The sequence below is a fragment of the Zwartia hollandica genome, from assembly GCF_019923725.1.
GTDB lineage: Bacteria > Pseudomonadota > Gammaproteobacteria > Burkholderiales > Burkholderiaceae_B > Zwartia > Zwartia hollandica.
Genome location: NZ_JAHXRI010000007.1, coordinates 57,672 through 172,082, shown reverse-complemented (window position 1 = coordinate 172,082; position 114,411 = coordinate 57,672). Strand labels below are relative to the sequence as shown.

At 53.2% G+C, this 114,411-nt stretch carries 100 protein-coding genes, 1 tRNA gene and 2 pseudogenes (2 of these 103 running past the window's edge); 57 read left to right on the top strand and 46 right to left on the bottom strand.

The genetic code is table 11. From position 1 onward, the window contains the following. Positions 1–405: the 5' end (the start) of an energy transducer TonB gene (locus KZZ10_RS08895; protein WP_259661164.1), read on the bottom strand. 471 nt of this gene lie to the left of the window's left edge; the window shows 405 of its 876 coding nt (coding positions 1–405); the start codon lies at positions 403–405; its stop codon lies off the left edge, out of view. Positions 406–504: 99 nt separating this feature from the next. On the opposite strand from KZZ10_RS08895, the gene KZZ10_RS08890 reads away from it, so the two are divergent. Further along, a complete protein-coding gene (locus KZZ10_RS08890; protein ID WP_259661163.1) occupies positions 505–993 on the top strand; it encodes a copper chaperone PCu(A)C in 489 nt (162 codons plus the stop codon). Positions 994–1,010: 17 nt separating this feature from the next. Further along, the gene (locus tag KZZ10_RS08885; protein ID WP_259661500.1) at positions 1,011–1,625 is read left to right on the top strand and encodes a LysE family transporter; all 615 of its coding nucleotides are present in this window, start codon (positions 1,011–1,013) and stop codon (positions 1,623–1,625) included. A 13-nt stretch (positions 1,626–1,638) separates the two neighbouring features. Here KZZ10_RS08885 and KZZ10_RS08880 read toward each other — a convergent pair whose 3' ends face one another. Then, positions 1,639–2,547 (bottom strand): ketopantoate reductase family protein, encoded by a 909-nt coding sequence (locus KZZ10_RS08880; protein ID WP_259661162.1) that lies wholly within the window; start codon positions 2,545–2,547, stop codon positions 1,639–1,641. Between the two features lie 87 nt (positions 2,548–2,634). Here KZZ10_RS08880 and KZZ10_RS08875 point away from each other — a divergent pair, with 87 nt between their 5' ends. Beyond that, positions 2,635–3,891 (top strand): MFS transporter, encoded by a 1,257-nt coding sequence (locus KZZ10_RS08875; protein WP_259661161.1) that lies wholly within the window; start codon positions 2,635–2,637, stop codon positions 3,889–3,891. A gap of 63 nt (positions 3,892–3,954) precedes the next feature. Here KZZ10_RS08875 and KZZ10_RS08870 read toward each other — a convergent pair whose 3' ends face one another. Then, on the bottom strand, positions 3,955–4,248 hold the full coding sequence (locus KZZ10_RS08870; protein ID WP_259661160.1) for a DUF1330 domain-containing protein: 294 nt from the start codon (positions 4,246–4,248) through the stop codon (positions 3,955–3,957). 188 nt (positions 4,249–4,436) lie between these two features. Between KZZ10_RS08870 and KZZ10_RS08865 the strand changes: the two genes are divergently transcribed. The 4 genes from KZZ10_RS08865 to KZZ10_RS08850 all read left to right on the top strand — a co-directional run bounded on the left by KZZ10_RS08865 (position 4,437) and on the right by KZZ10_RS08850 (position 11,546). Next, complete coding sequence (locus KZZ10_RS08865; RefSeq protein WP_259661159.1) at positions 4,437–5,687, top strand: MFS transporter; 1,251 nt, start codon at positions 4,437–4,439, stop codon at positions 5,685–5,687. 218 nt (positions 5,688–5,905) lie between these two features. Next, the gene (locus KZZ10_RS08860) at positions 5,906–7,342 is read left to right on the top strand and encodes an efflux transporter outer membrane subunit (RefSeq protein WP_259661158.1); all 1,437 of its coding nucleotides are present in this window, start codon (positions 5,906–5,908) and stop codon (positions 7,340–7,342) included. Beyond that, the gene (locus KZZ10_RS08855; protein WP_259661157.1) at positions 7,339–8,472 is read left to right on the top strand and encodes an efflux RND transporter periplasmic adaptor subunit; all 1,134 of its coding nucleotides are present in this window, start codon (positions 7,339–7,341) and stop codon (positions 8,470–8,472) included. The genes KZZ10_RS08860 and KZZ10_RS08855 overlap by 4 nt, the downstream gene beginning before the upstream one ends. An 8-nt stretch (positions 8,473–8,480) precedes the next feature. Beyond that, positions 8,481–11,546, top strand: a complete 3,066-nt coding sequence (locus KZZ10_RS08850) for an efflux RND transporter permease subunit (RefSeq protein WP_259661156.1) — start codon at positions 8,481–8,483, stop codon at positions 11,544–11,546. Here the strand turns inward: KZZ10_RS08850 and KZZ10_RS08845 are convergent. Genes KZZ10_RS08845 through KZZ10_RS08825 form a run of 5 tightly spaced genes read right to left on the bottom strand, consistent with a single transcriptional unit; the run spans position 11,543 to position 16,147 of the window. Beyond that, entirely contained in the window at positions 11,543–13,123 is a 1,581-nt protein-coding gene (locus KZZ10_RS08845; RefSeq protein WP_259661155.1) for an ABC transporter substrate-binding protein, read from the bottom strand. The genes KZZ10_RS08850 and KZZ10_RS08845 overlap by 4 nt on opposite strands. Positions 13,124–13,143: 20 nt before the next feature. Then, entirely contained in the window at positions 13,144–14,817 is a 1,674-nt protein-coding gene (locus KZZ10_RS08840) for an MBL fold metallo-hydrolase (protein WP_259661154.1), read from the bottom strand. 18 nt (positions 14,818–14,835) lie between these two features. Further along, positions 14,836–15,522 (bottom strand): nitrile hydratase subunit alpha, encoded by a 687-nt coding sequence (locus KZZ10_RS08835; RefSeq protein WP_259661153.1) that lies wholly within the window; start codon positions 15,520–15,522, stop codon positions 14,836–14,838. Further along, positions 15,519–15,839: an SH3-like domain-containing protein gene (locus tag KZZ10_RS08830; RefSeq protein WP_259661152.1), complete on the bottom strand. Its 321-nt coding sequence runs from the start codon at positions 15,837–15,839 to the stop codon at positions 15,519–15,521. The genes KZZ10_RS08835 and KZZ10_RS08830 overlap by 4 nt, the downstream gene beginning before the upstream one ends. Next, positions 15,836–16,147, bottom strand: coding sequence for a nitrile hydratase subunit beta (locus KZZ10_RS08825; protein WP_259661151.1), 312 nt, complete (start codon positions 16,145–16,147; stop codon positions 15,836–15,838). The genes KZZ10_RS08830 and KZZ10_RS08825 overlap by 4 nt, the downstream gene beginning before the upstream one ends. 189 nt (positions 16,148–16,336) lie before the next feature. On the opposite strand from KZZ10_RS08825, the gene KZZ10_RS08820 reads away from it, so the two are divergent. Next, the gene (locus KZZ10_RS08820) at positions 16,337–16,966 is read left to right on the top strand and encodes a flavin reductase family protein (RefSeq protein WP_259661150.1); all 630 of its coding nucleotides are present in this window, start codon (positions 16,337–16,339) and stop codon (positions 16,964–16,966) included. Here KZZ10_RS08820 and KZZ10_RS08815 read toward each other — a convergent pair. Then, the gene (locus tag KZZ10_RS08815; RefSeq protein ID WP_259661149.1) at positions 16,959–17,711 is read right to left on the bottom strand and encodes a sulfite exporter TauE/SafE family protein; all 753 of its coding nucleotides are present in this window, start codon (positions 17,709–17,711) and stop codon (positions 16,959–16,961) included. The two genes, KZZ10_RS08820 and KZZ10_RS08815, sit on opposite strands and share 8 nt — an antisense overlap. Positions 17,712–17,769: 58 nt before the next feature. On the opposite strand from KZZ10_RS08815, the gene KZZ10_RS08810 reads away from it, so the two are divergent. After that, a complete protein-coding gene (locus tag KZZ10_RS08810; RefSeq protein ID WP_259661148.1) occupies positions 17,770–18,825 on the top strand; it encodes a TauD/TfdA family dioxygenase in 1,056 nt (351 codons plus the stop codon). Between the two features lie 18 nt (positions 18,826–18,843). On the opposite strand, the gene KZZ10_RS08805 is transcribed toward KZZ10_RS08810, so the two are convergent. The 3 genes from KZZ10_RS08805 to cuyA all read right to left on the bottom strand — a co-directional run bounded on the left by KZZ10_RS08805 (position 18,844) and on the right by cuyA (position 21,993). After that, complete coding sequence (locus KZZ10_RS08805; protein WP_259661147.1) at positions 18,844–19,611, bottom strand: class II aldolase/adducin family protein; 768 nt, start codon at positions 19,609–19,611, stop codon at positions 18,844–18,846. 42 nt (positions 19,612–19,653) lie between these two features. Further along, complete coding sequence (locus KZZ10_RS08800) at positions 19,654–20,889, bottom strand: MFS transporter (protein WP_259661146.1); 1,236 nt, start codon at positions 20,887–20,889, stop codon at positions 19,654–19,656. 87 nt (positions 20,890–20,976) lie between these two features. Then, a complete protein-coding gene (gene cuyA, locus KZZ10_RS08795) occupies positions 20,977–21,993 on the bottom strand; it encodes a D-cysteate sulfo-lyase (protein WP_259661145.1) in 1,017 nt (338 codons plus the stop codon). Positions 21,994–22,198: 205 nt separating this feature from the next. Here cuyA and KZZ10_RS08790 point away from each other — a divergent pair, with 205 nt between their 5' ends. Genes KZZ10_RS08790 through KZZ10_RS08770 form a run of 5 tightly spaced genes read left to right on the top strand, consistent with a single transcriptional unit; the run spans position 22,199 to position 29,050 of the window. Then, the gene (locus KZZ10_RS08790; RefSeq protein ID WP_259661144.1) at positions 22,199–23,140 is read left to right on the top strand and encodes an ABC transporter permease; all 942 of its coding nucleotides are present in this window, start codon (positions 22,199–22,201) and stop codon (positions 23,138–23,140) included. After that, the gene (locus tag KZZ10_RS08785; protein ID WP_259661143.1) at positions 23,140–23,973 is read left to right on the top strand and encodes an ABC transporter permease; all 834 of its coding nucleotides are present in this window, start codon (positions 23,140–23,142) and stop codon (positions 23,971–23,973) included. The genes KZZ10_RS08790 and KZZ10_RS08785 overlap by 1 nt, the downstream gene beginning before the upstream one ends. 1 nt (position 23,974) lies before the next feature. Beyond that, positions 23,975–25,870, top strand: coding sequence for a dipeptide ABC transporter ATP-binding protein (locus tag KZZ10_RS08780; RefSeq protein ID WP_259661142.1), 1,896 nt, complete (start codon positions 23,975–23,977; stop codon positions 25,868–25,870). 24 nt (positions 25,871–25,894) lie between these two features. Then, complete coding sequence (locus KZZ10_RS08775) at positions 25,895–27,493, top strand: ABC transporter substrate-binding protein (RefSeq protein WP_259661141.1); 1,599 nt, start codon at positions 25,895–25,897, stop codon at positions 27,491–27,493. Positions 27,494–27,511: 18 nt separating this feature from the next. After that, on the top strand, positions 27,512–29,050 hold the full coding sequence (locus tag KZZ10_RS08770; RefSeq protein ID WP_259661140.1) for a M81 family metallopeptidase: 1,539 nt from the start codon (positions 27,512–27,514) through the stop codon (positions 29,048–29,050). 4 nt (positions 29,051–29,054) lie between these two features. Here KZZ10_RS08770 and KZZ10_RS08765 read toward each other — a convergent pair whose 3' ends face one another. Further along, positions 29,055–30,617 carry a class I adenylate-forming enzyme family protein gene (locus tag KZZ10_RS08765; RefSeq protein WP_259661139.1) on the bottom strand — a complete coding sequence of 521 codons (1,563 nt, stop codon included), beginning with the start codon at positions 30,615–30,617 and terminating at the stop codon, positions 29,055–29,057. An 84-nt stretch (positions 30,618–30,701) separates the two neighbouring features. Here KZZ10_RS08765 and KZZ10_RS08760 point away from each other — a divergent pair, with 84 nt between their 5' ends. From KZZ10_RS08760 to KZZ10_RS08740, 5 genes are all read left to right on the top strand, one after another. Further along, on the top strand, positions 30,702–31,751 hold the full coding sequence (locus tag KZZ10_RS08760) for a Bug family tripartite tricarboxylate transporter substrate binding protein (protein WP_259661138.1): 1,050 nt from the start codon (positions 30,702–30,704) through the stop codon (positions 31,749–31,751). A 173-nt stretch (positions 31,752–31,924) separates the two neighbouring features. Beyond that, on the top strand, positions 31,925–32,797 hold the full coding sequence (locus KZZ10_RS08755) for an FAD binding domain-containing protein (RefSeq protein ID WP_259661137.1): 873 nt from the start codon (positions 31,925–31,927) through the stop codon (positions 32,795–32,797). 2 nt (positions 32,798–32,799) lie between these two features. Continuing rightward, entirely contained in the window at positions 32,800–33,276 is a 477-nt protein-coding gene (locus KZZ10_RS08750) for a (2Fe-2S)-binding protein (RefSeq protein ID WP_259661136.1), read from the top strand. Positions 33,277–33,278: 2 nt separating this feature from the next. Further along, a complete protein-coding gene (locus KZZ10_RS08745) occupies positions 33,279–35,561 on the top strand; it encodes a xanthine dehydrogenase family protein molybdopterin-binding subunit (protein WP_259661135.1) in 2,283 nt (760 codons plus the stop codon). A 7-nt stretch (positions 35,562–35,568) separates the two neighbouring features. Then, on the top strand, positions 35,569–35,826 hold the full coding sequence (locus KZZ10_RS08740; protein ID WP_259661134.1) for a ubiquitin family protein: 258 nt from the start codon (positions 35,569–35,571) through the stop codon (positions 35,824–35,826). Between the two features lie 21 nt (positions 35,827–35,847). On the opposite strand, the gene KZZ10_RS08735 is transcribed toward KZZ10_RS08740, so the two are convergent. After that, a complete protein-coding gene (locus KZZ10_RS08735; RefSeq protein ID WP_259661133.1) occupies positions 35,848–36,750 on the bottom strand; it encodes an ABC transporter substrate-binding protein in 903 nt (300 codons plus the stop codon). Between the two features lie 108 nt (positions 36,751–36,858). Here KZZ10_RS08735 and KZZ10_RS08730 point away from each other — a divergent pair, with 108 nt between their 5' ends. Continuing rightward, on the top strand, positions 36,859–37,647 hold the full coding sequence (locus tag KZZ10_RS08730; RefSeq protein WP_259661132.1) for a 2-keto-4-pentenoate hydratase: 789 nt from the start codon (positions 36,859–36,861) through the stop codon (positions 37,645–37,647). On the opposite strand, the gene KZZ10_RS08725 is transcribed toward KZZ10_RS08730, so the two are convergent. The 8 genes and pseudogenes from KZZ10_RS08725 to KZZ10_RS08690 all read right to left on the bottom strand — a co-directional run bounded on the left by KZZ10_RS08725 (position 37,648) and on the right by KZZ10_RS08690 (position 48,741). Next, positions 37,648–37,965, bottom strand: a complete 318-nt coding sequence (locus tag KZZ10_RS08725; protein WP_259661131.1) for an NIPSNAP family protein — start codon at positions 37,963–37,965, stop codon at positions 37,648–37,650. Positions 37,966–37,985: 20 nt separating this feature from the next. Beyond that, positions 37,986–39,713, bottom strand: a complete 1,728-nt coding sequence (locus tag KZZ10_RS08720) for an N-acyl-D-amino-acid deacylase family protein (protein WP_259661130.1) — start codon at positions 39,711–39,713, stop codon at positions 37,986–37,988. Between the two features lie 17 nt (positions 39,714–39,730). Beyond that, entirely contained in the window at positions 39,731–41,194 is a 1,464-nt protein-coding gene (locus KZZ10_RS08715; protein WP_259661129.1) for a M20/M25/M40 family metallo-hydrolase, read from the bottom strand. Between the two features lie 25 nt (positions 41,195–41,219). Beyond that, a complete protein-coding gene (locus KZZ10_RS08710) occupies positions 41,220–43,430 on the bottom strand; it encodes a malate synthase G (protein ID WP_259661128.1) in 2,211 nt (736 codons plus the stop codon). Between the two features lie 105 nt (positions 43,431–43,535). Continuing rightward, positions 43,536–45,695 (bottom strand): annotated as a pseudogene (locus KZZ10_RS08705) (cyanophycin synthetase); the annotation flags it as partial. An 82-nt stretch (positions 45,696–45,777) separates the two neighbouring features. After that, positions 45,778–46,800 carry an aldo/keto reductase gene (locus KZZ10_RS08700; protein WP_259661127.1) on the bottom strand — a complete coding sequence of 341 codons (1,023 nt, stop codon included), beginning with the start codon at positions 46,798–46,800 and terminating at the stop codon, positions 45,778–45,780. Between the two features lie 51 nt (positions 46,801–46,851). Then, entirely contained in the window at positions 46,852–47,727 is an 876-nt protein-coding gene (locus KZZ10_RS08695; protein WP_259661126.1) for an HpcH/HpaI aldolase/citrate lyase family protein, read from the bottom strand. Positions 47,728–47,757: 30 nt separating this feature from the next. Further along, a complete protein-coding gene (locus KZZ10_RS08690; protein WP_259661125.1) occupies positions 47,758–48,741 on the bottom strand; it encodes a Bug family tripartite tricarboxylate transporter substrate binding protein in 984 nt (327 codons plus the stop codon). 153 nt (positions 48,742–48,894) lie between these two features. On the opposite strand from KZZ10_RS08690, the gene KZZ10_RS08685 reads away from it, so the two are divergent. Beyond that, on the top strand, positions 48,895–50,103 hold the full coding sequence (locus KZZ10_RS08685) for a pyridoxal phosphate-dependent aminotransferase (protein WP_259661124.1): 1,209 nt from the start codon (positions 48,895–48,897) through the stop codon (positions 50,101–50,103). Here the strand turns inward: KZZ10_RS08685 and KZZ10_RS08680 are convergent. Together KZZ10_RS08680 and arfB are read right to left on the bottom strand one after the other, a co-directional pair. Beyond that, the gene (locus KZZ10_RS08680; RefSeq protein ID WP_259661123.1) at positions 50,100–50,744 is read right to left on the bottom strand and encodes an LON peptidase substrate-binding domain-containing protein; all 645 of its coding nucleotides are present in this window, start codon (positions 50,742–50,744) and stop codon (positions 50,100–50,102) included. The two genes, KZZ10_RS08685 and KZZ10_RS08680, sit on opposite strands and share 4 nt — an antisense overlap. Beyond that, the gene (gene arfB / locus KZZ10_RS08675) at positions 50,741–51,151 is read right to left on the bottom strand and encodes an alternative ribosome rescue aminoacyl-tRNA hydrolase ArfB (RefSeq protein ID WP_259661122.1); all 411 of its coding nucleotides are present in this window, start codon (positions 51,149–51,151) and stop codon (positions 50,741–50,743) included. Before arfB ends, KZZ10_RS08680 begins: the two co-directional genes overlap by 4 nt. 233 nt (positions 51,152–51,384) lie before the next feature. Here arfB and KZZ10_RS08670 point away from each other — a divergent pair, with 233 nt between their 5' ends. Next, the gene (locus tag KZZ10_RS08670; protein WP_259661121.1) at positions 51,385–53,418 is read left to right on the top strand and encodes an O-linked N-acetylglucosamine transferase, SPINDLY family protein; all 2,034 of its coding nucleotides are present in this window, start codon (positions 51,385–51,387) and stop codon (positions 53,416–53,418) included. Here KZZ10_RS08670 and KZZ10_RS08665 read toward each other — a convergent pair. The 4 genes from KZZ10_RS08665 to dinB form a co-directional block, all read right to left on the bottom strand. After that, positions 53,415–53,990, bottom strand: coding sequence for a carboxymuconolactone decarboxylase family protein (locus KZZ10_RS08665; RefSeq protein ID WP_259661120.1), 576 nt, complete (start codon positions 53,988–53,990; stop codon positions 53,415–53,417). The two genes, KZZ10_RS08670 and KZZ10_RS08665, sit on opposite strands and share 4 nt — an antisense overlap. Before the next feature lie 45 nt (positions 53,991–54,035). After that, positions 54,036–55,007: a tripartite tricarboxylate transporter substrate binding protein gene (locus tag KZZ10_RS08660; protein WP_259661119.1), complete on the bottom strand. Its 972-nt coding sequence runs from the start codon at positions 55,005–55,007 to the stop codon at positions 54,036–54,038. Next, entirely contained in the window at positions 55,004–55,918 is a 915-nt protein-coding gene (locus KZZ10_RS08655; RefSeq protein WP_259661118.1) for a TauD/TfdA dioxygenase family protein, read from the bottom strand. Before KZZ10_RS08655 ends, KZZ10_RS08660 begins: the two co-directional genes overlap by 4 nt. A gap of 87 nt (positions 55,919–56,005) precedes the next feature. Continuing rightward, positions 56,006–57,160, bottom strand: a complete 1,155-nt coding sequence (dinB, locus tag KZZ10_RS08650; RefSeq protein WP_259661117.1) for a DNA polymerase IV — start codon at positions 57,158–57,160, stop codon at positions 56,006–56,008. Positions 57,161–57,307: 147 nt separating this feature from the next. Between dinB and KZZ10_RS08645 the strand changes: the two genes are divergently transcribed. Beyond that, positions 57,308–58,381 (top strand): 3-deoxy-7-phosphoheptulonate synthase, encoded by a 1,074-nt coding sequence (locus KZZ10_RS08645; RefSeq protein ID WP_259661116.1) that lies wholly within the window; start codon positions 57,308–57,310, stop codon positions 58,379–58,381. Between the two features lie 9 nt (positions 58,382–58,390). Here KZZ10_RS08645 and KZZ10_RS08640 read toward each other — a convergent pair whose 3' ends face one another. From KZZ10_RS08640 to KZZ10_RS08625, 4 genes are read right to left on the bottom strand one after another with little or no spacing between them, the layout of a single operon-like run. Then, on the bottom strand, positions 58,391–59,251 hold the full coding sequence (locus tag KZZ10_RS08640) for an amidohydrolase family protein (RefSeq protein ID WP_259661115.1): 861 nt from the start codon (positions 59,249–59,251) through the stop codon (positions 58,391–58,393). Beyond that, on the bottom strand, positions 59,248–60,450 hold the full coding sequence (locus KZZ10_RS08635; protein WP_259661114.1) for a CaiB/BaiF CoA transferase family protein: 1,203 nt from the start codon (positions 60,448–60,450) through the stop codon (positions 59,248–59,250). Before KZZ10_RS08635 ends, KZZ10_RS08640 begins: the two co-directional genes overlap by 4 nt. A gap of 9 nt (positions 60,451–60,459) precedes the next feature. Beyond that, positions 60,460–61,437, bottom strand: coding sequence for a Bug family tripartite tricarboxylate transporter substrate binding protein (locus tag KZZ10_RS08630; protein ID WP_259661113.1), 978 nt, complete (start codon positions 61,435–61,437; stop codon positions 60,460–60,462). Positions 61,438–61,469: 32 nt separating this feature from the next. Beyond that, a complete protein-coding gene (locus KZZ10_RS08625; RefSeq protein WP_259661112.1) occupies positions 61,470–62,348 on the bottom strand; it encodes an HpcH/HpaI aldolase/citrate lyase family protein in 879 nt (292 codons plus the stop codon). A gap of 190 nt (positions 62,349–62,538) precedes the next feature. On the opposite strand from KZZ10_RS08625, the gene KZZ10_RS08620 reads away from it, so the two are divergent. The 4 genes from KZZ10_RS08620 to KZZ10_RS08605 are packed head-to-tail and all read left to right on the top strand — an operon-like array spanning position 62,539 to position 66,219. After that, entirely contained in the window at positions 62,539–63,525 is a 987-nt protein-coding gene (locus KZZ10_RS08620) for a Bug family tripartite tricarboxylate transporter substrate binding protein (protein WP_259661111.1), read from the top strand. 5 nt (positions 63,526–63,530) lie between these two features. Further along, positions 63,531–64,814, top strand: coding sequence for an aconitase/3-isopropylmalate dehydratase large subunit family protein (locus tag KZZ10_RS08615; protein ID WP_259661110.1), 1,284 nt, complete (start codon positions 63,531–63,533; stop codon positions 64,812–64,814). Further along, positions 64,811–65,329 carry a LeuD/DmdB family oxidoreductase small subunit gene (locus KZZ10_RS08610; protein ID WP_259661109.1) on the top strand — a complete coding sequence of 173 codons (519 nt, stop codon included), beginning with the start codon at positions 64,811–64,813 and terminating at the stop codon, positions 65,327–65,329. Before KZZ10_RS08615 ends, KZZ10_RS08610 begins: the two co-directional genes overlap by 4 nt. Next, positions 65,326–66,219: an isocitrate lyase/PEP mutase family protein gene (locus KZZ10_RS08605; RefSeq protein WP_259661108.1), complete on the top strand. Its 894-nt coding sequence runs from the start codon at positions 65,326–65,328 to the stop codon at positions 66,217–66,219. The genes KZZ10_RS08610 and KZZ10_RS08605 overlap by 4 nt, the downstream gene beginning before the upstream one ends. A 26-nt stretch (positions 66,220–66,245) precedes the next feature. Here KZZ10_RS08605 and KZZ10_RS08600 read toward each other — a convergent pair whose 3' ends face one another. Beyond that, positions 66,246–66,941, bottom strand: a complete 696-nt coding sequence (locus tag KZZ10_RS08600; RefSeq protein WP_259661107.1) for a nitroreductase — start codon at positions 66,939–66,941, stop codon at positions 66,246–66,248. Positions 66,942–67,093: 152 nt separating this feature from the next. On the opposite strand from KZZ10_RS08600, the gene KZZ10_RS08595 reads away from it, so the two are divergent. The 3 genes from KZZ10_RS08595 (at position 67,094) to KZZ10_RS08585 (ending at position 70,918) form a co-directional block, all read left to right on the top strand. After that, positions 67,094–69,394 (top strand): acyl-CoA dehydrogenase family protein, encoded by a 2,301-nt coding sequence (locus KZZ10_RS08595; RefSeq protein ID WP_259661106.1) that lies wholly within the window; start codon positions 67,094–67,096, stop codon positions 69,392–69,394. A 61-nt stretch (positions 69,395–69,455) separates the two neighbouring features. Next, positions 69,456–70,250, top strand: coding sequence for an enoyl-CoA hydratase/isomerase family protein (locus KZZ10_RS08590; RefSeq protein ID WP_259661105.1), 795 nt, complete (start codon positions 69,456–69,458; stop codon positions 70,248–70,250). Continuing rightward, on the top strand, positions 70,250–70,918 hold the full coding sequence (locus KZZ10_RS08585; RefSeq protein ID WP_259661104.1) for a hypothetical protein: 669 nt from the start codon (positions 70,250–70,252) through the stop codon (positions 70,916–70,918). Before KZZ10_RS08590 ends, KZZ10_RS08585 begins: the two co-directional genes overlap by 1 nt. A gap of 477 nt (positions 70,919–71,395) precedes the next feature. On the opposite strand, the gene KZZ10_RS08580 is transcribed toward KZZ10_RS08585, so the two are convergent. Further along, positions 71,396–71,472: transfer RNA gene (locus KZZ10_RS08580), tRNA-Met, on the bottom strand. Positions 71,473–71,750: 278 nt separating this feature from the next. On the opposite strand from KZZ10_RS08580, the pseudogene scpB reads away from it, so the two are divergent. The 8 genes and pseudogenes from scpB to typA all read left to right on the top strand — a co-directional run. Next, positions 71,751–72,236 (top strand): annotated as a pseudogene (scpB, locus tag KZZ10_RS08575) (SMC-Scp complex subunit ScpB); the annotation flags it as partial. 170 nt (positions 72,237–72,406) lie between these two features. Further along, the gene (locus KZZ10_RS08570) at positions 72,407–74,203 is read left to right on the top strand and encodes a pseudouridine synthase (protein ID WP_259661103.1); all 1,797 of its coding nucleotides are present in this window, start codon (positions 72,407–72,409) and stop codon (positions 74,201–74,203) included. Positions 74,204–74,436: 233 nt separating this feature from the next. Next, positions 74,437–74,934: a ribosome maturation factor RimP gene (gene rimP, locus KZZ10_RS08565; protein WP_259661102.1), complete on the top strand. Its 498-nt coding sequence runs from the start codon at positions 74,437–74,439 to the stop codon at positions 74,932–74,934. Further along, the gene (gene nusA, locus KZZ10_RS08560; protein ID WP_259661101.1) at positions 74,931–76,406 is read left to right on the top strand and encodes a transcription termination factor NusA; all 1,476 of its coding nucleotides are present in this window, start codon (positions 74,931–74,933) and stop codon (positions 76,404–76,406) included. Before rimP ends, nusA begins: the two co-directional genes overlap by 4 nt. A gap of 64 nt (positions 76,407–76,470) precedes the next feature. Then, positions 76,471–79,329 carry a translation initiation factor IF-2 gene (gene infB, locus KZZ10_RS08555; protein WP_259661100.1) on the top strand — a complete coding sequence of 953 codons (2,859 nt, stop codon included), beginning with the start codon at positions 76,471–76,473 and terminating at the stop codon, positions 79,327–79,329. A 9-nt stretch (positions 79,330–79,338) separates the two neighbouring features. Continuing rightward, a complete protein-coding gene (gene rbfA, locus KZZ10_RS08550; protein WP_259661099.1) occupies positions 79,339–79,740 on the top strand; it encodes a 30S ribosome-binding factor RbfA in 402 nt (133 codons plus the stop codon). 25 nt (positions 79,741–79,765) lie between these two features. Then, on the top strand, positions 79,766–80,521 hold the full coding sequence (gene truB, locus KZZ10_RS08545; RefSeq protein WP_259661098.1) for a tRNA pseudouridine(55) synthase TruB: 756 nt from the start codon (positions 79,766–79,768) through the stop codon (positions 80,519–80,521). A 9-nt stretch (positions 80,522–80,530) separates the two neighbouring features. Next, a complete protein-coding gene (gene typA / locus KZZ10_RS08540) occupies positions 80,531–82,342 on the top strand; it encodes a translational GTPase TypA (RefSeq protein WP_259661097.1) in 1,812 nt (603 codons plus the stop codon). Positions 82,343–82,347: 5 nt separating this feature from the next. Here typA and KZZ10_RS08535 read toward each other — a convergent pair whose 3' ends face one another. Together KZZ10_RS08535 and KZZ10_RS08530 are read right to left on the bottom strand one after the other, a co-directional pair. Then, the gene (locus tag KZZ10_RS08535; protein ID WP_311133550.1) at positions 82,348–83,832 is read right to left on the bottom strand and encodes an NAD-dependent succinate-semialdehyde dehydrogenase; all 1,485 of its coding nucleotides are present in this window, start codon (positions 83,830–83,832) and stop codon (positions 82,348–82,350) included. Positions 83,833–83,870: 38 nt separating this feature from the next. Then, positions 83,871–84,551 (bottom strand): LOG family protein, encoded by a 681-nt coding sequence (locus tag KZZ10_RS08530; protein WP_446001717.1) that lies wholly within the window; start codon positions 84,549–84,551, stop codon positions 83,871–83,873. On the opposite strand from KZZ10_RS08530, the gene polA reads away from it, so the two are divergent. Next, positions 84,550–87,270 carry a DNA polymerase I gene (gene polA, locus KZZ10_RS08525; RefSeq protein ID WP_259661096.1) on the top strand — a complete coding sequence of 907 codons (2,721 nt, stop codon included), beginning with the start codon at positions 84,550–84,552 and terminating at the stop codon, positions 87,268–87,270. The genes KZZ10_RS08530 and polA overlap by 2 nt on opposite strands. A gap of 35 nt (positions 87,271–87,305) precedes the next feature. Here the strand turns inward: polA and htpX are convergent, their stop codons facing one another. Together htpX and KZZ10_RS08515 are read right to left on the bottom strand one after the other, a co-directional pair. Further along, entirely contained in the window at positions 87,306–88,187 is an 882-nt protein-coding gene (gene htpX, locus KZZ10_RS08520) for a protease HtpX (protein ID WP_259661095.1), read from the bottom strand. A 99-nt stretch (positions 88,188–88,286) separates the two neighbouring features. Next, positions 88,287–89,453, bottom strand: a complete 1,167-nt coding sequence (locus tag KZZ10_RS08515) for an aromatic ring-hydroxylating oxygenase subunit alpha (protein WP_259661497.1) — start codon at positions 89,451–89,453, stop codon at positions 88,287–88,289. Positions 89,454–89,661: 208 nt separating this feature from the next. Between KZZ10_RS08515 and KZZ10_RS08510 the strand changes: the two genes are divergently transcribed. The 9 genes from KZZ10_RS08510 to KZZ10_RS08470 all read left to right on the top strand — a co-directional run bounded on the left by KZZ10_RS08510 (position 89,662) and on the right by KZZ10_RS08470 (position 96,568). Further along, positions 89,662–89,928, top strand: coding sequence for an exodeoxyribonuclease VII small subunit (locus KZZ10_RS08510; protein ID WP_259661496.1), 267 nt, complete (start codon positions 89,662–89,664; stop codon positions 89,926–89,928). Beyond that, positions 89,925–90,839 (top strand): polyprenyl synthetase family protein, encoded by a 915-nt coding sequence (locus KZZ10_RS08505; protein WP_259661094.1) that lies wholly within the window; start codon positions 89,925–89,927, stop codon positions 90,837–90,839. The genes KZZ10_RS08510 and KZZ10_RS08505 overlap by 4 nt, the downstream gene beginning before the upstream one ends. Positions 90,840–90,876: 37 nt before the next feature. Further along, the gene (dxs, locus tag KZZ10_RS08500) at positions 90,877–92,730 is read left to right on the top strand and encodes a 1-deoxy-D-xylulose-5-phosphate synthase (protein ID WP_259661093.1); all 1,854 of its coding nucleotides are present in this window, start codon (positions 90,877–90,879) and stop codon (positions 92,728–92,730) included. A 131-nt stretch (positions 92,731–92,861) separates the two neighbouring features. Then, entirely contained in the window at positions 92,862–93,236 is a 375-nt protein-coding gene (gene rpsF / locus KZZ10_RS08495; protein ID WP_259661092.1) for a 30S ribosomal protein S6, read from the top strand. Positions 93,237–93,248: 12 nt separating this feature from the next. Beyond that, complete coding sequence (gene priB, locus KZZ10_RS08490; protein WP_259661091.1) at positions 93,249–93,539, top strand: primosomal replication protein N; 291 nt, start codon at positions 93,249–93,251, stop codon at positions 93,537–93,539. Positions 93,540–93,551: 12 nt separating this feature from the next. Continuing rightward, positions 93,552–93,824, top strand: a complete 273-nt coding sequence (gene rpsR / locus KZZ10_RS08485) for a 30S ribosomal protein S18 (RefSeq protein ID WP_259661090.1) — start codon at positions 93,552–93,554, stop codon at positions 93,822–93,824. Positions 93,825–93,838: 14 nt separating this feature from the next. Beyond that, on the top strand, positions 93,839–94,294 hold the full coding sequence (rplI, locus tag KZZ10_RS08480) for a 50S ribosomal protein L9 (protein ID WP_259661089.1): 456 nt from the start codon (positions 93,839–93,841) through the stop codon (positions 94,292–94,294). Positions 94,295–94,356: 62 nt separating this feature from the next. Continuing rightward, positions 94,357–95,193: an RIO1 family regulatory kinase/ATPase domain-containing protein gene (locus KZZ10_RS08475; protein ID WP_311133549.1), complete on the top strand. Its 837-nt coding sequence runs from the start codon at positions 94,357–94,359 to the stop codon at positions 95,191–95,193. Continuing rightward, entirely contained in the window at positions 95,186–96,568 is a 1,383-nt protein-coding gene (locus KZZ10_RS08470) for a replicative DNA helicase (protein WP_259661088.1), read from the top strand. Before KZZ10_RS08475 ends, KZZ10_RS08470 begins: the two co-directional genes overlap by 8 nt. Before the next feature lie 19 nt (positions 96,569–96,587). Here the strand turns inward: KZZ10_RS08470 and KZZ10_RS08465 are convergent, their stop codons facing one another. The 5 genes from KZZ10_RS08465 to KZZ10_RS08445 all read right to left on the bottom strand — a co-directional run bounded on the left by KZZ10_RS08465 (position 96,588) and on the right by KZZ10_RS08445 (position 101,506). Next, positions 96,588–97,727 carry a serine hydrolase gene (locus KZZ10_RS08465; protein WP_259661087.1) on the bottom strand — a complete coding sequence of 380 codons (1,140 nt, stop codon included), beginning with the start codon at positions 97,725–97,727 and terminating at the stop codon, positions 96,588–96,590. A gap of 119 nt (positions 97,728–97,846) precedes the next feature. Beyond that, positions 97,847–98,830: a 4-hydroxythreonine-4-phosphate dehydrogenase PdxA gene (pdxA, locus tag KZZ10_RS08460; protein WP_259661086.1), complete on the bottom strand. Its 984-nt coding sequence runs from the start codon at positions 98,828–98,830 to the stop codon at positions 97,847–97,849. Next, positions 98,831–100,534 carry a PhoH family protein gene (locus KZZ10_RS08455; RefSeq protein WP_259661085.1) on the bottom strand — a complete coding sequence of 568 codons (1,704 nt, stop codon included), beginning with the start codon at positions 100,532–100,534 and terminating at the stop codon, positions 98,831–98,833. Between the two features lie 37 nt (positions 100,535–100,571). Beyond that, positions 100,572–101,039, bottom strand: a complete 468-nt coding sequence (locus tag KZZ10_RS08450; RefSeq protein ID WP_259661084.1) for a peroxiredoxin — start codon at positions 101,037–101,039, stop codon at positions 100,572–100,574. Positions 101,040–101,053: 14 nt separating this feature from the next. Continuing rightward, positions 101,054–101,506 carry an Mth938-like domain-containing protein gene (locus tag KZZ10_RS08445; protein WP_259661083.1) on the bottom strand — a complete coding sequence of 151 codons (453 nt, stop codon included), beginning with the start codon at positions 101,504–101,506 and terminating at the stop codon, positions 101,054–101,056. Positions 101,507–101,709: 203 nt separating this feature from the next. Here KZZ10_RS08445 and alaC point away from each other — a divergent pair, with 203 nt between their 5' ends. From alaC to crcB, 4 genes are read left to right on the top strand one after another with little or no spacing between them, the layout of a single operon-like run. Then, a complete protein-coding gene (alaC, locus tag KZZ10_RS08440; protein WP_259661082.1) occupies positions 101,710–102,894 on the top strand; it encodes an alanine transaminase in 1,185 nt (394 codons plus the stop codon). Beyond that, positions 102,894–104,201, top strand: coding sequence for a homoserine dehydrogenase (locus tag KZZ10_RS08435; RefSeq protein ID WP_259661081.1), 1,308 nt, complete (start codon positions 102,894–102,896; stop codon positions 104,199–104,201). The genes alaC and KZZ10_RS08435 overlap by 1 nt, the downstream gene beginning before the upstream one ends. Then, on the top strand, positions 104,198–105,607 hold the full coding sequence (thrC, locus tag KZZ10_RS08430) for a threonine synthase (RefSeq protein ID WP_259661080.1): 1,410 nt from the start codon (positions 104,198–104,200) through the stop codon (positions 105,605–105,607). Before KZZ10_RS08435 ends, thrC begins: the two co-directional genes overlap by 4 nt. Before the next feature lie 2 nt (positions 105,608–105,609). Next, complete coding sequence (crcB, locus tag KZZ10_RS08425) at positions 105,610–106,002, top strand: fluoride efflux transporter CrcB (protein ID WP_259661079.1); 393 nt, start codon at positions 105,610–105,612, stop codon at positions 106,000–106,002. On the opposite strand, the gene hpnE is transcribed toward crcB, so the two are convergent. From hpnE to hpnC, 3 genes are read right to left on the bottom strand one after another with little or no spacing between them, the layout of a single operon-like run. After that, on the bottom strand, positions 105,999–107,315 hold the full coding sequence (gene hpnE, locus KZZ10_RS08420) for a hydroxysqualene dehydroxylase HpnE (RefSeq protein WP_259661078.1): 1,317 nt from the start codon (positions 107,313–107,315) through the stop codon (positions 105,999–106,001). The genes crcB and hpnE overlap by 4 nt on opposite strands. Next, positions 107,312–108,190: a presqualene diphosphate synthase HpnD gene (hpnD, locus tag KZZ10_RS08415; RefSeq protein ID WP_259661077.1), complete on the bottom strand. Its 879-nt coding sequence runs from the start codon at positions 108,188–108,190 to the stop codon at positions 107,312–107,314. The genes hpnE and hpnD overlap by 4 nt, the downstream gene beginning before the upstream one ends. A 4-nt stretch (positions 108,191–108,194) precedes the next feature. Beyond that, positions 108,195–109,025 (bottom strand): squalene synthase HpnC, encoded by an 831-nt coding sequence (gene hpnC / locus KZZ10_RS08410; RefSeq protein WP_259661076.1) that lies wholly within the window; start codon positions 109,023–109,025, stop codon positions 108,195–108,197. 114 nt (positions 109,026–109,139) lie between these two features. Between hpnC and radA the strand changes: the two genes are divergently transcribed. The 5 genes in view from radA to KZZ10_RS08385 are tightly spaced (at most 20 nt apart) and all read left to right on the top strand, a layout consistent with a single transcriptional unit that may run on beyond the window. Then, positions 109,140–110,507 carry a DNA repair protein RadA gene (gene radA / locus KZZ10_RS08405; RefSeq protein ID WP_259661075.1) on the top strand — a complete coding sequence of 456 codons (1,368 nt, stop codon included), beginning with the start codon at positions 109,140–109,142 and terminating at the stop codon, positions 110,505–110,507. Then, on the top strand, positions 110,504–112,990 hold the full coding sequence (locus tag KZZ10_RS08400; protein ID WP_259661074.1) for an ABC transporter permease: 2,487 nt from the start codon (positions 110,504–110,506) through the stop codon (positions 112,988–112,990). Before radA ends, KZZ10_RS08400 begins: the two co-directional genes overlap by 4 nt. A 20-nt stretch (positions 112,991–113,010) precedes the next feature. Continuing rightward, positions 113,011–113,412 (top strand): group II truncated hemoglobin, encoded by a 402-nt coding sequence (locus tag KZZ10_RS08395; RefSeq protein ID WP_259661073.1) that lies wholly within the window; start codon positions 113,011–113,013, stop codon positions 113,410–113,412. Next, positions 113,405–114,151 (top strand): 3-deoxy-D-manno-octulosonic acid kinase, encoded by a 747-nt coding sequence (locus tag KZZ10_RS08390; protein WP_259661072.1) that lies wholly within the window; start codon positions 113,405–113,407, stop codon positions 114,149–114,151. Before KZZ10_RS08395 ends, KZZ10_RS08390 begins: the two co-directional genes overlap by 8 nt. A gap of 6 nt (positions 114,152–114,157) precedes the next feature. Beyond that, positions 114,158–114,411, top strand: partial view of a Spx/MgsR family RNA polymerase-binding regulatory protein gene (locus KZZ10_RS08385; RefSeq protein WP_259661071.1) — the 5' portion only. It continues 106 nt past the right edge of the window; 254 of the gene's 360 nt are visible here — the first part of the coding sequence; its start codon is at positions 114,158–114,160; the stop codon falls past the right edge of the window.

Below are 114,411 nucleotides of genomic sequence, written 5' to 3'. Positions count from 1 at the left end.
TGCCTCCACAACTGGCTGGGTGGCCGGTTCAACTGGAATAGTGGCTGGCTCTCGAGTAGGCTGAGCTTCGGTCGGAGGCTCGAGGGAAGTCGGTGGAGGCGGGCTTGTGACAGAAGATTCTGCAACCGGCGCTGCGGGTGGTGTAGTGTCGCTCTCGCTCGAGAGATCGACGACGATAATGTCGAGAGTTTCGGACTTTGACGGTACGGTGCCGCCTGACAAAAAGTCAAGGCGCATGAGGAACACGGCCAAGAGTGCAAGGTGTGCGAGGACAATGATCGCGGCATGCCAGCCGTAACGTTGACGCGGTATCGGCTGGGTCAGGCGCACGGGCGCGTAAATCCCCGATGCTTCCTGATCAAGCAAAGTGCTGCGTGTCCCAGATTGTGAAGTTTTATCTGACATTGCTTATTTTTACCTGCCGTGCAGTTTAGAGCGTTTACCTGGTCTTCAGATAAAATTTGGGGCATCAAGGTTTAAGAAGCTAATTTTTAGGTGATAAAAATGAAAAAGCTGTTCAGTTCTGTCGCGCTCATGATCGGCGTTTTGCTCACTAGCTTGGCAGCGGCACAAAACACGTCAAATGCTGGCTTGGCTTTCGATACGCCTTGGGTGCGCGCAAGTGCTCCTGGCCAAAAAAATGGTGCGGGTTATGTGCAGATTCAGAATAAGGGAAGCCAGACCGATCGGTTGATTTCGGCAACGACGGCAAATGTTGGGCGTGTCGAGTTGCACACAATCATTAATGAAAACGGCGTCGCAAAGATGCGGCAAGTCCAGGGTATTGAGGTACCCGCAGGTGCGGGCGCCACGCTTGCGCCTGGCGGCTTTCATATTATGTTTATGGGCTTGAACGCACCGTTCAAGGCGGGTGAAATTGTTCCGGTCACGTTACGCTTTGAAAAGGCGGGGGAAGTTAACGTTAATTTTGAAATCAAGCCAGCGACCCATAACCCTGCCGCAATCGAACAAAACACGGCACACAAGCATTAATCGTCAAGGCGTATATGTTGTTTGGTGTGACTGACTATGGCGCTTTTGTTGTTGCCTTCACAATATTTTTGTTGATACCCGGGCCGGGCAATCTGGCCTTGGTTACTTCGACGAGTAAAGGCGGCATCTCTGGTGGACTAGGCGCCACAATGGGTGTGATCCTTGGCGATCAGGTATTGTTATGGCTAGCCGTAGCAGGAGTCGCTGCGATCTTGATGGCCTATCCCGCTGCCTTTGAGGCTGTACAGTGGATCGGCGCACTTTATCTGGCATGGTTGGGCGCGCGCATGTTGCTCGCCAAGCCTGGCGCCGCACCCATTTTGAACATCAAGCCTTATCACTATATGCGTCAGGCATTATTGATTACGGTGCTCAATCCCAAAGCCATTGTGTTTTACATGGCTTTCTTTCCTTTGTTTGTGGACCCTGTCCACCACAGAGGGCTCATCACATTCGGATTTTTGGCCGGCACGATTGCTGTGCTGACTTTTTTATATGGATTGGGTGCGACCTTATTGACCTTTTGCCTTGCGGAGCGGTTGCGCACGAATCCTATAGTGGGTTATTTACTAGAAAAAGTAGCCGGCCTTTGCCTCATTGGCTTTGGCATCAGGCTGGCACTTTCCCGCTAGGTCATCGTAAGCACTATTTGGTTTGCTCTGCCACCATATGTGTATGTGCTGTCTTCAGAAGAATACACGGCACGTTCTTTTCAACACCGCGCTCGATCATTGCGCCCAGAATATGTTCGTGTTCTGTCTGGTTGCCTTGCACCAGATCGCGCAGCATAGACGCCGCAAAGCTGGATCCCACTTTAGTCAGCATATCGAGTGCTTTTTGCTGAGCAGTCGTTTTGGTTGGAAAGCCATGGGCTTGCGCGATTGCGCAGGACTCTGCGTAAAAAGCGGTCATCACTTCCTTACCCCACGGCGCAGCCGCAATTTTCCCGACGTGGCCGCGGCAGAGCGTTGTCATGCCAGCCAGCGTCGCAAGAAAGACCCACTTGTCCCAAAGCGATTGTTCGATATTCTCGCTGTACGATTTGTCGAAAGAAGCCTTCTCACACAGCGCAAAAAATTCTCGGGCAAGCGGCTCGTGCGCAGCAGAGCGATGGCCCACCGTTAGGGCATGCAACTCGGTCAGTTGTTTCACTGCACCATTTGAGGCGATTGTCGCCGCAATGTGGGCTACGCCGCCCATCACGCGGTCTCGACCAAACTTCTCGTCTAAGCGCTGAATATGGCTCATGCCATTTAGAAAGGGTAGTAAGACACCTTTACTGCTTGCCCCGCTCAGGGACTCGAGTGCGTCGTCAAAATCAAAGGCCTTGGGCGCGAGAATAATCAGGTCATACTCTGGTTTGAGCTGTTCTCGTGTGACGGACTTAGGATTAACTGTAAACGATTCTTTAGGGGTTTCGATCGCGAGGCCCTCTGCTTGAATCTTTGTATGACGTGCATCCCGCAGAAGGTAAGTAACATCTGCCCCAGCTTGAATAAGTCGAGCTCCAAAATAACCGCCGACACCACCCGCACCAAGAATTAATATCTTCATTTCTGTCTCCCTGTTGCTGCGCATCTTATCGTGTTTTGCGGTTAGAGTGAGGGCTACGAACTTATCCAATTCATTTATACAAATCCTATGCTGGCAGCGGTCTCCAAAATCGTACAGTCTTCACGTATTCCATTTCAGGTGCGCAGCTTTCGCTACCAGTGGCCGGCTGACCTCTGTGCCTCTTGGGCTTTCGAGATGGAAATCCTCGTTCTGGGCTGGTATGTGCTTGTGGAATCCAATTCTGTGCTCATGCTAGTTGTGTATGGGGCGTTGCAATACAGTGGGTCCTTGATCAGCCCATTTTTTGGCATCGCGGGCGATCGGTTTGGTTATCGCAGTCTGTTTATGCTGACGCGCGGGCTTTATGGCTGCCTAGCACTGTTGATCGCCTTGTTAGGTCTATTTGATTTGTTGTCTCCGGTGTTGGTGATTGTGTTGGCGTCTATTGTTGGTGTGGTTCGTCCCTCGGACATGATGATGCGTTACGCCTTGATTGGTCAGACGCAACCAGCAGATCAAATGACCGCAGCGCTTGGGCTATCGCGCATGACATCCGATTCGGCGCGCATTGCGGGCGCGCTTGCAGGCGCGAGTGTTTTTGCGCAATTTGGCTTGGTCCCCGCTTATGTGGTCATTACTATTCTCTACATTGTTAGTTTTATTTTTTCGCGAGGTGTAGCGGGCCGGGTTCCCCACGTAGGTCAACCAGTTTCCATGGCTCCCGTGCGTGACTTAAAGGAGGCTTTCGTTTATGCGTGGGGTAAGCCAGAGTTACTCGGTCCGATCGCCATCGCTTTTTTGATCAACCTTTTGGCCTTTCCATTTTCCCTAGGATTATTGCCCTACATCGCACGGACAATTTATGAGGTAGATCAGACGGGGCTTGGTTTGCTGAGCGCCAGCTTTTCTGTTGGTGCGTTGGTGGGTTCGCTGGTGCTAGGAACCAATGTATTTTCACTTGGCACCGCCCGTGCGATGTTTATCGCCACAGTTTGCTGGTTTGGATTACTGTTAATTTTTGCGCCACTGACATCGTTTGCTGCTGGAGCAGTGATTTTGCTATGTGCCGGGTTTGCACAAAGCATGTGTATGACTCCCTTGGCTGCAGTGATGCTGCGCTCGACTGACGCGAAGTTCCGTGGCCGAATTATGGGTTTGCGCGTTTTAGCGATTTGGGGCTTACCACTAGGGCTACTGATCTCCGGACCGCTAATTTCCTCAATCGGTTTTGTTGCGACGACTGTGCTCTACACAACGCTCGGTATCCTAGCGACCGTGACGGTGGCTTGGAAGTGGCGTGAGCGCCTATGGCAAGCCGACGCACCCGCGAACCGGCACGGTTAATCACTCGATTTATTGACACTGCAGGCGACCGAAGCCTGTGATCGCCTGCCGAACTAACGTTATTTACACACCTTCCACGATACGGATGTCGCGTTCAACCGAGCCGGTACCCAGGGCGCGAATCGCTTCTTGATAGCCGGGGCTGTTATAGGCAGCCAAGGCGGCTTCGACGCTTTCGAACTCAAGCAGCACGGTGCGTTGTTTGACACCAGCCTCTTTGACAGCAGCCGCCTCATTACGGGCCAAGAATTTTCCTCCGGCTGCCGTAAGTGCTGGTCCAGCCAGCTTGGCATAGGCGGCGAGCGCCTCGGGGTTAGAGATGGAGCGATAGGCACTGATCCAATAAGCTTTAGCCACAATGACCTCAAGTTAGAAAAGGTTGAAAAGTTTCGAATCGGTAGGTTAACAAGTCTGGAGGACTTCTTGGAATAAAAGCCCTTGCTCAATTGCTGCGGTGCAGCGTTGTGTCTTTAAGTCTGACACCTGCAAGAGAAGATTCTTTATGTTAGGGTTGCTCCTAGGTTCGATACAACGCTCAGAATCAGATGAAAATTTTTTACGGCTGGAAAATGGTGTTTGCTGCAGCATCGCTGCAGTTTATTCAGTCCATGATGTTGCATCAGGCTTTTGGGGCCTATATCGCAGTTCTGATTCAGGAGAAAGGCTGGAGTAAGACCTCGGTGTCTGGCGCCTCCGCGTTAATGTCCATGGAGGCCGCGGTCATCGGCCCGCTCCTTGGGTGGTTTCTCGATAAGTTTGGCTCGCGCGGTGTCATCAAGGTTGGCGTAGTGGTGTTTGGGCTCGGCTTTATCTTGCTCAGTCAAATTGACACACTAATGGGTTTTTATGGTGCAGCCGTGGTGATTGCGATTGGATCATCGATGGCGGGATATTTTCCGCTGAACGTCGGCGTCATTCAGTGGTTTGAAAAAAAGCGGGCGCGCGCGCTTTCTACTGTAGGTTTAGGCTTGGCTCTCGGCGGAACCTTGGTTCCAGTTGTCGCATGGAGCATCGAAACCTTCGGATGGCGGGAAACAGCCTTTACCTGCGGTGTCTTTGTGATCTTAGTGGGCTACCCGCTGGCCTGTGTATTTCGCCGTCGTCCTGAAGACTTTGGAGAAACGGTCGACGGCCTAGGCGTCGCACGGGGAACGATTGATGTGTCGGGTGCTGTGGAGTCCACGCCTGAACCAGAGTTCACAGCACGCCAAGCGCTCCGTACAAAATCATTTTGGCTTTTATCTGCCGGACATGGTGTCGCTTTGATGATTGTGACGGCCGTGAATACGCACGCCATTAATCACATGCGCATCTCGCTCGATTACACCATCGCTCAAGGGGCTTTTTACATCACACTCATGACGGGGTTTCAAGTAATCGGTGTGATGCTGGGCGGCGTGCTTGGTGACAAGTTACAGAAGAATCGTGTGGCGGCAGTATGCATGATGATGCATATGGTAGGGATGCTAATGTTGACGTATGCCCTCGGGCCAGAGATGCTGGTGTTGTTTGCTGTTTTTCACGGGCTGGCTTGGGGTATCCGAGGTCCGTTTATGCAGGCGATTCGTGCGGATTACTTTGGACGTAAGTCGATCGGAATGATTCTTGGGCTGTCGGCACTCATTACCGCTTTTGGTCAAATATCTGGACCGTTGTTAGCGGGCATGATGGGTGATGCAACCGGCAACTATCACCTCGGCTTCACGGTGCTTGCACTGATCTCAGGCGCAGGCACCGCTTTATTCTGGTTTGCCAAACCCCCCGTTCTGCCCGAACCCACCATAAAGAGCCAATAGAGCCGGCGTGACATGTGTACGTCATGTTTGCCCCTCAGTTTGTCAGACATTGTGTATGTTTTTATTCAGGAGCTCTGAGCAGTTGCCGCTCAGTTTGTTATCATAGCGCACTCTGCGAACGCTTGGTTATCGCACAACATACATAGTATTGCTTAGCAATCGGCGGTCGTCTGAAACGAAGGGTGAAGTGGGTGTTAAGACTTTGTGCTGCATTTCTCATGGTTGTGCTCGCCGGCTGTATGACGGTCGGTCCTGATTATGACCAAACGCAAGCTACTGCAGTGCCCAACGCGCCAGGGACCTGGCAACAGGCTCTGCCACACGGGGGTGACCTCGTAGCCTTAAGTGACTGGTGGGCACAATTCAATGACCCCGTGCTACTTGAGTTGATAGATTCTGCGCAACAACAAAGTCAGTCTATGGCCTTGGCTGCGTTGCGTATCGCACAAGCCCGCGCGGTACTGGTAACAGCTAACTCAGCTGCAGTGCCAAATATCAACGCAGCCGCTGTCGGCACACGCGGCACGTTTCAGTTAGGTGGTCCCATCATTGTCGCGACGACCTCGCAAGCGCAAATCCAGATGGGCTGGGAGATTGATCTATTTGGAGGGTTGTCTCGTGCAAGCGAAGCGGCGCGGGCTCGACTCGAAGCACAAGTGGCGAATTGGCATGAAGCTAGGATTTCTGTGTCGGCCGATGTAGCCAATATGTATACAAACTTTCGCGGCTGCGAACAGCTCGTGGCGATCGCGCGGTCTGACGTCAAGTCACGTATTCAAACGGCGGACCTGACCAAAAAGCTTTCAGAGTCAGGGTTTCAATCTCCAGCAACCGCTGCTTTAGCGAGCGCCAGCGCCGCTGAAGGGCAAAGTCGGGTAGCAGGGCAGACCGCGGACTGCGATATTTTGATTAAAGCACTTGTGGCTGTCACCGGCCTACCGGAAATTGACCTACGCAAGAAGTTAGCACCACAAGCAGCCAAACTACCGAGACCCATCATGCCGGTGGTCAAGCGAATGCCAGCGCAAGTTTTGTCGCAACGACCGGATCTTGCGGCAGCTGAGCGCGATGTAGCCGCAGCGAGCGCGGATATCGGTGTACGCGAGGCCGAGAGGTATCCACGGCTATCGTTGTTAGGCAACATTGGTCCGTTAGGTTTCGAGACAAGTGCGGGGTCGATTACTGCAACCTCCTGGTCGATTGGCCCATCCTTGACGTTACCAATATTTGACGCAGGGCGGCGCGCCGCGAATGTGGATACCGCGATTACGGCTTATGAGGTTGCCGCGAATAACTATCGTACCCAAGCAAGACGTGCGGTGCGCGAAGTCGAAGAGGCGCTCGTCAGACTCGCGAGCCTTGAGGAGCGTGAAAAAGAATCACTGAAAGCTTCGAGGGGCTACCACACCTCGTTGCGTGCCATGCAAGAGCGTTATAAGTTTGGCTTGGCAAGCATTCTCGATTTGGAAGAAACAAGAAGACTTTCATTTAATGCCGACAACATTTTGGCGACAGTTCGGCGTGAAAGGGTTAATGCCTTTATTGCGCTCTACCGTGCCGTGGGTGGTGGCTGGACAGCCACGGAGTCGCTCGAGACACTACAAACGGCGAGATCAAAGCCCGCCGACATACTCAAGACTAAGGTTCAGCCATGAAGTGGATACGATTAATGCAGACGAGTTTGTTTGCAAGCGTGATAGGTTTTGTATGTTTGCAAGCGGCTCAGGCGGCGCAGCCTGCAGCGCCCGCTGCTCGGCCTGCGCTGACTATCTCTGTGGTGAGCCCAACCTGGGTCACCATGCCCATCACGATTCGCGCTAACGGCAATATCGCTGCGTGGCAGGAGGCGTCGATTGGAGCACAGGTTGGTGGATTGCGTGTGGCCGAAGTTCGTGTCAATGTAGGTGACATCGTCAAGCGTGATCAAGTGCTTGCGATGTTCGCGACTGAAACGGTATTGGCGGATCAGGCCGTACAGAAAGCGCAGGAGGCCGAAGCGGTTGCCGCTTTGGCCGAGGCACAAGCGAATGCTGGTCGAGCCCGTAGTCTGAAAAATTCTGGAGCATTGTCTGCACAGCAAATCAGTCAGTACTTGACTGCGGAGCAAACCGCAAAGGCGCGATTAGAGGCAGTTCGTGCGCAAGTACAGGTACAGAATTTGCGTCTGCAATATGCGGAAGTACGTGCGCCCGACGATGGCGTGATTTCAGCACGTCAAGTCAGTGTAGGGGCAGTTGTGCCGGTTGGAACTGAGTTATTCAAAATGGTGAGGCAACGCAGACTAGAATGGCGTGCAGAGGTCGTGTCAGAGGAGCTAGGTCGAATAAAGGTTGGAATGCCAGTTCGGGTCTATCCCGCGAGCATTAGTAAGGACTCAACACCTTTGTCTGGCCAGGTTCGCGTGATTGGTCCGACTGTAGACATGCAAGCTCGTACCGCAATTGTGTATGTCGATCTCCCTACGACTCAGAACGACACACCCTTGGTGCGTGCTGGTATGTTCGCAACGGGTGAGTTCGAGTTAGGTAACACGCGTGTGCTGACCTTGCCTCAAGAGTCAGTTGTGATGCGCGATGGTTTTAGCTACGTGTTCAAGGTACGCAAGGATGCGCGCGTCTCTCAGGTTCGTGTAGAGGTTGGGCGCAGACTGAGTGCGCGGGTGGAGATACTCAAGGGTATCGACGAGGCCGATATCATTGCAGAGTCCGGGGCGGGCTTTCTCAACAACGATGATGTTGTCGCAGTTGAGGCTGTTCCCGCGCGCAGCGTGCCCGAGCAAAAATAGGCGCATTAATGAATTTTTCTGCTTTTTCGATTCGTCATCCAATACCGGCAATCTTGCTGTTTATTCTCTTGTCGATTGCTGGCGTTTTGTCGTTTCGGGCGATTGGTGTTCAGGATTTTCCGGACATTGAGCTGCCAATGGTGACAGTTGAAGCCAGCTTGCCCGGCGCTGCCCCCGCGACCCTCGAGACTGAGGTTGCGCGCAAGATTGAAAATTCAATTGCGACCTTGCAGGGTATAAAAAACTTATACACCAAGATCCTGGAAGGGACGGTTGTCATCACCGTTGAGTTCAATCTCGAAAAAAATGTGATGGAGGCAGTCAATGACGTACGGGATGCGGTGACGCGCGTGCGGGCGGACTTGCCTGCCGATGTCAAGGAGCCTACTGTTTTACGCACGACGACAGCCGGTCGTCCGCTCATGACCTATGCGCTCACCTCAAGTCGCTTAGACCAAGAGGGCTTATCTTGGTTTATTGACAATACCGTGACCAAGAATTTGTTGGCGGTGAGTGGAGTCGGCCGGGTCAAACGAATTGGGGGCTTGAGCAGAGAGATTCGTATTGAATTAGACCCGTCAAAAATGGCGGCTCTCGGTGTCGCCGCGTCCGATGTTTCTCGTCGACTTAAGCTAGTCCAGTTGGAATCGCCGGGCGGGCGGGGTGATATTGGCGGGGCAGAGCAGTCCGTTCGAACCATTGCGACGGCAGCGAGTGCGGCTGAGCTTAGTGATTTAGATATTCCGCTTTCAGACGGCCGCCGCGTGCGACTCGGACAGCTCGCGAAGATCGAAGACACGACTGCTGAGCGGCGGTCCATTGCCTTGGTGAATGGCAAGCCGGTGGTTGCTTTTGAAATTATGCGCAGCAAAGGCGCAAACGAGGTGTCGTTAGCCAGAGATGTGCATGAGGCGATCGCCTCACTAGCGTTAAAAAATCGTGATGTTGAATTCTCTGAGCAAATAAATAATGTGACAGCGACAGAGGAAAATTTTAATGGATCGATGCACCTGTTGTATGAGGGCGCGATCCTAGCTGTCTTGGTTGTTTGGTATTTCTTGCGGGATTGGCGCGCCACAATTGTCTCGGCGGCGGCACTTCCCCTGTCCATTTTGCCGGCTTTTCTTGGAATCTATTTGTTTGGCTTCACGCTAAACATGGTCACCCTGACGTCCTTGGCCTTGGTTGTTGGTATTTTGGTGGATGACGCGATTGTTGAGGTAGAGAATATTGCACGCCACCTTCGCATGGGTAAGTCGCCTTTTCAGGCTGCACTTGACGCTGCAGATGAAATTGGCATGGCCGTCATTGCAACCACCTTTGCGCTAGTCGCGGTATTTTTGCCTACCGCTTTCATGGATGGTGTGCCTGGTAAGTTCTTCAAACAATTTGGTTGGACGGCAGTGCTTGCGATTTTGGCCTCGCTGCTCGTCGCACGACTATTGACGCCGATGATGGCAGCCTACTTAATGAAGGCGACCAAAGCGAGCATTGAGCCCGAGAAGGATGGCTGGGTGATGCAGCGATACCTGACATCGGTGCAGTGGTGTTTAAGAAATAGATTCAAAACACTATTGATGGCGACTATTTTTTTTGTAGGCTCTTTGTCTCTCGTGCCGTTGCTCCCGAAGGGCTTTGTGCCGCCTGCAGACCGTGGCCAAACGATGGTCAATATTGAGCGTGCGCCAGGCAGCACGCTGGAAGATACCTTGCGTGCTGCTGAACGGGTACGCCTCAAGTTAGAGACTATGCCTGATGTCAAACGTATTTTTAGCGCTGTCGGAGCAGGTGTCTCCGGAGATGCTTTTGCACGAGGATCGGCCGCTGAAGTCCGTAAGGCTACGCTCACCGTAGAGTTGTCACATCGCTCTGACCGTAAGAAGAATCAGCAAGAAATCGAAGCAGACATCCGCGCATTACTCGGTCGCGAGCCCGGAGTGCGCATTACCGTTGGCCCACAGGATGTTGGCGTCAAGATGCAAATTGTCTTGCAAAGCGAAGATGCAATTGCCTTGAATAAGGCTGCGCAATCGGTTGAGCGCGACTTGCGTACGCTCAATGGCATTGGATCCGTGAATTCCTCAGCAAGCTTAGTGCGCCCCGAGCTTATTGTGCGGCCAAACTTCGCCCGCGCGGCAGACTTAGGCGTCACAGCGCAGAGCATCGCGGAGACTCTACGCGTGGCGACAAGCGGTGACTATGAGATTGGCTTAGCTAAACTGAATTTGTCCGAAAGACAGATTCCGATTCGTGTCAAACTTCCGGACGCTGTTCGTGCAGATATTTCCGCGCTTGAGCGATTGACGGTTCCCGGCCGTCTCGGTCCCGTTTTGCTGGGTAATGTTGTGACCTTTTCGATGGACAGCGGGCCAGCTCAGATCGATCGTCTCAATCGTAGTCGCAATGTCGTGCTCGATGTTGAGTTAGGTGGACGACCGCTGGGTGAAGTTTTTGCCGATGCGATGGCTTTGCCGAGTTTAATGAATCTTCCGGCTGGCGTTACGCGCGCGGAGCTTGGTGATACGAAGGAAATGCAGTCCTTGTTCGCTAGCTTTGGTCTTGCCATGGCCATTGGCTTGCTTTGTATTTACATGATTCTCGTTTTACTCTTTCATGACTTTCTACAACCGATTACGATCTTGGGTGCTTTGCCATTATCCATTGGCGGTGCTTTTGTTGCGTTATTGATGACAGGGATGAGTTTCTCGATGCCTTCTTTGATCGGGTTGCTCATGCTGATGGGGGTCGTGACTAAAAACTCGATCTTATTGGTCGAATATGCGATCACCGCGCGAAGACAAGGTTTAGAGCGCAATGCAGCTTTAATTGACGCGTGCCATAAGCGCGCTAGACCGATTGTCATGACGACGATCGCGATGACGGCCGGAATGCTTCCGATTGCGTTGGGTTGGGGATCGGATCCTAGTTTTCGTGCACCGATGTCTATCGCGGTGATTGGTGGTTTGATGACATCGACGCTTTTAAGCTTGCTTGTTATCCCTGCATTCTTTACCTATATCGACGATCTCGAAAGCTGGTTCGGGAAGATGCGTTTACGGTTTCAAAAGCTCTAAGCGCGCCTCAAGGTAAAAAATGCGGGACCTTGTGGCTGAAAGTCTGTCCAGGGTTTTCTGAGAGCGCTTAGGTTGTACACCGCGCCGAGTGGAATGTAAGGGACAGCTTCTAGCACTTCGGTTTGTATTTCCTGACTAATGGCCTGGCGTTGCGCGAGTGTTTTGGCGAATATCCAATTCTCTCTAAGTTTCTCCAGTGTTGCGTTAGTAGGCCACCCGAACCACCCTTGTTTGCCAGTTCCACGTATGGCGGGGTTGTTAATTGGATCAAGGTTGGCTGTGCCCACCAAGGCAGTAAATCCGATGTGCCAACCACCTTCGGAGGGATTGCTTTGGTTGTTGCGACGTTGCAGATAGCTGCCCCAGTTCATCGCGCGCAACTCTGTTTTCAAGCCCAGTTGTTTGAATAGATCTTCAGTTACGAGCGCGCATGCGTGATAGGGAGCGGTATCAACCGGATCCAAAATCACAATGGGTTGTCCTGTATAGCCCGCGTCTTTGATGAGCTTGCGTGCCCGAGCCAAGTCCCGTTTATTCGTCAGTTTTTCTAAGCCTGCGGGCGACGCCATCGGGGTGCCCGGAGCGAACACGCCGCATTTGTCATTCCAATATTCAGGGAAATCTGCGCCATTCGCTGCCATCATGTAGTCCGTTTGATTGATGACTGACAAAATGGCTTGACGCATAACTGGATTATCGAAGGGGGCGTGCAGATGATTAAATCTGAGAATAAAGATGGAGGGCAAAGGCGCTTTGATTAATGCAATCTGCTTATTCTTACGTAGTGTTGGGATGAACTCGTTATCGATAACTTCGATACCATCCACCTCGTTATTCTGTAGCGCTGCAACGGCCGTTGCGCGATCTGGAATGACTTGCCAGCGTACCTCGTCGATATGGACAATTTTAGGCCCCGCTGTATTACGAGCCTCTCCGGAAGTGCGCGCGCGATAGTCGGCTGACTTCTGGTAAACCACGTGTGAGCCAGATACCCACCTGGTGGGTAGGAATCGGAATGGGCCGCTGCCGACCACTTCTTTAATAGCAATATTATCTGGCGTATTTGCTAGGCGCTCTGGCATGATCGATGCGGCAGAGGAGGCAAGGGTGTAGCTTAATAACGAAAAGGGCCGCGTTAACTTAAACTCGATCGAACGGTCCGATGTTGCATTGATTGTCTCCACGGAAGAGAAAAGCGTTTGCCCTAGTAAGTTTCTGGCACCAAAACGCTTGATACTCGCAACAGCGTCTTGCGCACGGACAGGTGATCCATCGTGAAATCTAAGACCATCTCGTAAGTGCAATATCCACCGCAGTCCCTCTTGGTCTATATGCTCGCTCTCTATCATCTGAGGCTGTGGCTGATACCGATCATCGAGTCCATAAAGCGTGTCGAAGACCAACAGGGCATGGGTCGCGGTGATCGCTGCTGTGGTGTAGGTTGGGTCAAGTATTGAAAGGTCGCTAGCAGGTACCCAACGAAATACAGTTGTCGCTGGTTGCGCGAATAAGTAGGTTGGTAAAGTGCTTACGCCGGTCGCAACAGCAGTATGACAAATAAAGGTGCGGCGATCCATATGTCTTCCTGCGACGGGTTTTAGTGAATGAGGCTCCAGGCGCCGTTTTGGTTGAGTACGCGCCCCTCGTCCTGTAGTTTATCAAGATGGGCTTGAAGTGATCGCATAGCAACTTTGTGCAAGCGTTGGTCTGTGTCTGAGTAGGCGTGTTTGACGAGCTCTTCAAGCGACACTGGTTGTCCCGTTGTGCGCAGAGCCGCCAAGACTTTGTTTTCGCGACCTAAGCGATGAATGATGAGTCGTTCGACAATGTTGTTAACGTCGCTCAACAGAAAGCCGTGCCCAGGTGCCAGATAGTCAATCGGGTATGCAGTGATGAGCCTGAGCGAGTCGAGGTATTGCGCCATATTTCCGTCTGGCGGGTTAATCACGACAGTGGATCCTTGCATGACGTGATCCCCCGTAAAGAGGATTTTTTGACCTTCGTGCAAGAAGCAAACTTGATTCGAGGCATGGCCAGGCGTGTGGATCACGCGCAGGGTTGTACCCGCAAGCGTTAGAACTTGATTGTGTTCGACGATATGGTCCGGCGCAAAGGTTTGATCCTGATTCGGATAAGCCGGTGCAGGTCTACCGTAAACTTGCGCACCTGTTTTTTCTTTGAGGCTCTTGGCTGCAGGCGAGTGATCGATGTGCGTGTGCGTGCACAGAATCCACTTAATTGGAGCGTTTGCGGCCTTGATAATGTTCTGAATATGCTCTTCGAGCAGAGGGCCGGGATCAATCACGGCAACACCATGCTGAGCGTCGCCGATAAGATAGGTGTTGGTGCCTGGACCTGTCATCATCCCTGGGTTGGCGGCTGTCACACGCGTAATCGCCTCCCCGAGTGACACTGCTTGGCCTGGTTCGATATATGACTGCGCTGTCCCCTTGTTATTGGGATCAATTTTGCGCACCTCGGTATAGGCGAAATCGCCAGGAATTAAGATATGTTGCTCCCCGCCTCGTGCAGTCGCTGTGTAGGGGGCAATCAATGTTTTTGGTTTCGGTGTGCGTGCGTACTCTAGAAGTTCTTCCACAACGTTGAACGGACTCAAACTTTCGAGCGTTTTAATTGTCGGGAACATCAGCTCGATCGTGCCTGCCCGATTCATCTCAATGGCTTGCTCTGGTCGCACCCATACCTGTCCAACCGTTTCGTGGTTGTCTTGCACCGCAGTTTGTCCCTCGGGTGCTTGGGCGACGAAAAATCTGGTGTCGTAGCGCTTGGGTCGACCCGCCTGCGTAATCCAGTGGCTGTAATAGGCGATTTTGTCTGTGGCGGCTCTAAATTGCTCTGTCTTTAAGATGTCGGCGAAACTGAGCTTGTTTTGCGCCATTTCAAGCCTAAGCGTCGCCAGACGTTCAGCATCCTCACCCTGCAAGCGCACGAGGTCTTGCTCGTTGCGGTAGCCAAGCAGTAAGCCAGACTCTTCAAAACACTCTCTGATTGCTGCAATCCAATAGGCTAGCCCACCTTGTTCAATCCCAAGCATCTGGCTCGCGCGCTGATCATCTAAGTCAACGCAGAGCGAGGCAATCTCTGGATGGTGATCGGTCGGGTCTACTGCCCCTCCGGGAAAAACATGCATCCCTGTCGCAAAGTCCACAGCAGTCGTGCGCTGCATCATCAATACTTCAACGCCCTCAGAGCTGTTGCGGGCAAGAATAATGGTAGCGGCTGGGCGTGGCTTAACGTGTTGTTGAGTCATTGAGTCTGTTGCTATAGGCTATTTGCTGGGTGCTGGCACAACGGCGGTGCCAATCATGGAGTCCCGGGATACGAGTTCTGCAAGCTGCGCTTGGGTCATCCCCTCTGTACCTGCAGGTCGATTTGGTAACACTAGGAAACGTAAGTCTGCTGTACTGTCGGAGACACGCACCTCTACCTCTTCAGATAGCACGGTACCAAACTCTGCCAACACTTTACGCGGTTCAACAACGACACGAGACCGATAGTCCAGTGATTTGTACCAGGCAGGTGGAATGCCCAGCAGCATGCGTGGATAGCACGAACAAAGGGTACATACGACGACGTTGTGTACGGTGGGCGTATTTTCTAGAACAACCAGATCTAAAGGGGTTGTGATATCCAGTTCAAACGATTCATTGATTGCCTTGAGAGGATCAGCCAAGAGTTTTTTCTTAAACTCGGGTTCTGTCCACGCCTTTGCGACGATTTTTCCACCGATAGCCGGAGTCAGACTGTCCTGATAGTCGATCTGTCTGTGTAGTTCTGCGGCGCTAATGATGCCTTTTTCGTCAAGCAGTTCTCGTATAGCTGTTTGCAAAAGGACTTCGTAGCGGTCATACCCGTCATCGTCATCCGGGGCGGGTGGTGAGTGTGGGTGGCTGTGTGCCTTGTCGTGATCATGATCGTGATCGTGATCGTGATCGTGATGATGTGAGCCGCTCATTTTTTTTCTCCAGCAATCGCTTCGATCCAGTGTTCGTAAATATCAGCAACAACGGTATCGTTCTTGCTGCCAGCATAGTTTGGCCAAACATCAATTTGTTTGAATTTGACGCGATACAAAATACGCATGGGTAAACCTGGTTTATGAAAAGCGAGTAGGGATGGGTCCCGAAAGAGACCACGGACCTCTGCAATTTCGCCTGGTGCGCCGCGCAAGTAGTACGGGGTGCGACAGTGTGCTTCGGGTGGTTGCTTTCTGATGCGTACTGCAGCGCCAAGCGGGAGTGCGTGTCCAGGGCGAGGAGGGATTGCGTTCATAGCTTCCCCGTCTTTGCTAGGCGAACCCGAAGCTCAGCGATACGATCATCAATCTCTTTTGCTGTGACAAGTTGCTGCTCGATGATGAGGTCTCGTACGGCCCGAATCCACTTGTCGTAATAAAGCATGCTCTTGTAGTCTTCGGCGGTATTGGATTCAATCGCACGCCGCATGGCATCGCTGCTGAACACGCCAAGCCTTGGACCGGAGAGTATTTTTTGCAGTGCGTCGACGCGCTTCTCGTGAAGCGTACTGGGGTGCTCGTCTAAACAGACGGGACCGGCGGGTTGGCCGCCAAGATCATTCACTTTTCTTTCCATGGTGCTCGCTCGTTTGAATATGCCGATGCTAAAGCTCAGTCAAGGCTAAGGCGTAGTCTGATTCTATTATCTTGTGAGGTAATCTGCCCGTGATTTGTGGTGTTGCATTGCAACAATATCGTGTGGTAACTGAAATATGTAAAAATCGTGGCTTGATCCCCGATTGGAAGAACTGCTGTGAGCGACTATTTCTACGAACCAAGTAAAGGCCACGGCCTGCCGCATAACCCATTCAAAGCAATTGTGGCGCCTCGTCCGATTGGCTGGATTTCAAGCATCGACAAGCAAGGAAGGGTGAATTTAGCCCCCTACAGCTTTTTCAATGCGTTCGCCGAAACTCCTCCTATCATCGGCTTCTGTACGAGCTTTGTTCGCAAAGATAGCGTGAACAATATCGATGAAACAGGCGAGTTTGTCGCAAACTTTTGTGGCGCCGACTTAGCCCAAGAGATGAACATCACGTCCGCCTCAGTGGATCCCGGCGTCGATGAAATGAAGTTGGCAGGTTTGGATGCGGAAGCCTCGACGCTGGTCAAGCCCCCACGCATCAAAAATGCGATTGCTGCGTTGGAGTGCAAACTGATTAATACAACCCAACTGACTAACGCCAAGGGTGAGTTAATTAACACTTGGCTCACGCTCGGCGAGGTGATTGGCGTACATATCAATCCCGCCTTTCTAAAGGATGGAATTTTTGACACGGCGGCAGCTCGTCCGCTAGGCCGTTGTGGCTATCAAGGTGATTACGTCGAAGTCAACACGCTGTTTGAAATGATTCGACCCAAAGAGTACAAGCCAGCTAAGTAATCGCTCGGTAAGTCGTGTAGGCCCCGAGTACGAGCAGCGTCACAAAAAAGTATCTACGAAATTGGTCTTGGGCAATGCGTTGACGCAAAGCCTGACCAATAAACATGCCTATGAAGGCGGGAATCAACGCCAGCAGAGAGGTGGTAGCAATCGCTACGCGAAACTCACCCGTCACGAGCAAGCCGATCGCGAGTGCGCAGGACGATATCGTGAAAGACAAGCCCAGCGCTTGAATCAAATCATCTTTTTTGAGTCCCAACGAGGTGAAGTAAGGCGCAACAGGGAGGGCTGAAATGCCAGTGGCACCCATTAAGACGCCGGTGATGACCCCCGTGACCGGTGATAGCCAACGCTCGGTGTGTGGGGCAATGTCGATTTTGGCAGAACTCAGGCCATAGAGGCCATAGCAGACAAGGACCGCTCCTAGTACGGCTGTGACGATGTCGGTGTTACCAAAGACGATGAAGCTCACGCCAAACGGTGTTCCTATACAAATTCCCAAAAGCAACGTACCAAAACGTTTGAGCAACCCCCGAAAGTTTGGTCCGGCGATTAATTGCCAGACGTTTGTAATCAGGGATGGAAGTACAAGCATTGCTGCCGCTTCAACCGGTGCAATCACAAGCCCGAGGAGCCCGATGGCAATGGTGGGTAGTCCCATGCCGATCACGCCTTTGACCAGGCCTGCCAAAATGAAAATGGCAGTGACTAAAATAATGGCGGTTACTGATATCGATTCGGTCATGGGGCATTAAAATTCATAAAGTCGAGCCGTTAGATTAATCCACAATTAAGGTGTTTCATTGCAATTGTCCTCACTGCCGCCAATCATTGTGTCTCCGAGTGCGTGGATAGGTCCACGCGTGTCTGCGGACGATGCATGGATATATCGATTGGATGATCAAGAGTTACGGGAACTCGAACGCGCGGCTCAGCAATACTTGGAAAGAAGTGATGACATCAGCAAGATTCGGCGAGAAGACTTTGTATTGCCGACGCTGGGTAAGCGGCTGCGTCGCATACACGAGGCGCTGATCCACGGGGCCGGTTTTGCGTTGCTTCGCGCTTTGCCAGTATCAACATGGTCGAGGTCGGTGACTGCTGCGGTTTTTTTTGGAATTGGTCAGCATCTAGGTTTCGCACGTCCGCAGAATGCTCGGGGCCATGTGCTTGGTCATGTGATTGATATGGGGCTACGGGCTGATGACCCGAACGTTAGGATTTATCAGACGCATGCCCGACAAACGTTTCACACGGACTCAAGCGATATTGTTGGCCTTGTTTGTTTGCAGCAAGCACGCAGCGGTGGGGACTCTGCCTTGGTGTCATCGAATACGATTTATAACGAGATGCGTCGTGACTATCCCGAACTAGTCAAAGCGTTATTTGATCCGCTTGCGACCGATCGGCGAGGTGAAGTTGCCGCCGGACAAAAACCTTTTTTTGAAATCCCGGTGTTTACTTGGCACGAGGGGATGATGTCGACGATTTATCAGCGGCAATACATTGACTCTGCGCAAAGATTTGATGATGCCATGCGCTTGACGCCGTTGCATGTCGAGGCGCTCGATTGTTTTGACGCCTTGGCCAATGACGCACGGCTTAATTTTTTAATGCGGCTGGAATCGGGTGATATGCAGTTTGTACACAATCACACGCTTTTGCATGACCGAACCGCCTTCGAGGACTGGGCGGAACCCGAGCGTAAGCGACACCTATTAAGGCTTTGGTTGTCATCGCCCGAGGCGCGTCCGTTACCCGAAGTCTGGGCGCAGCGGTATGGAACGGTAGAGACGGGCCTACGAGGAGGAGTCACCATACCGGAGGCGGCCTGGAATGCGCCGCTCGATCCGGTTTAAGCGTTAGCTATTGAGAGCTTAGTCAGCGTAACCAGGGAGTTCGCGATCTAAGACACGCATCATCGCTTCAAAGTAAAGATTGTCACGCGTGTCGCGGTCATGCCGGTCATCGGGGGCCGGTCGTTTGACAGCCGCAATGACATCATCCGATAAAATTTTGATCGACTTGCCAGTGCTCATCGCGAGCACCTGCGCACGGCAAATACGCTCGAGTTTATAAAGACGCTTATACGCTTGCGCCACCGTGTCGCCGACTACAAGCACGCCGTGATTTTTCATAAACAACACTTTTTTATCGCCTATTGCCGCAGCTAACCGTTCTCCTTCATCGAGAAAGTCAGCGGTGCCTGTGTAAGTGTCGTCGTAGGCGATGATGCCATGATAAAACGCAGCGGTTTGGCTTGCGGCTAGTAGACGATTGTCTTCTAGCATGTTGAGCGTCACGGCCCAGTTTTGGTGGGTATGCAGTACAACGTTGGCGCCGGTGATACGGTGAATGGGGGCGTGGATGCATTGCGCTGAAAGCTCAACGACTCCCTCTCCCTCGAGCGTTTCACCTTTTTCGTTGAAAACCATCATGTCACTGGCGCGAGCCTCTGACCAATGGCGACCAAAGGGGAGTATCAGGAAGCGATCCTTGTGCCCGGGCACCGTCATCGTGAAGTGGTTGTCGATACCTTCGTGCAAATCGTCTAAGACGGCCAGTCGATTTGCTGCAGCGAGATGTATTTTGGCTTGCCGGACGGCATCAAGATGTTGCTTCGTGTTGAGGTTGTGCACGGACATGATGTATCCCTATTCTATTGTTGGAAAGAAAATGTTGAATGGTTAAGCGCCTTGGCGCTCGCGAGTAATGTCTGGCAAGAACCACGCGACGATACCAAGTGCTGGTAGGTAGGAACAAATTTGGTAAACGGTAGAAATTCCGTACGCGTCAGCCAAGCCTCCCATGATTGCCGCGCCGAGTCCACCGAGGCCGAACGCAAAACCAAAGAACATACCTGAGACGAAGCCGACTCGGCCGGGAAGCACCTCGTGCGCATAAACCAGAATCGCTGGAAAGGCAGAGGCTGTTAGTAAGCCGATGATGATCGTCAAGACTCCCGTCCAAAACAGGTCTGCATAAGGCATTGCCATCGTGAAAGGTAGGACGCCTAGAATTGAAATCCAGATCATGGGGCGGCGGCCAATGCGATCCGTGAGCGCTCCTCCTAGCAAGGTTCCAACGGCGATCGCTGCCATAAAAATAAAGAGCTGGACCTGCGCGGCCTGTACCGGCAGATTGAAGCGTTCAATTAAGTAAAAGGTAAAGAAGGACGTCAGGCTAGAGCTATATACATTCTTCGAAAACAACAACACCATTAAGACGGTGATGAGAAACAGCACCCTGCCACGCGAAAGCGATCGCAAGCCTTGCGCTGCTTGGGCGGCTGCCTGTGCGCGTGGTTTGATGTGGGCGCGATACCAACCACCAACACGCGTAAGAAGTGCCATGGCGATTAAGGCTGCCACGGAAACCCAGGCAATTGCACCTTGCCCATGCGGCAAAACGATAAAGGCCGCGAGCAAAGGTCCAACTGCTTGCCCAAGGTTGCCGCCTACTTGAAACAGCGCTTGTGCAGTACCAAAACGTCCGCCTGAGGCCATGCGTGCCACACGCGATGCCTCTGGATGAAAGATCGCTGAGCCTGTCCCGACCAAGGCTGCGGCAAACAGCACCGCTGCGTAGCTTTGAGCCACAGAGAGCAGCAGTAATCCAATCAGTGTGGACCCCATGCCAATCGCTAAGGAGAAGGGCATGGGTCGCTTGTCGGTGTAGGCGCCGACCGTGGGCTGGAGTAAAGAAGCCGTCAACTGAAAAGCCAGGGTAATCAGACCGATCTGCGTGAAGTCGAGATCAAACTCTTCTTTCAGTAAGGGGTAGAGCGCTGGGATGAGCGACTGAATCAGATCGTTCAGTAGATGGCATACGCTGAGCGCTACCAAAATCGGCATCGCGGCAGCCTGAGCGCTTGGCGTTGATGGAGGAGGTGTGTTGCTGGTCGGCGAGGCTGCAGTGTTCATCGCCTGATTCTAAGCAGGCAGAGGTCGTTTTGGCAACAGATTATCCGCACGGGGCATTGATTCGGATCAGATGCCCCGCGCTTGGGACTATTTGGCAGCGAGGGGATCCCCTAATATCACCGACTCGTAGGCATGTAAGGCGGTCGCGCCTCCCGTGTGTAAAAACAGCACATTGTCCTCTGGTTTGAAAAAGCCCTTACGGGAAAGTCCAATGAGTCCGGCCATAATTTTTCCGGTGTAGACCGGATCCAGCAAAATCGCCTCGGTACGCGCCAGCATTTGCACGGCTTCCACCATGGCAGGGTTAGGTACCGAATATTTGGGACGCCACCAGTCCCCGTGCGAGACGACCGCCTCCTGTGGCACGCGAATTCCTGTTTGTAAGAGATCCATAATCGCTTGCGCCTCTTTAAGGACAAGAGGGTTCTGGTCTGACGGGTCTCGGCTAACGCCGATGCCCACCAAGGGGATCCGAATATTGTTGCCAAGGAAGCCTGCAACGAGTCCACCGTGTGTGCCAGAGCTGCCGGAACCCACGACCACGTAATCCATTGGTTGGCCCATCTCAAAGAGTTGCTGCTGTAACTCTTGGGCACAAGCGACATAGCCCAGCCCGCCAACGGCATTGGAGCCACCCCCTGGGATGATGTAGGGCTTGCGGCCCTGGCTGCGGGCTTCGGCTGCCATTTTTTCCATGGCCTCAGCCATGTTCGTGCCGCCCGGGACAACAGTAATCGCTTCGACTCCCAACAGGCGATACATGAAGTTATTGCCACTGGCGTTTGGATCGTAACTGTTGGGTACCCGCTCCTCAATGACGAATCGGCATTTCAGGCCCTCTTTGACGGCCGCCGACAGCGTGATACGGCAATGGTTCGACTGGGGCGCACCGCAGGTAATCAACGTATCTGCACCCTTGGCTAGAGCGTCGCCCATCAAGAACTCAAGCTTGCGTGTCTTATTGCCGCCCGGGGCGAGTCCCAACATATCGTCGCGTTTAATCCAGACTTTTGGGCCGCCCAGCGCGCGAGTGAAATTCGGTAAGAATTCGATGGCAGAAAAGCCCTCGGTATATTGACGGCGGGGAAAGCGACTGAGATCCATGATGACTCCGGAAGTATTGTGATTGTTCTTGGGCGCAAGCAAGGTGCAACATGGGCACCAGAGTGGCGCTCATCGCAAGCCAATGTATACCTGAGGACAAACACTTGCCAAGCATTAATTAAGAATTCGGTTATTTTTGTTGACCTTTTGTTGCTGAGTCGATAGCATCAATCCGTCTTCTTGTATTTGACGTCCCGCACATCACATGTTTGCTTACACCATCCGTCGATTGTTGATGACGATTCCGGTCATGTTAGTCGTCGCGATCTTTGTGTACGGTTTGCTTGACCTCGCCCCAGGTGACCCGGCAGTATTTCTTGCTGGGGATGATGCGACGCTTGAAGATATCGCGCGCATCCGGATGACCTTGGGCTTAGATCAGCCTTTCTACCAGCGTTTCGCCATGTGGCTTGGCAGGGTCTTGCAGGGGGATCTAGGTGTCTCGCTCTTTACGGGCGTTTCAGTGACGGCAATGATCGAGCAACGCATGGCTCCGACCTTTACGTTGATGCTCATGACTTTGTGCGTTTCTGTGATGATTGCGATTCCGCTGGGCGCCCTTGCGGCATGGCGCCACAACAGAGCCTATGATCGAGGCGTCATGATTTTGGCAGTCTTGAGTTTTTCCCTACCGACCTTTGTTGTAGGCTACATCCTAGCGTGGGGGTTGGGGATTGAGTTGCGTTGGCTACCTGTGCAGGGTTACGTGCCTTATTCGCAAGGTGTATGGGCCTCGATTAAGACCTTGATCCTGCCGACTCTTGCATTGAGTAGTGTGTATGTAGCGCTGATCACACGTATCACCCGCGCCACTTTACTTGAAACCTTGTCCCAAGATTACGTACGCACTGCGCGCGCCAAGGGTGTGGATAACAAGAATATCCTGTTTAAACATGCGCTCAAGAACTCAGCCATACCGATTGTGACGGTGATTGGTAGCGGTGTCGCGCTGCTCATTAGCGGAGCTGTGGTGACGGAAACCGTATTTTCGATCCCAGGTCTTGGTCGGCTCACCGTGGATGCCATTCTGCGTAAAGATTACCCGATCATTCAAGGTGTGATTCTGTTATTTAGCTTTATGTATGTGTTGGTGAACTTGCTAATCGATCTCTTGTATCGTGTGTTTGATCCGAGGATTAAATACTGATGCGTAAATGTTTCCAATTTCTCTTTAGGCATCCAACAGTCGCATTGGGCGGCACCTTGCTGTTAGCGCTCATTTTTATGGCGATCTTCGCGCCCTGGATTGTGAGTAAGGATCCGATGGCCTTGTCACCCATTCATCGCGCCCGCGTGCCCAGCGAGCAGTTCTTGTTCGGAACCGATCTGTTGGGTCGAGATGTCTTTGCGCGAGTGGTCTATGGTGCCCGCGTATCACTCATTGTAGGCTTCACCGTCGCCTTACTCTCTGCAGTGATTGGCACGATCATTGGCCTGACCTCTGGTTTTGTGCGCTGGGTTGACGCGATCGTGATGCGGATCATGGATGGGTTGATGTCCATTCCAACAATACTTTTAGCAATCGCCTTGATCGCTCTCACGCGTGCCTCTTTGGAGAATGTGATTATCGCTATCACGATCGCCGAAGTGCCTAGAGTCGTGCGCCTTGTGAGGGGACTGGCGTTATCGCTACGGGAGCAACCCTATGTTGAGGCGGCCATTGCCGCAGGCGCATCACCGGTACGGGTCGTTTTTAAGCATATCTTCCCGAACACGATTGCAGCGCTCACTGTACAAACAACATATATCTGTGGTCTGGCGATCTTGGCCGAGGCGAGTTTGTCTTTCATTGGTGCTGGTGTGCCGCCTTCGATCCCCTCTTGGGGAAACATCATGGCTGAGGGGCGTGCCTTATGGCAAATCAAGCCGCACATGATTGCGTTCCCAGCGGTATTCTTGTCTATCACGATTCTTTCGATCAACATGCTCGGTGACGGCTTGCGTGATGCGATTGATCCCCGCATGGCAAAGAGGATTTGAAATGAGCCCGTCAAATCCGCCTGTGAGGTCCTCCGGTGCTCGCGTGCTGGATGTTAAGGGTCTGTCTGTCACGTTCGGTGCGGGCCCGGGTATGGTGCGTGCTGTGCAATCTTTGGACTTGCAACTCGATCGTGGTGAAACGCTCGCGATCGTTGGAGAGTCCGGATCCGGAAAGTCCGTCACGTCTCTTGCATTGATGCGCTTGGTCGAATACGGCGGTGGAACGATTACAGAGGGATCGATGCATTTGCATCGTGCGAATGGGCAGTCAGTAGACTTGCGTCAAGCGAGCGATGAGGCCATGCGGTCCTTGCGCGGTGCGGACTTAAGCATGATCTTCCAAGAGCCGATGACCTCGCTTAATCCTGTTTTTACGGTAGGTTCGCAGCTCACTGAGGCGATCATGTTGCATCAGCCGGGCGATCACTCCACTGCAACGGCGACCGCGATTCGAATTTTGGATCAAGTACGTATACCCGACGCAAAAGCCATGATGGGGCGCTACCCGCATGAGTTATCCGGGGGGATGCGTCAACGTGTCATGATCGCGATGGCATTGTCGTGCAAGCCGTCGGTATTAATTGCTGACGAGCCAACGACTGCGTTGGATGTCACGATTCAGGCACAAATTTTGCAGCTCATTCAATCTCTTCAGAAGGAGATGGATATGGGCGTCATATTTATTACGCACGATATGGGTGTCGTAGCCGAGGTCGCAGACCGCGTTATGGTGATGCGCCATGGCAAGGTGGTGGAGCAGAATGATGTGTACACATTGTTTGCTAATCCAACGCATCTCTATACAAAGACGCTGCTCGCTGCTGTCCCAAAGCTTGGTTCTATGCGTGGAACACATGAGCCGATGCGTTTTGATTTGCCTCTACAAGAGGGCGACGCAGACCGCGCTCGTCCAGAGGTGCGTCATGTTAAGCACAGCGAACGAACCGCTGAGGGTGTGCATACAAGTCCGGTGATACTGAGCGTTAAAAATCTTGTGACGCGCTTTGATATTCGAGGTGGCATTTTCTCGCGCGTCGTCAAGCGTGTGCATGCCGTGGAGCAGGTGAGCTTCGACTTGCATGAAGGGGAGACACTCTCTCTGGTCGGTGAGTCGGGTTGTGGCAAGACAACCACCGGCCGTTCCTTAATGAGTCTGACAAAAATAACATCGGGCCAAATCTCATTTGCTGGAAAGCCTATTGTGCAGTCCAGTGCGAGCGCGCTACGTGAACTCCGTCGGAATGTACAGTTTGTTTTCCAAGATCCCTTTGCATCGCTGAATCCTCGGATGCGAATCGGTGAGTGTATAAAAGAGCCTCTCATCATTCAGGGGTTGGCTCACGGTGCGCAGGCTGACCGCCGCGTCGCTGAGCTCATGGAACGTGTTGGTTTGGATCCTGCGACGATTAACCGCTGGCCTCATGAATTTTCTGGTGGACAGCGGCAGCGTATTTGCATTGCCCGTGCGCTCTCTGTCAATCCGAAGGTACTCATCGCTGACGAGGCGGTATCGGCCTTGGATGTTTCGATTCGAGCGCAGATCGTGAATCTATTGATTGATCTGCAGGATGATTTGGGTATTTCCTATTTGTTTATCTCTCATGATATGGCGGTGGTGGAGCGGGTTAGTCATCGCGTGGCCGTGATGTATCTGGGCCAAATTGTTGAGCTTGGCCCTCGCAATGTGATCTTTGAGAATCCCCAACACCCCTACACGCGAAAGCTAATGGCTGCCGTGCCGATCGCCGACCCCACGGTTCGGCGCGCACGTAACCTTGAGCTGTCTGAAATCCCGAGCCCTGCAAGAGCGCTGAATGATCTGCCCGTGGTCGAACCATTGGTGCAGATCGGTGAAGGACACTTTGTCGCAAAACACAAGATTGGTGGTATGTATTGATGTAGTCAACACAGGAGCATACAGATGGATCGTAGAAAATTTTTAGTGACATCCTCAGCCTCGGTCGCAGCACTCACGTCTCCGCAGGTACTAAAAGCGCAGGGCGCTGCGCCCGCCAAGCTGTTTCGCTGGGTGCCGCATGCGGATTTAACGATCCTCGACCCTATGTTTAGCACGGTGTTTATCACGAATATCCATTCACAGCTGGTTTTTGACACGTTGTATGGTCTGGACAATCAGTATCAACCGCATCCCCAAATGGCGGCAGGTCACGTCATGGATCCTTCCGGTTTGCTTTGGAAAGTGATGCTGCGTGATGGTTTGAAGTTTCATGATGGTTCGCCTGTCCGCGCGGCGGACGCCGTGGCGAGCTTGAATCGATGGGCTAAAAAGGATCTGATGGGACGCTCCTTGATGGAGTCAACCGAAAGCCTGACTGCTGTGGATGACAAGACGATTGAATTCAAGCTTAAAAAGCCGTTCCCTTTGTTGTTGCACGCCATTGCACGTCCAACAGGCAGTATGGCGTGCATCATGCCGGAAAAGCTTGCCCTGACGCCAGATAATGTACAAGTAAAAGTGATGAATGGCTCTGGCCCGTTTCGCTTTTTACATGATCAGTGGGTTTCAGGTTCGCAGGCGGTCTATCAGCGCTTTACAGATTATGTTCCCACGCGCGATAAGGCCAAGCCCGAGTTCACCTCCGGCCCGAAAGTCGTTCATATCGAGCAAGTGCGCTGGCAGATTATTCCCGACCGTGCGACCTCAATTGCGGCTCTACAAAACAATGAAGTCGATGGTGTAGAGCAAGTTGATAGTGACTTTCTGCCCATCCTAAAGAAAGATAAGAACATCACCCTTATCAAGCGTACGCTACCGTCGATCTCGCTGATGCGTTTTAATCATTTGCATGCCCCCTTTAATAACAAACTGATGCGTCAGGCGATTTTGGCTGCCGTCAGTCAGACTGAGTACATGATGGGTATGAATGGGCCTGACTTCCCTGAGTACTGGGATGATAAGTGTGGGGTATTTGTTCCAGGCTCGCCCATGGACAGCAAAGCTGGCATGGAAAAAATCACCGGTAAGCGCGATTTGGCGCGCGCACGTGCGATGATCAAAGAGGCTGGTTACAAAGGTGAAACGGTCGTGATTCTTGACCCGGTTGATTACCCTGTGTTTCATACCGCCGCATTGATGACAGTCGATCTCTTTAAGAAGCTTGGGATTAAAACGGATTTGCAGGCGATGAACTGGGGTACGTTGATGCAGCGGCGCAATAGCCAAGAGCCACCATCGGCAGGCGGCTGGAACGTGACCTTCACGGCGATTACTGGCTCAAATAATTTGGATCCTGCAGGACACTTGGCGATACGCGGATCTGGTCAGAAGGCATGGTTCGGCTGGCCAACCAGCGAGCGAATCGAGCAACTCAGACTTGATTGGTTCAATGCCACAAGCCTTGAGGCGCAAAAGAAGATTTGCAGTGAGTTACAGCTCCAAGTGTTTGAAGATGTCCCGTACATACCTTTAGGCGCGACCTATCAAGTGTCTGCCCTGCGTAAGGGCTGGGTAGATTTTCAAGAGCAAATGCCCTTGTTCTATACGTTACGCAAAGCTTAATAAGCAGGAGTCCTTGAGATGCCTAAGTCAAACCCCAAGATTGCCCTTACGGGTTTCGCCCTTGAGGCGAATGCTTTTTCTCCAGTTTCGATTCGTGAGGATTTCACGCGCTCGTGTTGGCGAGAAGGTGAGGAGATTACTGAGCTCGCCCGTCAGACCAGTAATCTGCCAGCCGAAGTGACTGGGTTTTACGCGCGCATGGATGAAATGGGTCCTTGGGTACCGGCGCCGACGATCGTGATCGGAGCGCCTCCTGGCGGGCCGGTGACGCGTGAGGTCTGGGAAGAGTTTATGTCCAAGCTGGACAAAAGCTTGCGTGCGGTATTACCCGTGGACGCTGTCTTTGTGGCCAATCACGGCGCTTCAAGCGCGGAACATCTCGATGACACTGAGGGTGACATGATGGAGCTCATCCGCTCTATTGTGGGCCCGAGTGTGCCGATCGTGGCGACGCATGATTTGCATTGCAACGTGTCGGAGCGGACAGTCGATGCGCTGGATGGTTTGATCAGTTATCGCACCAATCCGCACGTTGATCAGCGTGAGCGTGCGGCGGAAGCAGCCGATTTGCTCAAGGAGATTCTGAATGGCGTTCAAACGAAAAAGGCTTTTATTCGTCTGCCCATCACGCCTCCCTCAGTGACTTTATTGTCGGCGCGCGGCCCGTATGCAGATTTAATCAAAATGGGGACGGCAATGATGCAGAAGCCGTCCGAAGGCCCGATTGCAAACGTTTCGGTGTCGGCTGGTTTTGTGTTTTCAGATTTACCTAAGTGCGGGATTACGATCTGTGTCACCTCGCGCGGTGATCTAGCCGCTGCACAGCGGTGTGCAATAAAAATTGCGCGCGCGGCATGGGCCGATCGTGCACGCTATGTTCCAGACATGCTTGAAGTGCCCGAGGCAGTAGCGCGGGCGCGCGATACGAAAGTTCCTTTACTGTTTGCCGATGTGGCAGACAATCCTGGTGGCGGCGGCCGGGGTAACACAGCCTGGATGCTTAAGGCTTTTAATGACGCGAAGATTCCAGGTGTCGTCTTAGGTGTATTCGTAGACCCTGAGTTGGCGCAGCAGTGCCATGCCGCTGGTGAAGGGAACACGTTTGATGCCGTGTTCAACGCAACTGAAAGTAAGTTTTCCAAGCGTTACGAAGCGCGTGCGCGTGTCATCAAATTATCGGATGGTGAGGGCACCGGTCGCCGTGGAGTGATTGGCGGAAAGAAATTTTCGCTTGGCCCCTCAGCACTGATTGAGTTGGTTGATACAGGAACGCGAGTCGTTGTTGGCAGCTTGCGTCGACAGTTGTGTGAGCCCGCGATGCTAGAAATGCATGGGCTCGATATTTCAAAAATCCGTATCTTGATCGTCAAGAGCCGTGGTCATTACCGTGCAGGCTTCGACGAGTTCTTCTCTGAAGATCGAATTCTGGATGTGGATAGCCCAGGACTCACCACGCCTAACTTAAAGAATGTTGATTTCAAGCGTTTGCCTCGCCCTGTATGGCCGATTGATCAGAATGCAGTATTCACTGAGCCTAGCTGGGCGAAGGGGCTGTAGCACGTTATAGCGATGTAAGTGTTGGGTAGGGGCCGTCTAGCAGTGTGTGCGTCTCAAGGACTGTGCGCGCCACCTGTTTACGGCTTATTTTTCCCTGGGGGTTGCGAGGCAACGCATCGAGCGCCGCAAACAGGCGGGGACGTTTGTGTTTAGACATCGCTTCAAGAAGTTGTAGGCATTGTTCTTCCCATCCTGCTTGCGCGCCTTCAGCAACGGCGGTGATGATCTCCCCCCAGTAATCAGAGGCAAGTGATGTTACGCATATCTGACCACACAGTGTGTTGGCGGCGAGCGCGACTTCGATTTCATCGGGATTAACGCGATAGCCGCCTGTCTTGATGACGTCTGCGACACGGCCCGTTAGTACGAGCCGGCCTGCTGCATCAACATAACCAAGGTCGCCCGTATTGTGCCAGCCATCTGGTTCATGTGGTTTGAAACCGTTGGCATCGATGAGTCCAGCCGACATATGCGGAGCACGCAGTAGAATTTCGCCGTGTGGTTCGTCTTCTGAAAGAGCTTCTTGGATCTTGATTTCTACACCGCTAGCGGGCCATCCGACGCAGGCACCGGCTGGAATGTCTTCTGCGGTCAAGTAGTCGTGTGATGCGTTGGGTTCCAGAACCGTAATTGGATTAATGCACTCCGACTTTCCGTAGGTGATCCGTACTTTGGGTCCGAACATCGCACAAGCTCGCTTGTAGAGAGCAGGTGTGAGTGGCTGCGTACCGGTAAACACACAGCGAACCTCGGGATAGGTTGCGCCTGCAAGTGCTGCGGTAATTTTTGCCAAGACAGTCGGTGGAGCGAATATCGCGTCTAGTGATTTTTCATCGAGCAGTGGTTTAATCTTTGCTATGTCGACGCCATCGTGTAAGACGATGGTCCCGCCGTGATCAAGCCAAGCAAACGTCAGAAGAGAGGCTCCGTGTACAAAAGGAGTCATCAAGAGGATTCTTTGTCCTAGGCTTGGCACAAAGGGTAGAGACGCCTTAAGCAGTTGCTCTCCGGTCCAGCGCGCTTGCTGGGTGTACAACACTCCTTTGGGTTTGCCGGTTGTTCCAGAGGTAAACAAGATGCGCGCCGGGGCACTCGCCGAGCAGGGTGGAAGCGGCTGTTCGGCCTGGCTTGGCGTCGCGATGCTCGTGGTTCGCACACAGCTTAAGTCGAGTGCCTGCAGTTCGCTTTCACGTTGCTCAAGTGAGACAACGAATTTCACCTTGGCGAGTTGGGCACACCATTGGAGTTCATCCGTTGTGTAACCCCAGCTCAGCGGTGTTTCACAAGCGCCTGATAGGCGTACCCCGTAGGATACCCAGACGGCATCAGTGCTGTTGGGCACGAGCGTCCCAACGGGCTCGCCTTCTTGGATACCAAGCTCCTGCAAGTGCGCTGCAAGCGCATGGGCGCGTCGATTTAGCTCGGCATAGTTTAGTGAGTTTCCGTGGCCATCGATCGCTGCGATATGTTGACCAAAGCGTTGGGATAGGACATTGAGTTGGGCTGACCAAGCAACTGGAGTAATTGTGGGGGCTGTAAAGTTCATTGAGTTAGTGTAATGGAGCATAGGTTTCCCCTCGATTTTATGATTCAATCAAGCTTGAAATACTTACAGCACCGCAATCTCGACGAATAAAATAAAGGGGAAAACATGACAATAGCGAAAAAGAGCAGTGAGACGACCGCAACCGGTGTGACTCAACCCAATCGTGCACGACGCTCGCTAGTTGGAGCGGCAGCGATCTCAGCCGTGGGGGCTGGCCTGGGCTTGCCGCTGGTGGCGCAGGCGCAGGGCGCTTATCCAAATCGGCCGTTGAAAATAGTGATTCCTTGGCCTCCCGGGCAAGCGACTGATTTGGTGGGTCGTGCAATCGGAATGGGTTTAACAAAGGTGCTCGGTCAAACGGTGGTGGCCGATAACAAGGCTGGTGCGGGCGGCACAATTGGAACCGATATCGTGGCCAAAGCCCCCGCTGATGGGTACACGCTTCTTGCTGCGTCCGCCGGACCCGTATCGGTCGCGCCTTTATTGCAGAAGACGCCTTACGATGTATCGAAAGACTTCACGGCGATCGCGCTAACTGGTCTTTCGCCGTATGTTTTGGTGACCAATCCGAACTTTCCAGCGAAGACTGCCGCTGAGTTCGTGAAGCTCGTGAAAGCGAATCCGGATAAATATACGTTTGCGACGTCTGGCACGGGGGCAACGGCCCATTTGGTCGCGGAGGCGTTTAATGCCGCCTTAGGCTTGAAGGCGGTGCATGTTCCGTACAAAGGCTCCTCGCCTGCGTTAGCAGATGTGCTCGCTGGCCGAGTGGACTACTGCTTGGAAACAGCGGCGGCCACGATGCCTTTTGTTAAAGACGGTCGTTTGAAGGGCTTGGGTGTTTCGCTGGAAAAGGGGAGTATTGTCACGCCCGGTATCCCTGCGCTTGCGACGGCGGTCAACATCCCTGGCTTTAATCTCGGAGCTTGGGCAGGACTGATGGGGCCGGCAGGCTTACCTGCAGACGTAGTCGATCGTCTTGCTAAAGCAATGCGTCAAGTCATGCAGTCTGACGAACTTAAAGAACTCTTTATGCGAATTGGAATTGAAATTGACTTCCGTGAGCAGGCAGACTTTTTGAAGTACTTGGAAGCCACCCGGGTCCAGTTCACCGACGTGATCAAGCGCAACAACATCAAGCTTGAAGGGACTTAACGGCAAGCTGAGCGTTTCATCATGCTCTAAAGGCCTGCATGCTGCGGCGCAACATGCAGGCCTTTTGTTTACCCTCAGAGTCTGGGTGTACTTGGCACAAGGGGGTGATCATATAGAATAGAATTACCCAACTAAATGAATGAAAAGGTTCAAAAAATGACCGGGGAAGCGACATGAGTGAAATGCGTTTTGAGCAACCAAAGACCGCTGAGGCGGCGTCGGCCTTGCTGGCAAGTACACAAGGCTTGGCAAAAGTTCTCTCTGGTGGAACGGATCTTCTGATCCACATGCGTAACGGAAACATCAAGCCAGAGCTGGTGCTGGACGTTAAAGCAATCGCCGAGATGAACACCATTGCCGTGGAAAATGGTGGCTATCGTTTTGGTGCTGCGGTGTCATGCATGCAGCTGCTAGAAAACGAGGCCTTTGCAAACACTTGGCCCGGCGTGATTGATGGCGCGAACCTCGTGGGTTCGATTCAAGTGCGTGGCCGTGCAACGGTTGCGGGCAATTTGTGTAACGCCTCGCCTGCTGCCGATACAGTACCTGCCATGATTGCCGCGGGTGCGATTGCGAGCGTTGTGGGTCCCGCGGGTCGCCGTGAAGTTCCGGTCGAGCAGATTCCTGCCAGTCCAGGTAAGACAACACTTGCGAAGGGCGAATTGATTGTTTCGTTCTTTCTGCCTAAGCGTCCGGCGCATTCGGGCGACGCTTATCTGCGCTTTACGCCACGCTCTGAAATGGATATCGCTGTCGTCGGTGTCGGCTTGAGCCTGACCTTAGATGACAAAGGTGTCTGTACCGCCGCGCGTGTGAGTCTGGGTGCTGTCGCTGAACGAGCGCTGCTCGTGCCAGAGGCCGCAGCGGCGCTGATTGGGACCAAAGTTGACGAGGCTGCTTTAGCAAAGCTTGCTGCTGCAGCAAGCGCTGCCGCACGTCCAATCGACGATAAGCGCGGTACCAAAGAATTCCGAATCAAAATCGCTGGTGTGTTGGCAAGACGCGCAGCAGAAAAAGCGCTAGCTCGCGCCAAAGGGAACAAATAAAAATGGCTAAGCAACATGTAACGACAGTAATTAACGGTGATCCCGTCGAGTTTTTATGTGAGGCAAACCAATCGTTGCTCGATGTATTGCGTAACGATTTGGGTATGACTGGGACCAAAGAGGGTTGCGGTACCGGTGACTGTGGCGCATGCAGCGTTACGCTAGACGGTCGTTTGGTTTGCTCATGTCTCGTGCTTGGTGTTGAGGCAGGAGGCAAAGCAGTACAAACAATCGAAGGGATGGCCAACGGCGAGCACCTCCACGTGCTGCAGCGTAAGTTCCTCGAACACGCTGCCTTGCAGTGCGGTATCTGTACACCTGGATTTTTAGTGGCTGCGCGTTCGCTGCTCGAACGCAATCCTGATCCAACCGAAGAAGAAGTGCGTTTTTGGTTGGCTGGTAATTTGTGCCGTTGCACCGGCTACAACAAAATCATCGAAGCCGTGCTCGATGCAGCACGTGAAATGCGGGGAGCCTGATTATGTTGACCAATACAAAGAACACACAGCAAACATTGAAATCCGTAGGTACGAGCCCGGTTCGTCCGGACGGCGTGCCAAAGGTTACCGGTTTAGCGCAATACGGTGCCGACTATTCCTTGCCTGGTATGTTGTGGGCAAAAGTGCTGCGTTCACCGCATGCGCATGCTCGAATTCGTTCGATCAATACCGCCAAGGCGCTTGCCTTGCCCGGCGTGAAGGCAATTATTACTGCCGCGGATTTGCCAAACCAGCCGTTTGATTACGTTGGTCCTGAGCGCGTCGCAGTGAACTACTGGCACATGACGCGTAATATCTTGGCGCGTGAAAAGGCCTTATACGAAGGGCATGCGATTGCAGCCGTTGCTGCAACGACTGCAGCCATCGCGGATCAAGCAGTGCGTTTGATCGAAGTGGATTTCGAAGTGTTGCCTCACGTAATCGATGTAGATGACGCAATGAAGCCTGATGCGCCTCTACTGTTTGAGGACATGATCCCTCGCGGCTTTGATCCAGCACCGACCAAGCCTTCGAATATTTCAAAGCGTTTAGAGTTCAAGATTGGTGATCTCGAGGCTGGTTTTGCATCAGCCGATGAAGTCGTTGAGATGAGCTTCAAAACAGCTGCGGTGCATCAAGGTTATATCGAGCCGCATTCCTGCTTGGCACGTTACGGTGCGGATGGTCAGTGTGAACTCTGGTCATCGAGCCAGGGCCACTTTGTGGTGCGTGCTTACACGTCGAAGCTGCTCGGCATTGATATTGGTAATCTGCTGGTGCATCCGGCAGAGATCGGTGGCGGCTTCGGCGGCAAGACCGTTGTATACGTCGAACCTCTTGCCCTGGCGTTGGCACGCAAGTCTGGTCATCCGGTCAAGCTGATGATGTCCCGTGAGGATACGTTCAAAGCGACTGGTCCTACTTCTGGCGCATCGATGACAGTCAAGATCGGCGTGAAGAAGGACGGCACCATTGTCGCAGCAGATGGCCTGTTTAAGTTTCAAGCGGGTGCATTCCCAGGTTCGCCTGTGATGAACGCAACAATGTGTGCGTTTGCCCCGTACATCATTCCAAACGCGCGCGCGATCGGATTTGATGTCGTGTCGAATCGCCCCAAGTCGGCTGCGTACCGCGCACCGGGCTCGCCCATCTCCGCTTTCGCTGTTGAAAGCGTTCTTGATATCTTGGCAAAGAAAATTGGAATGGATCCACTGAAGTTGCGTCTTAAAAACGCAGTGAAGGCTGGTTCGCCCACGATATGGGGTCCAAAACATTCGCACGATGGCTACGCCGAAACGATTCAGGCACTGCTTGACCATCCTGAGTACAACAAGCCGTTGGGTAAAAACCAAGGCCGTGGCGTCGCCTCGGGCTTCTGGTTTAACGGTGGCGGTGAGTCGACCGCCTCGGTGCACATTAACGAAGACGGCACGGTTGTGATCGCGACAGGTAGTATGGACGTCGGCGGTTCGCGTGCATCGATGGCGTTGATGGCAGCTGAGACACTGGGTGTTCCATACGAAAGCGTGCGTTCGACTGTTGCCGATACGGCTTCGATTGGCTACAACCACGTTACCGGTGGTTCACGCGTCACGTATGCAACTGGAATGGTTGTGGTGGAAGCGTGCAATAAGATCATCGAAGAGTTACGTGCGCGTGCAGCTTTGATGTGGGATGTCGATGTCAAAGGCGTGATTTGGGAAGATGGTTATGCCAAGCCCGCCGACAAGAGCGTCGGCGCGTTTGAGCCGCTGTCACTCAAAGCAATTGCCGCAAAGCGTGCTGTGACAGGCGGTCCGATTGGTGTGGAGTCCTCAATCAACGCCGGTGGCCAAGCGCCTGGCTTCTCAACGCAGTTCTGCGATGTAGAAGTCGATCCAGAAACCGGTGCGGTGAAGATCTTGCGTTTTGTTGCTGCACAAGACGTTGGTCGTGCGATTCACCCCAAGTACTGCGAAGGCCAGATTCAAGGTGGCGTGGTACAGGGTATTGGTTGGGCGTTGAACGAGGAATACATCTACGACAAGCAGGGACGTCTGTCGAACGCAGGCTTCCTCGATTACCGTATTCCTGTGGCCTCTGATTTGCCAATGATTGAAGCGATTATGGTTGAAGTGCCTAACCCGAACCACCCGTTTGGTGTGAAGGGCGTGGGAGAGGCCAACATCGTTCCACCAATGGCCGCTGTTGCTAACGCAATTGAGCGTGCGACCGGTACTCGCATGACGGAATTGCCGATGTCACCTCCACGTGTGCTTGCCGCCTTAGATGCAGGGCGCGGGTAACGCTGCTTTGCCGCAAGCCGTCCGGGTCATGTTGACCGGCGGCTTCAGCAGGCGATATACGAACGGTGTAAGAGAGTTCGAGGTCCAAGCGCGAACCGTACGCGGTGTGATTCGTGCGATGGACGAACTCTTTCCCGGTCTGGGTGAGCACCTCGAAGAAGAAACCTCAATTGCGATTGATGGTGTGATCCATGAGGTCGTCTACACCCAGGCCATACGCTCGGGAGGCGAGGTGTTCTTTATCCCGCGAATCGAGGGCGGCTAGTCAGCTAAAAACCGACCGTAATCACAGCGATTGCCGCGCCTCGTTCAGGTAGGTTTCATTTATATAGGAATGCGCTTGTGTGCCCGCACGTTTGGGCACATTGCGTAATAGCGCGCTAATCTCAATGAGCGACTGAATTGAATCGGGATTTGCTTGCGCATTTCTTGGGAATATCTCTGCTTGGGTGTACTCTTCCCACGCGCGATCTGCGTATTCCGGTGTGATGCCAGTCTCAGCCACAGCAATTTTTTGACAACCCGCTTTGTTGGCATAAAACCAGTCGTGTGCACGTATGAAGGCGCGCATGAAAGCGACGACCGTTGCATGGTTTGCGCGCGCCCAACGACTGTCGACATTCAATGAGGTGAACTGAAACCAGGGAAAGCTTTCGCGTGGCTCGCAAAGAGAGTTGTAGCCTTGATCGAGCGCAATGTAGTTTAGCGGTGCGCCTTGAAGACCGGCATCAATTTTTCCGGCTTGAAGCATCTCCCAGCGGGCGAGGATTGGACCGCACGCCACAATCTTATAGTCTTGTGGGTAGTGCAGGCCCTGGGCCGACATAATCTTCATGACAAGCGATGAACTACCGGCTTCAATAGAAGACACGCCCACGGTACGGCCGCGTAAGTCCTCAAAGGTTTTGACATCTTTACCTGAGATAAAGGAGAAGGGCAGGCGATTAATATTGCCGCCAATGATTTCTAAGGTTCCGCCACCTTCACTATCCAAAATAATATGTTCGGTTACTCCGAGGGCGATATCGAGACGACCGTCTTGTAGTCGCCGCCATACTTCATCAATAGGCTCATGCAAGTCGATCGTGACATCCAGGCCTTCTTGTTCAAACATACCCTGATGGGATGCGATCCAGATGGGCAAGTTGAAGTAGTTGCGAGAGATCGCACCAAGCATGATTTTTTTCATGAAGATACCTTTGATGTAAGTCATTAGCTGTACTGGCACATTGGAGGATGTTAACTTAATGCGATGGTCATTTCCTTTGCATTTCAAACGCGTTATTAAGATCTATTTATGAACACAGCCCAACTCCAACAAGCCGTTAATGAATTGTTGCCCGCGTGGCACGAGCACTCCCGTATCGAAGAGATAACGGCGGCCTGCCGGCCTCAGAGTCGGTCGCAGGCATACGCCTTACAGCAAGCGCTCTTTGATGCGTGCCACGAGGCACCCTTGGGTTGGAAAATTGCCGCAACGAGTCAGGCCGGACAGCAGCATATCGGTGTCAGTGGGCCGCTTGCAGGTCGCTTGCTGCAATCACGTTGTTTACCTGAGGCGCAAGAGATATCCTTGAGTCGCAATGCGATGGCTGTTGCGGAGGCTGAGTTTGCCTTTCGCATTGGACGCGATGTAGCGCGTCCATCGGCGAAGCCGCTCAGTGTGAGTGAGGTGATGGATTGTGTGCAAGCTCTGCATATTGCGATTGAGATTCCTAATTCACGCTTTATGGATTTCGCGAAAGCAGGCGAGGCTCAATTGATTGCAGACTTTGCATGCGCATGCTTCGTTGTGTTGGGTCGCGAAGTGACACAAGATTGGCGCAGCATTGATTTAGCACAGCATCAGGTAAGCGTTGTACAAAACGGGACACACGTTGCCAAGGGTGTCGGCAGCAACGTGCTGGGTGATCCGCGTATCGCACTTGCCTGGCTCGCCAATGAATTACTCGATCACGGCATGCAGCTCAAGGCAGGCGAGATCGTGATGACGGGCACCTGCGTGGTGCCGGTTCCAGTAAAAATCGGCGATCATTTGATCGCCGATTTTGGTACGTTTGGTCGTGTAGAGACCCGTTTTGACTAGCTAGGGATTCGGGCCCCAGGGCGCGCCTAGTAACAGCTTGTTTTCTTGTTGTTGCAACATTGGGCGTAGTTGTTTCGCGAAGTTCATGAAGGCTTGATCGCCGTAAACGCCTGCCCAAAAGGCACGTCGATCAGCATCATCATCAAATTTCCAAAGGTGTACGAGTTGATTCAATGCACCGATGTCGCCAGTAAAGTAGCCGCAAAGTTTTTGTGGGTGTTTCGATAATGCGGGCCAGCCCTCCGCTTTGTAGAGTGCGATCACATCGTTCATCTTACCTACGGTTACGGTGTAGGTGCGCAGTTCGTAAATTGCCATTGTTGTCTCCGTTATAAAAGTTAGGCTGCGATGCTTTGTGCCTGCTGTGCGCCGCGAATAAGCTTTCCTGGTAGTTCTCCGGTCGCCACACCATTCTGGTAAGTGACCACGCCCGAAACGATGGTGGCTATAAAACCTTCAGCGGTCTGCCCAAGGCGACGGCCGCCAGCCGGCAAGTCGTAGACGATTTTGGGAGCATGTAGCTTGAGCTTTGCAAAATCGATAATGTTGATATCGCCTTTGAAGCCAGGCTTGAGCTGCCCACGATCATTGAGTCCAACCGTTGCTGCGGTATCTTGGGTTTGCCACTTAACGAGATCTTCCAGTGGAATTTTTTCTCCGCGGGTCCGGTCCCGAGCCCAGTGTGTGAGCAAATAAGTGGGAAAACTCGTGTCACAGATATACCCGTAATGTGCACCGCCATCACTCAATCCGGGGACCGTATCGCGATCAAGCAACATCTCTCTTAAGACATCGTGATTTTGATCGGCATAGTTGTAGAGCGGTCGGTAAAGCATTGCCGTACCGTTGTCACCAAGCAGATAGTCATAAGCAAAAGCCGCTGGCTCTTGACCAGCTCGGCGTGCACGCCCCGCAATGCTGTCTTCGGGGGCTGGTTCGTAGTCGGGTGGATCGCCAAGAGGGTAGAGGTTTTCGAAGTTAGCCACACGACGCTTATACATAGCCTCGGTATGTTCCTCGGCAAGAATTTTTTCACGAACCGCTGAGTCGCGAAGCTGTTTAAGGCGTTCTTCAGGGCTTAGATTCTTTAGCGCTTCAAACGAGGGTAGTTGCGTGAACGGACAAAGCGATAGCGCAAAACTGAAAATCAGAGCGACAGGGCGGGCTCCCACTTGCGCCTTCATCTTTAGACCAGCATCGGTAGCCTCATGCATATGCTCCATGACGCGTCTCCAGCGATTTGGAAGGTGTTCATGCTGAAGCAAGGTCAAAGAAAGTGGACGGCCTGAAGCCTCAACAATCCGACGCAACATGGCGAACTCAGCGTCGACATCGTCGAAGTCCGTTACCAATTGCAGCGTACCTAAGCCTATTTCTCCCAGTCCTTTCGCAATCGCGGTCAACTCACTTTCGGCAGCGCCCAGGCTCGGTGTTTGGCTGCCATCGCTACTACGGTGCAAGATGGTACGCGAGGTAGTAAACCCAAGCGCACCTGCCTTGACGGCCTCTGCCGCAAGGCGGGCCATTTCTGCATTATCTTTTGCCGAGGCGGGCTCTCGTGCCGCGCCACGATCACCCATCACATGAATACGCAGCGGTGCATGACCGATTTGTGTCGCCACATCAATATCAAATTGTCTTGCTTCCAACGCATCGAGATACTCGGGAAAGGTGCTCCAGTTCCAGGGCAAGCCTTCCTCAAGTACGATGCCAGGGATGTCTTCTACGCCTTCCATCAGTCGCATCATAATGTCCCGATGCTCTTCTTTGCACGGAGCAAAACCGACACCGCAGTTCCCCACCACGACAGTCGTGACGCCTAGCTGAGACGAGGAGGCTAGCTTATTACTCCAAGTAACTTGACCGTCGTAGTGCGTATGGATGTCGACAAAGCCCGGGGTGATCAACATCCCTTTCGCGTCTATCTCTTTGTCTGCCGTGCCGGAGACTGTGCCCACCTGGGCGATGATTCCATCAACTATCTTGACGTCTCCAACAAATGGTTTCCCACCTGTGCCGTCAACGATGAGTCCGTTACGAATAATGAGAGTTGCTGCGCTTGTCATGATGAGTTTTTTAAAGTTTAGGAGGGGAACTGCGCCATCACTTGTGCCACTGCGGCAGTGAGTTTTTTAGCATAAGGGACATGTAAAAACTCGTTGGGGCCGTGTGCGTTGGACTTTGGTCCGAGGACACCGCACACCATCATTTGTGCTTTGGGAAAACCTTGGCTCAGTAAGTTCATCAGCGGAATCGTGCCGCCTTGACCAATGTATCCAACGGGCGCTTGAAAATGCGCCATGCTGGCATTGTTGAGCGCCTGTTCAAACCAAGGTGCCGTCGTCGGCGCGTTCCAACCGCTTGAGGCACCTTCGGCATGGAAGGTGACTTTAGCTTGGTAGGGGGCGTTGTCTTCGAGTAGCGTCTTTAGTTCGGCGACGGCGGCAGCAGCATCGATAAGTGGGGGCAGTCTTAAGCTCAGTTTGAAGGCTGTGTAGGGACGTAAAACGTTGCCCGCGTCTTTGAGTGCGGGGAAGCCTTCAGCCCCGGTCACGCTGAGCGTTGGCATCCATGTCCGACGTACAAGCGCTTCGACCGGATCCAGCGTGGTAGGAATGGCGAATAGCGTTGAACCGCCACAGTCATGGTGAGCCCAGGGGAAGCGCTTGTAGATTTGGTCGCCCAGAATTGCTGCGGTTGCTTGTGCTTGCTGCTTGCGCTCGACAGGCATTTCGCAATGAAAGCTTTGCGGCAGCAGCCTACCTGTCTCGCTGTCCTCTAGACGGTCCAGTACTTGTCGCATGATGCGAAAGCTGGAGGGAACCAAACCCGAGGCGTCACCGGAGTGAATGCCCTCTGTGAGGATTTCCACTTTGAGTACGCCTGCGGCCATGCCGCGTAGACTGGTGGTTAGCCACAACTGATCGTAGTTGCCTGCGCCGCTATCTAAACAAATGACTAAGCCCACATCGCCCATCTTAGGTTTTAAGACATCGATGTAGGGGAGTAGGTCTGGTGAGCCACTTTCTTCACAGGTTTCAATCAAGCCCACAATGCGCGGGTGCTCAATCTTTTGCTCTTTAAGCGCCTGAATCGCAGTAATCGCTGCGTAGGCTGCATAGCCATCATCAGCACCACCGCGCCCATACAGTTTGCCATCCAGGTACTGAGGTGTCCATGGGCCTAGTCCTGCACGCCAGCCGTCGAATTCGGGCTGCTTGTCCAGGTGACCATACATGAGGATGGTTTGGCTGCTCGGTGTTGACGCACGCGTTGCCGCAACTTCAAAAAACATCACAGGTGTACGACCAGGCAGTCGAAGCACTTCGAGTTTTAGGCCGGGCACCTTCTGCGCTTCAATCCAAGTCGCTGCGCGCTGCACGACGGTGTCGAGGTATCCTGCCTGAAGCCAATTTGGATCAAAGGCGGGAGATTTCGCAGGAATCTCGATGTAGTCACTTAATTGACCGACAAGGTCCTCGTCCCAGGCCTTAGTAACCGAAGAGAGGACTTGGGCCGTATCTAAATTGGGGACGGGTGCATTCATCAAAATTCCTTTGGTAAACAGCTGGTTAGGCTTGTGCTTTCACTTTCAGGCGCCAGGCGTGCAGTAGCGGCTCGGTGTAGCCGCTGGGCTGCTCGAGACCTTTGAGCACCAGATCGCGCGCGGCACGGTAGGCGTACGATGCCTCGAAATTAGGTGCCATTGGTTTGTAGAGGGGGTCGCTAGCATTTTGGCCATCCACGACCTTCGCCATGCGCTGCAAGGTTTCGTTGACTTGCGCTTCGGTGACAATGCCATGTTGGAGCCAATTCGCAATATGCTGACTTGAGATGCGCAGTGTGGCACGGTCTTCCATCAGGCCGACGTTATGAATGTCGGGGACTTTGGAGCAACCCACGCCTTGATCAATCCAGCGTACGACGTAACCGAGAATCCCTTGTGCGTTGTTATCAAGCTCTTGCTGAATGTCAGCCGCCGACCATGAAGGCTTGGCCGCAACGGGGATTTGTAAGATATCGTTTAGCAGGCGATCAATTTCTTTAGGTGCGTCAAGTTTTTCTAACTCAGACTGCACGGCTGCAACGTCTACTTGATGGTAGTGCAGAGCATGCAGCGTCGCAGCTGTTGGTGAGGGCACCCAGGCAGTGTTGGCACCGGCTTTCGGGTGTGCAATTTTTTGTTCTAGCATTGCCGCCATGAGGTCCGGCATCGCCCACATCCCTTTACCAATCTGAGCGCGACCGCGCAAACCGCATGACAGACCTGTCAGCACGTTGCTGCGCTCGTAAGCGGACAGCCAAGCACTGGATTTCATATCGCCCTTGCGGATCATTGGTCCAGCTTGCATCGCCGTGTGCATTTCATCGCCGGTCCGATCAAGGAACCCTGTGTTGATAAAGGCCACTCGCGCTGGTGCCGCGTTGATGCACGCCTTGAGGTTGACGCTCGTGCGGCGCTCTTCGTCCATAATGCCCAGCTTCACAGTGTTGGCGGGCAAACCGAGGATTGCTTCGACACGACCAAACAGTTCGTTTGCAAAAGCGACTTCGGCTGGCCCATGCATTTTTGGCTTCACGATATAGACCGAGCCAGTGCGTGAATTGCCGAAGGCATGGTCCTTAGTACGCTTTAAGTCGTGCAGGGCGATCGCGACCGTGACCACCGCATCCAAAATACCTTCGAAGATCTCGTTGCCATTACCATCAATGATTGCAGGGTTGGTCATCAGGTGCCCAACGTTACGCAAAAATAGCAACGAACGACCGTGCAAAGTGACTACGCCATCTTTGGTCCCTTTAGCACCAGCAGCTGCGGTGTACTTACGATCAGCGTTGAGCGTACGATTAAATGTTTTACCGCCCTTGCTTACGCTCTCAACAAGCGTGCCTTTCAGGATGCCGAGCCAATTGCTGTAGGCCAGCACTTTGTCGTCTGCATCGACGACAGCAACCGAGTCTTCTAGGTCGAGAATCGTTGAAAGTGCTGCCTCAAGAATAATGTCACTGACGCCGGCAGGATCGGTCTGGCCGATGCTTGTGGTGCTGTTAATCTGAATGTCGATGTGCAGTCCATTGTTAACGAGTAGCACAGCACTCGGAGCGGACGCATCACCCTGGTAGCCGACAAACTTGCTGCTGTCGGCAAGTCCAGTAATCGAGCCATTTTTAAGCGTCGCAGTTAAGGAGCCCGCTTTTACAGCGTAGCGCGTCACATCGCTATGCGATCCAGAGGCGAGGGCAGCGGCTTGATCTAAGAACTTGCGTCCATAGGCAATGACCTTGGCGCCTCGCACGGGGTTATAGCCGCCGGCACGCGTTGCTCCGCCATCCTCGGAGATCGCGTCGGTGCCATAGAGGGCGTCATACAGCGAGCCCCAACGCGCATTCGCAGCATTCAGCGCATAGCGTGCATTCAGGACTGGAACGACAAGCTGAGGGCCTGCCTGCAAGGCGAGCTCGGCGTCCACATTGGTCGTGGTGGCTCGAGCGTTGGCGGGAACCGCCACGAGGTAGCCGATTTTTGTCAGAAAGGCTTTGTAGGCAGGCATGTCCTGAATAGGACCCGGGTGTGCCCGATGCCATGCGTCCATCTCTGTTTGGATGCGATCACGCTCGGCAAGTAGCGCTGCATTTTTGGGTCCGAGATCGTGCACGATGGCATCGAAGCCTTTCCAGAAGTCCGCAGGGGTTACGCCAGTGCCCGGAAGTACTTGTTGTTCGATAAAGTTGTAGAGCGGGTTGGCAACGTGTAGACGGTGGCAAGAAGTGCGAGCAGTCATGCGTGATCAGCCTTTGTGAATATAAATAAATAATTGAGTATTTTACTAAGGATTCCCGCTCGAAAAGGCGGTCCCCGTGCTGTTTAACGGCTTGAACTAAAACACATAGGAGGTCAGCCCGGCTCGAATTTGTTCGACTGAAAGTTTTGAAACCCAGGCGGCTGCGGCAGATGCCAGAATTGTGTCGAGCGTTTGGGGTGTTTCTCTTATACGAGGGGAAAGCGCTTCGAGCGAAAAGACCGCAAGGCGTTCAGTTCCAGTCATGAGCGTCACGTATGAGCTTTCTATGGTTACGGCACGTTTACCGGCAGCAAGATGCTCTTGCAAAACTTTGTTGTCAGGAGCGCGCGCGTAAAAAACAATCTCACCATCGCAGTACTCCGCCAAGGCAACAACGTTTTCGTCCTGCGCGTTGAGGATCCCGTGACCAGTTCTGTATACAACATCCACTTGTGTGCGGAAAATCTTAATCAGATCTTCAGCATCTTCGAAGGCGTGATAGGCAACATCTGGATGTTTGTATGCATCAGAGTATGCGATGTTGGTGACAATGCCGACACTACAGTGTTCATAGGCAAGCCCTTCAGTCAGGATTTGCAAGCCTTGATTCTCAATCACCGCTGCTTCGACGTCTTTGTTCAGCAAGACCCGTTGCGCCTGTTTCCAGTTCGCGCTATCGCGCTGGTGTAGTACTCGATTGCCGACGTACAGTCCTGACGTATTCGCCAAGGCAACACAATCGCCACTCTGTTTGAGAAGGTGAAAAACCAAGTTTGAAACCTCGGTAGTGCCGCTTGATCCAGTAATACCAATCAGTGGGATACTGCCGTTCTCGTCACCTGGAAACATGTAATCAACGATCGTGCGCCCAACGGGTTGCGACGTACCTTCGGCTGGCTTGAGATGCATGAGCAGCCCGGGGCCGGCGTTGACCTCTACGATCGCTGCGCCTTGGTCCCGCATGGGTTTAGAAATGTCCTCTGCAACTAAGTCGATGCCAGCGATATCCAAGCCAACGGTCTTTGCTGCTAGAGCAGCCATTGCAGCGACTTCCGGATGGACGGAACTGGTGCAATCGAATGCAACGTTTCCGTTACGTTGAATTAAGACTTCGCGTCCAGCTGGGATCACGCTATCGGCATGAAAGCCTTGGCGTTTAAGTTCCAGTCTTGCGGCGGAGTCGATGCGAATGGGGTTCAGTGGTTGTTCTTCGCCGCGACCACGACGCGGATCGGAATTGATCTGTGAGGCAATCAGTTCGTTGACCGTCTGTATGCCATCCCCAATGACACTTGCCATTTGGCCCTTGGCTGCGGCAGCGAGCTTACCGCCCACGATGAGCAAACGATGTTCGTTGCCACGGATGAATTTCTCAACGAGAACGCCCGAGCCTTCATCGACGGCGACTTCGTAGGCAGCTTCAATTTCTTGTTGCGTTTCAAGATTAATGAAGACGCCTCGTCCGTGGTTGCCATCAAGGGGCTTGACGACGACGGGTAGTCCAATGTCTTGTGCAGCATCCCAAGCGTCAGCGGCGCTATCTACAGCACGCCCTTGGGGTATGGGAACACCACACGCCTCTAGCAGCGATTTCGTCAGGTCCTTGTCACGCGAGATTGTCTCGGCAATCGCACTTGTCTGATCCGTTTCTGCTGTCCAGATGCGGCGCTGCTTGGCGCCATAGCCAAATTGAACGAGATTTCCAGAACTCAAGCGGGTGGCGGCGATTTGTCGATCATCGGCTGCGAGCACCATCGAGGCAGTGCTTGGACCAAGGCAAAGATCCTGCGCGAGATCACGCAGCGCCTCAAGCGCTGCATCAAAATCATAAGGTTGGTCCTCAATCGCCGCGAGTACTAAATCACGGGCCGTGTACAGTGCTGCGCGGGTGACATCTTCTTGCCATCCGCTAATCATGACTTTGTACACACCGCGCTCTTCTGTTTCACGCGCACGTCCAAAGCCATAGCCAGGCACACCCGCTAGGTCTTGGAGTGCCAGCGCGACATGCTCCATAATGTGGCAAGGCCAAGTGCCCTCTTTAAGGCGCATTAAAAAGCCACCCCGCACACCCGGACTGCAGCGATGTTCAATCAAGCTTGGGAGCATGGTGGTCAGTCGTTCGTACAGACCAGGGACTGTATTAGATGGGCAGTCCTCTAGGTCGCCGATATCGACGAGCGCCTCGATCGTGGCGCGGTAGGCCCAAATATTTGGCCCCCGCAAAAAGATAATTCGCCGAATAACGATGTCGCGCTTGGTCATGATGCATACAAGGATGTTTCTAAGCGCTTATTATCACCTTAAAACTGCTGCGAAATACCTCTGTTTTTAGTGTGAATCTGTCTTAACGCGGTTTGCGACCCTTGATAGGATACTGAGGGTCGACAAAGCCGTGCGTTGAGGCATAGCCGGGTGGCACGAGCGAATCCACCAGCACTTCATCCTCTGGTAGTAATTGCACTGCTAGTGCTGCCACATAGTCTTTCCATTGCTCAAGTGTGCGAGGGCCGCCGATGACACCGCTCAAAAGCTTATTGCTGAGTGCCCAGGCAATGGCGAACTGTGTTGCACTGAGATTACGACTTTCAGCATGTTTTTTGAGGGCGTTTGCCACTTCTAGGGATTCAGGGCGGAACTCCGTTTGATGAATACGACGATCTCCTCGGCCGGCGCGACTTTGGGCATCAGGTTCGACATTCGGAGCATATTTACCGGTCAAGACTCCGCGCGCTAAGGGGCTGTAGGCGACAACGCCCACGCCATAATGTTCGCACGCTGGAATCACTTCCGTCTCTATCAGGCGGGTCACCGCGCTGTAGGGAGGTTGACAAACGATGGGCTGCGGAATCCCCATTTTTCGGGCAGTCTCGACCATACGGGCCACGCGCCATCCACGGAAGTTTGAGATCCCGTAATACCGAATCTTCCCTTGTTCAATTAGTCTGGCAAAGGTTGATAAGGTTTCTTCGATCGGCGTGACTTCGTCATCCTTATGCATGTAGTAGACATCAATCCAGTCGGTGCCCAAGCGCTTGAGACTGTTGTCCACCTCTTGTGTGACCCAGCGACGCGATAGTCCTTTGTCATTTGGTTCTTTGCCAATCGCATTTGCAACTTTAGTCGCAAGTACCCAGCGCGAGCGGTCCTGAGCGATCAGGCGGCCAACCATGCGTTCAGACTCGCCGTTGGCGTAATTATCTGCCGTATCAATAGCGTTGAGTCCTGCATCGCGAGTCACCGCAATCATTTCACGCGCAACACTTTCGTCGGTTTGATCACCAAACATCATCGCGCCTAACCAAAGGCGCGGCACGCGCAGGCCGCTGTTACCGAGAGTAATGTACTGGGGCGTCGTCGTGTTTGTCATGGTTGATGAGTGCAGAAAAGGGTGGCTAGGAGAAACTGCGGCCGCACGTTATCACACGGCGAGCTTGGCGATTTTTTCACTAATCGCCAGTACGCGTTGCGCGGCATACACGATCGGGTAGTCGATGAACTGCCCATCCAACTGGATCGACGACGAGCCTGCAGCTTCGGCTGCAGCGAAGGCATCGACTACGCGTTGCGCTCGAGCTACCTGTTCGCTCGTTGGAGTGAAGCAGCGATTTGCAACAGCAATTTGATCGGGGTGAATGCACATCTTGCCTTGATAGCCAAGATCTTTGATGTGCAGCGTCGACTGCTCAAAACCTTCCGCATCCTTTAGATCCACCCAAACCGTGTCGATGGGTGGCTCTTTGCCAGCCGCACGTGAAAGCAAGGCGATTTGGTTTCTGTAGGAAAGAAGTTCGAGCTCGCTACGCGACCAACGTAGCCCTAGATCAAGCGTGAAGTCACCTGCGCCAAAGGCGACGCGCTTGATGCGCGCTGTGTTGGCAAGAATGCTAGCTAAGTTCGCTAAGCCAAGGGCTGTCTCAATGATTGGCATGAGATCGATGCAGCCAGGAGTCAGCCCACGCTCTCGCTCAAGCTGCGTAATAAGCCAGTCGGCCGTTTGGGCCTCAGCCGCTGTTTCGACCTTTGGTAACACGACGCCATCAAGACCTGGTTGAATCGTCTCTTGCAAATCCCCGAAGGCGTAAACCGTTGACATGGGATTGACACGAACGTATCCAAGGCAGCTACGAGGCAGTTGCATTGCTTGAACGACTTTTGCACGACTTGGAATTTTTTCCGACACGGCGCAGGCGTCCTCAAGATCAAGGATGACCGCGTCCGCGCCCAAGGTAAATGCTTTCTCAGTTCGCCTAGGATGATTCGCCGGAGCGAAAAGAAAAGTTCTAAAAGTCCCCATTGATGACCTTAGGTAGATTGATGTGGTTGGTTAGAGTTCGATATTTGCAGCTTTTGCAACGACTGCCCATTTTTTAATTTCGTCGTCAATATATTTCTTAAACTCTTCAGGCGTGCTGCCTACAGGAAAAGCGCCAATGCCTTCCAATTGTTTGCGGATATCGGGAGACTTCATAATCTCAATCGTTGTTTTGGCTAAAAGATTGATGATATCGGGAGGCGTGCCGGTTGGGGCCATGAGACCGCTCCACGAGCTCACTTCAAAGTCCGGAAAGCCTAGCTCGATCAAGGTGGGTACGTCAGGAAGTTGGGGCATACGCTCGCGTCCCGCAACCGCAATCGGACGCAACTTGCCTGCCTGAAGGGTCGTCGTGACGCCGGAGGCAGTCTTAAACCCGATGCCCACCTGTCCGCCAATAACATCGTTCATCGCTGGCGCAGCGCCCTTGTAAGGGACGTGCAGCAAGTCGATGCCTGCGCGTAACTTAAGCATTTCCCCAGCGAGGTGCGGCGAACCGCCTGGGCCAGATGTCGCGTAAGCCAATTTTCCAGGATTCGCCTTTGCATACGCAATCAATTCGGGTAGCGTTTTGAAGGGTTGGTCATTGTTAGCGACAAGGATGCTCGGCGAGGAGACTAGCTGACTAATCGGTATAAAGTCACGCTGGGTGTCGTAATTGAGTTTTTTGTACGTAGAAATATTTGTGGCGTTGGCCACGGTACCCAAAAAGAGTGTGTAGCCGTCCGGTTTGGCCCGCGCTGCCTCTTGTGAGCCGATATTTGAACCACCGCCCGGTTTATTTTCGACGATGAAAGACTGTCCAAGCGCTTTTTCCAAGCGGTTGGCAATGAGGCGGGCGACGATATCAGTCGGTCCGCCCGGTGGAAAGCCCACGATGATCTTGACAGGCCGATCCGGATACTTGTTTTGTCCAAAGGCCGGCGTGGCGAGCGTCGTAAACAGCAGCATGGTGCAGGCCAACGCGCGCTGAATAAACTGGGGTTTTCCAATCATGATTGTCTCCAAAATATTTTTTGCACGATACCATGGGCGCATACTTCTTGGTGCGTGGGTTCACGGGGGCGGCCCATTCGCGGTGGGGAGGGGCTTAGGTTATAGTTGATCCACTACTTTTTGCATGATTTATAGCGTATTTTGGAGAGAAACATGAGCGCCGCATTACTTTCACCTCGTATGGCTTTGGTCAGGCCGTCGCCCACGCTTGCCGTGACAGATAACGCCAAGGCGCTGAAGGCGAAGGGGTTAGATGTCATTGTGCTGGCTCAGGGCGAGCCCGATATGGATACGCCCGCCAACATTTGCGATGCAGCGGTAACAGCGATCCGAGCTGGGCAGACGCGCTACACGCCAGTCAATGGCACGGTCGAGCTCAAAAAGGCGATTGTTGCGAAGTTTTTGCGCGATCACGCGATGACCATCAACCCCAATGACGTGATTATCGGAACTGGCGGCAAGCAAGTTTTGTTTAATGCCTTGGTTGCTACCTTGGGAGAGGGCGATGAGGTGTTGATCCCTGCGCCTTGTTGGGTTAGTTATCCAGATATGGCGATCTTAGCTGGCGGGAAAGCGGTTACGGTTGCTTGCGGCGCCGAGACTAATTTTAAAATTACACCCGCGCAACTGCAGAAGGCGATCACACCGCGCACGCGTTGGTTGATTTTGAATTCACCCTCTAACCCGACCGGGTCGGTCTACACAGAGCAAGAGCTGCGCCTATTGGGGGATGTGTTGAAGAACCACCCTAATGTACTGGTGATGGTCGACGACATGTACGAGAAGTTGCTATTCGATGGCACCACTTTTTGTACGTTGGCGCAAGCTGCTCCGGCTATCGCAGACCGGATCTTGACCGTAAATGGCGTCTCTAAGGCGTACTGCATGACAGGCTGGCGGATTGGCTATGGCCATGGCCCTAGCTGGCTGATCGAGGCGATGTCAACAATCCAATCCCAGTCCACCTCGAATCCATCTTCTATTAGTCAAGCCGCTGCGGTTGAGGCACTCAATGGTCCGCAAGATTTCATTGCCAAGCACAATGTGATTTTTCAGAGACGCCGCGACATGGTGGTACGCATGCTTAACGAATGCCCCGGTATCACCTGCTTGAAGCCGCAAGGCGCTTTTTATGTGTATCCAAGCTGCGCGGGAACGCTGGGAAAAACGACTCCCAAGGGTAAAAAAATCAATAATGACTTTGATTTCGCAACAGCCTTGTTAGATGAAAAGCTCGTGGCGGTTGTTCCTGGCGAGGCCTTTGGTTTAGCGCCTTATTTTCGAATCTCCTACGCCACGTCCGATGCAATCCTCGAAGAGGCCTGCAAACGCATTCATGCGTTTTGTGCCTCGTTGACCTAAGCAGTCCGGTCAGTTGTGCCTGATGCAGGGGGCCGAAAGGCCCCCATTTCTTCGAGTAACTCTTGAACCAAGTCCAGTCGTAGCCTCGGATTCTCCAGTGTCATGAGGTGCTGTCGTTGCGAAGCGTTTAAGTTAAGCAACTCTGCCCAACGGTTACTCACCCAGCCGCAATCGTTTAAACGGTAAGGCTTCAGAATTGGTCGTTCGTCATCGGCGATTCCCTGCTCATCCATCGCATGGAGTACCCGCTCTAAGGTGGTCGAGCTCTTTGCTAGCTCAGGTGGAATTTCGATGTCCAGGTCTGCGTCAAGGACTGTGACATCTGCACGCCATAGCCCATTGGGCAGCTGTTCGGCATGATCAATTTTAAAGCGTGCTTGCCCCTTGCAGCGGATGGAGTACAAGCTTGGTTGTATCGCATCGAACTGGATGATTTCTGCAAGGGTGCCGACCTCTGCAAAAGAGACTTGCTCCGCGGGCTGCCGCACCTCAGAGCCTTGATTAAGCGTGACGATACCAAAAGGCATTTTTTCTCGGAAGCTCTCGCGTGTCATATCAAGGTAACGGACTTCAAAGATTTTTAATGCAGTCAACCCTTCAGGGAATAGCGTCATGCCAAGCGGAAAGAGAGGGATATTCATGAGGAGTACTCCGATTTTCCTCTGAGTGTTTTGACTTCAGAGTGCTTGCGTTTGCTCTCGAGGCGACGCTGCCGGGACCCATAGGTCGGTTGCGTCGCGTGACGTGTTTTGGGTGGGAGTGCGACGCTACTGACGAGTTCATGCAGGCGAGCGAGAGCATCGCTGCGATTTAAGTCTTGGCTGCGATGGGATTGTGCCTTAATAATGATTGCGCCGTCTCGGCTAATGCGTCCGTCTCTTAGCGCAAGTAAACGAACCTTGACTCCTGCTGGCAGCGACGAGGTTGGGACATGAAACCGCAGATGAATGGCGCTCGAGACCTTGTTCACATTTTGCCCACCGGCACCCTGGGCGCGCATGGCGGTGATCTCAATTTCGGACGCAGGGATGCAAATAGGCGCTGGCATTGGGAGTTTTTTCGATAGACCTGTAAACTAGATTATCGTTTAACTCTCAGAGACAGTCATGGCTAAAGGTCAGCAAAAGTCGAACAAAGAGTCCAAAAAACCCAAAAAGGACACTTCCACCCCCAAACCAGCGAGCGGGCTGAGTGATCCGGTGCGGGCGACGGTTGTAAACACGGTGTTCACACGCATTAAAAATAAAGATCGTTAATTCTGATGTTTAAGTGAGTTAACGCGTGTCAACTAAAGCAGGGCAGAGTCATCGAGCGATTTCGCCGAATGACGCCATGAAGGCGCAGGCCAAATTAGAACAAGGGCTTGCGGCCCATCAGCACGGCTCCTTTGCGCAAGCACGGGACCTGTATGAGCGTGCGCTCAAACTGCACCCCAATCACTTTGACGCCGTGCACATGCTTGGCTTGCTGGCCTATCAGCAAGGGCAACTAGATCGAGCCGCCTTGCTAATAGGGAAAGCCTTAAAGCTAGATCCCGATGTTGCGTCTGCACATAATAATTTCGGCAATGTGCTGCAAGATCAGCGCAAGCTGACGTTGGCGTTAGCTAGCTACGATCGAGCGATTTCCTTGGATCCGCAGTACGCGGAGGCCCATAACAATCGAGGTGATTTGTTGCAGGTGCTGGGACGTGTGACTGAGGCCTTGACAAGTTACGCACGTGCAATCGAGCTTGCGCCTCGTTATGCCGCGGCTTTTTATAATCAGGCCAATGCCTTTGGTCGTTTGGGACGCTGGCGGCAAGCAGTTGAAAGCTATGACCAGGCGCTAGCTATTTCTCCTCAATACCCGCAGGCGCTGATGAATCGTGGCAATGCGCTTGTCGAGCTGCGTGAGAATGAAGCTGCTGTTCAAAGCTACACGCAAGCGTTGTCGCTTGACCCCACGATTCCCTACCTAGCGGGTACTTTGTTGCACGTCAACACGCAGCAGTGCAAATGGGATGACTACCAAGTACACCTTGAAGCCTTGCTAAAAGATCTTCGCGCAGACAAGCCTGTTTGTTTGCCTTTTCCCTTGCTTGCACTGACCGACGATACTATTTTGCACAAGCAGGTGGCGCAAGCCTGGGTTGCCACTGTGCGCTCAACAATACGCTCACCCTGGGTGGAGACGGTTCGCAACCACCGTGCCAAGTTAAGGGTAGGGTATTTCTCTGGAGATTTCTGTAATCATCCTGTTGCCTATTTAAGCGCAGGCTTATTCGAAGCGCATGATCGTGCTCGCTTTGAAATTTTCGGTTTCTCTTTTGGCCCCGATACGCGCGATGAAATGCGGCAACGTCTTGAGAAAACCTTTGATCACTTTCTGGATGTGAAGGACTGCACGGATACACAGTTAGTGGCGCGTGCCCGGGAATGCGAGCTTGATATCGCGGTGGATTTAACTGGCTTGACCAAGGGTTGTCGCCCTAGGGTATTCCTTGCGCGCGTCGCGCCTGTGCAAGTTAGTTATCTCGGTTACCCGGGGACAACTGGTATTCCTGAGATGGATTATGTGTTGGTGGATCAAGTAATAGCCGAGCCAAGTGACGCGATGCATTACACCGAGAAACTCATTCGTCTGGCCAACAGCTATCAAGCAAACGATCCGAGTCGCCGGCCCTCGCAACGGGTTTTTTCTCGCAAAGAACTCGGTCTACCGGAACAAGGTTTCGTGTATTGCTGTTTCAATAATAATTACAAAATTAATCCAGCGATGTTTGATCGTTGGATGCAGATATTGTCAGAGGTTCCCGATAGCGTGCTGTGGTTGCGAGAGGCGACAGAGGAAACCGCGAAGAACCTTCGTAAAGAGGCGGTCGCAAGAGGTGTTGCAGGAGATCGGCTCGTATTCGCCGGTCGAATCGATTCAATGGCCGATCACTTGGCTAGGCAGCGCGCGGCAGATTTATTTATCGATGCTTTGCCGTATAACGCACACACAACGGCTAGCGATGCTCTCTGGGCCGGCGTGCCTGTCTTAACATGCAAGGGCGGGTCATACGCCGGACGCGTTGGCGCTAGCCTTCTGAGCGCGCTTGATTTGCACGAGCTCATCACGACCAACTTAGTGGATTATGCGGTTCTTGCGATTGCGTTGGCTCGAGACCCTGCCAGGCTCTTTGCGATACGCACCAAATTAGAGCACCAATTACTCACGCAGCCTCTATTCGATATCGAGCGATTTGCGCGCAATATCGAACAAGCGTTCGTGGTTGCGATCGAACGGAAAGCCAAGGGCTTGCCGAACGATCACTTTGATGTGGGTGTCTAGCGAGCTTTCTCGGGAAAAGGTAGTGGCTTACCAGCGGGTATTGGCTCTTCGCCAAGGCTCAATAGCATGGCGATGGTGACATAAGTGCCACTAACTGCGATGAGGTCTACCAGCTGTTGTTCGCCTAGAACTTCTTTTGCATGTTTAAAGAGCTCGTCGCTGATTTCGTAGTTTTTTGTCATATTCATGCACACGTCGTACACAGCTGCTTCGTCAGGCTGCATATTACGGGGGCGGATGTTTTCCTTCAGGTCGTCTGCTACGTGTGCGGGAAGGCCATTGCGCAGTGCGATCGGGTAATGTGCGAACCATTCAACTTGCGATGTCCAGATTCGTGCTTGAATCAGAATTGCAAATTCATTTAAGCGCATCGGAAGCGATGATCCAAACCGTAAATAATCTAACAAACGTTTGATCCGGTCTGCAAACACTGGACTGCGCAACATCACATTGTAGGGGCCGCCTAAGCCGATACTGGAAATATCTAGAATCTCTTTAGCCAGGCCAACAGACTCTGGGGCCACGGTCTCGAGAGTGAGTTGGGGGAAACGTTTTGATTGAGGTGTGCTCATTTGTCTTCCGAGTTAGAAAAATTAAAAAATTAAAAAACGGGCGTCTTACTTGATGCTTGTTTGAGTTTTACTCAAAAGAGTTTGGTATTCCAATGATTCAGCAGCGAGACGCGTACGCATCTCTTGTGGTGAGGATGTTTGAACTTCCATGCCTTGCGCATTCAGTTTTTCATAGAAAGCAGGGATGGCCGTTGCTTTTTTGATTGCCGCGTTCAGTTTTGTAATGATAGCTTCGGGTGTGTTCGCAGGAGCGATCACACCTTGCCAAGTGTAAGCCTGATAGCCTGGCAAAAATTCTGCAATGCTAGGCGTATTGGGTGTCGCGACGCCACGCCGTTCGCCAGTGGTCGCCAGCATAATCAGACGTTGGTGCTTGATGTGATCGGTATTGCCTACAAGAGAGGTAAACATGATGTCGACTCGACCCGCGAGTAGATCGATCAGTGCGGGACCTGCACCTTTGTAGGGTACATGTGTCATGTCAATCTTGGCTGCGTTACGGAAGGCTTCTCCCGCTAGATGCTGAGCCGATCCATTTCCAGACGAAGCAAAATTTATTTTCCCGGGATTTTCTCGTGCGTACTTTAGGAGCTGATCAACTGTTTGGATTTTCAGGCTAGGTGAGACGAGTAGCGCTAAGGGTTGTATCGTTGTAAACGATACATGCGAGAAGTCTTTGATCGGATCGTAGGTTGGACCGTTGTGTAGGAGAGGCGTAATGATGAAAGCGTTTGTTCCAAACAACAATGTGTGGCCATCGGCAGGTGCGCGTCTGACTGAGTCTGATCCGACCAGAGTTCCGCCACCCGCCTTGTTTTCTACGATGACAGACTGGCTAAGAATTTGAGTGAGTTCCTGTGCCAACATGCGTGCGACGATGTCGGTTGCACCGCCGGGTGCATAAGCAACTACAAGTTTAAGTGGCTTGTCAGGAAAGTCGCGCGCCTGCGCGTCCGCAGGTGGGAAGATAAAGGTGCAGAGCAAGCCAAGAGTGGCCATTAAACTTGCTTTCTTCATAAAGTGACTCCAGACGGAAACATGATCGGCTGTGTGGTGCCGTTTGGCCCAAATAGCCGGGTTGCCATCACCTGGCATCTTTCTATGTATCGATGCTCATGTGGTTCGTAGTCTGCAACCGCATTGTGGGTGGTGCCGATGTTATCCCACATGAGTAATGAATTTTTCTTCCACTGGTAGGTATAGAGATATTTGTCTTGGAGTTGATGCTCGAAAAGAAACTCGAGCGTTGCACTACTTTCCTCTTCAGAAAGGTCATTGATCCTAATGGCGTAGCCAGGGTTCGCGTAGAGAACTTTCTTGCCGGTGATGGGATGAGTGAGAAAAGCGGGATGAGTGGCTGGCGGACGTGCCTGGCGCTCCTGTTCGCTCAGAGCAGGGCGTGTGCTCCCGGGTCTTGCCCGCATCATTTCCCAAAATTTATTGAAGTCATGGGTGATAGTTTTGGTTTCAAGTGTTTTCTTAAGTGCGAGAGGCAAGTCCTCATAGGCCGCATGCATATCCCTAAATTGTGTTGCACCCAAGGGCCTCCCATCGCGGTGTGGGATGGTCTTGCCGTACAGGATGTTCGCCAGTGCAATCGTTTTAGAGTACGACATATCGGTATGCCACGACTGTCCCGCATCTTTGAGGCCTAACGCTTGGCCGTCCTTCGTCATGTTCGACAGAATCATGACTTCAGGGTGACCCTTTGCTTGCGCTCTCCCGCCTGGGCTAATGTAGAGTTGTCCAAAGCGTTCGCTAAAGGACTTGAGGTCAGTCGTTGTCAGGGCCTGCTCCGGAAACTCTAAGACTCCGTGTTGTCCCAGTGCTCGCATCAATGCATCGACCTGGCTTTCTTTTAATGTGCTGGATAAATCAAGCTCAAGAACGCGAGCCCCCAGTGTGACGGAATTTGGTTCGATGATCATATCAGTCTCGAAAAAAGCGCTACGCTGAGCATAACGCCAGAACAGGCTGAAGCGAAGTCATCGCTGAGGCAGAATTTGTGCAGCGCATTAAAGAAATGGTAGGCTGGACTGGGTTGTTGCTGCTGAGTTCACGGCCTCGCTCTCTGGTAATAGGTTCGCCGCCCGCACACCAAGAAGACGTACGCGTTGCTCTAGCGGGACACGCTTGAGGCACTCGGTTGCGGCGTGCCGAATCTCGGGTCCTGTGGAGATGCCGTTCGTTAGAGTCAGGTCACGCGTAATGACTTGGAAGTCTGCAAATTTAATTTTTATCCCAATGGTCTTACAGGCGTAGCCTTTACGGGTCAAATCTTCAGAGAGTCTTAAGCAAAGTTTGGTGAACGCTTCTGATAACAAGGGCCGGTCGTGTTTCGAATGAAGGTCGCGTTCGAAAGTTGTTTCGCGGCTGATAGATTTAGGTTCTGACCATGTGACGACGGGGCGATCGTCAATGCCATGCGCTGCTTGATGCATCCAGGTCCCCGTTGCTCGACCAAAATTAGCGACTAACAATTCAGGAGGCGCGGACGCAAGCTCCCCCACGGTAATGATGCCTAATTGCCCAAGTTTCTCATTTGCTTTCGGTCCAATTCCATTAATTTTTTTTGCAGGGAGTGGCCATATTCGATTTTTTAGATCGTCGAATGGCAGAATGGTTAGCCCATTAGGTTTCTCTAGGTCTGAGCAAATCTTGGATAGAAGTTTATTTGGGCTAATACCGATCGAACAACTCAACCCTGTGGCCTCGAGGACCTTCGCCTTGATTCGTTGGGCAATCGAGAGAGTGTCCTCCTCGAGGCTACTCAAATCAATGTAGATTTCATCGATTCCGCGATCTTCGATTGCCGGTGCGATCTGAGCGACCGCGCGTTTGAACAATTGTGAATAGTGTCTATATGCGTCGAAGTTTGCTGGCAAAAGGATGGCATCAGGGGCAAGCAGAGCTGACTTCATTAGCCCCATCCCTGAGAAAACGCCAAGCGCCCGCGCTTCATAGGTGGAGGTGGTGACGACACCACGACCTATATAGTCTTTGAGGCGGGTGAAATGTTCAAGGCCGGCCCCACCTTTAGCAGCTGCCGTGCTGGCGTTTCGTCCTCCAACAACGACGGGATGCCCTCGCAGCTCCGGATAGCTCAGGAGCTCCACTGACGCAAAAAAAGCATCCATGTCCAGGTGAGCAATTCGTCGTGCGCGTGTCATGGCCTAAGTGTAGGGGAATCCTTTGCCTCTGGGTGTCCAGATCAAGCGATTTTTTGAGGTCAAACATGCTGGAGCCAGCATGCTTTCTCTAGCCTGATTAAAATACGGGTAAATCAACTTAACGCGCAGGTCTTCGGGTCTCATGAAATGAACGCAAACGTCGCATCCACCTCAACGAACAATCTGCACATAGCCGCTTTCCACACAATGCCCACACCGCATGCGGTTCAAGCGAAGCTTCCACTTACCGAGGCAGCGACTCGGACTGTGGAAAATGGCAGAGATGAATTGATTCGCATTCTTAAGGGGGAAGATAAGCGTCGTTTTGTTGTAGTGGGCCCGTGCTCTATCCACGATCCTATCGCGGGAATGGACTATGCCCGCAGGCTGAAAGCGTTGGCTGCCGAGGTCTCCGATGTATTGATGCTCGTGATGCGGGTATATTTTGAAAAGCCGCGTACGACGGTCGGTTGGAAAGGCTATATCAACGATCCTCACATGGACGATACGTTTCGTATCGATGAGGGGATGGTGCTTGCGAGACAGTTTTTACTTGATGTCAATGAGCTTGGCTTGCCTGCTGGTACGGAAGCGCTCGATCCTATTTCTCCACAATACCTAGGAGACTTGATCGCCTGGAATGCAATTGGTGCACGCACGACTGAATCGCAGACCCACCGTGAAATGTCCTCTGGGTTATCGACGCCAGTCGGTTTCAAAAACGCAACGAATGGAGAGGTCGGTGTCGCGGTGAACGCGATTCTTTCCGCATCTCGTCCGCATCGATTTTTGGGGATTTCCAGCGATGGGAAAGTTTCGATTGTGCACACGACGGGTAATCCCTACGGGCATCTCGTGTTACGAGGAGGGGATGGTCGTCCAAACTACGATACCGTATCGATTGCTTTGGCTGAAGAAGGTTTGAAGAAAGCGAAGCTCACTCCTAATATCGTGGTCGACTGTTCGCATGCGAACAGCTACAAGAAACCCGAGCTTCAACCCTTGGTGATGGCTGATGTCATTAGTCAGATCGTTGCGGGCAATCGATCGGTAGTCGGGGTCATGATTGAATCTAATATTGTGGCGGGAAATCAATCGATTCAAGCCGATCGCAGCAAAATGACGTATGGATGCTCTGTGACTGACGGGTGCGTTGACTGGGAAACTACGGCCAGCATGATTCGGGACGCTGCTCAGCGCCTGCGCGGAGTGCTGGTGTAAGTGCGCTAATTAGTCAAAGCCGTAGAGTGCGGCAGGATTCGTCACGAATATTTTTTTGATGACGGCCTCACTCTCGGTCCAGCGACTCATCAGGTCGAGTAACCGCGCATCGTCAGGCTTGATGACTTCTGTCGGGTGCGGCCAGTCGCTGCCCCATACCAAGCGCTCTGGCGCTATCTTGATCCAGTGCCTAGGGACGGCATCGATGTCAAGATATTGGCCGCGCTCACCCAACTGACTGTCGAGGTAGGGGCCAGAGAGCTTTACCCATGTGCGTCCACGCTCAAGGAGCGCGTTCATGATGCGCACAGCCGGGTGATTGACCCCTGCAGGTTGTGGCAGTCTTGCCATGTGATCGATGACTAGGCGCGAGGGTAAGCGTTTGAGCATTGCTTCATGCGCTACGAATTGGTCGGCGGTCCAGTGGAGTTGCAAGTGCCATCCAAAGGGTTCGACGCGATGTGAGAGCTCTTCGACCATATCGAAGCTTGCGGCTGCGTGGGTGGGCGTATACAGAGAGAAACGAATGCCGCGAATTCCAGCACGGTCTAACTCCTGTATTTGTGCATCGGTTGTGTCGGTCCTGAGCACGGCAACACCACGTGCGTTCTGTATGCCCAGTTGCTCGATCGCGTCGACGGTGACGCGATTATCAACGCCATAACTTCGAGGCGTCACGATGATTGCCCTTGTAGTACCGAGTCTTTTTTGAAGTTGACGGTACTCGTTAACAGTCGCCTTGTCCAACGAATGCGCTGCATCTACTGCGGTCGGAAACCGAGCGTCGTAGATATGGAGGTGAGAGTCGCAAGCACCAGCTGGCAAGCGCAAGGTGGGCGCAGCGATGCCTGCCGTGTTTGGGATCATCATTTTTTTGAAGCTTTGAGTCGTAAACGTTTTGCTTCGTTGCGTACAAGATCGGTGTGCTGGCCAAGCGTCGGGGCTGCAAACGGTTCCGGCCCTGGAGTGCGACTAAAGCGAAGCGATCGCTTCAAGCCGCGGTACCGCCCAACAACCGGATGGTCAAACGTTGTGATCATGTCCTGACTTTGCACCTGTGGGTGCTCAAACATATCTTCAACGCTTCTGGCCGCCGAACAAGGAACCTCTTCACCAAAAATAGCTTCCCATTCCAACGCTGATTTACTACTAAGCGCGCGGTGGATGATGGGTACAATTTCTGCTTGATGCGCCGCGCGTTTACGAACCGTGTCGTAACGCTCGTCTACACCTAGATCGTCTAATCCCAGCTTTTTGCATAACGCGATCCAGAAATGGGGCGTGTTGGCTGAGATGTATAAGTAACCATCTTTTGTGGGATGCAGACCAGTGATGCCGCCAGAGCGCATATCGCGACCCACGTCACGGCCTTCATTTTCAGCCCAGATTAGGCGAGCGGATTGGAGTGTCATGGCAGCTGATAGTAGCGACACACTGACAAACTGCCCTTGCCCAGAACGCTCTCGCTCGAAGAGCGCCGAAGACACGGCGCCCGCGACCAGAGCCGAGGCGTAGTAGTCGACAATGGATCCGTAAAGGATTTCTGGGGGACCGTCCTTTTTTCCTTGTAGGGTACACATGCCCGTCATGGTCTGTAATACCTGATCAAAGCCCGCCTTGTCTTTCAGGGGGCCCGTTTCACCATAGCCACTGACTGTGCAATAAATGAGTCTCGGATTTAAGGCCTTGAGTTGTTCGTAACCGATCCCAATGCGAGGGGCGACGGTCGGCCGAAAGTTATGCACCAGTACATCGGCGCTCTCGATAAGCGTGAGCAATGTTGCGAGATCATCAGGATGTTTCACGTCGAGCACGGCGGATAGTTTGCTGCGATTGACACCTAAAAACGCTCGACTTTCCGCTTCGAGCGTTGATGGGTATTTCCTGAGGTTGTCGCCAGAGGGAGGCTCTATCTTGACAATTTCTGCGCCCTGATCAGCCAGAAGGGAGCAGGCGTAAGGACCAGCAATATACGCAGACATGTCGACGACACGCACGCCGCTCAGTGGTCCCAGAGAGCCGCTGCGATTAGGCAGTTCAGAAAAAGAGTGTGGTGCTTGAGTGCTCATATGCTGCGCTTAGTCCGCTTGAATGTTAGCGTTCAGGGCAATCGCTTTCCAGCGATCGAGTTCGTTGACTAAGTGATTCCCAAAGGCTTCTGCAGTCATGGCAACTGGTGAGGCACCTTCTTTGACGAAAAAGGATTTCATTGCCTCGGATGTAATGATCTGATTGATAGACTTGTTGAGCTTTTCGACAACGGGCTTAGGTGTGCCGGCAGGAGCCAGAACGCCCCACCAGAGATCGACTGCAGCCTTAGGAAAGCCAGCTTCTTTTAGTCCGCGAATCTCAGGTGCGACTTCAGAGCGATCTACAGTCGTGACGGCAAGGGCACGAATCTTATCGTTCTTGACTTGTGAGAGTAATGAGGGTGCGCTCGCGATAATCATATCGATTTGCCCGCTTAGTAAGTCTGTCACGGCAGGTCCCATCCCCTTGTAGGGAACGTGCGTCATTTTTATGTTGGCAGCCTCTGACAGCAGTTCCGAGGCAAACTGGTTAATGCTACCGACGCCCGAGGTTCCGTAGTTGAGCTTGCCAGGGTTTGCCTTGGCAAACGAAACGAGATCCTCGATTGTTTTGAAAGGCGTGTTGTTACCAACCGTGATAAGCATCGGACCTTTCGCGAGCATTGCAATCGGTGTAAAGCTTTTAATCGCGTCATACTGCAGATTCTTTCGTACCGCTGCACCTGTCGTAAATGTGGAGGACAGCACGACTAAGGTGTAGCCGTCAGCAGGTGCTTTGGCCAGCAAGACGTTGGCTAAAATGCCGCCCGCTGCAGGCTTGTTGTCGACAACAACCGATACACCAAGAGTTTCCTGCAGCTGCTTACCAATGGCGCGCGCAAAGATGTCGTTTGATCCACCTGGGGCACTTCCGACGAGTAGCGTGATCGGCTTATTTGGAAAGTCCGTTTGGGCATGAACCGTTGCGAGTGTTGCGCAGAGCACGAAACCAGTGATGACGCGCATACAGTTGGTTAAGGTAAACATAGATTAATTCCTTTTAGGGGAGGTCAGGCGTGTCAGGGAATCAGACCCATGCTCTTGGCGTTGGCCACGAGCGCTTGGGCACTTCTTAAAAAGGGTGGGTCAATCATTTTGCCGTCTACGACATAGGCGCCAACACCCTCAGCCTCCGCTTGGGCAGCCGCATCTAAGATACGCAGCGCGTGTGCGATTGCTTCGTCGCTAGGTCTGAAGGCGTCATTGGCCATCACGACTTGGCTGGGATGAATGCATGTCTTGCCTGTATAGCCCAGGCTGGCAGCAAAGCCTGCTTCGTGTTTGAAGCCCTCGGTATTCTTGATGTCGGCATAAGCCGCATCAAATGCCGCGACACCGGCTTCGGCCGCAGCCATCTTCATTTCCATCATGGCATATTGCACTGCAAAGAGTTCTTTGCGAGAGACGGCGATGGGCTCGAATAAGTCTGCGAGCCCTAGCTGAAGTCCCGCCACGCGCGGGTGTGCGCTTGCAAGCTCAAAAGCGGTACGCAGTGCTTTAGGCGTCTCGACATTGAGCAGTACTTTAATTGGCGTCAGTCCGTTCGCGTTAACGCCGTTTTTGCGCTCGGCAGCTTCGATCATGCCAACTGCTTGCCGCACTGCCTCAGCATTCTCCGGCTTTGGAATATTAATCATGTCAAGACCGGCTCTGACTACTTCGGCAATATCTTGTTCAAAAAAACGAGTGTCCATCGCGTTGACACGCACAATGACGCATTTGTTCGTTTCTATGGCGGACGGGGACGCCATCCAGCCTGCAAGCGTCATGCGAGCCGACTCCTTTTTTGACTCGGCGACCGCATCCTCAAGATCAAAAGACAGAGCGTCTGCGGCACTGGCTAACGCTTTATCAAAAAGCTCTGGTCGCGAACCAGGCACAAAAAGTTTGCTTCGCATGTTGGGGCTCGTAGTTTGCTTCGCCAAGTTGGCACAGATCTAACTATAGTGGATCAGAAAAAAATGCAATCAATGTGCTGCGGCGCAACAAGACGCATGGGGGGGTATGGCGCAGGCTGCATTTAAGTCCGCCACACTGTAGTATTCCATTATCAAACCGAACCCCATAAATTTACGCCTCGGAGATGTCATGAACTTAACGAAAATTGTCCAAGCTAGCTTGGTGGCAATATGCCTGGGTAGTGCAGCCTCGAGTCATGCCCAGGGAGCCGCTGCGCCCGCCTATCCGGCCAAAACAATCCGCTTGCTGGTTGGCTTCGCCCCTGGCGGTGGAACGGATTCGGCAGCCCGTACAGTCGCGGTCAAGCTGTCGGAGTTGATTGGACAAAGTGTGGTGGTCGACAACAGGCCAGGCGCAGGCGGTAATATCGCCGCCGATGCAGTCGCGAATGCTGCACCAGATGGGTACACAATTGGGTTGGCGAACATCGGATCCTTGGCGGTCAACCCCCACATGCCTGATGGCACACCCTATAAAACGCTCAAAGATTTTGCCATGATTAGTAATGGCGTGACCTTCGGGAATATTCTCGTCGTGCGAGCTGACTCGAATATAAAAACCTTGGCTGATTACATCGCGGCAGCCAAGAACAAAGATAAACCTTTGTTTTATGGCTCGCCAGGCTTAGGCAGTGCCGGTCACCTTGCGGGTGAGTTGTTGCAGGCGCGTACTGGAACTTCCGCAGAGCATATTAATTACAAAGGTGGTGGCCCGGCGATGACGGCGTTATTGGCTGGTGATATCCAAGCTATTTTCGCAAGCGCTCCGACAGCAATTCCCCAAATCAAGGGAGGCAAGATACGTGCGATTGCTGTGACGGGCGCGCAACGTGCACAGGCCTTGCCTGATGTACCCACCATCGCTGAGCTTGGTTTCCCTGGGTATCAAGCGACGAACTGGTACAGCTTCGTGGCACCGGCACGAACACCTGATGCAATCGTTCAGAAACTCAATGAGGCTTTGGTGGCCGCTCTGCGTGACCCTAAGACTATTGAGCGCTTAGAGACCTCTGCGATGGAGCCTGATCCCTCGACACCACAGGAGATGCGCGCGTTCGTTGAAAAGGAATACGAGACTTGGGGTGACGTGGTGCGCAAGCTCAAACTTAAGCGTTAAAGATCATGCCCTCTACGATTGTTGAAAAGATTTTAGCCAAGCATGCGGGACGCGATCGCGTCAGCGCAGGCGAGGTTGTCGTTGCAAATATCGATTTTGCGATGGTGACGGACACGCGTGCAGTCAACACCATCAAAATGATCGACAAGTTCGGCGACCAGCCGTTGCAGTTCGCAAAAAATACTGCACTAGTGCTTGATCACTACTCGCCACCTCCGAGCTTGGAGGCCGCGCAAATCCACAGTGAAATGCGCAACTTTGCCGCTGAGCGTGGCACCAAACTTTATGACATCGGCGACGGTATCTGCCATCAAGTGTTGCCCGAAGGCGGGCATTTGACTTGTGGGGATCTCGTCGTTGGCACCGACACACACTCTGTGACCTACGGAGCTTTCAATGCTCTAGGAACGGGCATTGAAGGGACGGATGTATCGGCCGTGATGATGAGTAGCAAGCTTTGGTTTCGTGTACCCCACACGGTTCGAATCAATTTGCGCGGTCGCCTGGCACCCGGCGTCTGGGCTAAGGACATCACGCTCGCGATGTTGGGGCGCTTTGGTGCCGAGGGTCTGAACGATATTGCCATTGAATATGTCGGAGAAGCTGTCGCTGCAATGGATATCGACGATCGCATGACACTTTGCAACCACGCCGCTGAGCTTGGTGCAATGGCCGCTATTCTTGAGGCGGACGAGAAAACGTTTGCATGGCTGCGAGCGCACGGCGCAAAAGAGCCGTCCCCCGTTTTTGCTGATGCAGACGCTCAGTATCTTGAACAAATTGATTTCGATGTCTCTGGCTTAGCGCCGCAGCTCGCGCGTAAACATGAGGTGGATGATATTGTTGCCATCACAGAGGTTGTGGGTCAAAAAATTCAGTTTGCGTTGATCGGTACCTGCACGAATGGTCGCTTAGACGACATTCGTCAGGCTGCGTCCATCTTGAAGGGAAAGAAGTTGGCCGCTGGCGTGCGAATGATTGTGACTCCGGCCTCACGTCAAATATACCTAGCCGCGCTAAGAGAGGGGCTCATTGAGGTTCTGACCACGGCGGGTGCCTCTTTTGAGTCCGCAGGCTGCGGTACCTGTGTAGGTATTACGAACCGTCTGGTTCCCGGCGATGGCGATACCGTTATCTCGACAGCAAACAGAAACTTCAAGGGGCGGTTGAGTAACAAGAATGCGGATATCTGGTTGGGGTCCGCCGCAACCGTTGCCGCCTCAGCCTTGACTGGCTACATCACCGATCCGCGTGATGTGGTGGGCGGAACATGGAGGGCCGTTGCATGATGGCCACGCATACATTACAGGTGTCAGGGCTTGGTTTTGTTTTAGGCAATGATGTCAATACAGACATACATTGTTCCAATAAGTACTTGCCAGGAAAGGATGCTGCTTATGTTGCGCAGCACGCCTTTGAGCAACTTTCGCCTGAGCTTGCCGCTCATGTGGGTGCAAACGGAGGCGGTATTTTGGTGGCGGGCCACCATTTTGGAATCAATTCGTCGCGGGAGCAGGCTACGCATGTATTGCATGCAATGAAAATTCGAGCGGTTGTTGCCAAATCTTTCGGCAGACAGTTTTTTCGTAACGCGATCAATAATGGCTTGCCAGTCTTTGAGTGCGACACAGATCAGATCCTTGCTGGTCAAACCATCAACATTGATTTTGGGACCGGCGAGCTTATCGCTGCAGGTCAACGCATACAGCAGGCGCATCGCTTGCCATCGGAGATCCTGGCGATTTTGTCGTTAGGTGGTCTCATTCCTTTTCTAAAAAAATACCCTGATTGGAAGTTTGCATGACAACTGTAACTGCAACGCAAAAGCGCCGTGCTTTGCGTGAACTGTTAACGAGAGCTCAGGCCGTGCGTGCGCCCGGGATTTATGACGGCTACGGTGCACGACTGGTGGAGCAGGCTGGTTTTTCGGCGGTCTATATGACGGGGAACGGTGTATCCGCGAGCCTGCTCGGGCGTCCAGATGTCGGCTTAATCGACTTGACGCTGATGACAGATCACGCACGTCGTGTTTCGGGGTCTGTGAGTATTCCGCTCATTTGCGATGCGGACACCGGTTACGGTAATGTGGTAAACGTTCGACGCACAATTGCTGAGTTCGAAGCGGCTGGTGTCGCTGCCATTCATATGGAAGATCAGATTTCGCCTAAGCGTTGTGCGCAAATGCCTGGTGATCGTTCCGTCTTGGAGTTCGATGAAGCGGTATCAAAAATCGCTGCGGCCAGTGCCGCACGCTCTGATCCCGAGTTTGTTTTGATCGCGCGTACCGATTCTGCAGGGGCGCTTGGTTTATCGGAAGCGATTCGCAGGGCACGCGCTTTCGAACAAGAGGGCGCTGATGCTGTATTTGTTGAGCTCAAGGCGAGCCCCTCGCTCATGGAAGACATCGCAGCAATCAAGGCGGCGGTGCGTGTTCCTGTTGTCGTGAATATGGATAGCGGTGGTGCTTTAGCAGGGCTATCGTTTGAGATGATGAAAGCTGCCGGAATTGACCTTGGTATTTATCCCGCAATGGCTCGAGGTGCTTTTGGTTTTGCAATGACTGCAGCCTTGGGCCATTTGTCCAAAGAGGGAAATATGCAGGGTTTTTCTGGGCAGATGTTTAACTCCGCCCAGTACAACGCGGCGCTAGGCATCGATGAGATTGAAGCGTGGGAAAAACGCTTCGACCGTTAAGCTGACGTACTCGTTAAGCGCGATGCTCAAGCAAGAAATTTCACGAAGTTTGACACAGGCTCGCGCTCGCTAATCAGGGAGTTTTCAATTTTGCTCATGTCGGCTACGCCGAGGGCGAGCCCACACATCACAATTTCGTCCTCAGGGATTCCAACTATCTGACGTATGGTGGGATGGAAACGATTAAAGGCAGCTTGCGCGCAGGTGTCAAGATTGCGACCGCGAGCCGCCACCATAAAGCTTTGCAGGAAACAGCCAAAATCTAGCCAAGATCCGGTATTCATTTTTCGTTCAATCGTAAAAATGATTCCAACAGGCGCACCGAAAAACGTATAGTTCTTGCCGTGTTGTGCGTGCATTCCAGCTTTGTCGTCACGGCCAAGACCCAATAATTTATAAAGGGCTAGGCCAACTTTACGGCGACGATCAATGTAAGGAGATTCCCACTCGGTGGGGTAGTAGCGGTAGTCTTCTTTTAAAGCTTCGAAGCGAGTCTTGTCGTTGTAAATGTCGAGAATGGCATTGGACAAGCGATCCTTGATCTCTCCGGTCAAGACATACGCCTTCCACGGTTGGGTGTTTGAGCCAGATGGCGCACGCGCTGCAACCTCAAACATTTTTTCAATTTCTTCCCGAGGGACGGGCGTCGGTAAAAAGGCGCGCATCGAGTGACGGGAGATCATGGCGTCGTCCACGATTTGCTGTTGAGTATTTTTAATCATTGGGGTGCCTTCTTTGCATCATTGGTAATCATTGAGTTGGCTATTTTGCCGCATTGCCACATGTCTGTGCGGCGTTTTGGCACTTTCAGCGTTATCTTTGCCAATTTTTTGTAAACCCATACAATCGAGTCAAACAATAAGGGAGATTCTCGATGAGTGCTACGGCGATGCAGGCATTTAGTGACAGCGCGCGTGACTTGTTAAGTCGCAATGGGGCGATTGAGCGCTTGCGCCGTTTACGCGACGCGGATGTCGGGTTTGATCGTGTGGCATGGCAAGAGCTCGCCAATGCTGGGTGGCTGGGCATTTTGGTTTCTGAGGACGAGGGCGGACTCGGATTAGGCTTGCGGGAAATGTCTGCGATCGCGCAAGAGGTTGGTCAGGCGCTGTTACCCGAGCCTTATATCGCTGGTGCAGTGCAGGTTGCTACCGTTTTGATGGGAGTACCGCCGAGCGCCTTGCGCAGTCAGTTGCTCGAGCAGCTAGTGAGTGGCTCTTGTGTGGCCGGACTCGCTTGGCAAGAGAAACTAGGGCAGATGCAAGCGCTAGAAGTGCTCACAGCGAAGAGTGTCGTGCAGAACGACATGCTTTGCCTGTCGGGAAATAAGTCTTTTGTCAGCCCGTCGAATGGAGCAGATGGCTGGATTGTCTTGGCGATGCAGCAGTCTGAGCCTGTACTTGTGTGGGTGCCTTCTGATTCGAGGGGACTTGTGTGTGAAGAGCTCCGCGGGGCGGATGGTCTACCCACCTGTACCTTGAAGCTAATGAATGTCGCTGTGCCCACAGACAATGTTTTGTTGCGAGGTAAGGATGCGCTTGCTCTTGTCGATGTTGCAAACGATCGAGCGCGCGTCATACAGTCCGCTGAACTACTGGGCGTGATGAGAAAGGCGTTGAGTCAGACAATCGACTATCTTGGAACCCGCAAACAGTTTGGCCAAGCGATAGGCAGTTTTCAGGCGCTTAAGCATCGCGCAGTCGATGCATATATTCAAGTCGAGTTGTCCGCCTCTTGTGTTGAGGATGTCCTTACTCAAATAGAGCTGGGTGGGGCGCTTTCTGCTTTAGCAAGCAGAGCAAAGTCTCGTACTGTTTACGCCGCGTTGTTAGTGACCCGGATGGCGATTCAGTTCCATGGCGCGATGGGTTTTACAGATGAGTGCGATATTGGCTTGTATTACAAGCGAACGCTCAAACTGTCTGCGCAGCTTGGAAATTTAAATGGACATCGTATGCGCTTCTTTCAACAGACTGCACCCGAGTCCTCGACGACCGCACAAGTTACAACAACAGAGTTTCCGTCGCAGGCCGACTGGGACGCGATGTCAGAAAAAGATTTTCGTCAGATGCTACGCAGCTTCTATTCAACAAACTACCCCGAGACTTTGCGCAACGTCCCACGTCGTCTGCACTGGCATGAGATCAAAGATTGGTATATGACGTTGTCGCGTCAAGGTTGGGTCGCCCCAGCGTGGCCCAAGCATTTTGGAGGAATGGGTCTGTCGCCAGAAAAGATGATTGCGTATGTGGAAGAGCAGGAACAGTACGGGGTAGCACGTGCGCCGGATATGGGGGTTGTCATGATTGGTCCGCTCTTAATACAGCGCGGGAGTGCGGCACAACAACAGAAATTTCTGCCGAAAATCATTGCTGGAGAGCACATCTGGTGTCAAGGTTATTCGGAGCCTGGTGCTGGCTCTGACTTGGCTTCACTGCGGACTGAGGCGGTTCAAGATGGTGATGTGTTTGTCGTGAACGGTCAGAAAATCTGGACGACCTTGGCGCAAGATGCCACGCATATGTTCGCTCTGGTGCGTACGGATAAAGAAGCAAAAAAACAAGCGGGTATTAGTTTTTTGTTGATTGATTTAGCGACGCCTGGGATTACGATCAGACCGATTAAAGACATTGTGGGTTATGAAGAGTTTTGCGAGGTTTTTTTCGATAATGTTCGCGTGCCTGTCGATAACCTTGTAGGAGAGTTAAACCAAGGCTGGACCATTGCCAAGACGCTTTTGGGCTTTGAAAGGATTTTTCTCGGCAGCCCGAAACAGTCACGCTACGCGATGAGTCAACTCACAGCCATGGCTGAACATCTGGAGCTTTTCTCCGATGCCGTTTTTGTTTCGCGCTATGCCGAATTAATGCTGGATGTTGCTGATCAGGTGTCAGGCTATACACATTATGCCGAGATGGTGAAGCGCGGAGATGTGTTGCCCCCTAGTGTTTCTCTGCTGAAAATCTGGGGTACAGATACTTATCAACGAATTTGCGCGCTGATGGTCGAGTATGCGCAGGAGCATGGCGCCTCGGGCTTTAATACCGAGTTGTCTCCTGCTGGATTAAATGTGCCAGCGATTATGCTGAACTCAATACCCTCCACGATTTATGGTGGCAGCACAGAAGTGCAGAAAGAAATTCTGGCTAAGCATGTACTGAAGTTGCCGGACTAAGAGCGGTTCGAGCATAAAAAATGCGCTCTCCGAAAAGGAGGCGAACTAAACAGGAGAGATTTTGGAAACGATTCAATACGAAGTACGCGCGGGTGTCGGCACGTTGACCCTTAATCGTCCGCACCGAAAAAACGCGATTGATGCGGTGATGCGCGAGGAGCTAAAAGAGGTCGTGGCATCAATGCCGCGCCAACGCGACTTACGGGCGCTGATTATCACCGGTGCAGGCGCGACCTTTTGTGCCGGTGGTGATATCAGTGTGATGGGGGCCGGTACGTTGAGTCCTGAGGATGGTCGACATCGGATGCGGCATGACTATCTTTCCTGGATTGAGACCCTGCTCAGGCTGGAGATCCCCGTCATCTCTGCAGTTGAGGGCGCGGCCTACGGTGCAGGCTTTAGCTTGGCGCTCACAGCGGATATTATTTTGGCTGCACCGAGCAGTCGTTTTTGCCTTTCGTTTATGAAGCTTGGCTTGATTCCTGATTGTGCCGCGTTCTATACCTTACCTCGCGTCGTCGGACTGCAACGCGCGAAGGAACTGGCGTTTTCGGCACGAGAGTTGAGTGCGCAAGAAGCGCGAGATTTGGGGATCGTGCTAGAGGTGCTGCCCGAAGGGCGGGTACTGGAGCGTGCACAACAGATGGCAGATTGTTTTGCACAGGCGGCACCGGCGGCGCTTGCGATGACCAAGCGCGCTTTCAACGCTTCGTTAAATAGCTCATTGGAAGTCATGATGGATATTGAAGCTGATGGGCAAGCGGTAGCGCGCACTAGTCAATGGCATACAGACGCGGTGCAGCGTTTTTTAAATAAAAAGCCCTCGGCATTCAAGTGGCCTAGCGCACTGGATTAATGTATTTTTCTTCCTCCAGCGGGCACGCACGCGTTCCTCTCGTTCTGGTTTGTGGAACACAGACTTTTGCGAGGCGTGCGCTTGTCAGCCGCTTGTTGAGGCAGTTGCCGACGCGCTTTTTTACATTGTTGGCGCAAAGCCCAGAGTCCCTCAGTGCTTTTGATGGTCACGTCGTTCAATGGTTTGATGGAGCGATGGGAGCGAACGAGGGGGACTGCCTTTGTTGTGGCTTGGGGAGTGGCTTGGGTGACGCGCTGCGTCGTATTTTTTTGAGCGCGTTGTCCAGCAGAGGAGAGCGGCTTGAGCGAGTGTTGATCGATACGGACACGATTCGTGTTGAACAACTGCGGCAGACGTTGAGACACACTCCTTTTTTGGGACAGCGTTTTGTGCATCACGCCACCCTATGGGTTGTCGAGCCAGCGGAGTTCGACGCCCAACGCTTGAATAGCGTCTTGTTGGACACGCCGGGTCCTGCTGCGCGAGTGTCCCAAGTGGGCGGAGTGATTCGTTCTGTGGTGGTGAGTCAACCCGTTGGCTGCGAGCGGGTAAGGTTTGAGGCTGCTTTTGAGGCTATTCGCGACACGATCGCTGCAGCTGCGCCGGAAATTGGTGTTGTACGGTGTTTTTCCGACACGCTCGCCGCTGATATGCGCTTGTTACCTTAATCAGGAAAGCCTCTATAGTTGGGAAATTGCCTCAGTGCGGGTCAAATAGCTTGAGGTTGGAGGGGGAGTGCGTTACACTTAATCGCACTGGTTGTGGAGGTGTCGCAACGAGTTCCTCGCACCAAACAGTTTAAGATGCGAGATGGAAGCGTAAGTGCAAGTAGTAAATGCCTGCGCCGCAATAAAAATGCATATGAATTAAGTACAGCCAGATTGCCAATTTATTTACACTGCGCAATCTTTGGCGTTAGCCTTAAACGCTCTGCGTGTGGCCCGAGTTCAAACCGTAACGATTCAATTGCTCCGATCTGACCGAGACATCTAGTGTGTGTCCTTTAAGACCTCACCTGTTACGAGTCAATTCTGTGGTTGGGTTCGATGCGCAGCGATCCAATGAGATAAATATTCAATTGACGGCTAGACGAGACACACAAAATAAAACTGGCCGAGCGCCAAAAGCGATCGACCAGTTGTATTTGGTTGCGGGGGCAGGATTTGAACCTACGACCTTCGGGTTATGAGCCCGACGAGCTGCCAGACTGCTCCACCCCGCGTCTGAAGAAAAGAAGTATAGCGTACATACCGCTTTAGAACAAGTTGCCTACAGCGCTTAACAGGAAATGAAAGACTTATGAATGGTCAGCATGACAATAATCATGACAACAGTCATGAACAGCCAGAAGGTGGCGCAGCCGAAACGTCTGCCTTACAAAGTATTGAGTCTGACCCAGTTGCGGCATCGGAATTGGTGCAGGTCGTTGAGGTTGATCCGGAAGTTCTTCTGCATGCAGAAAAAGTTCTTGAGACCGCATTGCTGTGCGCCTCAGTGCCGATGCCCTTGAATGAGTTGGTCAAGTTATTTGATGAGCCCTCCTTTACTGCAGCGCAGTTGACGCGACTGCTCGAGGACTTACAGCAAATTTGGCTTGATCGCGGGATGGAACTCGTGGAGCTCGCGAGCGGTTGGCGGTTTCAGAGCCGTGCAGCAATGCAACGACATCTTGAACGTTTGAGCCCAGAGCGTGTGCCTAAGTATTCGCGTGCAGTAATGGAGACGCTTGCCATCATTGCCTGGCGCCAACCCGTCACACGCGGTGATATTGAAGATATTCGCGGTGTGACCGTTTCGTCTCAGATCATTAAAACGTTGGAAGATCGTGGTTGGGTCGAAGTCATCGGTCATCGCGACGGTCCAGGTCGGCCCGGTTTGCTTGGCACGACTCGGCAGTTTTTGGACGACTTAGGCTTGCGTGCGCTTGACGAGTTACCCGCGCTAGGGGAGGCGGAGATTAGTGAAGCGTTGCAATCACTCACGCTTGAGTCAGGTATGGCGGCTAGCAAAATGTTGTCTACGGAAAGTGGTGAGCAAAGTTTGGATGCAGTTGATTCCTTGCCCCTCGATTTAGAAGCGCCAGCTGATGAGCAAGGCGTGATGTCGTCAGAAACTGCAGTTCCTCCGTCAGTGCCCCCATCAAACCTGGAGTCCAAGTGACTAATTCGAATACCGAGCATCCTGACAGCCAGGCATCAGTCCCACAGCCTGAGCAGGTCTCCGCTTCACAAGACGCTCAAGAGGGCACAGCTGCCTCACCCGCAAAGCCTCGTGGACGCAAATTACGCACGCCTTTTAGGCGTCGGCGCAGTGAGTCCCCAGAAGCGGTGGAGGGGGGTGATTCTGCGGCAACTGTAAAAAGTGTGGAAGCGGACATTGCAACCGGTGAAGCACAGGATCAAGCCGATACGGTCGATATGGGCGATCCCGTGCAAGCCGAGAAAGAGGCTCAAGAGGCGCTGGCCTATTTGAGTGGTGCTGATCGTAGTGAGCAGCGCCTAAATAAATACTTGAACAGTGACCTGTTGATGCCCAAGCTGCACAAGCTTTTGGCAGATGCTGGCATTGGTTCGCGGCGCGAGATGGAGGAGCTCATTATCGCTGGTCGTGTATCGGTCAATGGTGAGCCGGCGCACATTGGTCAGCGCGTAGGGCCCAACGACTTGGTGCGGGTAAACGGTAGGCCTATTACGCGCACTAACACTAAAAAACCGCCGCGCGTGATTTTGTATCACAAGCCTGCAGGTGAGATTGTGAGCCATGACGATCCCGGTGGTCGTGCGAATGTTTTTGCGCGCTTACCCAAGATGAAGGTCGGTAAGTGGCTGTCGGTCGGGCGTCTCGATCTAAATACCGAAGGGCTGTTGATTCTGACGACATCGGGTGATCTGTCGAACCGGCTGCTACATCCTCGTTACGGCAACGAGCGCGAGTACGCGGTGCGGGTTCTCGGAGAGCTCGGTCCGCAACAGCGCCAATCGTTGTTAGATGGCGTGGTGCTTGACGACGGTCCTGCGAGCTTTGGCATGATTGAGTTCCTTGGTGGCGAGGGCAGTAATCGTTGGTATCGTGTGACCCTGAATGAAGGGCGTAATCGGGAAGTACGTCGTATGTTCGAGTCGGTGGGCTTGACAGTGAGCCGCTTGATTCGTACGCGCTTTGGTGACATTGTTTTGCCCACAACACTACGTCGTGGCCGTTGGGAGGAGTTGGATCCGAAGCTTGTCAGCGCCTTGATGTTACAGGTTGGTTTATTGCGTGATGACGATGAGTCCGGTGATGGTCGCTCGCGCGCCCCAAAGCAGCCGACCTCGCACGACAGTGCCTTGCCGCCGGGCTTCGGCACGATGGACCGCAACGGTAGCCATGGTGCACGTATGGGGCGACGCGGTAATGTTCAGGGTGGACGCTCTGGCAAACCCGCACCGTTCGCTCACCCCACTGAGTCGGCACCAACGGTGTTGACCGTGACTGGAGGCTATGCCAATGGTCATCCCACAGGAGGGCAGGGAGCGGGACGCGGAGGTCGCTCGGGTAAGCCAGGGGGGCCTAATGCGCGACCGGGCGGTCGTTCAGGAGGGCAGGCAGGACCTGGTCCCAAAGCGGGCGCAAGAGGACGTCCAGGCGGTAGACCTAGCGGACGCCCGGGCGCTGGTCAGACAGGTGCAGCGGGTGAGTCACAGCCTCTAGCTTCGAGTGGCCCGCGTCCTGAGGGCTCACGCCCGCGTGGTCCAAGCGGCGGTGGAGCCCCTGGCGGAGCAGGTGCACGGCCCCCCAAGGGAGCCGGAGGTCCGAGAGGTCCAGGTAAGCCGGGCGGACAAGGGCGATCGGGGCCTAAGGGAAACGCAGGAAAACCTGGGTCTGGGCCAAAGGGGGATGACTGGCAGCCCAAAGGAGCGTCAGCGCACGAGTCTCGATTGGGCTTCACGAAGTCGTCCAGGGGGGATCGTTAAGTGCGGGTAGGTAATCCGCTAAATGATTGCCACGACAAGAAAAATTGTCGTTTTCATGCTAGAATCATGGGCTAATGCGTATTTACTTTTGTGCGCAAATAAGCTTTTGGCAGGGTTTGTGTGCGGTGCTGCAGGTCGGACCTTGAGAGCGTAACGCTACTCGGTCCAGGCGCCGTAGTTAAGTCTTAACTGGTTGTAAATGGGCTGTTATTCAGCCCATTTTTTTTGAGTGTATGGCAGATCTTTTTACTCTAACGCAGCAGTCTCTTGCATCAATGGATATCGAATTTATCGATATTGAACGTGGCGCATTGGGTTTGTTGCGCGTCACGATCGATCGCCCTGAAGGCGTACGCATCGAAGATTGTGAACAGGTCTCCAAACATTTGTCGCGAGTATTCGAGGTAGAAAACATCGATTACCGCCGACTTGAGGTTGGTTCGCCTGGTGTAGATCGGCCACTCAAAACAGAGTCTGATTACAAGCGGTTTGTTGGTGAACGTGTGGAAGTGAAGTTGCGCGAGGCTGTAGAGAATCAAAAAGTTTTTTCGGGTGTGTTGATCGACCTTAGCGGTTCGGCCAGCACAGCAGGTGCCGAGGTGCAGTCTAAGCCTTTCGGTATCGAGTTTGAGGCAAAAAAAGGTGAGGTTCGACAAGTGGCCTTTGCGTTTTCGGACGTAGAGCGTGGCAAGTTGGATCCGGTCTTGGATTTCAAGGGCAAAAAGCGATGAGTCGCGAAATTCTTCTGTTGGTTGATGCGTTGGCACGTGAAAAAAACGTGACCCGTGACGTGGTGTTTGATGCGCTTGAGGGCGCCTTGGCTTCGGCCATGAAAAAACGCTTTAAAGAGGATGCGGATATCCGTGTGTCAGTGAATCGGACAACGGGCGATCATGAGGGCTTTCGCCGTTGGCTCGTTGTGCCTGATGAGCTAGGCCTGCAAGAGCCTGATCAACAAGAAATGCTGTCGGATGCGCAAGAAATCGTCTCCGATATTGAAGTGGGCGAGTACATCGAAGAGGCGCTTGAGCCGATCGAGTTTGGTCGTATTGGCGCTCAGGCAGCCAAGCAAGCCATTCTGCAGCGTATTCGCGATGCCGAGCGCGAGCAGATCCTCAATGATTTCCTCGATCGCGGCGAGACCATTGTCTCTGGTTCGATTAAGCGCATGGATAAGGGCGATGTCATTGTCGAAACCGGCAAGATAGAAGCCCGTTTGCCGCGCAGCGAGATGATCCCCAAAGAAAACCTTCGGGTTGGTGATCGTGTGCGCGCATGGGTATTGAAAATTGATCGTACGGCACGCGGCCAGCAAGTGATTTTGTCACGCTCGGCTCCGGAGTTCATTCAACAGTTATTTGAAAATGAAGTCCCAGAGATTGAGCAGGGCTTGTTAGAGATTAAAGGTGCTGCACGTGACCCAGGCGTTCGAGCCAAGATTGCGGTGGTCGCGTACGACAAGCGCATTGATCCTATTGGTACATGCGTCGGTATGCGTGGTTCACGCGTGACGGCAGTGCGTAATGAACTCGGCGGCGAGCAAGTTGATATTGTCTTGTGGTCGGACGACCCTGCAGAGTTCGTAATCGGCGCACTGGCTCCGGCAAACGTCGAGTCTATTGTGGTCGACGAAGACCGGCATGCCATGGATGTTGTGGTTGATGAAGAAAATCTTCCCAAAGCGATTGGTTCAAAAGGTCAAAACGTACGTTTGGCCTCTGAACTGACTGGTTGGCAGATCAATATCATGACGCCAGAAGAAAGTCAGAACCGTCAAGAGTCAGAGCGGGCGTCGTTGCGCGCTACCTTCATGTCGCGCTTGGATGTTGACGAAGAGGTTGCTGACATTTTGATTGATGAAGGGTTTACTGGTCTCGAAGAGATCGCTTACGTGCCGATGCAAGAACTGTTGGAAATCGAATCGTTTGACGAAGATACGATTAACGAACTTCGCACTCGTGCGCGTAATGCCCTGCTCACAGAGGCGATTGCTCAAGAAGAGCGTGTTGAAACAGCGCAAGATTTGTTTACGCTTGAGGGCATGACTCCTGAGTTGATTGCGAAATTGGCAGCCGCAAATGTGAATACACGTGATGATTTGGCAGAGTTGGCAACTGATGAGTTGGCAGAGCTGACCGGATTGGAAGAGTCTGCTGCAAGCGAGATTATTATGGCGGCGCGCGCACATTGGTTTGAGAACTAGTGCGCTCTACCGCCTTGAAGTACACCTGAAGTTGTAACGCTGTAAATAGGTAAGAGAGAGTCTAATGTCGAGTAACACAGTCGCCCAGTTCGCTATCGAATTGAAAATGCCTGCCAACGTACTGCTTGAGCAGTTGCGTGGAGCAGGCGTCGATCTCAAATCGGTGGACGATAATGTCACGGACGGCGACAAAGCTCGACTGCTCGAGTCTCTGCGCCGTTCGCATGGTGCCACTGAGGGTAAGAAAATTACGCTCACTCGCAGGCAGACTACTGAGATTCGTCAGGCTGATGGTTCAGGGAAGTCGCGCACCATTCAAGTAGAAGTTCGTAAAAAGCGTGTGTTTGTTAAGCGCGATACGCCTGAAGCCGTCGATGTTGCGCCGGTGGCGCCGATCGCTGCGCAAGTCGTTGCTCCCATTGCGGAAGCAGCTCCGGTTGAGGCGCCTCGTACTGTTGAGCAAGCTGCCGAGATACCAGCGACTCCGACTGCCGAGGCTGTGGTGCCTGTGCAGGTGCCGGAGATCGTTCCTCAGGCGCAGGTTGTCCCAGCTGAGCCTGTTGCGGTTGAGGTGGCGCCCGTGGATGTTGCACCGGAAGTGGTGAGTGCTCCAGAGGTCGTGGTTGAGCCTGTTGCTGCTGCCCCAGTAGCTGAGTCCTCCTTGGTAACAGAGACACCAGCTGAGCAAGCTGCCATCGAATCGAGCACTGATTCTACTAAAACCGCTCCGAAATCCTTGCGCGGTCGCGCTGTGACACCTGCTCACCTTGAAGGAGACGCAGGCGTTCGCGATGAGGCGCGACGTGCTTCTGAAGCTGAGGCTGCCGCTTTACGCGATATGCTCAACAAGCCGCGTAAAGTGCAGCGTGCTGAACCCGATCCTGCCACTTTATCTGGCACGCTACACAAGCCTGCTGGCGCCAAAGCCGCTAAAAAAGAAGGCGCCGTAGATACCCCAGGCAAAAAGACGCTGAAGTCAGGCGAAATCGCCTCGACTTGGTCGGACGATGCTTCCCGCAAGAAGCCGGCAGAGAAGCGCGATGCGCCTGCTGCTCCTGGGCGTGAGGGTTGGCGTGCTGGTGGTAAGAGTAAGTCGGGTGGCAGGAAGGGCGGACGCGGTGCAAACAATGCACAGGCAGACAACCGCGAGCCAGCACCTATTGAATTTATTGCACGTGAAATCCATGTGCCAGAAACGATTAGCGTGGCTGACCTTGCGCACAAAATGTCGATTAAAGCGGGAGAGGTTATTAAGCATCTGATGCAATTGGGTCAGATGGTCACGATTAACCAAGTGCTTGATCAAGAGACCGCGATGATCGTGGTCGAAGAGCTCGGTCATAAGGCAATCGCTGCGAAGCTTGACGATCCGGAAGCTTTCCTCGACGAGGACGCACCTCACGAAGATGTTCAGCTGATGCCACGTGCACCAGTGGTGACTGTGATGGGCCACGTTGACCACGGAAAGACTTCATTGCTCGACTATATTCGTCGTGCCAAAGTCGCCTCGGGCGAAGCCGGTGGCATTACACAACACATTGGTGCTTACCACGTTCAAACCGAACGTGGCATGGTGACCTTCCTCGACACACCAGGCCATGAGGCCTTCACGGCGATGCGCGCACGTGGTGCGAAGGCGACTGACATTGTGATTTTGGTTGTGGCAGCTGACGATGGTGTCATGCCGCAAACAAAAGAAGCTATTCACCATGCGAAGGCAGCAGGCGTTCCGCTTGTGGTTGCGGTCAACAAAATTGACAAACCAGAAGCGAACCCCGAGCGCGTCAAGCAAGAATTGGTCGTAGAAGAGGTTGTTCCTGAAGAATACGGCGGCGATGTTCCTTTCATTTCGGTATCGGCAAAGACTGGGCAAGGTATCGATGCACTGCTAGAAAACGTGTTGCTGCAGGCAGAAGTTTTGGAACTGAAGGCAGCGATCGACGCACCTGCAAAAGGTATCGTGATCGAGGCGCGTCTAGATAAAGGCCGCGGTCCTGTGGCGACAATCCTCGTGCAAAGCGGTACCTTACATCGTGGTGACGTCGTGCTAGCCGGTGCTAGCTACGGTCGCGTGCGCGCCATGCTTGACGAAAATGGCAAGCCAATCCAATCTGCTGGTCCGTCGATTCCCGTTGAAATCCAGGGTTTGACCGAGGTGCCAGCGGCCGGTGATGAAGTGATGTCTCTGGCTGATGAGCGTCGTGCGCGTGAAATCGCACTTTTCCGTCAAGGTAAGTTCCGCGACGTTAAATTGGCACGTCAACAGGCCGCTAAGCTCGAATCGATGTTTGAAACTATCGCCGAGGGTTCACAAACGCTGTCCTTGATTGTGAAGACGGACGTGCAGGGCTCGCAAGAAGCGTTGGTGCAATCGCTTGTAAAGCTGTCAACCGAAGAGGTGCGCATACAAGTTGTGCATGCAGCGGTAGGCGGTATCTCTGAGAGCGACGTCAACTTGGCGATTGCGTCCGGTGCAGTCATGATCGGCTTTAACGTTCGTGCGGATGCAAGCTCGAAGAAACTCGCAGAAGCCAACGGCGTAGATATTCGTTACTACAACATCATTTATGACGCAGTCGACGAGGTCAAGCTGGCCATGTCGGGAATGCTTGCGCCAGAGAAGCGCGAAGAAATCATTGGTATGGTCGAGATTCGCGAGGTCTACACGATTTCGCGTATTGGTACCGTCGCCGGTTGCATGGTGACCGATGGCTTGGTGCGTCGTGACTCTCAGGTGCGTCTGTTGCGCAACAACGTTGTGCACTGGACCGGCCATATGGAGTCCTTGCGTCGATTCAAGGATGATGTGCGCGAAGTGAAGTCTGGCTTTGATTGCGGCGTAACACTTCGTGGTAACAACGACCTGCAAGTCGGCGATCAGCTTGAGATCTTTGAAATCAGGGAAGTGGCCCGCACGCTTTAAGCCAAATCCATGAGCCGCCATAAGCAAAAAACCGCACCTGGTCGTAATTTAAGACTGGCAGACCAGATTCAAAAGGATCTGGCCATCATCATCCAACGCGAAATCGATATGAGTCGCGTGGGTCTGATCACGGTTTCTGGGATAGAGCTCACAACTGATTATGCGCATGCCAAGGTTTACTTCACCGTGCTTGGTGGTGAGCCCGAGCTGGCTGCAGCACTATTAAATGAAAAAGCAGGTTGGTTTCATTCGCAGCTCTATAAGTTGTTACATATACACACCGTGCCGACTTTGCGCTTTTTTCATGATCCTCAGCTCAAGCGAGGCATTGAAATGTCCGCGCTGATTGATCAAGCAAATTTGCCTGGGCAGTATGCCGGTGTGCCTGACGAGCCCGAGGACAAGCCTTAAGGGGCTGTCGTTTCTGGAATAGACGATGGCTAAAAGACGCGGGCGCGTGCTCGATGGAGTGTTGTTGCTGGACAAGCCGGTTGGCTTGTCGAGTAATCATGCATTGCAGCGGGCCAAGCGTGCCATGGATGCGCAAAAGGCAGGCCACACGGGCACGCTTGATCCGTTTGCGACAGGGCTTCTGGTGTGTTGTATGGGGCGCGCGACCAAGATTTCTGGTGCGATGTTGAATGCCGATAAAAGTTATCTGGCGACCATCGCCTTTGGTCGAGAAACTGACTCAGGTGATTTGACTGGAATAGTGGTCAATGAAGCGTCAGCTGACTTTGAGGGCGTGTCACAAGAGCGTCTTAATACTGTTTTAGATTCGTTTGTTGGGACGCAATTGCAGATTCCTCCGATGATTTCCGCCCTGAAGCGCGATGGTAAGCCATTGTACGAATATGCACGTCAGGGAATCGTACTCGAACGTGAGCCTCGCGAAATTACGATTCGAGGGATCGAGTTGTTGGAGGCGACACCAACTAGCGCAAATATTCACGTCCACTGCACTAAGGGGACCTATATTCGAACGCTCGCGCAGGATATTGGACGTGTGTTGGGTTGTTATGCGCACTTGTCGGCTCTTCGCCGGACTCGTGTGGGGCCCTTTATGTTGGATGCAGCAATTGAGCTCGAAGCACTGCAGGCAATGGAAGCACCCGAGTCCATGTTAATTGCGATGAATGATTTACCTGAAGGCTTGGTGCCTCCAGCAAAAAATGTAGTTTCACTTCACTAAAGGACTTGTATGTCACGCGCATTGCGTAACGTTGCGATTATTGCCCACGTTGACCACGGCAAAACCACATTGGTCGATCAGCTTCTGCGTCAGTCTGGAACTTTCCGGTCTAACGAGCGGATGACTGAGCGCGTCATGGACTCCAATGATCTTGAGAAAGAGCGTGGCATTACGATTCTTTCTAAGAACTGTGCGGTCGAGTACGAGGGCACGCATATCAACATCGTAGACACGCCCGGGCACGCCGACTTTGGTGGTGAGGTCGAGCGTGTGCTATCGATGGTAGATGGTGTGTTGCTGTTGGTCGATGCAGTTGAAGGTCCAATGCCTCAAACACGCTTTGTAACGAAAAAGGCGCTTGCGCTTGGCCTTAAGCCGATTGTCGTGATTAACAAGGTGGATCGTCCAGGTGCACGTTGTGATTTTGTGATCAATGCGACCTTTGAACTGTTCGATAAGCTCGGTGCGACAGAGGAACAACTAGATTTTCCGATCGTATATGCATCTGGCCTGAACGGTTATGCAGGCTTGACAGAGGACGTACGCGAAGGTGACATGCGTCCATTGTTCAATGCGATTCTTGAGTACGTGCCTATGCGCGATGACGATCCTGATGCGCCTTTGCAGCTCCAGATTTCCTCGATCGATTACAGCACTTATGTTGGCAAAATCGGTATCGGCAGGATTCGTCGTGGACGTATCAAAACTGGCATGGATGTGGTGTGTGTGAACGGCCCCGACGGCGTGCCGTTTAAAGGTCGCATCAATCAAGTGTTGAAGTTCAAAGGCCTTGAGCGTGAGGTTGTTGAGGACGCGATTGCGGGTGATATCGTGCTTGTCAATGGTATCGAGGATATTGGTATCAGTACAACTATTTGCTCTCCTGAAAAAGTAGAAGGGCTTCCACTTCTTAAAATCGATGAGCCTACGCTCACGATGAATTTCATGGTGAATACAAGCCCCTTGGCAGGGCGCGAAGGTAAGTACGTGACGAGCCGTCAGATACGTGAGCGTCTGGATCGTGAGCTCAAGTCCAACATGGCTTTGCGCGTGCGTGAGACCGACGACGACACAGTGTTTGAAGTGTCTGGCCGTGGCGAACTACATTTGACGATTCTGATTGAGACGATGCGTCGAGAAGGCTACGAGATGGCGGTATCGCGTCCTCGTGTGGTGTTCAAAGAAGAAAATGGCGTCAAGCTCGAGCCTTACGAGAACTTGAGTATTGACCTTGAGGACAATACTCAGGGAGCTGTCATGGAAGAGCTTGGTATGCGTAAAGCAGAACTGCTCGACATGGTGAGCGATGGTCGCGGTCGTACGCGTCTTGAATACCGCGTTCCTGCGCGCGGACTGATAGGTTTTCAGGGTGACTTCATGACCATGACACGCGGTAACGGTTTGATGAGCCACACCTTTGATGCGTACGGTCCAGTCAAGGACGGCTTATTGGGTGAGCGTCGCAACGGCGTGCTGATTAGTCAGGATGACGGTGCCGCGGTTGCTTACGCACTTTGGAAGTTGCAAGATCGTGGTCGCATGTTTGTGTCGCACAACGATCCCGTGTACGAAGGCATGATTATTGGCATTCACAGCCGCGATAATGACTTGGTTGTGAACCCGATTAAAGGCAAACAACTAACGAACGTGCGTGCCTCGGGTACCGACGAAGCCGTTCGTCTGGTTCCACCGGTTGATTGCAGCCTCGAGTACGCCGTCGAGTTCATCAGTGATGATGAACTTGTGGAAGTTACCCCCAAGAGCATCCGCTTGCGCAAGCGCTATCTAAAAGAGCACGAGCGCAAGAAGATGTCGAGGTAACGCGTCTAAATCCCGCCTAGGCAGACGTACTTCATTTCCATGAAGTCGTCCATGCCATAGACGGACCCTTCGCGGCCAAGCCCTGATTGCTTGACGCCGCCGAAGGGTGCCATTTCGTTTGAGATTAAGCCGGTATTTACACCGACCATGCCGTACTCGAGCGCTTCCGCGACCCGAAAGATTCTGCCAATGTCTCGGCTGTAAAAGTACGATGCCAAGCCGTAGTCGGTATTGTTCGCTAAACGAATAACTTCGGCTTCGTCAGTGAATTTAACAACCGGTGCAACAGGACCGAAAGTTTCTTCACGCATGCACAGCATGTCTTCATTGATATTCGCCAGCACAGTAGGTTGATAGAATCTTCCGCCACGGCTGTGTGCTGCTCCACCTGTGACGACCTTTGCGCCTTTTGCGATCGCGTCCGTCACGTGCTCTTGGACCTTGGCGATTGCGGCGTCATCTATTAGCGGGCCTGTTGTCACTTTGTCTTCAAAGCCTTCTCCGACGGAGAGTGTTCCGGATACACGTGCAGCGAGTTTTTCGACAAAGCTGTCATACACGTTGGCATGAACGTAAAAGCGATTGGTGCAAACGCAGGTTTGGCCAGCGTTACGATATTTTGAAATCATCGCGCCATCGATGGCTGCGTCGAGATCCGCGTCTTCAAACACAATGAAGGGTGCGTGTCCGCCAAGTTCCAGAGACATTTTTTTGATGCTTGAGGCACTTTGTTGCATCAGGATCCGTCCCACGGGGGTAGATCCTGTGAAAGTGACTTTACGCACCACAGGGCTTGCGCAAAGTACTTTGCCGATCGCGATGGAGTTATCACTGTCGGCGGTGATGATATTTAGCACGCCCGGCGGAATACCCGCTTGCTCGGCGAGCACGGCCAATGCCAATGCAGAAAGCGGAGTTTGCTCCGCAGGCTTGAGCACGATCGTGCAACCGGCTGCGATGGCGGGCGCGACTTTGCGTGTGATCATTGCATTGGGAAAGTTCCAAGGTGTAATCGCGGCACAGACTCCGATCGGCTCACGCAGCACCAACATGCGATTGGTCGCAAGTGGAGCAGAAATCGTGTCGCCCATGACGCGTTTGGCTTGCTCGGCAAACCACTCAACAAAGGAAGCACCATAGGCAATCTCGCCCTTGGCTTCAGCGAAGGGCTTGCCTTGCTCCAGCGTCATGATGCGAGCGAGATCATCGGTATGAGCGATGATCAGATCAAACCATTTGCGCAGAATATTCGAGCGCTCTTTGGCCGTGCGTGCACGCCATGCAGGGAAGGCCCGGCTTGCCGCTGCAATAGCCTGCTCGGCTTGTTTGGCACCCAAGTTACTCACATGAGCAATATTGCTGCCAGTGGCTGGGTTGTCGACGGCAAACTCGGCGCCATCCGGTGCGTCCACCCACTTGCCATCGATATACGACTGCGTGCGGAGCAGCTCAGGGTTATTTAATTTCATTGGAAAAACGGCACGATCCATGGTGTCACCTATTTATCTATTGAAGAAGCTTAAACTGTTTATACGGGCTTATTGGGTTGTTGCTGTAGCAAGTCAGGGTGCTGTGCAAAGAATATTTTGAAATGTTCGGTAATGCGTGCTGGATCATCTTCGATGAAGAAGTGCATGCCAGCCAGATTGTTGATCAACCCACTTTGTTCGAGCTGCTGCTTGATCCAGTCCATTAAACCGCCCCAGAACGCTTGTCCGACCAAAATCACCGGCGCGGTGGGGATTTTCCCCGTTTGCATCAGCGTGACTGCCTCGAATAACTCATCAAGCGTGCCAAAACCGCCTGGTAGGACGACATATCCCGCGCTATGCATGAAAAAAGTTGATTTGCGCGACACAAAGTGCCGAAACGCCAAGCTGGTTGTCAGGAATTCATTACGCTTAGATTCCTTGGGTAAGGTGATGTGCAAGCCGATGCTTGCGCCACCCGCCTCAAAGGCCCCTTTATTGGCGGCTTCCATGATTCCCGGGCCTCCGCCTGCGATAATGGCAAAGCCCGCTTTGGCGAGTTGTGCGGCTATCGTCTCGCTCAGGGTGAAATAGGGCGAGTCACGCTTAATCCTGGCACTACCAAAAATACTGATTGCGGGCCCGATGGAGGCTAAAGTCTCTGCGGCGTGCACCATCTCTGACATAATTTGGGTTGCCTGCTCAGTGATCGGCGAAACCAATTCTTTTTTGTAACCCATGAAAAAAACCTTATTGCTAGTGGATGGATCGAGTTACCTCTATCGGGCGTTTCATGCCATGCCCGATTTGCGCAACGCGCAAGGAGAACCCACAGGTGCAATATACGGCGTAGTCAATATGATGCGCAAACTGATCCAAGACTATAAGGCTGACTATGCCGCCTGTGTCTTTGATGTCAAGGGCAAGACCTTCCGGGATGATTTGTATCCAGAGTACAAGTCGCATCGCCCACCCATGCCGACTGAACTCGCCAGTCAGATTGAGCCCATCCATGCCGCCGTTCGTGCCTTGGGCTGGGCCGTTTTAGGTGTGCAGGGCGTTGAAGCAGACGATGTGATCGGTACCTTGGCACAATGGGCAACGATGCATGATGTGCATACCGTGATCTCTACGGGTGATAAGGATTTGGCGCAACTTGTGACCTCGCATGTCACCTTGGTCAATACGATGTCAGGCGAACGGCTAGACCCGCCTGCTGTCTATCAAAAATTTGGGGTTTCCCCTGAACGCATCGTTGACTACCTCATGCTTGTCGGAGATACGGTCGATAACGTGCCAGGTGTCCAAAAAGTTGGACCTAAAACGGCTGCGAAGTGGATCGAAGAATATGGCTCGGTCGAGGCGCTCGTAGAACGCGCACAAGAGATTAAGGGTGTTGCTGGTGAAAATTTACGTGCGGCAATTAGTCAATTTCCGTTGACGCGCGAGCTACTCACAGTCAAAACGGATTGTGATCTCGTGGCCGAGGTGCCCGAAATCGCTGTGCTGACGCCCAAGCCACCACAGCGTGACGATTTGATTGCCTTATTCGAGCGTTACGGTTTTCGGTCGTGGTTGCGAGAGCTAACTGGCGAGGAGTCGCGGGTTCCGGCGGGTGACACACGTGTCGCGCCTGAAGCGGTTCGGCCAGCGGCCCCTGCACAAACGCAGTACGAGATGGTCACAGATTGGGATGCGCTACAACATTGGTTGGATCGTGCGCGTGCTGCATCGTGTGTTGCGTTAGACACGGAGACGACGTCGCTTGAGCCCATGCAAGCAAGATTGGTCGGAATTTCTCTCAGCGTGGCTCCCGGGCAAGCTTGCTATATCCCTGTGGCGCATCGCGGCACGCAGGCGCAGGATCAACTGCCACGTAATGAAGTTCTAGCCAAAATGAAGTCTTGGCTGGAGGACACCGCATCGACCAAGTTATTGCATCACGCAAAATATGACACGCATATTTTTGCTAATGAGGGGATTGACCTTCAGGGTGTGGCAGATGACACCATGTTGCAAGCATATGTATTGGAATCTCACCGAGGCGTAGGGTTAGATGAGTTAGGTCAACGCTATTTAGGCGTGAAGGGTGTCACCTTCGAGGAGTTGTGCGGCAAGGGTGTGCATCAGATCTGTTTTGATGAGGTTGATCTTGAACGCGCGACGCAATACGCCTGCGAGGACGCAGACTTCACGTTGCGACTGCACGAGGTGTTGCGGCCGCAAGTCAAGAATGATCCGAAACTCGAGTTTGTTTATCAGCTTGAGATGAAAGTGTCGCGAGTGTTGTTTGAAATCGAACGCACAGGCGTCAAGATCGACTCAGTCGAACTTGGGCGACAAAGCCATGTGCTTGGGCAAGAGATGCTCGAGCTCGAGCAGCGTGCCTACACATTGGCGGGTCAGCCCTTTAATTTGAACTCTCCAAAACAGTTGGGTGAGATTCTTTTCGGTCGAATGCAGCTGCCGGTGGTGCGCAAGACTGCTGGGGGTGCTCCCTCCACGGACGAGGAAGTATTAACCAAGCTGGCTGAAGACTATCCCTTGCCGCAGGTCTTGCTTGAGTACCGCGGCCTAGCCAAACTGAAGTCGACCTATACCGATAAACTGCCCCGTATGGTCAACGCGACAACGGGTAGGGTGCACACCCACTATGCGCAGGCTGCGGTGATTACAGGCCGCTTGGCGTCATCCGAACCTAACTTACAGAATATTCCTGTGCGTTCTGAGGCAGGTCGCCGCGTACGTGAGGCCTTTATCGCGAGTGGGGGTGTGATTGTTTCTGCGGACTATTCGCAAATTGAATTGCGCGTGATGGCGCACGTATCGAACGATGCGAATTTACAGCGGGCTTTTGCGGCCGGGGAAGATATCCATCGCGCGACGGCCTCTGAAGTTTTTGGCGTAAACCTTGCCGAGGTGTCATCTGATCAACGTCGAGCGGCTAAGGCGATTAATTTTGGCTTGATTTACGGCATGGGTGCATTTGGTTTGGCGAGTAACTTAGGCATCACGCGTGATGCAGCGCAGTCTTATATCGATCGCTACTTCGCGCGCTATCCGGGTGTTGCGCAGTACATGGCCGAGACCCGCACGCTCGCGCATGCACAAGGCTATGTTGAAACCGTGTTTGGTCGCCGTTTATGGCTAGCCGATATCAACGCAGCAGGGGCCAGACGAGCGGGCGCTGAGCGCGCTGCCATTAATGCGCCGATGCAAGGCACTGCAGCTGACTTAATCAAACTGGCGATGGTGGCGGTGCAGGACTGGCTAAAGGCAGAAGGCTTGCAGACGAAGATGGTGATGCAGGTCCACGATGAACTCGTGCTTGATGTCCCGCAAAATGAGCTCGATCAAATTCGGACGAAACTACCGGCTCTGATGTGCGATGTAGCGACCTTGAAGGTCCCACTTGTCGCGGAAGTGGGCGTGGGCCCTAACTGGGAGCAGGCGCACTAGTGATTGAGTGCGCTGCTTCCCGGATGCTGTAAGGTTTAGGACACCCGCATGTTTTGCAAGGCATGAATCCGTGCATTGATGGGTGGATGTGTGGCGAACATCGCGCCCAAGCCGCCACCGCCAGTAATGCCCGACGCCTCAAAGCTTTTTGGTAATTCGCCTGGAGTGATTCCACCCAATCGAGCTAGCGCACGGATCATCGGCTCACGTGAGCTCAGTAATTGCGCTGAGCCAGCGTCGGCGCGGTACTCACGCTGACGCGAGAACCAGGCCACGATTAAGCTCGCAGCGACACCGAAGGCGATTTCGCACACAATAACGGTTGCGTAGTAGCCGATGCCCATCCCGCGCTCGTTCTTGAGCACGACGCGGTCGACGAAGTATCCGACCACGCGAGCCAGGAAAACCACGAAGGTGTTGACCACACCCTGAATAAGCGTCAGGGTCACCATATCACCGTTCGCGATGTGAGCGACTTCGTGTGCCAATACCGCCGAGATTTCCTCTTCGGTCATGCTGTCCAACAGGCCCGTTGAGACGGCAACGAGGGAATCGTTTTTGAATGCGCCCGTTGCAAAGGCGTTTGGCTCACCCTCGTAGATGGCAACCTCTGGGCGGCCAATACCAGCTCGGTCGGCGAGTTGATGCACCGTGTCCACGAGCCAAGACTCGCGTGGGCCACCAGGCGCCTGCGGATCGATGATCTGGGCGCCAGTGCTCCATTTCGCCATGGGTTTGCTCATCAACAATGAGATGAACGAACCAGTAAAGCCGACGATCAAGGAGAAGATCAGCAGCATCGGGAGGTTCAGGCCCTGCTCGGTCATGAAGCGGTTAACGCCCAGAATGCTCAGCGTAGCGCTAAGCACCAGCATGACAGCGAGGTTAGTCACTAAAAACAGGATGATTCGTTTCATGATCTCAAATTAAAAGTTAAACGCACAATGACGGTAGGGTTATGAAGCGCACCGACCAGAAATCTACGCATCGGTTGCGCGATCATATCGCTTGGACGCTCAGTCTGGCAAAGAGTTCCCGGCGCTTGTACCTAGGGTGTTGCGATACCACTCATGGAAATGTTGCATCCCATCCTCCATTGGAGATTGGTAGGGGCCCGTTTCACTGACGCCTCGTTTGAGCAAGGCTAGGCGTCCTGCGTCCATGCGCTCAGCGATTTCGTCGTCTTCGACTGCGGTTTCCATGTAGGCTTCGCGCTGCGCCTCTACGAACTCTCGCTCAAAGAGGGCGATCTCTTCTGGGTAGTAGAACTCGACAATATTCACCGTTTCTTGGGGTGACTTCGGGTAAAGCGTCGACAACACCAGCACGTGTGGATAAAGCTCGATCATGTGTGTTGGAAAATACGTCACCCAGACGGCCCCGAAATCAGGGGCCTGACCCTGCCGGAATTGCATCAGTTTGTCATGCCATACCTTGTAGGCGGGCGTGCCAGGTTTCGACAAGGCCTGATGCACTCCCACACGTTGCAGGCTGTATTGGTCGGTAAATTCCCACGATAAGTCATCGCAAGTCACAAAATGTCCCAGCCCGGGGTGGAAGGGTGCGACGTGGTAGTCCTCTAGGTAAACCTCAATAAAGGTTTTCCAGTTGTAATTGCACTGGTGAACTTCGACGTGGTCCAGTACATAGTCCGAGAAGTCGAACTCTGGACGGGCAAACAGTTTGCCGATATCCGCGACGGGATTGCGTGGTCCCTCAAAGAGCAGCCCATGGCAGTCTTTAATTGGAAAGCGTTCAAGATTCAGGCAAGGCTTGTCGTCAAACTGAGGGGCGCCAAGTAAGTGCCCTTGCTTATCGTAGGTCCAGCGATGCAAGGGGCAGACAATATTGCCGCCAGTACCCATAAGATTGCCATGGGTATTTGCGTGGCCGCCCACATTGCCGGTTGTGCCACCAAGCATCAATGCTTGACGGTGTCGACATACGTTTGACAGGAGTTCAACACCAGATTCTGCACGAACGAGTACCCGCCCATTGTTTTCATGGGACAACGTACGCCAGTCTCCCCGGTTGGGCACGCTCTTTTGATGCCCAACATAGGTAGAGGACTGTTTAAAAATACTCGCTTGCTCGCGGGCAAATAGCGCGGGGTCAAAGTACGCGCTAACGTCTAGCTGTGTGCGAGCGGGCGCCAAATGCGCCATCCGACCAATGTCGGTCATGATTCCCTCCGCACGGATAAAAATGCCAGGACGGACATCACCGTACTGGCGCGAAGAAAAATCGGATTGGCCGATCACCATAAAAAAACGATTGTACCCCAAGGGTTGGGCGCGCGATGTTCTCGTACAATAGAGAGCTTGCCTATTATCAGGTTAGTCTTTAACCCAGCCCTGAACGGAGTTTTGCTTGCCCAAAGCTAACAAATCTGTGGCCGATCCACTGGTGTCTGATCGCGAGGATCTTGATCCGACTTTGCCTCAAGACTTTGAGACGGCTCTCTTGCAACTTGAGGAGCTTGTGGCATCGATGGAATCGGGCACGCTACCCCTCGAAGAGTCCCTGGCGGCTTATCGCCGCGGGGTGGCCTTGACGCGCATCTGTCAAGAGCGCTTGGCGCAGGCCGAGCAGCAAGTCAAGGTGCTTGAGTCTGGGATGCTGAAGCCCTTTGAGGGATTGGATCGCGAAGCGTCATGATGGTGGCAGAAAGCGCTCTGACGAATTGGCTCACCGAGCGTGCGCAGCATATTGAGCTCGTGCTTGAGCGTTTGCTGCCTTCTGCCGAACAAGTGCCTGCCCGGCTCCACCAGGCAATGCGTTACGCCGTGCTAGGTGGGGGCAAGCGGGTACGTGCCGCGTTGGTCTATGCGGCCGGGTATGCGAGTGTCCGCCCGGGGGCTGTCACTAGAGATATGAATGAATCCTTGGATCGTGCAGCCGCAGCAGTCGAACTTGTGCATGCCTATTCGTTGGTTCATGATGATTTGCCATGCATGGATGATGACATGCTGCGCAGGGGACGTCCCACCCTGCATGTGCAATACGATGAAGCGACGGCGTTATTGGCAGGAGACGCCTTACAACCGCTTGCCTTTGATTTGTTAGCGCAAATGCCCCTGACCCCGGACGTGGTCGTGCGGGCAACGCGAGTACTGGCACAAGCGGCCGGCAGCCTTGGCATGGCCGGTGGTCAGGCGATTGATTTAGCAAGTGTGGGTAAAACCTTATCTCAGCAAGAGCTGCAACAAATGCACTTACTTAAAACAGGCGCCTTGCTCGCTGCGAGCGTAAAGCTTGGGGGGATTGTGGCTGGCGCGCAGGCGGCGCAAGAACGCTGTCTAGACGACTATGCGAGCGCGATTGGTTTGGCGTTTCAAGTGGTGGACGATGTATTGGATGTGACCACTGATACGGCCAAGCTTGGTAAAACCGCAGGCAAAGATGCTGCCGCAAATAAACCGACTTATGTGACCCTGATGGGTTTAGAGGGCGCGCAGTCGCTTGCCTCCTCTTTGCATCAAACGGCGCGCCAGGCCCTGTTGCCGTTAGGCGGTACGGCCACCTTATTGGGTGGGTTAGCAGACTTTATTGTGTTGCGTGATCACTAATGATTGTGATCCGATACGAACAAACTGATTGAGCGCTATGTCAACAGATTTACTAAATCGAATTCACCGTCCGTCTGACTTAAAAGGGTTGGATCGGCGTGGCCTTCAACAACTAGCCGATGAGTTGCGTGGATTTGTGCTGCAGTCCGTTTCGCGGACTGGGGGGCATCTTTCCTCAAATCTCGGAACGGTCGAGTTGACGGTCGCGTTGCACTATGTTTATGACACGCCGCACGATCGCATTATTTGGGATGTGGGTCATCAGTCCTATCCGCACAAGATTTTGACGGGTCGTAAAGAGCAGATGGGCGGCTTGCGTCAGTTTGGTGGAATCTCTGGATTTCCCAAGCGCAGCGAGTCCGAGTACGACGCTTTTGGTACGGCGCATTCATCCACATCGATTTCTGCAGCACTCGGCATGGCCGTAGCGTCTCGTAATGCAGGTGTGTCGCGTCAGCACATTGCCGTGATCGGAGATGGTGCGATGTCAGCGGGGATGGCCTTTGAGGCGATGAATAATGCGGGTGTGACCCCCGACATTAATTTACTGGTAATTTTGAATGACAACGACATGTCGATCTCGCCGCCAGTAGGCGCGCTCAATCGCTATTTTGCACGTCTCATGTCCGGTCAGTTTTATGCGGCTGCTAAAAACATGGGACGCGCTGTGTTGCAACATGTGCCGCCGGTGCTCGAGCTGGCGCGCCGCTTTGAAGAACACGCCAAAGGGATGGTGACTCCAGCCACCTTGTTTGAGGAGATGGGCTTTAACTATGTTGGCCCCATCGATGGACACGATTTGGACGCCTTAATCCCGACATTACAAAATATGCGTGCCCTGAAGGGACCGCAATTTTTGCATGTAGTGACAAAGAAAGGGCAGGGCTACAAGCTGGCTGAAGCGGATCCGGTGCTCTATCATGGCCCCGGAAAGTTTGATCCTGCAGTCGGCATTCAAAAACCCACTGCGACGCCGAAGACGACCTTTACACAAGTATTTGGATCCTGGTTATGCGATATGGCCGAGCATGACCCTAGGCTAACCGGTGTGACACCCGCGATGCGCGAAGGTAGTGGCATGGTGGAGTTCGAAAAACGCTTCCCTAAACGCTATTTTGATGTGGGTATCGCTGAGCAGCACGCGGTGACCTTCGCCGCAGGTTTGGCCTGTGAGGGACAAAAGCCGGTGGTGGCGATTTACTCAACGTTTCTGCAACGTGGCTACGACCAGCTAATACACGATGTCGCGCTACAAGATCTCGATGTGACGTTTGCCTTAGATCGTGCGGGACTCGTGGGGGCTGATGGTGCAACGCACGCTGGAAACTACGATATTGCCTTCCTGCGTTGCATCCCGAACATGGTGGTCGCGACCCCTTCAGATGAAAACGAAACCCGTCTGCTGCTGAGCACCTGTTATCAGCATCCCGGTCCTGCGTCCGTTCGATATCCGAGAGGCTCTGGCGCTGGTGCAATTATTTCGGCGGGCTTAGATACCGTCCCCGTGGGACGGGGGATTGTGCGTCGGCAGGGCAAGGATCTTGCTGTGTTAGTTTTTGGCACCTTGCTGCCGGCAGCACTAAAAGTTGCTGAGGAATTAGATCTCACGGTTGTTGATATGCGTTTTGTAAAGCCACTAGATACCGCTTTGGTGTTGCAGATGGTTTCAGAGCATCGAGGTTTAGTGACCCTAGAAGAGGGGGCGCTGATGGGCGGGGCGGGAAGTGCTGTGACAGAGGCCCTTAACGCGGCAGGGGTCGTTTGCCCTGTTCTTCAGTTGGGTCTTCCGGACCGTTTTATCGATCATGGCGAGCAGGGTGCACTGTTGGCGGGTGTTGGCTTGGATGCCGCTGGCATCGAACGTTCGATTCGGACTCGGTTCCTCAGTTAATTTGCGTTTTGAGCGTAAATACGCGAAAATACAAGGCTTTCTTGCTCGACCAGCCAATGTTTGGCCCTGGCGGGCTGTCCCCGGCGTTTTGTCTTCATACAGGGCGCCGGACATCCTTAGGAGTGCATTGCATGCGCCATTATGAAATTGTTTTTATCGTTCACCCAGACCAAAGCGAGCAAGTGCCCGCGATGGTTGAGCGCTATCAAGCGTTGGTGACGACTCAGGGCGGTAAAGTTCACCGCACAGAAGACTGGGGTCGTCGTCAACTGGCTTACCCAATTCAAAAACTCGTGAAAGCGCATTACTTGTGCTTCAACATTGAGTGCGGTCAAGCAACGCTCGACGAACTCGAACATTCTTTCCGTTACAACGATGCCGTGTTGCGTCACCTTGTCATCAAGACTAAAGCTGCTCAAACTGAGCCTTCAATCATGATGAAGCAGGTCGAGCGTGATGAGGCGCGTAAGGCATCAGCTGAGTCGATGTCCGACGACGTTGAGTAATCCGGATTTGTTGTGAATCGGCTTGAAGTGCAGGGTCAGGTCGTAGAGCTTTCTCCCTTAAGGTACACACCATCTGGGGTTCCAGTTCTCGAATTCTTACTCTCACATGAATCCGAAGTGATCGAAGCAGGCCAGCCTCGTCGCATTACCCTCAGTATTACGGTAGTTGCGATGGCAGACTTAGCACAGATGACTAGCACAATAAGTTTAGGGCGCTCAGTAAACGTTCAAGGATTTCTGGCACCGGTTAGAAAAGATTCTCAAAAATTTAGGCTGCATGCGCAGCGCATCGAACAAATTTGAATAGGGCATATCATGGCTTTCTTCGGTAAACGTAAAGAAAAAAAGAAGTTCACCCAACAAAATCCGCTTTTCAAGCGTCGTAAGTTTTGTCGCTTCAGCGCCGCCGGTGTTGATGAGATCGATTACAAAGATCTCGACACACTGCGTGATTTCATTCAAGAGAATGGCAAGATTATTCCTGCTCGCCTGACTGGTACCAAGGCGATTTATCAGCGTCAACTCGACTCAGCAATCAAGCGTGCGCGCTTCTTGGCTCTGTTGCCGTTCACTGACAACCACAACTGATCCCGAGGCCTACTATGCAAATCATTCTTCTCGAAAAAGTCGTTAACGTAGGGAATCTCGGTGAAGTCGTGCGCGTGCGTGATGGTTACGCCCGTAACTTCCTGATTCCTCAGAAAAAAGCACGTCGTGCGACCGAGACCGCTCTTAAAGAGTTCGAGCTCCGTCGCGCTGAGCTCGAAAAAGCCCAGGCTGAAAAACTGGTTGCCGCCCAAGCACTTGGCCAGCGTATGGAAAGCTTCTCACTCAGCATTACACAAAAAGCTGGTGTGGATGGCCGTCTGTTTGGTTCTGTCACCAACATGGATATCGCGGCTGGTTTGGTTACTGCCGGTTTTGCTGGCATCGAAAAAGCACAAGTGCGTTTGCCTGAAGGTCCCTTGAAGACGGTCGGCGAATTCCCTGTGCAAGTTTCACTGCATCCTGATGTGGTGAGCAGCATTACAGTAGTCGTGGTTGGCGATCTCGTTTAAGTTAGCGCTCAACGCATCAAAAAGCCGGCTCGAGCCGGCTTTTTGATTTTTAATCCAACGTGATGCTCAACTCTGACTCTTCGTTTCAGCGCGCGCTTACCCAATGGCTTGCAGAGCATGCTTCTGAGCCTTCGTCAGTGCACTTTGTCGATATTGAAGGGCACCGCTGCGTTGTTAAATTGCGAAGGCCTCAGTTCGCGGACAAGTTGGTGTACGGGATGCACTATGCGCGGGCGTCGTTATTGTCCTGTATGTGTTGGCTCGCTTTGGGAGAGCGCCCGCGAGTTAGTGTGCTCATGCGGACAACGCTTAGTGATGAGGCGCGAAAGCTTGAGTTTTTATCTAGACATGGGTGGCGAGTACCCAATGTTTGGAGGCATATGTCTGATGTTTTGGTGCTCGAGTATGTGGGCCAAGACTTGCCTTATCTCATCCGGATTGACACGCCCGCCGCCCGCTTAATCTGGATGGATCGTGCAGCGCGGGATTTAGCTGCGTTTCATCGTGCGGGTTTTGTGCATGGTGGAGCGCAACTCCGAAACCTGATGTGCGAAGGGGATGTTTTGACAAGGATCGACTTCGAGGAAAACATAGGCGAAGCCTTATCCCGACCTTTGGGGCAGGCCTATGACGTGTATCAGATGGTTTCCTCAATGGCTGGGCTTAGAGGCAAGCAGTTTGGCATGACTGAGCGTCAAGACTTATCCCTGCGCCTCCTTCAGGCTTACCTTGTCGCGAACCCCGACCCATCAGTCAAAGAAGCGTTACAGAGAATCGCCTCGACCATGGGTTGTATTCAAAAATATCTTGGGTGGTTACTAAAGTGTCTTCCTGGCCGAGATGTCAGAGGATTCTTGTACGTCACCGATGCCTTACGGTTATCATTACCAGATGAATAATGCACCCGATCCTCAGCTGGAGTACCTGCGCGTTCCCCCTCACTCGGTCGAGGCGGAACAGTCGGTATTAGGTGGTCTTTTGCTCGATAACGCCGCCTGGGAACGTATCACGGACGTCGTGAACGAAGAGGATTTCTATCGGTTTGATCATCGATTGATTTGGCATCATATCGCCAGATTAATTAACTTATCGCGTGCTGCGGACGTAGTGACGGTTCACGAGTCGATTGCAAGCGTTGGTAAGTCCGAAGAGGTTGGTGGCTTAGCCTATTTAAACGCGCTCGCGCACAACACCCCCTCTGCTGCAAACATCCGTCGTTACGCTGAGATCGTGCGCGAACGATCCATGCTGCGCAAGCTAGTGAGCGTCGCGGATGAGATTGCCGCAGCAGCCTTCAATCCGCAGGGTAAAGAGGCGCGGCAACTGCTCGATGAGGCAGAGTCGAAAGTTTTTAAGATTGCGCAAGAGGGCGCCAAAGCCACGACAGGGTTTCGTGAGATCCAGCCCTTGCTGTCCGAGGTCGTAGAGCGGATCGACGAGCTGTATCACCGTGAGGGCGATACTGACGTCACAGGTGTACCGACAGGCTTCACGGACCTAGATCGCATGACCTCTGGGCTACAGGGTGGTGATCTCGTCATTGTGGCAGGTCGTCCTTCAATGGGTAAGACTTCGCTTGCGATGAACATCGCGGAACACGTGGCTATCGAGCATGGCTTACCTGTGGCGGTATTCTCGATGGAAATGGGTGCGGTACAGCTCGCGATGCGGATGTTGGGCTCGGTCGGTATGCTTGATCAGCATCGGATGCGAACCGGGAAGCTGCTTGCAGATGACTGGCCTCGTGTGACCCATGCCGTTCAGCGTATGCAGGATGCGCAGCTCTATATTGACGAAACGCCGGCACTGAGTTCGGTAGAAGTGCGCGCACGTGCACGTCGCTTGGCGCGTCAGTGCGGTCGCTTAGGGCTGATCGTCATCGATTACTTGCAGTTGATGGGGGCAAGCTCAGCGGGAGAAAACCGTGCAACAGAAATCTCGGAAATCAGTCGCTCGCTTAAAGCCTTGGGTAAAGAGCTCGATTGTCCCGTGATTGCACTTTCGCAGTTGAACCGCAGTCTCGAACAACGTCCTAACAAGCGTCCCGTCATGAGTGACTTGCGCGAATCAGGTGCAATTGAGCAGGATGCTGACTTGATTTTGTTTATTTATCGCGATGAGGTCTATAACCCAGACTCACCCGATAAGGGGACAGCAGAAATCATTGTGGGTAAACAGCGTAATGGTCCAATCGGTACCGTTCGTTTAACCTTCCAGGGTTCAAGTACACGCTTTTTGAACTTTGCTGGTGGGTCTTCTCAATCGGGTTACTAGCTCGGCAAGAACGTGTCGATTAGTTCAAGCTTGCCATTTCTGTTGGCACTGCGGCAACTTGCTTAGACTGAATCATTTGCTTGATTTTGACTGCGTCGCCAATGCGGGTGCCTTTGCCCTCAGCATTGAGCAGCACAATCGCCGTATCACGATTGTTGATACGCGCCACCATTACTAAACACTGACCCGCTTCATTGATGAAACCAGTCTTGGATACTTTGATATCCCAGCTAGGATTCGTGACAAGCATATTGGTGTTGCGGAATAGAGTAGGGTGGCCAGCCGAGCGAACCTCGTGCTGGTGGTCAGTCGTATAAAAGCGGATTGCAGGTCGAGAAGCGGAGGCCTGCAACAACTTGACTAGGTCGCGTGGCGTAGAGACGTTAGCGCTCGACAAGCCAGTCGGTTCCACAAAGGTTGACTGCGCCATACCCAGTTCGCGCGCCTTCGCATTCATGGCATTCACGAAGGCGGTCATACCGCCTGGGTAAGTACGTCCCAGTGCGTGCGCAGCACGGTTCTCTGACGACATCAGCGCTAAATGCATAAGGTCGCCACGCGTGTGTTTTGCACCAACAGCTAAGCGTGACCGGCTGTGTTTGACAACATCGACGTCAGCTTGCGTGATTTGAATCACTTCACTCATCGGGAGTTTCGCATCGACGATGATGACGGCGGTCATCAACTTTGTGATGGACGCGATAGGGCGCACGACTTGCTCATTGCGCGAATACAGCACAGCTTTGCTGTTTAAGTCTTGGACAAAGACCACGTTCGAGCGCAAACCACCTGCGGCAGCTACCACGCCTGCTGCCGTTCCCGCCGCACTCTTTCCATGGTTTGCTGCAGGGACAACGGCTTTGGCGCCTGCTGGGGCCTTTGCATTTTTAGGTGCGACCGCGCGATTCCCTTGTGGAGCTCCTGCGGGGGCGGCTTTTCTGTCGGCAGTTGACTTTGGTGCAGAGTTTTTAGTTGATTTCGCTGTTTGTTGCTTTTTCTTTGTAGAGTTAGTGCTCTTAGGTTTTGCTGCTTGGGTAGACGAGGTGCTGCTTGTCGTAGTTTGTTGCGCTTTTGCGCAGACCGGAGAGGCGGCAAGTCCCAAGCAGACCAAGCTTGAAATCCATGCTTTTTGTAAGGGTAAAGCGAGCTTCAAACGCATTCCCAGCGCCTCATCAAGTATAAAAACCAGTCAAATTATATACTTAGAGAGGTTATTTAACCTAAGATTTTATGTAAAGACGCTGATTATAGGGTTTGTACCTAGTTTATCTCGGGGTCTTATGCGTGGGTAAGAGCAAGCGCAAGATCGAACGCGGTGCGCAAAGACGATGGGTCAGCCACCCCTTGACCGGCGATATCAAACGCTGTCCCGTGGTCCACACTCGTGCGTACAAACGGCAGACCAACGGTTACGTTAACGCCTTGATCCAAGCCAAGATACTTAATCGGTATGAGACCCTGGTCGTGATACTGAGCCACACAAATATCAAACTCACCTTGGCGTGCGCGCATGAAGACGGTGTCGCCTGGCCACGGCCCAGTGGCATCGATGCCTTGGGCACGTGCCAGCGCGATCGCAGGAGCGATGATGTCGAGATCCTCATTGCCAAACTTGCGCTGTTCGCCCGCGTGCGGGTTAAGACCTGCAACCGCCACACGCGGTGCGGGTATGCCCAGCGCCATGCATGCTCGATGTGCAAGCTCAATGGTGCGCCGTTCAAGTTCAATCGTGAGCGTGCGAGGTACTGCGGCTAACGCAATGTGTATGGTCGCGAGGATCACGCGTAACTGATCGTTGACGAGCATCATTGCAACATGCTCAGTACCTGATTGCTCAGCAAGTATTTCTGTATGCCCAGGGAAATCAATGCCCGCAGCATGCATCGATTCTTTGTTCAGCGGAGCAGTCACGATCGCGCGCACATGCTTTTGCATGGCATCGTCGATTGCCATACGCAAGGCTTCAACGGCAGCCGCTCCAGCGCGTGCGTCCACACGCCCTAGAGGTAGATTCTCCGGAAGTGCGGGCTTTGTTGGACGCACATATAGGTAACCTGGCTGAGGTCGCTGCGGAACGCTTTGTGGTGTGTCGACTGTGATGCATTGCATCGGCAAGCCGAGCATCTTCGCAGCGCGCTCGAGCGCACCGACATCACCATACACGACGCATGCAGCAGCTAAACCTTGCGCATGAAGTTTCACAATAATCTCTGGCCCGATGCCCGCGGCATCCCCGACCGTCAGCGCAACCGGTAACGACATTTACAGTACTTCCCCGGCGTAGTCTGCTAGCCGTGAACGCTCGCCGCGTTGCAGCGTGACACTGCCGGCATGAGGCCAGCCTTTGAAGCGATCGACCACAAATGTCAGTCCGGAGCTGCCCTCGGTCAAGTAGGGTGTATCGATCTGCGCAATATTCCCCAAACAAATCACCTTTGTGCCTGGGCCTGCTCGTGTAATGAGCGTCTTCATTTGTTTGGGCGTTAAATTTTGTGCCTCATCGATGATGAGGTACTTGTTTAAAAATGTACGACCACGCATGAAGTTTAGGGATTTTATTTTGATCTTTGAACGGATTAAATCCAAGGTGGCTGTGCGTCCCCATTCGTTGCCACCACCGTCAGCGTCGCCCATGTTCAGGACTTCGAGGTTGTCCTCCAGTGCGCCCATCCATGGTTGCATTTTTTCTTCCTCGGTGCCTGGCAAGAAACCAATATCCTCACCCACCGGAACTGTCACCCGGGTCATGATGATCTCGCTGTAGCGCTTGGTCTCCAGCACCTGAGCCAGACCTGCTGCAAGTGTCATCAGCGTTTTTCCAGTTCCAGCTTGACCGAGCAGAGAAACGAAATCGCACTCTGGATTCATCAGCAGGTTCATTGCAAAATTTTGTTCGCGGTTCCGTGCAGTCACACCCCAAACATTATTCTTGCCGTGGGTGAAGTCACGCAGCGTCGCAAGTACCGCCGTTTTTCCGTTGACTTCGCGCACTTGCGCATATAAAGGCATGGAGCCTTCAAAGTACACAAACTGATTCACCATGAACTGATTGCATAGTGGGCCGTTGATCCGATAGAAGGTCGTGCCACCTTGTTGCCAGGATTCGACGCCTTTGCCGTGTTTATTCCAGAAGTTCTCTGGCAATTCCAGCATGCCCGTGTAGAGCAGGTCCGAGTCCTCTAGGACCTGATCATTAAAATAGTCTTCCGCCGACATCGATAGCGCACGCGCCTTAAGTCGCATGTTGATATCTTTCGACACCAGCACGACTTCGCGAGTGGGATGCTTGTCTTGCAATGCACGCACAACACCGAGAATTTGGTTGTCGGCCTTACCCATCGGGAGATCTGGCGGAAGCGTGCTAGCCATTGCCGTCGTTTGGAAAAACAAGCGTCCAACGGCGTCTTTGTGCCCTAAACCACTCAGAGGGAGACCTTCATCGAGTTGCCGGTGCTCGGACACCAGCGTGTCTAGTGAGCGGCTAACTTGGCGCGCGTTGCGCGCCACCTCCGACATGCCTTTCTTTTGATGATCAAGTTCTTCGAGCGTCATCATGGGCAAGAAGACGTCGTGCTCCTCGAAACGGAACAGAGAGGAGGGGTCGTGAAGCAGAACGTTCGTATCAAGCACAAATAACTTACGTACGCCCGAGTCCGCTTTGGTGGTTCGGCGTGCTGGAGTGCGGGGTGCGGGCGATTTTTTTGTGGTCTGAGCTTTGCTTGGTGCGATCACAGGAGATTGCGCCGGGGTTGTCGCTGAGGGTAGTTTGAATGAACTACTTTGGTCTATTGTGCCCTCATTTTGCAGGACATCGCGCGCCTCTAGCGCTGGGGCACGAGATCCTGTTTTGATTGCTGGGGCGGGTGTGCCTTTCGCGGTCTGTGTAAGTGGCGGTAAGAGATCGGGTTCAGTATCGTTTAGGTCAAGTATGGCGGCAGGGCGTGTGGGCAGCTTGGGCAACGGCATACGAGACAATCTCCTGGAGTTACAACGATCGAAAAAATTAGGTAAGACTACTAGCGGCTTGCAACACCTCTTGGGCGTGCCCTGGCACTTTTACACCTCGCCATGCTTGCACGAGTTTGCCACGGGCGTCGATCAAGAAAGTACTGCGTTCAATGCCACGTACCTGTTTCCCATACATTTGTTTCAATTTGATGACACCGTAGGTGTTGCAGACCACTTCGTCCGTGTCAGCGATCAGCGGAAAAGGAAGTTCGAGTTTCTTACTGAAATTTTCGTGAGACTTCAGTGAGTCGCGCGAAACCCCAATCACGACGCAAGTTTGTGCCAGAAATTGATCGTGCAAATCACGGAAATTTTCAGTTTCGGTCGTGCAGCCGGGCGTGTTGTCTTTAGGATAAAAATAAAGCACGACGCCGCGGCCAACGCATTGTTTGAGTGTGATTTCACCGAAAGTGCTCAGTGCCGTGAAGGCGGGGGCGGCTTTGCCGATGAGTACCGTCGTCATGTTGAAGATGCTCCTTAAATGGTGTTCTCTGGCAGTAGGGCAGCAATCACTTGGCGGCCCTCTGCCATGAGAATGTTGTAGGTGCGGGCAGCCGCTTGCGTGCTCATGCATTCCACCCCCACGCCAGCCTGCAAAAGTGGCAGCAGGATAGTGTGCGAGAGCATGCATTGACGATTGCCCGTTCCGACCAGCAGTACTTCAGGGCGGATCCCTTCGAGGCGCAGCCCATTGGATTCTGTAGCATCTAGAAACGCCATAGGGTCAAGAGGGGCAATCCTAAGCTTTGCGGCCTGGAGCAGAAGGTCGGTCGTAATGTCAGTGGCAGCAGCAGCCTGCCAGTGTTCTACGGCGCCCAGGGGGCCAAAAGCGATCGCGTGGTTAAAGCGCGTCTGGTTGATTTCGACAAAGCCGTCCCCGTATCCCGTGACGGTGTTCAGTGCCGAATTAGTATCAGTGTGAAGCTTCAAGCAAGACTCCGGCAAGTTCAGTTGATCATAGCGCAATCGTTCGCCCAATGCGATGACAAACGGGCGGCTGCTCCCCTAGGGAAAATAGGGAATTTTGCAGGATTTAGTCGCTGATTTGCCCGGTGGCCCACGATGCGCTAGATTATGGGGTTTTGCTGCACTGCAAATAAAGCCTGCCAAGGCTAGATGACCGAGGATTGAGGATGAAGAAGTTTCCGCGCATTGAACGGCTGCCACCTTATGTTTTCAACATCACCGCCGAGCTCAAGATGGCCGCTCGCCGGCGTGGGGAAGATATCATCGATATGTCGATGGGCAACCCAGATGGTGCGACGCCCGCACACATCGTTGAAAAGCTCGTGGAGGCCTCCGAGCGTCCCACGACGCACGGTTACTCCGTCTCCAAAGGAATTCCGCGTCTGCGTAAAGCGATTTCAGACTGGTATCAACGCCGTTATCAAGTAGACATTGATCCCGATTCAGAGGCGATTGTCACGATCGGCTCGAAAGAAGGTTTGGCGCATTTGATGTTGGCCACACTTGACTCGGGTGACACAGTCCTTGTACCTAATCCGAGTTATCCGATTCATATATACGGGGCTGTGATTGCGGGCGCGAATATCCGTTCGGTCCGTATGACGCCTGGCGTCGATTTTTTCGAGGAACTCGAGCGCGCAGTACGCGAGTCAATCCCTAAACCGAAAATGATGATTTTGGGTTTTCCTAGTAACCCCACTGCGCAGTGCGTGGATCTATCTTTCTTTGAGCGCGTAATTAAGCTTGCACGAGAGCACGACATTATTGTGGTGCATGATCTGGCTTATGCGGATATCTGTTTCGATGGATATCAAGCACCGTCTATTATGCAAGTCGAAGGCGCTCGTGAGGTTGCCGTTGAGTTTTTTACGATGAGTAAAAGCTACAACATGGCGGGTTGGCGCGTTGGCTTCATGGTGGGTAACGCCGACTTAGTCAGTGCGTTGGCACGCATCAAAAGCTACCACGACTATGGCATGTTCACCCCGATTCAAGTTGCCTCGATCGCTGCGCTAGATGGCCCCCAGGATTGTGTGCAAGAAGTTGTCCAGAAATATCAGAGTCGCCGCGATGTATTGGTGAAAGGTTTGCATGAAGCAGGTTGGATGGTTGAGAATCCTAAGGCTTCGATGTATATCTGGGCACATATCCCAGAGCCTTATCGTGCCAAGGGTTCGCTAGAGTTCGCTAAACGTATCCTGGAGGAAGCGAAGGTCGCCGTCTCTCCCGGCATTGGTTTTGGTGACTATGGTGATGAGTACGTACGGTTTGCATTAATTGAAAACGAGCAGCGCACCCGACAAGCGGTGCGAGGCATCAAAGAAATGTTTCGCAAGGATGGATTACTGTAATGGACTCGATTAAGGTTGGCCTACTTGGGCTAGGTGTTGTGGGTGGCGGAACATGGAAAGTACTTCGGCGTAATGCGCAGGAGATTGCACGCCGTGCGGGCCAGACCATTGAGGTAACACGTATTGCCGTGCGTGACGTTGAGAAGGCGCGTGCGCTGGTGGGTTCTGCCATTCAGGTTGACGCAGATCCTTTTGGTTTAGTTCGTGATCCGTCTATTGATATTGTTGTGGAGCTCATGGGTGGTGACACCCTGGCACGAGAATTAGTGCTTGAAGCGATTGCACAGGGCAAGCATGTGGTGACCGCTAATAAGGCGTTGCTCGCCAAGCACGGTACCGAGATCTTTGCCGCCGCATCGGCCAAGGGAGTCGTGGTTGCCTTTGAGGCAGCGGTGGCTGGTGGCATCCCAATCATCAAAGCGATAAGGGAAGGCCTCACTGCCAATCGTATCGAGTGGGTGGCTGGTATCATCAATGGCACGACAAACTTCATCTTGTCTGAAATGCGTTCGCGCGGCTTGCCATTTGCAACAGTGTTGGCTGAAGCACAGAAGCTTGGTTATGCCGAGGCCGACCCAACCTTCGATATCGAAGGGGTTGATGCCGCGCACAAGTTAACGCTCTTGGCATCGTTGGCTTTTGGTATTCCGGTTCAGTTCGATCGTGCCTACATCGAAGGTATTTCGAAACTATCGGCGGACGACATCAAGTTGGCAGAACGTTTAGGGTACCGAATCAAGTTGCTGGGAATTACGAAGCGACGGGCCGAAGGAGTCGAGTTGCGCGTGCATCCGGCGCTCGTGCCAGCCAAGTCAATGCTAGCTAACGTCGAGGGCGCGATGAACGCCGTGTTAGTGCGCGGCGACGCTGTTGGCCAAACGCTCTATTACGGCAAGGGAGCCGGTGAGGAGCCCACTGCGTCTGCCGTGGTAGCAGATCTCGTCGATGTCACGCGTTTACTGACTGCCGACCCTGAACACCGTGTTCCGCATTTGGCTTTCCAGCCTGATGCCATGTCAGACATACCGATTCTGTCGATTGAGGATGTGATCACTTCCTACTACTTGCGTCTGACCGTTGCCGATCAGCCCGGTGTATTGGCTGATATCGCGCGCGTTTTCGCCAATAGTGGCATTTCGATTGGTTCGATGATTCAGCAGCCCTCAGACTTGGACGCAAGTGCCGATCTCGTCTTCTTAACGCATGAAGCTGTCGAGCGCGATGTTAATGCTGCGATCGCGCAGATTGAGGCTTTACCTTTTGTGCGCTCGAGCGTGACGCGCTTACGTATGGAAAGCCTGTCATGAAGTATGTTTCGACCCGCGGCGGTATGGCGTTGCAAGGTTTCTCTGATATCTTGCTCGAGGGCCTAGCACCGGATGGTGGCCTAGCCATTCCGCAGGAGTGTCCGCAGGTGTCTGCCGCCATGCTCGAGTCTTGGCGTGCCTTGCCCTATCACGCGTTGGCGGCTGAGGTGCTCGGTCTGTTTGCGTCTGATATCGAGCGCGCGGACCTCCAGGCGATGACCCGAGCCGCTTACTGCAAAGAGGCATTTAAAACAGAGGCGATTGTTCCGCTCAAACCGTTGGGTAATGGCTTGTCGCTGCTGTGTGTATCTGAGGGGCCGACGTTGGCCTTCAAAGACATGGCGATGCAATTTTTAGGCCAAGTCTTTCCCTATGTCTTGCGCAAACGCAACACGACTCTGAACATCTTAGGGGCAACCTCGGGCGATACGGGTTCCGCCGCCGAATATGCAATGCGTGGCAAGGATGCTGTAGCGGTCTTTATGCTTTCACCGCATGGACGCATGAGCGCGTTTCAGCGCGCGCAAATGTATTCCTTGCAGGATGCGAATATTCACAACATCGCTGTAAAAGGCGTCTTTGATGAGGCGCAAGATGTTGTGAAAGCCTTGGCGAGCGACTTGCCCTTCAAGGCTCGCTATCGTCTGGGTGCGGTGAACTCCATTAACTGGGCGCGTATCGCTGCGCAGGTCGTGTATTACTTTCACGGATGGTTACGTGCCACCACGGGCTCTGGACAAGAAGTCTCCTTTAGCGTGCCATCCGGAAACTTTGGAAACATTCTCGCGGGGCATATCGCGCGCATGATGGGTTTGCCAATCCGCAGATTGGTGTTGGCGACCAATGAAAACAATGTGCTCGAAGAGTTTTTCCGCACGGGTATTTACCGTCCTCGCGCTGCGGCACAAACCTACGCGACCTCGAGTCCTTCGATGGATATTTCACGTGCGTCTAACTTCGAGCGCTTCGTGTTTGATCTTGTCGGTCGGGACCCTGTGCGGGTGGCGGGATTATGGCGCGAACTATCGGGGAATGGGCACTTTGATTTGTCTGCTTATTTGCCAGAATTTGAGCGCAAGTATGGATTTGTCGCGGGCTACAGTACCCACCAAGATCGCCTCAATACGATACGTGCCGTTCAAGAAAAAGACGGAGTACTGATTGATCCGCACACGGCAGACGGCGTAAAGGTCGCTGCCCAGTACGTTGAGCCGGGCATCCCGATGCTTGTTTTGGAGACCGCCTTGCCGGCTAAATTCTCTGAGGTTATTCAGCAAGCGCTTGGCGTTCCTGCACCTGTACCTGTCGGACTAGAGAACTTAGAGTCTTTGCCCCAAAAAGTAACCGTCTTGCCCTGCGATGTTGCAAGTGTGCGTGCCTATATCACTGAACACGCGAGCGTCTAACGATGCAGTTTTTAACGGCCGGACATTTTTTCGCAGTCGGTCTCGGTGCTGCCGTGGGTGCTTGGTTACGTTGGGTGTTAGCGATTTGGTTGAATCAGCCCAGTAGTGCAATGCCCTGGGGTACTGTCGTGGCTAACCTTGTCGGTGGCTATTTAATCGGTCTTGCGTTTGGCTTTTTCTCGACGTTGCCCGCGTTGCCCACTTTCTGGCGCTTGTTTATCGTGACAGGTTTACTCGGTGGGCTTACAACGTTCTCCACGTTTTCGGCCGAGACTGTCGCGCTTCTCGAAGAAGGCCGTTTTGCGATGGCCGCTCTTTATTCGGGTGTCAGTTTATTTGGGTCTTTAGCACTGACCTTCCTCGGTTTAATTACCTTTCAAACCCTTCGTGGCTAGTCTTGCTGTTTTAACAGCGTTTCGGCAGCGTGTAAGCCGCTGCGCACGGCTCCCTCTAAGACCGCAGGATAGCCCGTGTCTGTCCAATCCCCGGCCAGTAAGAGCCCAGGCCACATTGTTTGCGTTGCAGGTCTGCGTAATCCTGGACAAGCCTCAAAGGTCGCTCGTTTCTCGACGATCAGCCGATGGTGGATCACAGCGGGTAGCGTACCTGTAGCCTTCGGGTGTTTTAGACATTGGGAGCGAATTTGTGTCGCGACAGCATCGATGAGCGCATCGCGATCGACCTTAAGCAAGTCTGGCGAATCACTCACGACCACCGTCACTTGATCGCGACAGTTCGCTCGACTGAATACCCACTGCCCAACTTGGAGCGAGGCTGCATCCTCATCAAGCATCATGAGTGGCACGGGTAGTGACCAAGGCTCTTTGAGTTGTAGGGTGAGTGTTGCAATAGAGCGGTAGCTAAAGGCTTGTAAGCTTTGCTGCAAGGCAAGGGCGGTGGGATCGTTGGCTTTTAAACACTCTGCAAGAACGCGTTGTACTGCGTAAGGCGGTACGGCGAGAATGCATGCGTCAAAGAGCACACCATCGACGCGAACACCATCGAGTTGCGGTTGCAGGTTACGCACAATATGGTGGTAACGCGTCGTGACTTGCTGGGCGGCAACAGCAGGCCAAAGAGACGACAGATCAACACGTGGCACGATAAGGTCGGAGGCGATGCTGCTGCCGCCCAGGCCATCGCGCACGACATTAAGAAATAACTGTGCGCATGCTTGTCGGATGGGTGTGTTGAGCGCAGCTAAACAAAGCGGCTCCCAGATTTTGCGGATGAGTGCATCGGACTGGTTGTGTTGCGAGAGCAAGGCGTGCACGCTTTGGTCTGGCAAGGCACGCCAGGCTTTGCGGCGAAGCGCGATTGACATACGTAAAGCGGAGATTCGATCAGCGATTGTTAAGCCCCGCATAAAGCTCAACGCCCATAATAGATTTAAGGGGGCGATGAGGCGAGGGGCGCGCAAGCGGAAGCTGCCGTCTGCGCTCTCCAGCGTGAGCGGCAGTCGTGTGAGTAACTCCGTGTCAGGTCGTTGTGGGGAAAGCTGTCTGATGAGCGCCAGACACTCGGTATAGGCACCGAGCATCAAGTGTTGACCATTATCGATCGTACCAAGTCGAAGGTCACTCACGCCGCGTGCACGACCACCCGGCGCGCCTGAGGCCTCAAAGACCGTGACGTGCGCCCCTGCGTTCTTTAGTCTGAAAGCTGCGGCGAGTCCGGCCCAGCCAGCACCGATGACGGCGACATTCACCTGTCAGAACCTGAGCGCTTGATTTGTTTGATAATGCTGCGTCCTGAGCCCACAAAGTTTTTCCAGGCAAGCCAGAACTTGCGAACCGGCGTCAAGGAGATACGCTGGTGCAACACTTGCCAGTTCTCGTGTTCTATTTCATTGAGCAACGCATAATAAATTGCAGCCATCATTAGACCGGGTCGCTGAGCGCGACGCTCATTTGCGGGCAGGGCCTCGACAGCCTCGCAGTAGAGTGCGCGCGCACGTGTACCTTCAAAAGCCATCAGCGCGTCAAATTTCTCTGAATACTGGCTATTTAAGATATCAGCCGCACGCACGCCGAAGGTCTGTAGATCACTGATCGGCAGATAGATGCGGCCTCGGCGTGCATCATCACCGACATCTCGAATGATGTTGGTTAATTGAAACGCGATACCGAGCTTGCTCGCGTACTGGAGTATTGCGGGGCTCTGCGCGCCAAAGATACCGGCCGAGAGTTCGCCGACTACGCCAGCCACGTGCCAGCAATATTTTTCGAGCGCGGGCCAATCCAAATAGCGCGTCTGATCGAGATCCATCTCCATGCCATCGATGATAGCGAGTAGACGTTCACGCGTAATCTGGAAGGGAGTAAGCCAGGGCGAGAGTGCTTGGGTGACGGGGTGTTCCGCCTTGCCCTGATACATGGTCTCGACTTGCGTGCGCCACCAAGCCAGTTTGATCCGCGCAATCGAGGTGTCTGTGCACTCATCCACGACGTCGTCGACTTCGCGGCAAAATGCGTAAAGCGCCGTAATTGCCAGGCGACGCTCAGGAGGAAGAAAAAGAAAAGCGTAATAAAAGCTCGAACCGCTTTTGGCTGCTTTCTCTTGGCAGTATTCGCTTGGGGTCATGGGGTTATCGCCAAAGTGCTCGCCAAAGCATGATTATCCAGTCCGTTGGCCGCAAGATCGGCCGCTTAGTGAAGACATCAAATTTCACTTGCTCAATTTTTTCAAGAATTCTTAAACCGCCGTGCACGATCAGTCGAAGCTCGAGCCCAATCCGGCCAGGCAAACGACGGCCCAGTGGGTAGCCAAAGTGTAACAATGTACGGCATTGTTTGATCTGCTCAGCCATTAACGCGCCCCAAGCAGGTGTGCATGCCCCACTCGCGATCAGTTCTTCTGAAACGCCAAAATGCGCTAAAGCATCGGTGGGCAGGTAGATTCGATTCTTTTTCCAGTCTAGTGCGACATCCTGTAGGAAATTGACACGCTGTAAGGCGCTACAAATAGCGTCTGACTGTTCGATGGATAGGGCATCTGTGGTGTTGTAGAGGTGCAGCATGAGGAGCCCCACCGGGTTTGCCGAAAGTCGGCAATACGCGAGGACCGATTCGTCATTGGGGTAACGCGTTTGTGTGAGGTCTTGCTCGAAGGCTGCCAACAAGTCCAGAAAAGGCTTAAAGGGCAGGTTATGTCGCTTGATGGCCTGGTCCAGTGGCACGAAAATCTGGCTGAGCGAGTTCTGCGATGAGGCAGCGTTTGGACTGTTTGCTGCGAGCGCCTCTAGGGCAGCGCGATACTGCACGAGTTGCGCCAGGCGTTGCGCGGTGGAGGCATCTCCCTCGTCGGCGATGTCGTCTGCGCTGCGGGCGAAGCGATAGATGGCCACCACCGCGGGACGCAAAGGCGCCGGCAACAACCGAGACGCAACGGGGAAATTCTCGTAATGATCGACAGCCATAGGTAAATTATGCTTAATCTCTATCCGGACATGCAAGTCGCAGTGTAGGGCACGTTTGCAAGCCCCCCTGCGTTAGACTACCAGTCTTAGGCGCATAGCGCGCCAGAGTGTTTCATGGCCAAAATTAAAACAATCTTTGCATGTTCCGAATGTGGTGGTATCAGTCCAAAATGGCTGGGCCAGTGTCCGCATTGTCATGCTTGGAACACGCTCGAAGAGTCCCGTGACACGGGTGTTTCGGCCCAAGCCGAGCAGCATCGCTATGCACCTCTTGCGACCGCCAGCCCTCTGCGAAGTTTATCGGACGTCGAGGCGCTCGAGTTACCCCGCATGTCCACAGGTATCGCGGAGTTTGATCGTGTGCTGGGCGGCGGTTTAGTCGCAGGCGCTGTGGTGTTGATCGGTGGTGACCCAGGGATCGGTAAATCGACGCTCTTGCTGCAGGCCTTGGTTGCCATGTCGGGCGCCTCTAGGGTGCTGTATGTCACTGGTGAGGAGTCTGCCGAGCAAGTGGCCTTGCGTGCGCGTCGGCTGGGTCTGTCTGGTGGCTCGGTTGATCTCTTTGCTGAAATTCGTCTGGAGGCCATTCAGGCCGCTCTTTTAGAGCAACGGCCTGCAGTTGCCGTGATCGACTCTATTCAAACGATTTACTCCAGCGAGTTAACTGCCGCACCGGGATCGGTGTCGCAGGTCAAGGAGTGCGCCGCACAGTTGACGCGTTTGGCGAAACAGGCAGGTATCCCCATCGTGATGATCGGCCATGTCACCAAAGATGGCACGTTGGCCGGGCCGCGTGTGCTTGAGCATATCGTTGATACCGTTCTCTACTTTGAAGGCGACACGCACTCATCTTTTCGTTTGGTTCGCGCCTTTAAAAACCGATTTGGTGCAGTCAACGAGCTGGGTGTGTTTGCCATGACCGATCGCGGGTTGCGCGGCGTCTCGAATCCTTCCGCTCTATTTTTGTCTCAGCACTCTGCGCAGGTATCCGGCTCTTGCGTGATGGCAACGCAAGAGGGGACGAGACCCTTGCTTGTCGAGATACAAGCATTGGTGGACACCGCCCATGTCCCGAACCCCCGCCGCTTGTCTGTCGGCTTGGAGGGAAACCGCCTGGCAATGTTACTGGCTGTCTTGAACCGCCATGCGGGGGTGTCGACTTCCGATCAAGATGTTTTTGTAAACGCAGTCGGTGGCGTGCGCATTACTGAGCCTGCCGCAGATCTGGCCGTATTGCTCGCCATTATTTCGTCGTTGCGGGATCGCCCTTTACCTAAAGGGCTGTTCGCGTTTGGTGAAGTTGGTCTTGCCGGAGAGGTTCGACCTGCGCCACGCGGTCAAGAGCGCTTGCGTGAGGCGGCCAAGCTGGGATTTTCTGTCGCGATTATTCCAAAAGCGAATGCGCCGCGCCAGGCGATTGAAGGTCTAGAGGTTTGGGCCGTTGACAGACTTCAGGACGCTTTGGATCGGTTGCGCGCATGAAACTCTTGCCACTCATTCTGAAGCAGTGCTGGCGCGATGCACGCGCGGGTGATCTTCGGTTGCTTGCACTGGCGGTGTTGATCGCTGTGGCGGCAGTGACCAGCGTTGGTTTTTTGGCAGATCGGGTTGGTCGTGCGCTCGAGCGGGATGCGGCACAAATGCTTGGTGCCGATCTCGTCGTCGAGTCGCCTAGTGCGATACCGGAGAATTGGTTATTACGGGCACAAGACAATGGTTTGCGCACGGTACGCAGTTGGCAGTTTCCTTCAATGGTTGGGGGGGATGCAGGACTGATGCTCGCATCTTTAAAAGGAGTTGAGTCCGCATACCCTTTGCGAGGTGCCTTGCGTACGGTCACCGTGCTCGGTGGCCCTGAGGTCACAACGACTTCGGCGCCCGACATCGGGGAAGTGTGGGTTGATCCGCAAATTTTGGCACAGACTGGTTTAAAAATTGGTCAGATGCTGAAAGTCGGGGACCTCAAACTGACCATTGCGCGTGCTATTGCTTACGAGCCCGATCGTGGACCCCAGTTTGTCAATCTTGCGCCACGCGTGATGCTGCGTGCAGAGGACTTAGCGCGCTCTGGTCTGATTACAACGGGCAGTCGCATTAACTATGCCTTACTCATCGCGGGGAATGGTTCTGAGGTCGAGCGTTATCGGGCCTGGCTCGATACGGTCATGCGCTCTGGACAAAAAATTCTCACTGTCGAATCCGGTCGGCCTGAAATCCGGCGCTCGCTTGATCGTGCACAACAGTTCCTTGCCTTAGTGGCGATGCTGGCCGTGTTGATTGCGGCGGTGGCTGTTGCGCTGGGCGCGCGACGCTTCGGCCAGCGGCATCGCAACAGCGTGGCGATGATGCGCTGCCTGGGTGCGACACAGCGACAAGTGTCGACGATTTTGATTGGTGAGTTTGTCGCGGTTGGGGTGCTCGCCTCAATCGTCGGTGGCTTGATTGGTTGGTTCGTACAAATGGCAGGTGTCGGAATGCTGGCGGGTTTGGTGGGTGCAGAACTCCCCGGCGCAGGTTGGACCCCGGCGGCACAGGGGCTTTTTGCTGGCCTTTGGTTGTTATTGGCTTTTGCTTGGCCACCACTGCAGGCCTTGCGTCATATTCCGCCCTCACAAATTCTGCGTGCGCAAGCCCAGCCGATTCCCTTACAAAGCTGGCTGGGCTATGCGCTCGGTCTCGGTGGTTTTTTGGTGCTGATGTGGTGGGTTGCGCAAGACCTCAAGCTGGGCGCCGGTCTGGCTGCTGGCTTTGTAGCAGCTGCCGGAGTCTTTGCTCTAGTCAGCCTGACATGTCTTTGGTTCTTGGCTAAGCTGCGCGTGCATCTCGATGGCTTCCCCGTGCTGCGCTTTGCGCTGGCAGGCGTCATCAGGCGTCGCGGGGCGACCGTGGCGCAAACTAGCGCGTTGGCAATCGGCATGATGGCCATTCTCTTGCTCGCGATCGTTCGTACGGATCTGCTCGCCGGATGGCAGCGGACGCTTCCTGCTGATGCGCCCAATCGGTTTTTGATTAATGTTCAGACGGACCAGGTAGACGAAGTACAACGGACCTTGTCCAAGGCAGGGCTCGATACGGTGCGTCTGTCGCCCATGATTCGTGGTCGATTGATTGCCCGTAACGGCGCGACTGTCAGTTCCGCCGACTATACCGACGCACGCGCACAGCGGTTAGTTGAACGCGAGTTCAACTTATCGTATGCAAGCAATGTGCCAGAACCTAGACAGATCGTGGCGGGGCGCGATCTTGATCCGAAAGCGTACGAAGTTTCGCTGGAAACAGGGCTTGCAAAATCTCTACGTCTGGAGCTTGGTGATACGCTTGAATTTGATGTGGCGGGTGAGTCGGTTAAGGTCTTAGTGACCAGTCTGCGCAGAGTCGACTGGGACTCGATGCGTGCAAACTTCTTTGCGATTTTGACTCCTGCAGCGCTAGCTGATGCACCTCAGACCTGGATGACCGCCTTCCATTTACCGCCAGGAGGCACCCGTACAACACAGGAACTACTAGAACGTTTTCCTAATCTGACCGTGTTTGACGTGGGTGCGATTCTCAGCCAGTTGCAAAGTATTTTGGATAAAGTGGCAGTAGCCGTGCAGGGATTATTCGTTTTTTCGTTACTCGCTGGAGCCGTGGTCCTGGCGGCGGCTTTGACGGCAACACGTGATGAGCGCGTTCGTGAGGCGGCGCTCCTGCGGGCCTTTGGCGCCTCGCGTCGACAGCTTGCTGGTGCGATGCGGTCTGAGCTCTTGGCCGTGGGTGCCTTGGCGGGGATTTTGGCGTCTTTGGGCGCGAATCTGGCGGCCTGGGCACTGTCCCACTGGGTCTTTGAGTTTGATATGCGGTTTTCCTTGTGGCCTTGGCTTGTCGGGGTGACGGTCTGTATGTTGGGCGCATGGTTGGCGGGGGCCATTGTCCTGCGAGGCGTCTTGAAGACTCCTCCGCTTACGATCTTGCGGCATCAATAAACTTGCGAAGCACTGTACTTATGACTGACACAACTGAGTCCACACCGTCTGCGTTCGATATGCTCGGCGGAGAGGCGGGTATTCGTCGGTTAGTCGATCGGTTCTACGATGTAATGGATGTCGATGCAGATTTGAAGATCTTGCGCGACTTGCATGGTCCCTCCTTGGACCAAGCACGTGACAAGTTGTACTGGTATCTTTGTGGTTACTTCGGTGGGCCTCAGCACTACATCGAGCGCTTCGGGCATCCGCGATTGCGCGCCCGACACCTGCCATACGCGATTGGAATTGTTGAGCGTGATCAGTGGTTGTTGTGTATGGGACGTGCGATGAAAGACTTATCTTATGATGATGCCTTGATCGAACGCATGCTGGAAATATTTTTCGGTGTAGCGGATTGGATGCGGAATAAAGATGGCTGATCAGCTGGATGCGCAGACAGTTCAAGTTGGACCGCATGCGTGGGTGCGCGCTGATTTCGGGCTATTTGCGCCGGGACCTAGCCCATCTTCCGAGGAGTTAGTTGCGTGGTTTGATCCCAAGGACCCGCGCTGGAAGGCTGTCGCAGTCGGAGTGGGTGGCCGCAGCGCAGCCTGGTTTTTACAACTGCGCGACCTACGGGCTGTCTTGCGTCATTATCGTCGTGGCGGCTGGGCAGCCAAACTGGTACGTTCTAGCTATGTTTGGACAGGCCTGTCAAAGACACGTGCCTTTGAAGAGTTTGAACTCCTCAGCCTGATGCATCGTGCGGGGTTACCGGTGCCGCAACCTATTGCGGCGCGTGTTCAGAAGCGAGGTTTACTGTACGAGGCGGCTCTGCTAACCGTTAGGATTCCAGAGGCGCAGCCGCTTGCCCGCGTAACGGACCCAGCGCTTTGGGCTCAGGCGGGTAGAGAGATTGCCAGGATGCACGCCTTCGGAGTCTGGCACGCCGACTTAAATGTGTACAACATTTTGGTAGATGCAGAGAATCGCATTTGGCTGATCGACTTTGATCGAAGCCGACACAGTCCGGTGAACGATGGCTTGCGCGCCGAGAACCTCTCCCGCCTTTTGCGGTCAGTTCGAAAAGTTTTGCCTCAACAAGAACACTTAAGTTGGCCGGCACTGAATCGGGCTTATCAGAATGCGTGGGTGGGCTTTAATGAACATATGGAGTAGATTGTTATGACGTTAAAGATTTTTGGGTTGGCCAAGTGCAGCACTTGCGTGAAGGCGCTTGCATGGCTCGATGAGCATGGAATTTCGTATCGTTTCGAAGATTATCGCGACCATCCCTTGCCGCAGGCTTCCTTAAAGAAATGGTCGACAGCGCTGGGAGGTTGGGAAAAGCTCGTCAATCGAGCCTCCATGACTTGGCGCAATTTAGACGAGACATTAAAGACGCCGCAAACGGATGCGCAGTGGCTGAGTTTGATCGC

Excerpts from the sequence above, each read along its gene's own strand:
- KZZ10_RS08770 (WP_259661140.1), top strand. The coding sequence starts at position 27,512 with ATGCCTAAGTCAAACCCCAAGATTGCCCTTACGGGTTTCGCCCTTGAG.
- KZZ10_RS08695 (WP_259661126.1), bottom strand. The coding sequence starts at position 47,727 with ATGGGGACTTTTAGAACTTTTCTTTTCGCTCCGGCGAATCATCCTAGG.
- rbfA (WP_259661099.1), top strand. The coding sequence starts at position 79,339 with ATGAGCCGCCATAAGCAAAAAACCGCACCTGGTCGTAATTTAAGACTG.
- KZZ10_RS08395 (WP_259661073.1), top strand. The coding sequence starts at position 113,011 with ATGACTGACACAACTGAGTCCACACCGTCTGCGTTCGATATGCTCGGC.
- KZZ10_RS08785 (WP_259661143.1), top strand. The coding sequence starts at position 23,140 with ATGCGTAAATGTTTCCAATTTCTCTTTAGGCATCCAACAGTCGCATTG.
- KZZ10_RS08690 (WP_259661125.1), bottom strand. The coding sequence starts at position 48,741 with ATGATTGGAAAACCCCAGTTTATTCAGCGCGCGTTGGCCTGCACCATG.
- htpX (WP_259661095.1), bottom strand. The coding sequence starts at position 88,187 with ATGAAACGAATCATCCTGTTTTTAGTGACTAACCTCGCTGTCATGCTG.
- KZZ10_RS08475 (WP_311133549.1), top strand. The coding sequence starts at position 94,357 with ATGCTCAACTCTGACTCTTCGTTTCAGCGCGCGCTTACCCAATGGCTT.
- KZZ10_RS08865 (WP_259661159.1), top strand. The coding sequence starts at position 4,437 with ATGAAAATTTTTTACGGCTGGAAAATGGTGTTTGCTGCAGCATCGCTG.
- KZZ10_RS08790 (WP_259661144.1), top strand. The coding sequence starts at position 22,199 with ATGTTTGCTTACACCATCCGTCGATTGTTGATGACGATTCCGGTCATG.
- KZZ10_RS08720 (WP_259661130.1), bottom strand. The coding sequence starts at position 39,713 with ATGACAAGCGCAGCAACTCTCATTATTCGTAACGGACTCATCGTTGAC.
- KZZ10_RS08470 (WP_259661088.1), top strand. The coding sequence starts at position 95,186 with ATGAATAATGCACCCGATCCTCAGCTGGAGTACCTGCGCGTTCCCCCT.
- KZZ10_RS08710 (WP_259661128.1), bottom strand. The coding sequence starts at position 43,430 with ATGACTGCTCGCACTTCTTGCCACCGTCTACACGTTGCCAACCCGCTC.
- radA (WP_259661075.1), top strand. The coding sequence starts at position 109,140 with ATGGCCAAAATTAAAACAATCTTTGCATGTTCCGAATGTGGTGGTATC.
- rpsR (WP_259661090.1), top strand. The coding sequence starts at position 93,552 with ATGGCTTTCTTCGGTAAACGTAAAGAAAAAAAGAAGTTCACCCAACAA.
- KZZ10_RS08615 (WP_259661110.1), top strand. The coding sequence starts at position 63,531 with ATGCCCTCTACGATTGTTGAAAAGATTTTAGCCAAGCATGCGGGACGC.
- KZZ10_RS08845 (WP_259661155.1), bottom strand. The coding sequence starts at position 13,123 with ATGGATCGCCGCACCTTTATTTGTCATACTGCTGTTGCGACCGGCGTA.
- KZZ10_RS08850 (WP_259661156.1), top strand. The coding sequence starts at position 8,481 with ATGAATTTTTCTGCTTTTTCGATTCGTCATCCAATACCGGCAATCTTG.
- KZZ10_RS08680 (WP_259661123.1), bottom strand. The coding sequence starts at position 50,744 with ATGAATATCCCTCTCTTTCCGCTTGGCATGACGCTATTCCCTGAAGGG.
- KZZ10_RS08515 (WP_259661497.1), bottom strand. The coding sequence starts at position 89,453 with ATGACCGACATTGGTCGGATGGCGCATTTGGCGCCCGCTCGCACACAG.
- KZZ10_RS08730 (WP_259661132.1), top strand. The coding sequence starts at position 36,859 with ATGAACACAGCCCAACTCCAACAAGCCGTTAATGAATTGTTGCCCGCG.
- nusA (WP_259661101.1), top strand. The coding sequence starts at position 74,931 with ATGAGTCGCGAAATTCTTCTGTTGGTTGATGCGTTGGCACGTGAAAAA.
- KZZ10_RS08725 (WP_259661131.1), bottom strand. The coding sequence starts at position 37,965 with ATGGCAATTTACGAACTGCGCACCTACACCGTAACCGTAGGTAAGATG.
- alaC (WP_259661082.1), top strand. The coding sequence starts at position 101,710 with ATGAAGAAGTTTCCGCGCATTGAACGGCTGCCACCTTATGTTTTCAAC.
- KZZ10_RS08620 (WP_259661111.1), top strand. The coding sequence starts at position 62,539 with ATGAACTTAACGAAAATTGTCCAAGCTAGCTTGGTGGCAATATGCCTG.
- hpnC (WP_259661076.1), bottom strand. The coding sequence starts at position 109,025 with ATGGCTGTCGATCATTACGAGAATTTCCCCGTTGCGTCTCGGTTGTTG.
- KZZ10_RS08450 (WP_259661084.1), bottom strand. The coding sequence starts at position 101,039 with ATGACGACGGTACTCATCGGCAAAGCCGCCCCCGCCTTCACGGCACTG.
- KZZ10_RS08890 (WP_259661163.1), top strand. The coding sequence starts at position 505 with ATGAAAAAGCTGTTCAGTTCTGTCGCGCTCATGATCGGCGTTTTGCTC.
- KZZ10_RS08880 (WP_259661162.1), bottom strand. The coding sequence starts at position 2,547 with ATGAAGATATTAATTCTTGGTGCGGGTGGTGTCGGCGGTTATTTTGGA.
- KZZ10_RS08775 (WP_259661141.1), top strand. The coding sequence starts at position 25,895 with ATGGATCGTAGAAAATTTTTAGTGACATCCTCAGCCTCGGTCGCAGCA.
- KZZ10_RS08645 (WP_259661116.1), top strand. The coding sequence starts at position 57,308 with ATGAACGCAAACGTCGCATCCACCTCAACGAACAATCTGCACATAGCC.
- KZZ10_RS08860 (WP_259661158.1), top strand. The coding sequence starts at position 5,906 with ATGGTTGTGCTCGCCGGCTGTATGACGGTCGGTCCTGATTATGACCAA.
- KZZ10_RS08625 (WP_259661112.1), bottom strand. The coding sequence starts at position 62,348 with ATGCGAAGCAAACTTTTTGTGCCTGGTTCGCGACCAGAGCTTTTTGAT.
- KZZ10_RS08635 (WP_259661114.1), bottom strand. The coding sequence starts at position 60,450 with ATGAGCACTCAAGCACCACACTCTTTTTCTGAACTGCCTAATCGCAGC.
- KZZ10_RS08685 (WP_259661124.1), top strand. The coding sequence starts at position 48,895 with ATGAGCGCCGCATTACTTTCACCTCGTATGGCTTTGGTCAGGCCGTCG.
- KZZ10_RS08600 (WP_259661107.1), bottom strand. The coding sequence starts at position 66,941 with ATGATTAAAAATACTCAACAGCAAATCGTGGACGACGCCATGATCTCC.
- hpnD (WP_259661077.1), bottom strand. The coding sequence starts at position 108,190 with ATGACCCCAAGCGAATACTGCCAAGAGAAAGCAGCCAAAAGCGGTTCG.
- dinB (WP_259661117.1), bottom strand. The coding sequence starts at position 57,160 with ATGACACGCGCACGACGAATTGCTCACCTGGACATGGATGCTTTTTTT.
- rimP (WP_259661102.1), top strand. The coding sequence starts at position 74,437 with ATGGCAGATCTTTTTACTCTAACGCAGCAGTCTCTTGCATCAATGGAT.
- KZZ10_RS08805 (WP_259661147.1), bottom strand. The coding sequence starts at position 19,611 with ATGTCCGTGCACAACCTCAACACGAAGCAACATCTTGATGCCGTCCGG.
- thrC (WP_259661080.1), top strand. The coding sequence starts at position 104,198 with ATGAAGTATGTTTCGACCCGCGGCGGTATGGCGTTGCAAGGTTTCTCT.
- rpsF (WP_259661092.1), top strand. The coding sequence starts at position 92,862 with ATGCGCCATTATGAAATTGTTTTTATCGTTCACCCAGACCAAAGCGAG.
- KZZ10_RS08855 (WP_259661157.1), top strand. The coding sequence starts at position 7,339 with ATGAAGTGGATACGATTAATGCAGACGAGTTTGTTTGCAAGCGTGATA.
- KZZ10_RS08755 (WP_259661137.1), top strand. The coding sequence starts at position 31,925 with ATGAGTGAAATGCGTTTTGAGCAACCAAAGACCGCTGAGGCGGCGTCG.
- KZZ10_RS08455 (WP_259661085.1), bottom strand. The coding sequence starts at position 100,534 with ATGCCGTTGCCCAAGCTGCCCACACGCCCTGCCGCCATACTTGACCTA.
- infB (WP_259661100.1), top strand. The coding sequence starts at position 76,471 with ATGTCGAGTAACACAGTCGCCCAGTTCGCTATCGAATTGAAAATGCCT.
- KZZ10_RS08655 (WP_259661118.1), bottom strand. The coding sequence starts at position 55,918 with ATGATCATCGAACCAAATTCCGTCACACTGGGGGCTCGCGTTCTTGAG.
- KZZ10_RS08390 (WP_259661072.1), top strand. The coding sequence starts at position 113,405 with ATGGCTGATCAGCTGGATGCGCAGACAGTTCAAGTTGGACCGCATGCG.
- KZZ10_RS08665 (WP_259661120.1), bottom strand. The coding sequence starts at position 53,990 with ATGAGCACACCTCAATCAAAACGTTTCCCCCAACTCACTCTCGAGACC.
- KZZ10_RS08435 (WP_259661081.1), top strand. The coding sequence starts at position 102,894 with ATGGACTCGATTAAGGTTGGCCTACTTGGGCTAGGTGTTGTGGGTGGC.
- KZZ10_RS08605 (WP_259661108.1), top strand. The coding sequence starts at position 65,326 with ATGACAACTGTAACTGCAACGCAAAAGCGCCGTGCTTTGCGTGAACTG.
- cuyA (WP_259661145.1), bottom strand. The coding sequence starts at position 21,993 with ATGGATCTCAGTCGCTTTCCCCGCCGTCAATATACCGAGGGCTTTTCT.
- KZZ10_RS08800 (WP_259661146.1), bottom strand. The coding sequence starts at position 20,889 with ATGAACACTGCAGCCTCGCCGACCAGCAACACACCTCCTCCATCAACG.
- KZZ10_RS08760 (WP_259661138.1), top strand. The coding sequence starts at position 30,702 with ATGACAATAGCGAAAAAGAGCAGTGAGACGACCGCAACCGGTGTGACT.
- KZZ10_RS08875 (WP_259661161.1), top strand. The coding sequence starts at position 2,635 with ATGCTGGCAGCGGTCTCCAAAATCGTACAGTCTTCACGTATTCCATTT.
- truB (WP_259661098.1), top strand. The coding sequence starts at position 79,766 with ATGGCTAAAAGACGCGGGCGCGTGCTCGATGGAGTGTTGTTGCTGGAC.
- arfB (WP_259661122.1), bottom strand. The coding sequence starts at position 51,151 with ATGCCAGCGCCTATTTGCATCCCTGCGTCCGAAATTGAGATCACCGCC.
- KZZ10_RS08830 (WP_259661152.1), bottom strand. The coding sequence starts at position 15,839 with ATGAACGCAATCCCTCCTCGCCCTGGACACGCACTCCCGCTTGGCGCT.
- KZZ10_RS08640 (WP_259661115.1), bottom strand. The coding sequence starts at position 59,251 with ATGATGATCCCAAACACGGCAGGCATCGCTGCGCCCACCTTGCGCTTG.
- KZZ10_RS08505 (WP_259661094.1), top strand. The coding sequence starts at position 89,925 with ATGATGGTGGCAGAAAGCGCTCTGACGAATTGGCTCACCGAGCGTGCG.
- KZZ10_RS08660 (WP_259661119.1), bottom strand. The coding sequence starts at position 55,007 with ATGAAGAAAGCAAGTTTAATGGCCACTCTTGGCTTGCTCTGCACCTTT.
- KZZ10_RS08735 (WP_259661133.1), bottom strand. The coding sequence starts at position 36,750 with ATGAAAAAAATCATGCTTGGTGCGATCTCTCGCAACTACTTCAACTTG.
- KZZ10_RS08530 (WP_446001717.1), bottom strand. The coding sequence starts at position 84,551 with ATGGGTTACAAAAAAGAATTGGTTTCGCCGATCACTGAGCAGGCAACC.
- rplI (WP_259661089.1), top strand. The coding sequence starts at position 93,839 with ATGCAAATCATTCTTCTCGAAAAAGTCGTTAACGTAGGGAATCTCGGT.
- KZZ10_RS08595 (WP_259661106.1), top strand. The coding sequence starts at position 67,094 with ATGAGTGCTACGGCGATGCAGGCATTTAGTGACAGCGCGCGTGACTTG.
- KZZ10_RS08535 (WP_311133550.1), bottom strand. The coding sequence starts at position 83,832 with ATGGATCGTGCCGTTTTTCCAATGAAATTAAATAACCCTGAGCTGCTC.
- typA (WP_259661097.1), top strand. The coding sequence starts at position 80,531 with ATGTCACGCGCATTGCGTAACGTTGCGATTATTGCCCACGTTGACCAC.
- KZZ10_RS08815 (WP_259661149.1), bottom strand. The coding sequence starts at position 17,711 with ATGACCGAATCGATATCAGTAACCGCCATTATTTTAGTCACTGCCATT.
- KZZ10_RS08780 (WP_259661142.1), top strand. The coding sequence starts at position 23,975 with ATGAGCCCGTCAAATCCGCCTGTGAGGTCCTCCGGTGCTCGCGTGCTG.
- KZZ10_RS08840 (WP_259661154.1), bottom strand. The coding sequence starts at position 14,817 with ATGACTCAACAACACGTTAAGCCACGCCCAGCCGCTACCATTATTCTT.
- KZZ10_RS08465 (WP_259661087.1), bottom strand. The coding sequence starts at position 97,727 with ATGCGTTTGAAGCTCGCTTTACCCTTACAAAAAGCATGGATTTCAAGC.
- pdxA (WP_259661086.1), bottom strand. The coding sequence starts at position 98,830 with ATGTCGTTACCGGTTGCGCTGACGGTCGGGGATGCCGCGGGCATCGGG.
- KZZ10_RS08750 (WP_259661136.1), top strand. The coding sequence starts at position 32,800 with ATGGCTAAGCAACATGTAACGACAGTAATTAACGGTGATCCCGTCGAG.
- KZZ10_RS08585 (WP_259661104.1), top strand. The coding sequence starts at position 70,250 with ATGTATTTTTCTTCCTCCAGCGGGCACGCACGCGTTCCTCTCGTTCTG.
- KZZ10_RS08700 (WP_259661127.1), bottom strand. The coding sequence starts at position 46,800 with ATGACAAACACGACGACGCCCCAGTACATTACTCTCGGTAACAGCGGC.
- dxs (WP_259661093.1), top strand. The coding sequence starts at position 90,877 with ATGTCAACAGATTTACTAAATCGAATTCACCGTCCGTCTGACTTAAAA.
- polA (WP_259661096.1), top strand. The coding sequence starts at position 84,550 with ATGAAAAAAACCTTATTGCTAGTGGATGGATCGAGTTACCTCTATCGG.
- KZZ10_RS08630 (WP_259661113.1), bottom strand. The coding sequence starts at position 61,437 with ATGTTTACCTTAACCAACTGTATGCGCGTCATCACTGGTTTCGTGCTC.
- KZZ10_RS08715 (WP_259661129.1), bottom strand. The coding sequence starts at position 41,194 with ATGAATGCACCCGTCCCCAATTTAGATACGGCCCAAGTCCTCTCTTCG.
- KZZ10_RS08835 (WP_259661153.1), bottom strand. The coding sequence starts at position 15,522 with ATGAGCGGCTCACATCATCACGATCACGATCACGATCACGATCATGAT.
- KZZ10_RS08765 (WP_259661139.1), bottom strand. The coding sequence starts at position 30,617 with ATGCTCCATTACACTAACTCAATGAACTTTACAGCCCCCACAATTACT.
- crcB (WP_259661079.1), top strand. The coding sequence starts at position 105,610 with ATGCAGTTTTTAACGGCCGGACATTTTTTCGCAGTCGGTCTCGGTGCT.
- KZZ10_RS08400 (WP_259661074.1), top strand. The coding sequence starts at position 110,504 with ATGAAACTCTTGCCACTCATTCTGAAGCAGTGCTGGCGCGATGCACGC.
- KZZ10_RS08610 (WP_259661109.1), top strand. The coding sequence starts at position 64,811 with ATGATGGCCACGCATACATTACAGGTGTCAGGGCTTGGTTTTGTTTTA.
- KZZ10_RS08745 (WP_259661135.1), top strand. The coding sequence starts at position 33,279 with ATGTTGACCAATACAAAGAACACACAGCAAACATTGAAATCCGTAGGT.